Annotated in this window: 106 protein-coding genes, 1 pseudogene and 2 riboswitches (1 of these 109 cut by a window edge); of the genes and pseudogenes, 45 read left to right on the top strand and 62 right to left on the bottom strand. The window is 70.6% G+C overall.

Annotation, left to right across the window (positions count from 1 at the left end):
- The 4 genes from ilvD to QC180_RS10710 form a co-directional block, all read right to left on the bottom strand.
- Positions 1–14: the beginning of a dihydroxy-acid dehydratase gene (ilvD, locus tag QC180_RS10725; protein ID WP_278262501.1), read on the bottom strand. It extends 1,678 nt beyond the left edge of the window; 14 of the gene's 1,692 nt are visible here — the first part of the coding sequence; its start codon is at positions 12–14; its stop codon lies beyond the left edge, outside the window.
- A 24-nt stretch (positions 15–38) separates the two neighbouring features.
- Positions 39–980: an antibiotic biosynthesis monooxygenase gene (locus QC180_RS10720; protein ID WP_278262500.1), complete on the bottom strand. Its 942-nt coding sequence runs from the start codon at positions 978–980 to the stop codon at positions 39–41.
- A gap of 1 nt (position 981) precedes the next feature.
- Positions 982–1,548 (bottom strand): nucleoside deaminase, encoded by a 567-nt coding sequence (locus QC180_RS10715; protein ID WP_278262499.1) that lies wholly within the window; start codon positions 1,546–1,548, stop codon positions 982–984.
- Between the two features lie 90 nt (positions 1,549–1,638).
- Positions 1,639–2,241: a TetR/AcrR family transcriptional regulator gene (locus QC180_RS10710; protein WP_278262498.1), complete on the bottom strand. Its 603-nt coding sequence runs from the start codon at positions 2,239–2,241 to the stop codon at positions 1,639–1,641.
- A gap of 71 nt (positions 2,242–2,312) precedes the next feature.
- Between QC180_RS10710 and QC180_RS10705 the strand changes: the two genes are divergently transcribed.
- Positions 2,313–3,074 (top strand): 3-hydroxyacyl-CoA dehydrogenase, encoded by a 762-nt coding sequence (locus QC180_RS10705; protein ID WP_278262497.1) that lies wholly within the window; start codon positions 2,313–2,315, stop codon positions 3,072–3,074.
- 63 nt (positions 3,075–3,137) lie between these two features.
- Here QC180_RS10705 and QC180_RS10700 read toward each other — a convergent pair whose 3' ends face one another.
- A complete protein-coding gene (locus tag QC180_RS10700; protein WP_278262496.1) occupies positions 3,138–4,127 on the bottom strand; it encodes an NAD(P)H-dependent flavin oxidoreductase in 990 nt (329 codons plus the stop codon).
- A gap of 193 nt (positions 4,128–4,320) precedes the next feature.
- Here QC180_RS10700 and QC180_RS10695 point away from each other — a divergent pair, with 193 nt between their 5' ends.
- On the top strand, positions 4,321–5,340 hold the full coding sequence (locus tag QC180_RS10695) for an Acg family FMN-binding oxidoreductase (RefSeq protein WP_278262495.1): 1,020 nt from the start codon (positions 4,321–4,323) through the stop codon (positions 5,338–5,340).
- Positions 5,341–5,343: 3 nt separating this feature from the next.
- On the opposite strand, the gene QC180_RS10690 is transcribed toward QC180_RS10695, so the two are convergent.
- From QC180_RS10690 to QC180_RS10675, 4 genes are all read right to left on the bottom strand, one after another.
- Positions 5,344–7,080 carry a GAF domain-containing sensor histidine kinase gene (locus QC180_RS10690; RefSeq protein ID WP_278262494.1) on the bottom strand — a complete coding sequence of 579 codons (1,737 nt, stop codon included), beginning with the start codon at positions 7,078–7,080 and terminating at the stop codon, positions 5,344–5,346.
- A gap of 40 nt (positions 7,081–7,120) precedes the next feature.
- A complete protein-coding gene (locus tag QC180_RS10685; protein ID WP_278262493.1) occupies positions 7,121–7,765 on the bottom strand; it encodes a response regulator in 645 nt (214 codons plus the stop codon).
- 130 nt (positions 7,766–7,895) lie between these two features.
- Positions 7,896–8,876, bottom strand: coding sequence for an Acg family FMN-binding oxidoreductase (locus QC180_RS10680; protein ID WP_278262492.1), 981 nt, complete (start codon positions 8,874–8,876; stop codon positions 7,896–7,898).
- 84 nt (positions 8,877–8,960) lie between these two features.
- Positions 8,961–9,860 (bottom strand): universal stress protein, encoded by a 900-nt coding sequence (locus QC180_RS10675; RefSeq protein WP_278262491.1) that lies wholly within the window; start codon positions 9,858–9,860, stop codon positions 8,961–8,963.
- A gap of 113 nt (positions 9,861–9,973) precedes the next feature.
- Between QC180_RS10675 and QC180_RS10670 the strand changes: the two genes are divergently transcribed.
- Positions 9,974–12,409: a molybdopterin oxidoreductase family protein gene (locus QC180_RS10670; protein ID WP_278262490.1), complete on the top strand. Its 2,436-nt coding sequence runs from the start codon at positions 9,974–9,976 to the stop codon at positions 12,407–12,409.
- Positions 12,410–12,428: 19 nt separating this feature from the next.
- On the opposite strand, the gene QC180_RS10665 is transcribed toward QC180_RS10670, so the two are convergent.
- The 4 genes from QC180_RS10665 to QC180_RS10650 form a co-directional block, all read right to left on the bottom strand.
- Complete coding sequence (locus QC180_RS10665; protein ID WP_278262489.1) at positions 12,429–13,253, bottom strand: ABC transporter ATP-binding protein; 825 nt, start codon at positions 13,251–13,253, stop codon at positions 12,429–12,431.
- Positions 13,246–14,067: an ABC transporter permease gene (locus QC180_RS10660; protein WP_278262488.1), complete on the bottom strand. Its 822-nt coding sequence runs from the start codon at positions 14,065–14,067 to the stop codon at positions 13,246–13,248. Before QC180_RS10660 ends, QC180_RS10665 begins: the two co-directional genes overlap by 8 nt.
- The gene (locus QC180_RS10655; RefSeq protein WP_278262487.1) at positions 14,045–15,067 is read right to left on the bottom strand and encodes an ABC transporter substrate-binding protein; all 1,023 of its coding nucleotides are present in this window, start codon (positions 15,065–15,067) and stop codon (positions 14,045–14,047) included. Before QC180_RS10655 ends, QC180_RS10660 begins: the two co-directional genes overlap by 23 nt.
- Positions 15,064–15,780 (bottom strand): TenA family protein, encoded by a 717-nt coding sequence (locus QC180_RS10650; protein WP_278262486.1) that lies wholly within the window; start codon positions 15,778–15,780, stop codon positions 15,064–15,066. The genes QC180_RS10655 and QC180_RS10650 overlap by 4 nt, the downstream gene beginning before the upstream one ends.
- A riboswitch (TPP riboswitch) is annotated at positions 15,763–15,858 on the bottom strand. It overlaps the preceding gene by 18 nt.
- Before the next feature lie 153 nt (positions 15,859–16,011).
- On the opposite strand from QC180_RS10650, the gene QC180_RS10645 reads away from it, so the two are divergent.
- Complete coding sequence (locus QC180_RS10645; RefSeq protein WP_278262485.1) at positions 16,012–18,123, top strand: acyltransferase family protein; 2,112 nt, start codon at positions 16,012–16,014, stop codon at positions 18,121–18,123.
- A gap of 86 nt (positions 18,124–18,209) precedes the next feature.
- Complete coding sequence (locus tag QC180_RS10640; RefSeq protein WP_278262484.1) at positions 18,210–19,118, top strand: alpha/beta hydrolase family protein; 909 nt, start codon at positions 18,210–18,212, stop codon at positions 19,116–19,118.
- Here the strand turns inward: QC180_RS10640 and QC180_RS10635 are convergent.
- Positions 19,100–19,678, bottom strand: a complete 579-nt coding sequence (locus tag QC180_RS10635) for a TetR/AcrR family transcriptional regulator (RefSeq protein ID WP_278262483.1) — start codon at positions 19,676–19,678, stop codon at positions 19,100–19,102. The genes QC180_RS10640 and QC180_RS10635 overlap by 19 nt on opposite strands.
- 76 nt (positions 19,679–19,754) lie before the next feature.
- On the opposite strand from QC180_RS10635, the gene QC180_RS10630 reads away from it, so the two are divergent.
- Genes QC180_RS10630 through QC180_RS10620 form a run of 3 tightly spaced genes read left to right on the top strand, consistent with a single transcriptional unit; the run spans position 19,755 to position 21,645 of the window.
- Positions 19,755–20,279 (top strand): MFS transporter, encoded by a 525-nt coding sequence (locus QC180_RS10630; RefSeq protein ID WP_278262482.1) that lies wholly within the window; start codon positions 19,755–19,757, stop codon positions 20,277–20,279.
- Complete coding sequence (locus tag QC180_RS10625; protein WP_278262481.1) at positions 20,276–20,974, top strand: MFS transporter; 699 nt, start codon at positions 20,276–20,278, stop codon at positions 20,972–20,974. The genes QC180_RS10630 and QC180_RS10625 overlap by 4 nt, the downstream gene beginning before the upstream one ends.
- The gene (locus QC180_RS10620) at positions 20,971–21,645 is read left to right on the top strand and encodes a PAS and ANTAR domain-containing protein (protein ID WP_278262480.1); all 675 of its coding nucleotides are present in this window, start codon (positions 20,971–20,973) and stop codon (positions 21,643–21,645) included. Before QC180_RS10625 ends, QC180_RS10620 begins: the two co-directional genes overlap by 4 nt.
- Here QC180_RS10620 and QC180_RS10615 read toward each other — a convergent pair whose 3' ends face one another.
- The gene (locus QC180_RS10615; protein ID WP_278262479.1) at positions 21,646–22,257 is read right to left on the bottom strand and encodes a flavodoxin family protein; all 612 of its coding nucleotides are present in this window, start codon (positions 22,255–22,257) and stop codon (positions 21,646–21,648) included.
- A 19-nt stretch (positions 22,258–22,276) separates the two neighbouring features.
- Positions 22,277–23,737 carry an aminotransferase class I/II-fold pyridoxal phosphate-dependent enzyme gene (locus QC180_RS10610; protein WP_278262478.1) on the bottom strand — a complete coding sequence of 487 codons (1,461 nt, stop codon included), beginning with the start codon at positions 23,735–23,737 and terminating at the stop codon, positions 22,277–22,279.
- A 451-nt stretch (positions 23,738–24,188) separates the two neighbouring features.
- On the opposite strand from QC180_RS10610, the gene QC180_RS10605 reads away from it, so the two are divergent.
- Positions 24,189–24,323 (top strand): hypothetical protein, encoded by a 135-nt coding sequence (locus QC180_RS10605; RefSeq protein WP_278262477.1) that lies wholly within the window; start codon positions 24,189–24,191, stop codon positions 24,321–24,323.
- Between the two features lie 140 nt (positions 24,324–24,463).
- Entirely contained in the window at positions 24,464–24,871 is a 408-nt protein-coding gene (locus QC180_RS10600; RefSeq protein ID WP_278262476.1) for an STAS domain-containing protein, read from the top strand.
- Here the strand turns inward: QC180_RS10600 and QC180_RS10595 are convergent.
- Genes QC180_RS10595 through QC180_RS10585 form a run of 3 tightly spaced genes read right to left on the bottom strand, consistent with a single transcriptional unit; the run spans position 24,832 to position 26,730 of the window.
- On the bottom strand, positions 24,832–25,857 hold the full coding sequence (locus tag QC180_RS10595) for an iron-containing redox enzyme family protein (RefSeq protein WP_278262475.1): 1,026 nt from the start codon (positions 25,855–25,857) through the stop codon (positions 24,832–24,834). The genes QC180_RS10600 and QC180_RS10595 overlap by 40 nt on opposite strands.
- Positions 25,854–26,096: a CDGSH iron-sulfur domain-containing protein gene (locus QC180_RS10590; protein WP_278262474.1), complete on the bottom strand. Its 243-nt coding sequence runs from the start codon at positions 26,094–26,096 to the stop codon at positions 25,854–25,856. The genes QC180_RS10595 and QC180_RS10590 overlap by 4 nt, the downstream gene beginning before the upstream one ends.
- On the bottom strand, positions 26,056–26,730 hold the full coding sequence (locus QC180_RS10585) for a HemK2/MTQ2 family protein methyltransferase (RefSeq protein WP_278262473.1): 675 nt from the start codon (positions 26,728–26,730) through the stop codon (positions 26,056–26,058). Before QC180_RS10585 ends, QC180_RS10590 begins: the two co-directional genes overlap by 41 nt.
- 151 nt (positions 26,731–26,881) lie before the next feature.
- Here QC180_RS10585 and QC180_RS10580 point away from each other — a divergent pair, with 151 nt between their 5' ends.
- Complete coding sequence (locus QC180_RS10580; RefSeq protein WP_278262472.1) at positions 26,882–27,979, top strand: glutamate--cysteine ligase 2; 1,098 nt, start codon at positions 26,882–26,884, stop codon at positions 27,977–27,979.
- A gap of 6 nt (positions 27,980–27,985) precedes the next feature.
- Here the strand turns inward: QC180_RS10580 and QC180_RS10575 are convergent, their stop codons facing one another.
- The 3 genes from QC180_RS10575 to QC180_RS10565 form a co-directional block, all read right to left on the bottom strand.
- Positions 27,986–28,288: a hypothetical protein gene (locus tag QC180_RS10575; RefSeq protein WP_278262471.1), complete on the bottom strand. Its 303-nt coding sequence runs from the start codon at positions 28,286–28,288 to the stop codon at positions 27,986–27,988.
- A 31-nt stretch (positions 28,289–28,319) separates the two neighbouring features.
- The gene (locus QC180_RS10570) at positions 28,320–28,808 is read right to left on the bottom strand and encodes a DUF6328 family protein (protein WP_278262470.1); all 489 of its coding nucleotides are present in this window, start codon (positions 28,806–28,808) and stop codon (positions 28,320–28,322) included.
- A 133-nt stretch (positions 28,809–28,941) separates the two neighbouring features.
- Positions 28,942–29,115, bottom strand: a complete 174-nt coding sequence (locus QC180_RS10565) for a CsbD family protein (protein WP_278262469.1) — start codon at positions 29,113–29,115, stop codon at positions 28,942–28,944.
- Between the two features lie 181 nt (positions 29,116–29,296).
- On the opposite strand from QC180_RS10565, the gene QC180_RS10560 reads away from it, so the two are divergent.
- Entirely contained in the window at positions 29,297–29,992 is a 696-nt protein-coding gene (locus QC180_RS10560; protein ID WP_278262468.1) for an LmeA family phospholipid-binding protein, read from the top strand.
- Between the two features lie 90 nt (positions 29,993–30,082).
- On the top strand, positions 30,083–31,027 hold the full coding sequence (locus QC180_RS10555) for an HAD family hydrolase (protein ID WP_278262467.1): 945 nt from the start codon (positions 30,083–30,085) through the stop codon (positions 31,025–31,027).
- A gap of 7 nt (positions 31,028–31,034) precedes the next feature.
- Here the strand turns inward: QC180_RS10555 and QC180_RS10550 are convergent, their stop codons facing one another.
- The 4 genes from QC180_RS10550 to QC180_RS10535 all read right to left on the bottom strand — a co-directional run bounded on the left by QC180_RS10550 (position 31,035) and on the right by QC180_RS10535 (position 37,113).
- Positions 31,035–33,392 (bottom strand): arylsulfatase, encoded by a 2,358-nt coding sequence (locus QC180_RS10550; RefSeq protein WP_278262466.1) that lies wholly within the window; start codon positions 33,390–33,392, stop codon positions 31,035–31,037.
- Between the two features lie 160 nt (positions 33,393–33,552).
- Entirely contained in the window at positions 33,553–34,464 is a 912-nt protein-coding gene (locus QC180_RS10545) for a formylglycine-generating enzyme family protein (protein WP_278262582.1), read from the bottom strand.
- 90 nt (positions 34,465–34,554) lie between these two features.
- Positions 34,555–35,988 carry a hypothetical protein gene (locus QC180_RS10540; protein WP_278262465.1) on the bottom strand — a complete coding sequence of 478 codons (1,434 nt, stop codon included), beginning with the start codon at positions 35,986–35,988 and terminating at the stop codon, positions 34,555–34,557.
- 108 nt (positions 35,989–36,096) lie between these two features.
- Entirely contained in the window at positions 36,097–37,113 is a 1,017-nt protein-coding gene (locus QC180_RS10535; RefSeq protein WP_278262464.1) for a glutathione S-transferase family protein, read from the bottom strand.
- Between the two features lie 98 nt (positions 37,114–37,211).
- Between QC180_RS10535 and QC180_RS10530 the strand changes: the two genes are divergently transcribed.
- The 6 genes from QC180_RS10530 (at position 37,212) to QC180_RS10505 (ending at position 44,427) form a co-directional block, all read left to right on the top strand.
- Positions 37,212–38,129 carry a D-alanyl-D-alanine carboxypeptidase family protein gene (locus QC180_RS10530; protein WP_278262463.1) on the top strand — a complete coding sequence of 306 codons (918 nt, stop codon included), beginning with the start codon at positions 37,212–37,214 and terminating at the stop codon, positions 38,127–38,129.
- 76 nt (positions 38,130–38,205) lie between these two features.
- Positions 38,206–39,750: an MFS transporter gene (locus QC180_RS10525; RefSeq protein WP_278262581.1), complete on the top strand. Its 1,545-nt coding sequence runs from the start codon at positions 38,206–38,208 to the stop codon at positions 39,748–39,750.
- A gap of 180 nt (positions 39,751–39,930) precedes the next feature.
- Positions 39,931–40,992, top strand: a complete 1,062-nt coding sequence (locus tag QC180_RS10520; protein ID WP_278262462.1) for an LLM class flavin-dependent oxidoreductase — start codon at positions 39,931–39,933, stop codon at positions 40,990–40,992.
- 61 nt (positions 40,993–41,053) lie between these two features.
- Entirely contained in the window at positions 41,054–42,694 is a 1,641-nt protein-coding gene (locus tag QC180_RS10515; RefSeq protein WP_278262461.1) for a bifunctional 3'-5' exonuclease/DNA polymerase, read from the top strand.
- 79 nt (positions 42,695–42,773) lie between these two features.
- The gene (locus QC180_RS10510; protein ID WP_278262460.1) at positions 42,774–43,691 is read left to right on the top strand and encodes a LysR family transcriptional regulator; all 918 of its coding nucleotides are present in this window, start codon (positions 42,774–42,776) and stop codon (positions 43,689–43,691) included.
- 40 nt (positions 43,692–43,731) lie between these two features.
- A complete protein-coding gene (locus QC180_RS10505) occupies positions 43,732–44,427 on the top strand; it encodes a hypothetical protein (protein WP_278262459.1) in 696 nt (231 codons plus the stop codon).
- Here the strand turns inward: QC180_RS10505 and QC180_RS10500 are convergent.
- Positions 44,424–44,978 carry a winged helix-turn-helix transcriptional regulator gene (locus QC180_RS10500; RefSeq protein WP_278262458.1) on the bottom strand — a complete coding sequence of 185 codons (555 nt, stop codon included), beginning with the start codon at positions 44,976–44,978 and terminating at the stop codon, positions 44,424–44,426. The genes QC180_RS10505 and QC180_RS10500 overlap by 4 nt on opposite strands.
- A gap of 87 nt (positions 44,979–45,065) precedes the next feature.
- On the opposite strand from QC180_RS10500, the gene QC180_RS10495 reads away from it, so the two are divergent.
- Positions 45,066–46,283, top strand: a complete 1,218-nt coding sequence (locus tag QC180_RS10495) for a pyridoxal phosphate-dependent aminotransferase (RefSeq protein ID WP_278262457.1) — start codon at positions 45,066–45,068, stop codon at positions 46,281–46,283.
- Positions 46,284–46,299: 16 nt separating this feature from the next.
- On the opposite strand, the gene QC180_RS10490 is transcribed toward QC180_RS10495, so the two are convergent.
- From QC180_RS10490 to QC180_RS10470, 5 genes are read right to left on the bottom strand one after another with little or no spacing between them, the layout of a single operon-like run.
- Complete coding sequence (locus QC180_RS10490) at positions 46,300–47,112, bottom strand: carbohydrate ABC transporter permease (RefSeq protein WP_278262456.1); 813 nt, start codon at positions 47,110–47,112, stop codon at positions 46,300–46,302.
- Positions 47,102–48,040, bottom strand: a complete 939-nt coding sequence (locus QC180_RS10485; protein ID WP_278262455.1) for a carbohydrate ABC transporter permease — start codon at positions 48,038–48,040, stop codon at positions 47,102–47,104. The genes QC180_RS10490 and QC180_RS10485 overlap by 11 nt, the downstream gene beginning before the upstream one ends.
- 1 nt (position 48,041) lies before the next feature.
- Entirely contained in the window at positions 48,042–48,893 is an 852-nt protein-coding gene (locus tag QC180_RS10480) for a metallophosphoesterase (RefSeq protein WP_278262454.1), read from the bottom strand.
- Positions 48,890–50,260: an ABC transporter substrate-binding protein gene (locus QC180_RS10475; protein WP_278262453.1), complete on the bottom strand. Its 1,371-nt coding sequence runs from the start codon at positions 50,258–50,260 to the stop codon at positions 48,890–48,892. The genes QC180_RS10480 and QC180_RS10475 overlap by 4 nt, the downstream gene beginning before the upstream one ends.
- Before the next feature lie 33 nt (positions 50,261–50,293).
- Entirely contained in the window at positions 50,294–51,406 is a 1,113-nt protein-coding gene (locus QC180_RS10470) for an ABC transporter ATP-binding protein (protein WP_278262452.1), read from the bottom strand.
- A gap of 206 nt (positions 51,407–51,612) precedes the next feature.
- Here QC180_RS10470 and QC180_RS10465 point away from each other — a divergent pair, with 206 nt between their 5' ends.
- From QC180_RS10465 to QC180_RS10445, 5 genes are all read left to right on the top strand, one after another.
- On the top strand, positions 51,613–52,545 hold the full coding sequence (locus tag QC180_RS10465; protein WP_278262451.1) for a TauD/TfdA dioxygenase family protein: 933 nt from the start codon (positions 51,613–51,615) through the stop codon (positions 52,543–52,545).
- 140 nt (positions 52,546–52,685) lie between these two features.
- Positions 52,686–53,330 (top strand): ABC transporter permease, encoded by a 645-nt coding sequence (locus QC180_RS10460; protein WP_278262450.1) that lies wholly within the window; start codon positions 52,686–52,688, stop codon positions 53,328–53,330.
- Positions 53,327–54,607: an ATP-binding cassette domain-containing protein gene (locus QC180_RS10455; protein ID WP_278262449.1), complete on the top strand. Its 1,281-nt coding sequence runs from the start codon at positions 53,327–53,329 to the stop codon at positions 54,605–54,607. The genes QC180_RS10460 and QC180_RS10455 overlap by 4 nt, the downstream gene beginning before the upstream one ends.
- Positions 54,604–55,341: an ABC transporter permease gene (locus QC180_RS10450; protein WP_278262448.1), complete on the top strand. Its 738-nt coding sequence runs from the start codon at positions 54,604–54,606 to the stop codon at positions 55,339–55,341. The genes QC180_RS10455 and QC180_RS10450 overlap by 4 nt, the downstream gene beginning before the upstream one ends.
- Positions 55,338–56,312 (top strand): glycine betaine ABC transporter substrate-binding protein, encoded by a 975-nt coding sequence (locus QC180_RS10445; protein WP_278262447.1) that lies wholly within the window; start codon positions 55,338–55,340, stop codon positions 56,310–56,312. Before QC180_RS10450 ends, QC180_RS10445 begins: the two co-directional genes overlap by 4 nt.
- 7 nt (positions 56,313–56,319) lie before the next feature.
- On the opposite strand, the gene QC180_RS10440 is transcribed toward QC180_RS10445, so the two are convergent.
- On the bottom strand, positions 56,320–57,960 hold the full coding sequence (locus tag QC180_RS10440; RefSeq protein ID WP_278262446.1) for an FAD-dependent monooxygenase: 1,641 nt from the start codon (positions 57,958–57,960) through the stop codon (positions 56,320–56,322).
- Positions 57,961–58,139: 179 nt separating this feature from the next.
- On the opposite strand from QC180_RS10440, the gene QC180_RS10435 reads away from it, so the two are divergent.
- Entirely contained in the window at positions 58,140–59,420 is a 1,281-nt protein-coding gene (locus QC180_RS10435; RefSeq protein WP_278262445.1) for an oxygenase MpaB family protein, read from the top strand.
- Here QC180_RS10435 and QC180_RS10430 read toward each other — a convergent pair.
- On the bottom strand, positions 59,409–60,023 hold the full coding sequence (locus tag QC180_RS10430; RefSeq protein ID WP_278262444.1) for a TetR/AcrR family transcriptional regulator: 615 nt from the start codon (positions 60,021–60,023) through the stop codon (positions 59,409–59,411). The two genes, QC180_RS10435 and QC180_RS10430, sit on opposite strands and share 12 nt — an antisense overlap.
- A 47-nt stretch (positions 60,024–60,070) precedes the next feature.
- A complete protein-coding gene (locus tag QC180_RS10425) occupies positions 60,071–61,219 on the bottom strand; it encodes an AI-2E family transporter (protein ID WP_278262443.1) in 1,149 nt (382 codons plus the stop codon).
- A 79-nt stretch (positions 61,220–61,298) separates the two neighbouring features.
- Between QC180_RS10425 and QC180_RS10420 the strand changes: the two genes are divergently transcribed.
- Together QC180_RS10420 and QC180_RS10415 are read left to right on the top strand one after the other, a co-directional pair.
- Positions 61,299–62,144: a class I SAM-dependent methyltransferase gene (locus QC180_RS10420; RefSeq protein WP_278262442.1), complete on the top strand. Its 846-nt coding sequence runs from the start codon at positions 61,299–61,301 to the stop codon at positions 62,142–62,144.
- 168 nt (positions 62,145–62,312) lie between these two features.
- A complete protein-coding gene (locus QC180_RS10415; RefSeq protein WP_278262441.1) occupies positions 62,313–62,489 on the top strand; it encodes a hypothetical protein in 177 nt (58 codons plus the stop codon).
- On the opposite strand, the gene QC180_RS10410 is transcribed toward QC180_RS10415, so the two are convergent.
- A complete protein-coding gene (locus tag QC180_RS10410) occupies positions 62,486–63,103 on the bottom strand; it encodes a class I SAM-dependent methyltransferase (protein WP_278262440.1) in 618 nt (205 codons plus the stop codon). The two genes, QC180_RS10415 and QC180_RS10410, sit on opposite strands and share 4 nt — an antisense overlap.
- Before the next feature lie 216 nt (positions 63,104–63,319).
- Between QC180_RS10410 and QC180_RS10405 the strand changes: the two genes are divergently transcribed.
- Positions 63,320–64,168, top strand: coding sequence for an LLM class flavin-dependent oxidoreductase (locus tag QC180_RS10405; RefSeq protein WP_278262439.1), 849 nt, complete (start codon positions 63,320–63,322; stop codon positions 64,166–64,168).
- A gap of 6 nt (positions 64,169–64,174) precedes the next feature.
- Here the strand turns inward: QC180_RS10405 and QC180_RS10400 are convergent, their stop codons facing one another.
- From QC180_RS10400 to QC180_RS10390, 3 genes are all read right to left on the bottom strand, one after another.
- Positions 64,175–64,837, bottom strand: a complete 663-nt coding sequence (locus tag QC180_RS10400) for a LuxR C-terminal-related transcriptional regulator (RefSeq protein ID WP_278262438.1) — start codon at positions 64,835–64,837, stop codon at positions 64,175–64,177.
- Entirely contained in the window at positions 64,834–66,228 is a 1,395-nt protein-coding gene (locus QC180_RS10395) for a sensor histidine kinase (RefSeq protein WP_278262437.1), read from the bottom strand. Before QC180_RS10395 ends, QC180_RS10400 begins: the two co-directional genes overlap by 4 nt.
- Positions 66,229–66,313: 85 nt before the next feature.
- Positions 66,314–67,102 carry a GTP pyrophosphokinase gene (locus tag QC180_RS10390; RefSeq protein ID WP_278262436.1) on the bottom strand — a complete coding sequence of 263 codons (789 nt, stop codon included), beginning with the start codon at positions 67,100–67,102 and terminating at the stop codon, positions 66,314–66,316.
- 60 nt (positions 67,103–67,162) lie between these two features.
- On the opposite strand from QC180_RS10390, the gene QC180_RS10385 reads away from it, so the two are divergent.
- Positions 67,163–67,657 (top strand): LysE family translocator, encoded by a 495-nt coding sequence (locus QC180_RS10385; RefSeq protein ID WP_278262435.1) that lies wholly within the window; start codon positions 67,163–67,165, stop codon positions 67,655–67,657.
- Here the strand turns inward: QC180_RS10385 and fadD11 are convergent, their stop codons facing one another.
- The 5 genes from fadD11 to QC180_RS10360 form a co-directional block, all read right to left on the bottom strand.
- Positions 67,658–69,466 carry a fatty acid--CoA ligase FadD11 gene (gene fadD11 / locus QC180_RS10380; RefSeq protein WP_278262434.1) on the bottom strand — a complete coding sequence of 603 codons (1,809 nt, stop codon included), beginning with the start codon at positions 69,464–69,466 and terminating at the stop codon, positions 67,658–67,660.
- A gap of 82 nt (positions 69,467–69,548) precedes the next feature.
- Positions 69,549–70,415 (bottom strand): short-chain dehydrogenase/reductase, encoded by an 867-nt coding sequence (locus tag QC180_RS10375; protein ID WP_278262433.1) that lies wholly within the window; start codon positions 70,413–70,415, stop codon positions 69,549–69,551.
- The gene (locus QC180_RS10370) at positions 70,415–71,872 is read right to left on the bottom strand and encodes a flavin-containing monooxygenase (RefSeq protein WP_278262432.1); all 1,458 of its coding nucleotides are present in this window, start codon (positions 71,870–71,872) and stop codon (positions 70,415–70,417) included. The genes QC180_RS10375 and QC180_RS10370 overlap by 1 nt, the downstream gene beginning before the upstream one ends.
- Before the next feature lie 21 nt (positions 71,873–71,893).
- Positions 71,894–72,910, bottom strand: coding sequence for a PDR/VanB family oxidoreductase (locus QC180_RS10365; RefSeq protein ID WP_474646414.1), 1,017 nt, complete (start codon positions 72,908–72,910; stop codon positions 71,894–71,896).
- Positions 72,911–72,921: 11 nt separating this feature from the next.
- A complete protein-coding gene (locus QC180_RS10360) occupies positions 72,922–73,803 on the bottom strand; it encodes a metal-dependent hydrolase (RefSeq protein WP_278262431.1) in 882 nt (293 codons plus the stop codon).
- A 68-nt stretch (positions 73,804–73,871) separates the two neighbouring features.
- Here QC180_RS10360 and QC180_RS10355 point away from each other — a divergent pair, with 68 nt between their 5' ends.
- The 4 genes from QC180_RS10355 (at position 73,872) to QC180_RS10340 (ending at position 76,551) form a co-directional block, all read left to right on the top strand.
- Entirely contained in the window at positions 73,872–74,483 is a 612-nt protein-coding gene (locus QC180_RS10355; protein WP_278262430.1) for a TetR/AcrR family transcriptional regulator, read from the top strand.
- Between the two features lie 146 nt (positions 74,484–74,629).
- Complete coding sequence (locus QC180_RS10350; protein WP_278262429.1) at positions 74,630–75,274, top strand: hypothetical protein; 645 nt, start codon at positions 74,630–74,632, stop codon at positions 75,272–75,274.
- Positions 75,275–75,331: 57 nt separating this feature from the next.
- Entirely contained in the window at positions 75,332–75,967 is a 636-nt protein-coding gene (locus QC180_RS10345) for a TetR/AcrR family transcriptional regulator (RefSeq protein ID WP_278262428.1), read from the top strand.
- A 131-nt stretch (positions 75,968–76,098) separates the two neighbouring features.
- Entirely contained in the window at positions 76,099–76,551 is a 453-nt protein-coding gene (locus QC180_RS10340; RefSeq protein WP_278262427.1) for a hypothetical protein, read from the top strand.
- Positions 76,552–76,605: 54 nt separating this feature from the next.
- Here the strand turns inward: QC180_RS10340 and QC180_RS10335 are convergent, their stop codons facing one another.
- Complete coding sequence (locus QC180_RS10335; protein ID WP_278262426.1) at positions 76,606–77,766, bottom strand: acyl-CoA dehydrogenase family protein; 1,161 nt, start codon at positions 77,764–77,766, stop codon at positions 76,606–76,608.
- 188 nt (positions 77,767–77,954) lie between these two features.
- On the opposite strand from QC180_RS10335, the gene QC180_RS10330 reads away from it, so the two are divergent.
- From QC180_RS10330 to mmsB, 4 genes are read left to right on the top strand one after another with little or no spacing between them, the layout of a single operon-like run.
- Positions 77,955–79,454 carry a CoA-acylating methylmalonate-semialdehyde dehydrogenase gene (locus QC180_RS10330; RefSeq protein ID WP_278262425.1) on the top strand — a complete coding sequence of 500 codons (1,500 nt, stop codon included), beginning with the start codon at positions 77,955–77,957 and terminating at the stop codon, positions 79,452–79,454.
- Positions 79,455–79,461: 7 nt separating this feature from the next.
- A complete protein-coding gene (locus QC180_RS10325) occupies positions 79,462–80,601 on the top strand; it encodes an acyl-CoA dehydrogenase family protein (protein ID WP_278262424.1) in 1,140 nt (379 codons plus the stop codon).
- Positions 80,598–81,668, top strand: a complete 1,071-nt coding sequence (locus QC180_RS10320) for an enoyl-CoA hydratase/isomerase family protein (RefSeq protein WP_278262423.1) — start codon at positions 80,598–80,600, stop codon at positions 81,666–81,668. Before QC180_RS10325 ends, QC180_RS10320 begins: the two co-directional genes overlap by 4 nt.
- Entirely contained in the window at positions 81,665–82,555 is an 891-nt protein-coding gene (gene mmsB / locus QC180_RS10315; RefSeq protein ID WP_278262422.1) for a 3-hydroxyisobutyrate dehydrogenase, read from the top strand. The genes QC180_RS10320 and mmsB overlap by 4 nt, the downstream gene beginning before the upstream one ends.
- Positions 82,556–82,562: 7 nt before the next feature.
- Here the strand turns inward: mmsB and QC180_RS10310 are convergent, their stop codons facing one another.
- From QC180_RS10310 to QC180_RS10280, 7 genes are all read right to left on the bottom strand, one after another.
- Positions 82,563–82,820, bottom strand: a complete 258-nt coding sequence (locus QC180_RS10310) for a hypothetical protein (protein ID WP_278262421.1) — start codon at positions 82,818–82,820, stop codon at positions 82,563–82,565.
- A 75-nt stretch (positions 82,821–82,895) separates the two neighbouring features.
- Complete coding sequence (pepN, locus tag QC180_RS10305) at positions 82,896–85,379, bottom strand: aminopeptidase N (protein WP_278262420.1); 2,484 nt, start codon at positions 85,377–85,379, stop codon at positions 82,896–82,898.
- Positions 85,361–86,881: an ABC transporter ATP-binding protein gene (locus QC180_RS10300; RefSeq protein WP_278262419.1), complete on the bottom strand. Its 1,521-nt coding sequence runs from the start codon at positions 86,879–86,881 to the stop codon at positions 85,361–85,363. Before QC180_RS10300 ends, pepN begins: the two co-directional genes overlap by 19 nt.
- Entirely contained in the window at positions 86,874–87,698 is an 825-nt protein-coding gene (locus QC180_RS10295; RefSeq protein ID WP_278262418.1) for an ABC transporter permease, read from the bottom strand. Before QC180_RS10295 ends, QC180_RS10300 begins: the two co-directional genes overlap by 8 nt.
- On the bottom strand, positions 87,695–88,660 hold the full coding sequence (locus tag QC180_RS10290; protein ID WP_278262417.1) for an ABC transporter permease: 966 nt from the start codon (positions 88,658–88,660) through the stop codon (positions 87,695–87,697). Before QC180_RS10290 ends, QC180_RS10295 begins: the two co-directional genes overlap by 4 nt.
- A gap of 5 nt (positions 88,661–88,665) precedes the next feature.
- The gene (locus QC180_RS10285) at positions 88,666–89,427 is read right to left on the bottom strand and encodes a class I SAM-dependent methyltransferase (protein ID WP_278262416.1); all 762 of its coding nucleotides are present in this window, start codon (positions 89,425–89,427) and stop codon (positions 88,666–88,668) included.
- Complete coding sequence (locus QC180_RS10280; RefSeq protein ID WP_278262415.1) at positions 89,424–90,950, bottom strand: ABC transporter substrate-binding protein; 1,527 nt, start codon at positions 90,948–90,950, stop codon at positions 89,424–89,426. The genes QC180_RS10285 and QC180_RS10280 overlap by 4 nt, the downstream gene beginning before the upstream one ends.
- Positions 90,951–91,053: 103 nt before the next feature.
- Positions 91,054–91,168: riboswitch (cobalamin riboswitch) on the bottom strand.
- A gap of 86 nt (positions 91,169–91,254) precedes the next feature.
- On the opposite strand from QC180_RS10280, the gene QC180_RS10275 reads away from it, so the two are divergent.
- Positions 91,255–93,045 carry an HSP90 family protein gene (locus QC180_RS10275; RefSeq protein WP_278262414.1) on the top strand — a complete coding sequence of 597 codons (1,791 nt, stop codon included), beginning with the start codon at positions 91,255–91,257 and terminating at the stop codon, positions 93,043–93,045.
- Positions 93,042–95,792, top strand: coding sequence for a tetratricopeptide repeat protein (locus QC180_RS10270; protein WP_278262413.1), 2,751 nt, complete (start codon positions 93,042–93,044; stop codon positions 95,790–95,792). The genes QC180_RS10275 and QC180_RS10270 overlap by 4 nt, the downstream gene beginning before the upstream one ends.
- A gap of 44 nt (positions 95,793–95,836) precedes the next feature.
- Here QC180_RS10270 and QC180_RS10265 read toward each other — a convergent pair whose 3' ends face one another.
- The 5 genes from QC180_RS10265 to QC180_RS10245 form a co-directional block, all read right to left on the bottom strand.
- Positions 95,837–96,487, bottom strand: a complete 651-nt coding sequence (locus tag QC180_RS10265) for a hypothetical protein (protein ID WP_278262412.1) — start codon at positions 96,485–96,487, stop codon at positions 95,837–95,839.
- Between the two features lie 227 nt (positions 96,488–96,714).
- The gene (gene cydB / locus QC180_RS10260; RefSeq protein WP_278262411.1) at positions 96,715–97,746 is read right to left on the bottom strand and encodes a cytochrome d ubiquinol oxidase subunit II; all 1,032 of its coding nucleotides are present in this window, start codon (positions 97,744–97,746) and stop codon (positions 96,715–96,717) included.
- 10 nt (positions 97,747–97,756) lie between these two features.
- Positions 97,757–99,241: a cytochrome ubiquinol oxidase subunit I gene (locus QC180_RS10255; RefSeq protein WP_278262579.1), complete on the bottom strand. Its 1,485-nt coding sequence runs from the start codon at positions 99,239–99,241 to the stop codon at positions 97,757–97,759.
- A 112-nt stretch (positions 99,242–99,353) separates the two neighbouring features.
- Positions 99,354–99,734 (bottom strand): DUF488 domain-containing protein, encoded by a 381-nt coding sequence (locus tag QC180_RS10250; protein ID WP_278262410.1) that lies wholly within the window; start codon positions 99,732–99,734, stop codon positions 99,354–99,356.
- Positions 99,731–100,537 (bottom strand): uracil-DNA glycosylase, encoded by an 807-nt coding sequence (locus tag QC180_RS10245; protein WP_278262409.1) that lies wholly within the window; start codon positions 100,535–100,537, stop codon positions 99,731–99,733. The genes QC180_RS10250 and QC180_RS10245 overlap by 4 nt, the downstream gene beginning before the upstream one ends.
- A gap of 104 nt (positions 100,538–100,641) precedes the next feature.
- Between QC180_RS10245 and QC180_RS30325 the strand changes: the two are divergent.
- From QC180_RS30325 to QC180_RS10225, 3 genes and pseudogenes are all read left to right on the top strand, one after another.
- Positions 100,642–102,161 (top strand): annotated as a pseudogene (locus QC180_RS30325) (carboxylesterase/lipase family protein).
- Positions 102,158–105,634, top strand: a complete 3,477-nt coding sequence (car, locus tag QC180_RS10230; protein WP_278262406.1) for a carboxylic acid reductase — start codon at positions 102,158–102,160, stop codon at positions 105,632–105,634. Before QC180_RS30325 ends, car begins: the two are co-directional and overlap by 4 nt.
- Before the next feature lie 28 nt (positions 105,635–105,662).
- A complete protein-coding gene (locus tag QC180_RS10225) occupies positions 105,663–106,127 on the top strand; it encodes a nitroreductase family deazaflavin-dependent oxidoreductase (RefSeq protein ID WP_278262405.1) in 465 nt (154 codons plus the stop codon).
- Between the two features lie 5 nt (positions 106,128–106,132).
- Here QC180_RS10225 and QC180_RS10220 read toward each other — a convergent pair whose 3' ends face one another.
- Together QC180_RS10220 and QC180_RS10215 are read right to left on the bottom strand one after the other, a co-directional pair.
- A complete protein-coding gene (locus QC180_RS10220) occupies positions 106,133–107,908 on the bottom strand; it encodes a hydroxysqualene dehydroxylase (RefSeq protein ID WP_278262404.1) in 1,776 nt (591 codons plus the stop codon).
- Positions 107,898–109,316 carry an NAD(P)/FAD-dependent oxidoreductase gene (locus tag QC180_RS10215; RefSeq protein WP_278262403.1) on the bottom strand — a complete coding sequence of 473 codons (1,419 nt, stop codon included), beginning with the start codon at positions 109,314–109,316 and terminating at the stop codon, positions 107,898–107,900. The genes QC180_RS10220 and QC180_RS10215 overlap by 11 nt, the downstream gene beginning before the upstream one ends.
- A 202-nt stretch (positions 109,317–109,518) precedes the next feature.
- On the opposite strand from QC180_RS10215, the gene QC180_RS10210 reads away from it, so the two are divergent.
- A complete protein-coding gene (locus QC180_RS10210) occupies positions 109,519–110,166 on the top strand; it encodes a TetR/AcrR family transcriptional regulator (protein ID WP_278262402.1) in 648 nt (215 codons plus the stop codon).
- 10 nt (positions 110,167–110,176) lie between these two features.
- Here QC180_RS10210 and QC180_RS10205 read toward each other — a convergent pair whose 3' ends face one another.
- Complete coding sequence (locus tag QC180_RS10205; protein ID WP_278262401.1) at positions 110,177–111,124, bottom strand: oxygenase MpaB family protein; 948 nt, start codon at positions 111,122–111,124, stop codon at positions 110,177–110,179.
- Between the two features lie 89 nt (positions 111,125–111,213).
- Between QC180_RS10205 and QC180_RS10200 the strand changes: the two genes are divergently transcribed.
- Positions 111,214–111,843 (top strand): TetR family transcriptional regulator, encoded by a 630-nt coding sequence (locus QC180_RS10200; protein WP_278262400.1) that lies wholly within the window; start codon positions 111,214–111,216, stop codon positions 111,841–111,843.
- 12 nt (positions 111,844–111,855) lie between these two features.
- Here QC180_RS10200 and QC180_RS10195 read toward each other — a convergent pair whose 3' ends face one another.
- Positions 111,856–112,458, bottom strand: a complete 603-nt coding sequence (locus QC180_RS10195) for a GDSL-type esterase/lipase family protein (protein WP_278262399.1) — start codon at positions 112,456–112,458, stop codon at positions 111,856–111,858.
- A gap of 50 nt (positions 112,459–112,508) precedes the next feature.
- Positions 112,509–113,087: a VanZ family protein gene (locus QC180_RS10190; RefSeq protein WP_278262398.1), complete on the bottom strand. Its 579-nt coding sequence runs from the start codon at positions 113,085–113,087 to the stop codon at positions 112,509–112,511.
- Between the last annotated feature and the right edge of the window lie 15 nt (positions 113,088–113,102).

The following is a 113,102-nucleotide window of genomic DNA, read 5'->3' as shown; positions in this document are numbered from 1 at the left end:
GTGTCGTGTGCCATCACGTCAGCCTACGGGCCCCGCGATCAGGGCAGCGTCCAGAACACACGCGTCACCGCGTAGAAGAACGCGGCCGCCAGGGTCAGGAAACCGAGCGAACAGAGCAGGCCGACCAGTTCGGTGCGTGGTGCGTGGCCGCTCGATGTCATCCAGAATCCCAGCGCGCGGTTGACGATCGGCATCACCACCCAGGTGAGCAGGGCGACCGAGAGGATATTGCCGACCAGCAGACTGATCCACAGGGGGGCGTCCGGCCAGAGTTCGTCGATGGCCAGGGTCAGGATCACCACCGTCGGATACAGGCCGACGAGTACCGACAACGCCGTTTTCCAGGCCGCGGGGCCGGTGTTCTCGGCGGTCGTGGCGGGGGGAAACCAGGAGCCGTAGGGATTGGTGATGCGGTGGACCTCGAACTCCCGGAAATCCGGCGCGGCGTCGAGGAGTTCCCGGCGCTGCGGTGAATCGAGCCAGCGTTGGAGATTCTCGGCGGAGGTGAACGAATAGATGACCGTCCATTCGTTCTGCACGCCCGGGATCGGTCGGTGCAGCGCGGACCCGCGAAATCCCTGGAAGGTGCGTTCGGCCTCGGTCACCCGGTCCTGCCAGGCGACGAACTCCGCTTCCCGGTCGGGCGCGACCGGATGCGCGACGACGACGGTCGCCACCGCCTCGTCCGGCTCGTCGACCAGGACGTGCTGGGTGGAAGGCTGCGCGAAGAAGCCGCTGCCGCGGGCGAGGAGTTCGTCGCGGGTGTCGGAGCCGAGCCAGTGTTTCAGGTGGTCCAGGTCGTCGAAGCGGTAGACCACCGACCACGCCGACGCCGCGTCGCCGGGCGGGGTCACCTCGGCGCCGAGAAAGCCCGGATAGTGTGCGGCGGCATCGTTGACCTGGGTCTGCCAGCGCTGGAACTCGGCCTCCCGACCGGGTCGCGGATGCTGGGTGATGACCACGGTCGCCGGGGCGGACATCTCAGTACGGGTGCTTGTCCGGTTTCTCGGCCCAGGTCTTGTACGCCTCGGCGCCCAGGTCGCGGCGGAACTGCTCGATGCGCACCCGCCGCTCGGCGAAGGGTTTGGTGAAGTCCTCGTACTGGTAGGCGTCGTCGAAACCGATGGCGCTGGTGTCGTCGAGATCGCTGGCGAAATGCACGGCGTTCAGGCGCGCCCAATAGATGGCGCTCATACACATGGGACATGGGGCGCCGCTGACGTAGATCTCCATTCCCATCAGCATGCGCGCGCGTTCGGGGACGGAATCGGCCGAACCCGCCGGGCGGGGGACCAATTCGAGCGTCGATTCGTTCTGGTTCTCCCTGGCGATGGAGGGTGCCCAGCCGTTGAGGACGCGCGCGGCCGAACGGATGGTCTCGATTTCGGCGTGGGCGGTGATGTCACCGGTGAGCAGGACGCGATTCTGGCCGCGGGCGACGATCTCGCCGTCTTTCGCGATCACCGCGCCGAACGGGCCACCCCAATCGTTCTCGACGGATTCCCTGGCCAGTCGGCAGGCTTCTTCCATCAGTTCATCCGGTGTCATCGGCTGCACCTCACCCTGGTCGTCACCGAAATGCAAGGGGGCTGAACATCGAGCGTATCCCGCGAATCCGGGCGTTCGCAACGAGTGGTGTCAGCGGTCCCCGGTGGGGGTGTGGACGTCGAGCCAGCGCAGCATGCGGTCGACCGCGTCGGCGGCGTCGCCGTGGGCACCGGACTCGGCCCATTCGGTGAGGGCGGCGAAGGTGGCCGCCTGGTAGGTGATGGCCAGGGCGCGGCAGATGGCGATCGGGGTGCCGGACAGGCGGCGCGCGAGATAGCCGGTGAGGGTGTCGATCCAGGGCTGGTAGATCGCGGGGGCGGTGGCGGCCAGCGTCGGTTCGGCCGAGATCAGGCGCAACCAGTCCGGTGCCAGTTCGTGGATCCGCCGATCGCGGGAGACCGATTCGACGATGGCGGCGCGGACCACCACGGCCGCGGGCGCGTCGTCGGCGGCGCGGGTGAGGACCTCGCGCAGCCGATCGGTGGCGGGGGCGACGCCGAGCCAGGCGATCTCGGCGCGTGAGGGGAAGTGGCGCAACAGGGTTCGGGTGCTGATCCCGGTGGCCTCGGCGAGATCGTTCCAGTTGGTGGCGGCGAAACCGCGCGCGGTCCACAGGCGCAGCGCGTCGGCGGCCACCGCGCGGGTGTCGAGCACGGAGGGGCGGCCGGGGCGGCGGCGATCGGGCCGGGTCACGCCGAAAGCCAAACAGTTTTGGCGAAGTGTGTCAATATTGCGGCGGATCAGACCCCCAGAGGAGATAGAGCATGGATTTCGTCAACTCGTCCGCCGTGGTCACCGGTGGTGCGTCGGGCCTCGGCCTGGCCACCGTGCGGGAACTGCACGCCCAGGGCGCGAAGGTCGTCATCGTCGACCTCGCCTCGTCCAACGGTGCCGCCATCGCGAAGGAACTCGGTGACGGCGTGGTGTTCGCGCCCGCGGACGTGACCGACGAGACGGCGGTGTCGGCGGCGCTGGACGCGGCGCAAGCGCTGGCGCCGCTGCGGATCACGGTGAACTGCGCGGGCATCGGCAACGCGATCAAGACCGTCGGCAAGAAGGGCGCGTTCCCGCTGGCCGACTTCACCAAGGTCGTCAACGTGAACCTGTTCGGCACGTTCAATGTCATCCGGCTGGCGGCCGAGCGGATGGCGGCGAACGAGCCGGTGGGCGAGGAGCGCGGCGTCATCGTCAACACCGCCTCCGTGGCCGCCTTCGACGGGCAGATCGGGCAGGCCGCGTACTCCGCGTCCAAGGGCGGCATCGTCGGCATGACGCTGCCGATCGCGCGTGATCTGGCGAGCTTCAAGATCCGCGTCGTCACCATCGCGCCGGGCCTGTTCCGCACGCCGCTGTTCGAGACGCTGCCCGAAGAGGCGCTGCAGTCGCTGGGCGCGCAGGTACCGCATCCGTCGCGACTGGGCCAGCCGACGGAGTTCGCCGCGTTGGCCCGCCACATCGTGGAGAACCCGATGCTCAACGGCGAGACCATCCGCCTCGACGGTGCGATTCGCATGGCACCGCGCTGACCTGGCGTGGACGCCGAACCGGCCGGGAGCGCATGGCTCCCGGCCGGTGTCGTGTCGGGTGGTTCAGCGCACGGGCAGCGCGGCCGGGCGCGCGAGGGTGTCGGCGAGATCGTGGCGCGCCCGGTCGTACTGCTCGGTCAGGGTGGCGACCAGTTCGGCGGTGCTACGGCCCGCGGTGATCGCGCCGATGCCCTGACCGGCGCCCCAGACGTCCTTCCACGCCTTGGCGTCGGTGCTGGAGCCGAAGTTCATCTGGGAGGGGTCGGATTCGGGCAGGTTGTCGGGGTCCAGGCCCGCGGCGACGATGCTGCCGCGCAGGTAGTTGCCGTGCACGCCGGTGAACAGGTTGCTGTAGACGATGTCGGCGGCGGCGGAGTCCACGATCATCTGCCGGTAGTCGGGCACCACATTGGCCTCGGTGGTCGACAGGAAGGCCGAGCCGACGTAGGCGAGATCGGCACCGGCGGCCTGCGCGGCCAGGATCGAGCGGCCGTGCGCGATCGCGCCCGAGAGCAGCAGCGGGCCGTCGAACCAGGCGCGGATCTCCTGCAGCAGCGCGAAGGGTGACTGGGTGCCCGCGTGACCACCCGCGCCCGCGGCGACGGCGATCAGGCCGTCGGCGCCCTTCTCGATCGCCTTGCGGGCGAAGCGGTCGTTGATGACGTCGTGCAGGACGATGCCGCCGTAGGAGTGGACGGCCTCGTTGATCTCCTCGCGCGCGCCCAGTGAGGTGATCACGATCGGCACCCGGTGCTCCACGATGACCGCCATGTCGGCCTCGAGCCGGTCGTTGGACCGGTGCACGATCTGGTTCACCGCGAACGGCGCCACGGTCGCCTCCGGATGGGCGGCCTGGTAGGCGGCGTTCTCCTCGGTGATGCGGCTGAGCCAGTCGGTGAGCAGCGCGGCCGGGCGGGCGTTGAGGGCGGGGAAGGATCCGACGATCCCGGCCTGGCACTGGGCGATGACGAGTTCGGGACCCGAGGCGATGAACATCGGCGACGCGACGACGGGCAGGGCCAGGCGGCTGGACAGCCAGGTCGGCAGGGCCATGGGGTACCTCCGGGAGGGTTGAGCGGCGCGCGGCCGCGGCAAGGCGATGTGACCGACGGTATTGCGCCCCGCCTCCCTATGCAACGAGTTGCATAAAAAGGTGTCGACGATCACGGCGCCGATGACCATCGGCCCGCGATCCGGGGCCCAAGTGCCGTTCGCGAACGGGCCGCCGGGGGAGAAGACTCGGGTCATGACCGACAGCAAAGCCACCAGGGCGAACCTGGCACCGGATCTGTCGACGATCAGGTCGGCGCTGCAGCGAGCCAGCCGCGCCCCCTCGATCCACAATTCCCAGCCGTGGCGCTGGGAGTTCGACGGAACCCACCTCTACCTCTACCGCGACGACCACCGGCAGCTGACCGCGGCGGACCCGACCGGCCGTCAGCTGGTGATCAGCTGCGGCGCCGTGCTGCACCACCTGCGCACCGTGCTGGCGGCCGAGGGTTGGCGCACCGAACTGGACCGCTTGCCCGATCCCGGCAGGCCGGATCTGCTGGCCCGGTTGGACTTCCGGCCGTGGGCCGACCCGCCGGACGGGGTCCTCGCGCGGGCGGCGGCGATCGACCGTCGCCGCACCGACCGGCACCCGTTGACGGCGCCGGTCGGCTTCGCCGAGGTGTTCCGCGCGGCGCGCATGCTGGCCAGCCCCCACCACGTCGAGGTGGACCTGCTGCCCGACGAGGCTCGGCCGGTGCTCGCCGAATCGTCGCGCGAAGCCGGTGCCAAACGCCGCTACGACATGGGCTATCAGGCCGAATTGCGCTGGTGGACCGGACATTCGGCCGACTACGAGGGCATCCCCGACACCGCCCTGCTCGCCGCCGACGAGACCGCCCAGGTCCCGATCGCCCGCGCCTTTCCCACCGCGCCGGAGTCCGGGCGCGGCGACGGGCCCGAGGACGGCGCCGAAGTGGTGGTGCTGAGCTCCGACGGCGATACTCCTGCCGACTGGCTGCACGTCGGGGAGGCGCTGTCGGCGGTGCTGCTCGAGTTCACCCGCGCGGGCGCGGCCACCTGCGCCCTCACCCACATCACCGAACTGCCCGGTGCGCGCAGGGCGGTGGAGGGCATGGTCGGTGGTCGCGGAGTGCCGCAGGTCCTGATCCGGGTGGGCGCGGCTCCCGCCGATACGGCCGCCGCGCCGTCGACCGCGCGTCGCTCGGTCGAGGAGATCCTGACCGTGCGCGCCGACGCCGAGGCCGCGCTCTGACCGTCAGGTCAGCGGTGCCGACCAGCGCAGCAGCGTGCCGCCGTGCTCCCTGGGGCCGATCTCGAACGTGCCGCCCATCTCGACGGCGCGGGCGGCCAGGTTGGCCAGCCCACGGCGGTGCGTGGTCTCGGCCGGGAGACCGATCCCGTCGTCGGTGACCTCGATCGTCACGTCGTCGCGCACGACGAGTTCCACCCCGACGGTGCTGGCCCGCGCGTGGTGCACCGCGTTGCTGAGCGCTTCGCGCAGCACGGCCTCCACGTGATCGGTCAGTGGCGGTTCGAGCACGGTGACCGGGCCCGCCAGCCGGACGGTGGTGCGCACGCCGCTGTCGGCGGTCATCCCGGTGATGATGTCGTGCAGGCGTTTCCGGTAGGTGGCCGAGTCGGTGGTGGTGTTGGACTGCAGGTCGAAGATCGAGTGGCGGATCTCGCCCACGATGGCCTGGATGTCGTCGATGGTGGCGTTGAGCCGGTCGCGCACCTCGGCGCCGCGGGCACGCTGCAAGGTGGCGTGCAGTGACAGGCCGACGGCGAAGAGGCGCTGGATCACGTGGTCGTGCAGTCCGCGCGCGATGCGGTCGCGATCGGCGAAGACATCGAGTTCGCGCATCCGGCGCTGGGTGTCGGCCAGTTGCAGGGCCACCGCGGCCTGGTCGGCATAGGTGGTGAGCAGGGCCTGATCGGCGGCGGCGGGCACCACGGCACCGGCGGGGAAGACCGAGGTCAGCACCCCGGTCACGGTGCCGTGCGCGCGCAGCGGCAGGGTGAGGACCGGGCCGAAACGCTCGGTCGAGACGAGGATCGGATTGTCGGACGCCGACTGCGCGGTCACCGCGTGTCCGGAGTGGAAAGCCTCGGCGGTGTGTCGGTCCGCCAGCGGGAGCGGGGTGCCGATCAGGCGCTCGGCGTCGAGACCCGCCGCGGCGACCACCACGAGTTCATCGATCTCCTCGGGCGCGACATCCGGGTCCTCGGGCAGGGCGAGATAGGTGCACGCCGAGCCGGTGAGCGCCTGCCCGCGTTCGGCGACCAGGCCGAGGACCTCGGCCGACGGGCTGCCCGCCAGCAGGGCGGTCGCCACGTCACGGATGGCCTCGAGCCACTGCTGACGCACCCGCGACTGTTCGTAGAGGCGCGCGTTCTCGATCGCGATGCCCGCCGCGGCGGCCAGCGCCTGCACCACCACCTCGTCGTCCTCGGTGAACTCCTGACCACCGGCCTTCTCGGTGAGATACAGGTTGCCGAAGATCTCCTCGCGCACCTGCACCGGCACCCCGAGGAAGGTCCGCATCGGCGGATGGTGGGCCGGAAAACCCACCGACGACGGGTGTTCGGACAGATCGGCCAGCCGGATCGGCCGCGGATCGGCGAAGAGCACACCGAGCACCCCGTGCCCGCGCGGCAGATCGCCGATCATCACCCGGGTCCGGTCATCGATGCCCTCGTAGACGAATTCGGCGAGCTCGTCGCCGGTCGGGTCGGCGCCGCGCACGCCGAGCGCGCCGTAGCGGGCGTCGACGAGTTCGATGGCGGTGTGCACGATGGTGCGCAGGGTGTTGTCCAGGTCCAGGCCCGCGGTGACCACGAGCATGGCCTCCATCAACCGGTCCATCCGGTCGCGGACGTCGACGATCTGGGCGATCCGGTCCTGCACCTCGCCGAGCAGTTCGCGCAATCGCAACTGGGACAGGGTCCGGGCGACCGGTGGCAGGCCGCCGAGGCCCGGCGCTTCGTCCATACCGGGATTCTCGCACGGTCGGGCGGGCGGCATCGTGAGGTCAGCGCCGCCGCGACGGGTCGAGATCGGCGGCCATCACCGCGGCCTGCGTGCGCCGCTGCACCCCGAGCTTGGTGAGCAGCCGGGACACGTAGTTCTTGACGGTCTTCTCGGCGAGGAACATGCGCGCGGCGATCTGGCGATTGGTGAGCCCCTCGCCGAGCAGGGCGAGCAGGGTGCGTTCCTGATCGGTGAGCGTGGCGAGCGGGCCGGTCTTCTCCTCGGCCTCGGAGCGCAGTTTGGCCATCAGCGCGGCGGCGGCCCGGTTGTCCAGTAGCGACTTGCCCGCGCCGACCTCGCGCACGGCGTCGATGAGTTCCAGACTGCGGATGTCCTTGACGACATAGCCGCTCGCGCCCGCCAGGATCGCGTCGAGCATGGCCTGCTCGTCGGTGAAGGAGGTCAGGATCAGGCAGCGCAGCGTGGGTTCGGCCGAGAGCAGTTCCCGGCACAGTTCGATGCCGCTGCCGTCGGGCAGCCGGACATCGAGCACCGCGACCTCGGGCCGCAGGGCCGGGATGCGGGCCAGCGCCTGCGCGCAGGTGCCCGCCTCGCCGATCACCTCGAGGTCGGGCTCGAGCGCGATGAGGTCGGCGACGCCGCGCCGGACGATCTCGTGGTCGTCGACCAGGAATACCGTGGTCATCGCGAGTCCTCCTCGGAGTTCGGCGGCGTCTGTATTGTCCGCCGCGGCCTCGGCACCAGTGTGATCGCCTCGGGGTATCGACGGCAGGGGCGAAGGTCACCCCAGGCGAGGACCAGTGGCCCCGCCCCGATCATGGCCGTTCCCGCAGGACATCGGTGAGTGGGCGGCGCGGGGTCGGGGTGGGCCTGCCCGGCTCGGGCGCGGTGCCGATCCGGACCACGACCTGCGGGACGCCGGGATGCCCGATCATGCCGCTGAGCAGGCGGCGCGCGGCGACCAGCTCGGTGACATGGGTCAGCGGGCAGGTGGCCAGGCCGTCGGCGGTGCAGGCGAGCAGCAGCGCGGACAGGGCCTCGCCGGTGCGCAGCCAGCTCATCGGGGACTCGTCGGTGGCGGTGAGCACCGTGAGGCGGGCGCGGTCGTGGAGGTCACCGCGGCGCGCGGAGGGCCCCGCAGCGGGGAAGTCCCTGGCCACGCCGACGCGGGCGCGCTCGGAGTCCGACACCACCGCCGTGGGCGGGATGCCTTCCCTGGCGCCGGGATGCCCTGTCCACCAGCCGATCTCGGCCTGGTACTGCGGGTCGAAGGCGCGCAACGAGCCGGTCTGCTCGGAGGCCAGAGTCAGGCGGGGTCGGGCGTCCTCGGGGAGCACGTCGAGGGTGAGGCCGTGCGGGGTGACGACCTCGTCGAGCGCGCGGCGGATCGAGGCCCACCCGTCCGGTTCGGTCATCGGGAGCCGGTCGGTGTAGCGGCGGGTGATCGCCTCGGCGCGGCGGAACAGTCCGACCGGCGGGTCCGGCCACGGCCGGAAGGTGAGGATGGCCAGCAGGTCCGGCCTGGCGGGGTCGGGCAGCCGGTCGACCTCGGCGCGCAGGCGGTGCGCCGCGAAGGCCGTGCGCACGTGGTCGAGGACTGCGCCGCAGCTGATCACCGCCTGTCGCCCGTGTGGGTCGGCGGCCCCGAGCTGCCGGTCGGGATCGCGCAGCAGGTGGAGCTGCTCGCCGTCGAGCACCCATCGCCACGGCTGGGTGTTGTGCACCGACGGTGCCCGGCAGCCGATCTCGACGGCCGCGCGGATCGTGGACAGGCTCGGAACCGGATCCTCGCTCATACCAGTCAGTGTGCTCCTCCGATCGGATGTGCCGAGACGGTCTTCGCGCCCTTTCTCCGGGGACCGAATGCCCTGGCGGTGCGGTCAGCCGGGACGCACGACCATGACCGGGCACTCGGCGTGTTGGACCAGCCAGTTGCTGGTCGACCCGAGCAGCAGCCCACGGAATCCGCCACGGCCGCGACTGCCGACCACGAGCAGCTGCGCTGTTCGCGACCAGTGCGCCAACCGTTCCCTCGGTCCGAACACCTCCACTTCGCGGCGCACCGGCACATCGGGGAACTGTTCGGTCCATCCGGCCAGCCGTTCGGCCAGCAGCGCTTCCTCGGCGACGGCCAGATCGGCGATCGGCAGCTCGAGATACCCAGCCCCGGCGAACTGCCCGCGCGACAGATCGCTCCACGCGTGCACCGCCACCAGTTCGGTCCGGCGTTGCGCGGCCTCCGCGAACGCGGCGCCGATGGCGGGCTCGCCGACATCGCTGCCGTCGACCCCCACCACCACCGGCCCGTCGCGCTCGGGATCGGGCCCGCGCACGATCACCACGGCGCCGTGCGCGTGCGCGGTCACGGCCAGCAGGGTCGAACCGAGGTGGGCGAGCGTGCCCGCCGCGTCCCGCACGCCGAGGACCACCAGATGCGCGTGCTCGGAGGCGGCGATGAGCGTGCGGGCCGGGTGCCCGGCCGCCAGTTCGGTGGTGACCGCGACGCCCGGCGCGGCGGCGAGCGCGTCCTCGCGCGCCGCGGCCAGGACACGCTCGTCGGCCAGATGGATGTCCTGCATGGTGGCGTAGATGAAGGCGTCGTAGGCGCTGCGCGGGGTCCGGTCGGCGATCGGATCGGTGCAGTGCACGAGGTGCAGCGCGCGGTCGCGGCCCGCGGCCACCCGCGCGGCCCATCGCACGGCCGTGGTCGAACCCTCGGAGCCGTCGATCCCGACGACGATCGCGTCCGCGCCGTGCGGACGGTCACTGTGCTGTGCCATGTCCGTCCTCCTCGCTGCCGGGGATGACTCCACCGTGCCACGCCACACCGCCGCGCGCGAGCACCCGGGCCGATCGCGGGATTGTTCCGGACCGGCGGGGGTAACGCGCGGGTATGGAGCCAACGGATCGGATCGCACAGCCCTGGGGGCGACGCACGCCCTACGGTCCGGGACAGGACTGGCCCGCGCGCGTCGACCGCTATCTCGCCGACGGGATGACGCCCGAGGACGTGCAGCGCTGGGTGCAATCCGCCTCGGTCCTGCATTCCAACGGCGACGCGCTCGACCTCGCCGTCGCCGACGGGCGGATCGTCGGGGTGCGCGGGCGCGCGGGCGATCGGGTCAACCGAGGCCGGGTGGACACCAAGGACCTGTTCGGCTGGGCGGCCAACAACTCCCCGGACCGGCTGACCCATCCACTGATCCGTCGCGACGGCGAACTCGTCGAATGTGACTGGGAGACCGCCCTGGACCGCGTCGTCGCGCACAGCACCGAGCTACTGCGGACGCGGGGACCGGCCTCGATCGGGTTCTACACCTCCGGTCAACTGTTCCTCGAGGCGTACTACACGCTCGGCGTCATCGCGCACGCGGGCATCGGGACCAACCATCTGGACGGCAACACCCGGCTGTGCACCGCCACCGCGGCCGAGGCACTGAAGGAATCCTTCGGATGCGACGGACAGCCGGGTTCCTACACCGATGTCGACCACGCCGACGTCATCGCGCTGTTCGGGCACAATGTGGCCGAAACCCAGTCGGTGCTGTGGGCCAGGATCCTGGATCGGCTCGCCGGGCCGAATCCGCCGCGGCTGCTCTGCGTGGATCCGCGCCGTACCGCCGTCGCCCGGCACGCCACGGTGCATCTGGCGCCGCTGCCCGGAACCAATGTGGCGCTGATGAACGCGCTGCTGCACGAGGTCATCGCGCGCGGCGCGGTGGACCGCGCCTACCTCGACCGACACACCGTCGGTTTCGACGCCCTGCGCGTGCAGGTCGCCGGGTACACGCCGGAATCGGTCGCTGCGATCTGCGGGCTCGACGCCGACGACATCCGCGCCGCCGGTGCGCTCCTGGCCGGTGCCCGGCGGCTGCTGTCCACGGTCCTGCAGGGCTTCTATCAGTCACCCCAGGCCACGGCCGCCGCGGTCCAGGTCAACAATCTGCAGCTCGTCCGAGGGATGCTCGGCAAGCCCGGCTGCGGTGTGCTGCAGATGAACGGGCAACCGACAGCGCAGAACACCCGCGAGTGCGGTGCCGACGGCGATGTGGCGGGCTTCCGGAACTGGGCGAACCCGGATCATCTCGCCGAGCTCGCGCGATTGTGGAACGTCGATGTCGACCGGATCCGGCATGACGCACCCCCGACCCACGTGATGGAGATGATGCGGCTCGCCGAAGCGGGCGATCTGCGAATGCTGTGGGTCAGTGCCACCAATCCGGCGGTCTCGCTGCCGGAACTCTCGCGCATCCGGTCGATCCTGCGCCGCGACAACCTGTTCCTGGTCGTGCAGGACATCTTTCCCACCGAGACGACCGCCCTGGCCGACGTCGTGCTGCCCGCCGCGGCCTGGGGCGAGAAGACGGGCTGCTTCACCAATGCCGATCGCACCGTGCACCTCTCCGACCGTGCCGTCGACCCACCGGGCGCGGCCCGCTCGGACCTCGACATCTTCCTCGACTACGCGCGCCGGATGGACTTCCGCGACAAGGACGGAGGGCCGTTGATCTCCTGGCACGACCCGGAATCGGCCTTCGACGCGTGGAAACGCTGTTCGGCGGGGCGCCCCTGCGATTACACCGGGCTCACCTATGCCGCGTTGCGCGGCCCCTCGGGCATCCAATGGCCCTGCGATACAGCACATCCCGAGGGCACCGCCCGGCTCTACGGCGACGGGCACTTCTGGAGCCATCCCGACTACTGCGAGTCCTACGGCAAAGATCTACACACCGGAGAGCCGGTGTCGGCGGCGCGATATCGAGCCGTCAACCCGCACGGCGCCGCCATGATCAAAGCCGCCCACTATCTTCTACCACCGGAACGGACCGACGAGCGGTTCCCCTTCGTGCTGATCACCGGCCGTACCCTGTACCACTTCCACACCAGGACCAAGACCGGTCGATCCCCCCAGCTCGACGCGGCGGCCCCGGATGTGTGGGTGGAGATCTCCGCCGGTGACGCGCGCCGCCAGACGATTCGCGAGGGTGACCTGCTCGAGGTCTCCACGCGACGCGGACAGGTACGAGCGCGCGCCCGCGTCAGCGAGATCAGGGACGGAGTGCTGTTCCTGCCCTTCCACTTCGGCTATTGGGACGCCGCCGACGACGGCCACGAGCGCGCGGCCAACGAACTCACCCCCACGCTGTGGGACCCGGTCTCCGAGCAGCCGCTGTTCAAAACCGGTGCGGCCCGCGTGCGACGCCTCGCGGTCGGCAATGGCCCGGCGCCCGCGCCGACGATCGGAGCCGCGGCACCGGTCGGGGGCGATGTCGTGCCGACGGCCGGTGGACCGGCGGCACTCGTCAGTGAGGTACCGCCGGGCCGGTGACCCGCGCCGGTCCGGTGACTCAGCGCCCCGGTTCGAGCGATTGCTGCTGGGCCAGGGCGCGGCGGGATTCCTCGTGCAGGATCTCGAGAAGTTCTTCCTCCATGGCCACGAACTCCGGTGTGGTGATGAGGGACAGTTCGCGGGGGCGGGGGAGGTCGACGTGCAGTTCGTGGCGCACGGTGGCGGGGCGGGCGGACAGGACGACGACGCGGTCGGACAGGTAGACGGCCTCGCGGATGTCGTGGGTGATCATCAGGACCGTCCAGCGATAGCGCTGCCAGACGTCCTGGAGCCAGGACTGCATCTCGGTGCGGGTCAGCGAGTCCAGGGCGCCGAAGGGCTCGTCGAGCAGCAGCAATTCGCGCTCCTGGACGACGGTGCGCAACAGGGCGGCCCGCTGACGCATCCCGCCGGAGAGCTGCTCGGGGCGGGCGTCCTCGAATCCGGCCAGGCCGAAGGCGGGAAAGAGCGCGCGGGCGCGGCGCCGGGCCTCGGCTTTCGGCACTCCCTGCACCTGCAGACCGAGCACCGTGTTGTCCAGGACCGAACGCCACGGGAACAGCAGATCCTTCTGCGGCATGTAGGCGCAGTGCGTCCCGGTGCCCGGCTCGTCGCTCGCGTCGAACCGGATCCCGCCGGAATCAGGCGATTCGAGACCGGCGAGCATGTTGAACACCGTGCTCTTGCCGCAACCACTGGGCCCGATGACGGTGACGAACTCGCCCGAACGGACGCTGAACGACACCCCGGCCAGCACCTCGAGCCGTTCGCCGCGCCGACCCTCTTGCGGGAACGACTTGGTGAGCCGGTCGACGACGATGCGGTCCTCGGCGGTGTCAGTCATGCCTGCTCCTGTTCCGCGCGCGCGACCACGGCGCCACGAGGCGTTCGATCGCGAAGGTCGCCAGGTAGAGCGCGATGCTGAGCAGCGCCGTCACCAGGACCGCGGCCAGCACCAGGTCGGTCCGGAAGGAATTCTTCTGCAAGCTCATGTAGATCCCGAGACCGACACTGGCACCCACGTACTCGGCGAACACGGCACCGACCACCGCGTAGGTGATGCCGATGCGTAGCGCGGTGAAGAACCGGGGGATCGCCGAGGGCAGCCGCACATACCGGAACACCTGGACCCGGGAGGCGCCCATGCTTCGCAGCAGCGCGCCCGCCTCGCGATCGGCGGCGGCGAACCCCTCGATCAGCCCGATGGCCATGGGGAAGAAGGTGACCAGCGCGACCACCAGGATCTTCGGGAGCAGGCCGAAGCCGAACCAGATGATCATCAACGGCGCGATCGCGATGATCGGCACCGTCTGCGAGGCCACGAACAGCGGCACCAGCGCCCGTCGCAACCACGGCGAGAAGTCGACGACGATCGCCAGCACCCAGGCCAGCGTCAGCGAGACCGCGAAGCCGAGGAGGGTCACCTGCAGGGTGGCGGCCGCGTGCGTGGCGATGTCGTCGCGATGCGCCCAGCCCTGCTCGGCCACGCGCAGCGGCGAGGGCAGCACCTGCGGGCGGATCCCGCTGCTGGTGACGTAGATCTGCCAGAGCACCAGCAGCACGGCGACGGTGAGCGCCGACGGCAGCGCCCACCGCAGACCCGCCCACGCGGAGCGGGTCTGCGCGGCGCGCGGGTCAGGGGGCGGCGAGGTACTCATCGGTGAAGTACGTCGACCAGTCCGGCTCGGTGGTCAGCGGCTTGCCGTCGGGACCGGTGAGCAACCCACCGCGATAGAGGAAACCGGAGTTGGCCGCCCACTGCCGCACGGTCTGGGTGCCCACCCGGCCGTCGGCGTCCTTCATGAACTGCTCGGCCAGCATGCGCTGGCTCTCGAAGACCAGTTTCTCGTCGGTGAACGCGCCGGGGTTGGCGTCGAGGAGGTCCTGGGCGGCCTGGTCCGGGTTGTCGGCGGCGAACTGGTACCCGCGTTGCAGGGCGTGCACGAATTTGGCGGCGCGCTCCGGATTCGCGGCCAGCCAGCCCTCGTTGGCGTCGATCACGATGGCGTAGGAGTCCGGGAAACCGAAATCGGTGTAGCGGAAGTAGCGCATCGGGGTGCCGTGGTGTTCGGCCTCGATGCCCTCCCACGCCAGGTAGGACACGGTGAAGTCGGCCTTGCCGGAGTAGACGGCCTCGTAGGCCGAGGATCCCAGCGTGACGGAGGTGAAATCGCCGGTGCCGCCGTCGTTGCGGATGACCTGCTGCAGCGCCTCGCGCTCACCCGGATCGCCGAAACCCGCGTAGGTCTTGCCGTCGAGATCCTTCGGGCTCGCCAGGTCGGCGCGGTCGGCGCGCACGCCGATCCCGGTCGCCCAGTGCTGCAGCGGCGCCAGCACCGACTTGACCTGCGCGCCCGAGGCGCGGGCGAAGGTCGACGAATTGTGGGTGCTGATGCCGAACTCCGCGTTGCCCGCGTCGATCACGGTGTCGACGGCGGTGTTGTTGTACGGCAGCACCTCCACGTCCAGGCCCGCGTCGGCGAAGTAGCCGCGCTGCAGGGCCACGTAGAGGCCGGTGTGGTTGGTGTTCGGCGTCCAGTCCAGCGCGAACCGGATGGTGTCGCCGGACCCGCCGCCCGATCCGCAGGCGGTGAGCACCGAGACCACGGCGACGGAGGCGAGCACGGCCGCGAGCGCGCGGCGCAGACGGGCGCTCATGCGGCGGGCCAGGGCTGCGGGTGCAGAGCGGTGTCCCAGAACAGCAACTCGTAGCGCACCGCGAGGGTGAACGCCGTAGCCATCGCCGCGCGCTCGCGCGGATCGGCCGCCTCGGCCGCCGCGTCCACCAGCGCGCGGGCGGTGGCGGCGGACTGCTGGAACTCCTCGGCGCCGTAGGTGGTGACCCACTGGGCGTACGGGTGCGCGGGATCGGCGGCGATCACCTGCGCGGCGCTCGCGGCCAGATCGCGGCCGACCTCGGCGTAGATCCAGAAGCAGGGCAGCGCGGCCGCGGCGGCGACCGCGTAGGACTCGGTCGCGGCCGCGGCGATCAGGAAGGAGACGTAGGCCAGACAGGTCGGCGTGTGTTCGGCCTCGCCCTCGCGCGGCGGCAGCACGCCACCGGTGAGCAGCTGGTCGTGCATGGCCGATTCGACGGTGGCCGCGGTCGCCGAGGAGTTCGCCCAGAAGGCCGCCGTCTGCGGATCGGGCGACTTGGCGGCCAGCAGGGCCAGTGCCTTGGCGTACCCGGTGAGGTACAGCGAATCCTGTTCGATGTACACGCGGAAGGCGTCCAGCGGCAGGGTGCCGTCCCCGAGACGGCGCAGGAATTCGAGATCGTCGATCGCGGTGCGCAGCGCTGTCGTCTGCTCCCAGAGCTCGTCGGTGAATCTCGATGTGGTGGTGGTGTGGGCGCGCGACACCGTTGACATCCCTTCGTCAGCATTACCTGAACAGGTTCCCGGGTCTGTTCTCAGCCTTGCGGTCGCAAAGCACCCCGTGTCAGAACTCGACCGACCCTAGCAGCGACCGCCGACAAGCGGGGAATGCCGTTCATCGGCCGCTCGGTTCGGGCGTGCGAGCGGGAATGGCAGTGCGTGCCAGATCACATTCGGTGCCAGGATGAATAGTTCTGCTCGGGCCGACGTGATAGGAGATTCGTCATGGCGAGACCCCCGGAGATCGAATCGACAGCCCGCCCGGCGCGGACACAGAGTCCGTCCCGGGAGGCTGTCGCGCGGTCGGCGTACCGATTCGATCTGGACGGTCTGCGGGGTCTGGCGATCGCGTTGGTCGTGGTCTTCCACGTGTGGTTCGGGCGCGTCTCCGGCGGGGTCGACGTCTTTCTCGTGCTGTCGGGGTTCTTCTTCACCGGCATGGTGTTGCGTCGCGCGCAGTCCCCGGAACCGGGGTGGGCGAGCGGGGTGCTGCGGCGCACGCTGCGACGACTGGTCCCGGCCATGGCGGTGGTGCTGGCCGCGGTCGTCGTCGTCACGGTGCTGGTGCTGCCGTATACGCAGTGGTCGACGGTGGCGGCGCAGGTGCTGGCCTCGCTGTTCTATTACCAGAACTGGCAGCTCGCGCTGACCTGGTCGGACTATCTGGCCGCCGACCCGTCGGTGAGCCCGCTGCAGCATCTGTGGTCGATGGCGGTGCAGGGGCAGTTCTATCTGACGGTGCTGGTCGTGATCGGGGGTGTCGGCTGGGTGTGTGCCCGGCTGTCGCGGCCGCAGCGGGTCAGGGCCGTCGTCGGCGTTGTCGTGGTCGTCGGCGCGCTGTGTTCGTTCGCGCTCGCCGCCCACGGCATGACGACGCGGCAGGGCTGGAACTACTACGACAGCACCGCCCGGGGCTGGGAGCTGCTGGCGGGTGCCGCGCTCGCGGTCTTCGCGCCCGTACTGCCGCGCTGGCGGTTCCTGCGTGCCCTGCTGGCCTTCCTCGGTGTGGCGGGGGTGGTGCTGTGCGGGTGGATCGTGCTCGACGGTGCCAATCGGTTCCCCGGTCCGGCGGCGCTGCTGCCGGTGTGCGCGGCGCTGGCGGTCATCCTGTCGGCCGCGGAGCTGCCGGTGCGGGAGTGGCCCGTGGTGAATCAGCTGCTGGCCCATCCGGCGATGCGGTGGCTCGGTGACATCGCCTACCCGCTGTACCTGTGGCACTGGCCCATCCTGATCTTCTTCCTCGCCGAGCGCGGGCACCCGCACGCCGGTCTGGTCGGCGGGGCCGCGGTGATCGCGGTATCGGTGCTGCTGGCCTGGCTGACGCACCGCTGGGTCGAGGAACCGTTGCGGCAGCGTGGCGCGGTGGCCCCGGTGACGGGTGCCCGAGCGCGCGGGCTCGTGACGGCCGGGGTGGTCGTGCTGCTGGTCGCGACGGTCACGGCGACGGCGGGCTGGCAGTACGCGGTGGTCCGGGTCAACCCGTCCACGGCGGTCGGCGTGCTCGATCCGGAGCGGTATCCGGGCGCCGAGGCGCTGGTCGCGGGCGCGCCCGTGCCGGACGCGCCGATGCGTCCCACGGTCTTCGAGGCGCCCGCCGAGCTGCCCCCGCCCACCGTCGACGGCTGCATCGCCGACTGGGACACCCGCGACCTGGTGACCTGCGCCTACGGCGACCCCGACGCCGAGCGCACCCTGGCCCTCGTCGGCAGTTCCCACGCCGAGCACTGGCTGCCCGCCCTGCAGATCCTGGCGACCGAGCACAGCTTCCGCATCCAGGTGTATCTGAAGATGGGCTGCCCGCTCACATTGGCCGAGGACGCGATGTACAAGGGCGAGGCCAACCCGGACTGCCGGGACTGGTCGGTCGAGGTCATCGACCGGCTCGAGGCCGACCGGCCCGACTGGGTCTTCACCACCGGCACCCGCCCCCGCGACACCGGCGGTGACGAGACCCCGGGCGAATACCTCGACGTGTGGACCGCGCTGTCGGATCGCGGCCTGAACGTGATCGCGGTGCGCGATACGCCCTGGCTGCGGCGCGGCACCGTGCGCTACAAGGCCGTCGACTGCCTGGCCGGTGGCGGTGACCGCAGCAGCTGCGGCATGGCCCGCGAGGACGCGCTCGACCCGGTCAACCCGGGGCTGGAACCCGCCTCGGCGTTCCCGAGTGTCTTCCCGATCGACCTGAGCGACGCGGTGTGCGAGCAGACACGCTGTCTGGTCGAGGAGGGCAACATCCTCATCTACCACGACGAGCACCACCTCACCGCCAGCTATTCGCGGTCGCTGGCCGGTCCGCTGGGGCGGGAACTGCAACCGTTGCTCGGCTGGTGGTGAGCCGCGCCACGGTGGGCTCCCGCCTCACGGTCTGAGCGTCACCGGCGCGGTACCGTGCTGCTCAGGGGCGTAAAAGGAGGTTCCCGGTGGCAGCTGGCCGACGACGGTTCCTCGTGGCCGTGAGCGTGGTCGCCGTGGTGGCGGCGCTGCTGGGACTGCGCGCCGCCGAGCTGGCGGTGCCCGCCGAGACGGTCGTCAGCGAGGTGGTGGCGCACCCACAGAGCGTCCAGCGGATCGCCTACGGCGACGCGCCCGACACCTTCGGCGACCTCTACCTCCCGCCGACCGCCAACACCCGGCTGCCGGTGGTCGTGCTCATCCACGGCGGTGGTTGGACCCAGGGCCGCACCCTGGCCCAGTTCGACGCGCACGCGCGGGCGCTGGCCCGCGACGGGGTGGCGGTGTGGAATGTCGAATACCGGCGGGTGGGCGGGGGCGGCGGCTGGCCGGTCACCCTGACCGATGTCGACGACGCCGTGACCGCGCTGGCCGACACCGTGGCGCCTCGGGTGGGCAATCTGCTCGATCTGCAGCGGGTGCACCTGGCCGGCCACTCCGCCGGGGGACAGCTCGCGGCGTGGGTGGCCGGGCGCTGGTCGGCGCATCCGCCGCGTCATCCGGAGATCCGGATCCGCAGCCTCACCCTGATGGCCGCCGTCCTCGACCTCGACGCCGCCGTCACCGACAACCGCGACTCCTTCGTCCCGAAGCTGCTCGGCGGCACCCCCGGCCAGGTTCCAGACCGCTACCGCGACGCCTCACCCATCCACCAGCTCCCCGCGCCCGCCATCCGCGTCACCGCCCTGCACGGCGCCAACGACCGCGTCGTCGTCCCCTCCCAGAGCACCCGCTTCGTCGAGGCCCTGGCCCGCGCGGGCACCATCGCCGACCTCCAGATCCTGCGCGGCACCGGCCACGGCGAATTCGCCGACCCCACCTCCCCGGCCTGGACCACCGCCCACCGCACCATCCTCACCTACACCACCACCGACTGACCCCGCCCTTCCGGCAACAACTGCAGAATCCCCACGACCGCCCGCCGGAACGGCTCCTCCGACTGAGCCCCCCGCGCCAGCACGTACGCCCCCTGCCGCAGCGCGAGCACGGTCGTGGCCAGGGCATCGACATCGAGCTCCCCGTCCAACTCCCCGCGTGCCACCCCCTCGTCGAGCACCTCGCGAATACGCGCCTGGATCCAGTCGAACATCGTCGAGATCGGCTCCAGCAGTGCGGGATCGGCGACCACCGCCGAATCCTGAACGAGTCGCCCGAGTCGGCACCCACGCAGCACGTTCTCGTCGATGGTGAGAAACGCGGCGACCTTCTCCCGCACCGTGGCACCGCTTCGCAACCGCCCGCTGATCTGCTCTCGGAGTTCCTCGGCCATCCGCTGCTCCGCGGCCACCGCCAGCCCCGCCTTGCTCCGGAAGTGGTGGTACATGCTGCCCTGTCCCGCCTCGGCGAGTTCCTGGACCGCGCGCGGGCTGGTGCCCGTGAACCCGTTCTCCCACAACAGAGTCTGCATGCTCGCCACCAGGCGGTCCGCTGTCGTCACCTAGCGATTGTACCTAGCAGTATGTACAGTCGGCTCGGTTGTACCTGTAGGTACAGAAGCGAGGGAGGGGACGGTGATGACGCGATCGCTGGTTCGCGCACGCGGAACGGGCGGAGCGGCGAAGACGAACACCGCGGCCGGGTCGGTGGCGATCTGCCTGGGGTTCTTCATGATTCTGCTCGACGGGAGCGCGCTGAATGTCGCGTTGCCCGCCATTCGGAGCGAGACAGGTGGCACGATCTCGACGCTGCAGTGGCTGATCAGTATCTACACGATCCCGTTGGCGGCGCTGTTGCTGAGCGTGGGGGTGCTCGCCGATCGTCTCGGTGCGCGCAGGGTTTTCCTCTGGGCGCTGGGCGGATTCACCCTCGCGTCGCTCGCGTGTGCCGTCAGCCCGACACTGCCGATGCTGATGGTCTTCCGTTGTCTGCAAGGCGTTTTCGGTGCGGCGATTCTGCCGACGACCTTGGCGCTGATCACGCGCCTGCATCCCGAACCGGCCGAGCGGGCGAAGGCGATCACGGTGTGGGGTGCGACCGGGGGTATCGCGCTGATGGTGGGCCGGTCGAGGGTGGAGAACGCGGGTGGTCCGATCCGGTGACCGTGGTCGCGTCGGTGGCGGCACCGGTATTGCTGATCGCGTTCGTGGTCACCGAATCGAGGGTTCGCGCACCGGTTCTGCCGCTGGGCGTGTTCCGTGCGTCCGCGTTCTCCGCCGCCGTGGTCAACGGGTTCGCGTTTCAGTACGCAGCCTATGGGCTGCAGTTCCTGCTGGTTGTCTCTGTGCAATCACGCTGGGACTACGACGCTTTCAGCGCGGGACTGCTGTTCGTACCCTTCGCCGTGCTGTGGACGTTCGCCACGCTCGTCCTGAATCGGCGGTGGGCCGGGCGGGGGATGCGCTGGCTGTTGATCACCGGGTCGGTGATCGCGGCGGTCGGGTCGGTGATCTGCGTGGGTGTCGACGGGCCGGACAGTCTGCCGGTGCTGCTCGTGGGGACCGCGATCGTCGGATTCGGTTGTGGGCTCTTCGGTCCCAGCTGCAACGGGGCGGCCATGGCGGCGGCGGATCGGGACTTCGCGGGACTGGCCTCGGGAGTGCTGAACACCGCGCGGCAGGTCGGGATGGCGGGGGGTGGCGGTGCTCGGTGGGTGCCTGCACACGAACCGACTCATCGGTCTTCGGGTGGGCATCGCGACGACCGCGGTCGGGTTCCTCGGGATCGCCGTGTTGTCGTGGCGGTACCTCGGACCACGGAATTTCGACGGTTCCGATCGGGGATAATCGGCGCATGATCGGACCGGACGGCGCGACGGCGCGGGTGCAGATGGAGCAGGTGCTCGGTGTGGGGGAATCGCTGACTGTCGGGCGGTTCCGGTATTGGTTCAGTGCTCATCGGTGGGAGTGGTCGGACGAGGTCGCCCAGATGCACGGGTACCCACCCGGGACGGTGCCCACACTCGAGATGTTGCTGGCGCACAAACATCCCGACGACCGGGACCGGGTCGCGGCGATGCTCACCTCGATCGATCGCGTCGGCACTTTCTCCAGTCACCACCGCATCATCGACACCAAGGGACAGCAGCGGGATGTGCTCGTGGTGTCGGAGCCGATGCTCGACGACTCCGGCACCATCGTCGGGACCGCGGGCTACTACATCGATGTCTCCGGCTCCGCCGCCGAATACCGGCGCGAGGCCATCGACAGCGCGCTGCCGGATCTGCTGGCGGCGCGCGCGGAAATCGAGCAGGCCAAGGGCGCGCTGATGCTGGCCTACGCCATCACCTCCGAGCAGGCCTTCCAGGTCTTGCGGTGGCGCTCCCAGGAGACCAACGTCAAACTCCGCACCATCGCCGAACGGGTGGCGGCCCGGCTGCCGGAGATCGCCGGGGCCGACGCCGTGCTGCGCACCCGGCTCGACCACCTCCTGCTCACCGCGCACGAGGTGCCCGACCCGGCCCGGTGATCACCCCGCCGGGTAGTTCTGCGCGCGCAGCAGCCGGGCGAGATGGGCGGCGTTGCGCGCCATGGTGGCGGTGGTCGTGCGTACCGCCTCGGGGGTCTCGGACAGGTCGTTGTAGTCGACGCTGCCCATGGCCTCGCCGTTCCAGTAGGTGCAGCCCTGCGCGGGGATGGTGAACCCGACGTCGTTGAGCGCCTGGAAGGTGTCGGCGACGATCTTGTGCGCGCCGTCCTCGTTGCCGACCACCGCGGCGAGCCCGATCTTGCCGAACGCCGCGGGCCTGCCCAGCTCGTCGGTATTGGACACCTCGGCGTCGAGCCGCTCGAGCGCGCGCTGCGCGACCGAGGACAGGTGACCCATCCAGGTGGGCGTCGACAACAGCAGGATGTCGGCGTCGAGGACTCGGCGCCGGATCTCGGGCCACTGGTCGCCGTCGCCCTCGTCGGCGCTCACGCCGGGGCGGACGTCGAAATCGGCCACCCGCACCGTCTCACCGTCGACACCGTGCCCGGCCAGCTCGGCCAGCACCTGTTCGGCGATGAGCACACTGCTCGACGGCGCGGGAGACGACTTGAGGGTGCAGACGAGGGCGACGGCACGCAGGGAGTCGGTCATCGGAGATCCTTTCGGGAGGTCAGCGGTCACGGACGACACGTACGGTGTCCAGGTGCGGATCGGCGGCATCGGGCAGATTGAGTCCGGCGGCGACACCCGTGCGCAGGTACTCCACGACCGCCTCGTCGAGTCGCTCGCCCGGCACGACCGCCGGGATACCGGGCGGGTAGGGGGTGAGCTGTTCGGCGGCGATCCGGCCCGCCGCCTTCTCGACGGGGACCGGCTCCGACGGCGCGAAGAAGGCGTCGCGCGGCAGCATCACCGTCTCGAGTTGCAGTTCGTCGGGGGTCGGCAGCCGGATCTCGGGCGGGCGCGGGCGGTCGAGCCCGGCGCGCCAGAGGGCCAGCCCGTCGACCAGGGCATCGATGGTTCCGGCGTCGTCGGCGGGCGAGAGTGTCGCCAGGATGCGGCGATGGTCGCTCAATCCCAGGTCCAGGTGACGGTGGGTGCGCAGCCAGTCGGCGACCTCGTAGCCGCTCGCGCCGGTCTCGGAGATGTCGACGAGCACCTGGAGCAGGTCCAGGTCGTGGGACGCTTCGACGCCGAGGAGTTCGTCGTGCATCACGGTGAGCCCGCCGATCTCGCCCAACTCGGCGCGGGCGCGGCGCGCGGTGCTCAGCGCGGTGTCGAGCAGGTCGTGGCCGAATTCGACCATCTGCCTGCGCCATCCGTCCAGCGCGGCGTAGATCAGCACATTGGGGCTGGTGGTCATGAGCAGGTCGGCGCAACTGCGCAGGCGGACCGGGTCGACCAGGTCGCCTTGGAGATGGAACACCGAACCCTGTTCGAAGCCCATGCCCATCTTGTGCACGCTGACCACGCACACGTCCGCGCCGACATCCATCGCCCAGGTCGGCAGGTCCTCGTGGAAGGGCAGGTGCGCGCCCCAGGCCTCGTCGACGATGAGCGGCTTGCCCCGCGCGTGACAGACCTCCGCGATGCCCCGGATATCGGCGCAGGTGCCGTAGGGGCTCGGGCTGACGATCAACGCGCCCGCCGCGTCGGGATGTTCGCGCCAGGCCCGCTCGACCTGCGCCGGTGACGGCGGATGCGAGAAGTGGCGCTCGGCGTCCCAGCGCGGCGTGATCCAGTACGGCTGCACCCCGGAGAAGATCAGCCCCGCCACGATCGACTTGTGGCTGTCCCTGGCCACCAGCAGACCCCCGTCGTGGCCAGCCACCGCCATCATGGCCGCCTTCACCGACAGCGAGCTGCCGCAGGTGGAGAAGAACGCCGCGTCGGCGCCGACCGCGTCGGCCATGAGGTCCTCGGCCTCGGCCAGCAGACCCTGGCGGGCCAGTCGGTCGTCGAGACCGGGCGACATCAGGATGTCGCTGTGGAAGGCGTCGGCGCCCAGGGCGCGCAGCACCCGGTCATCGATGCCGCGGCCCTGCCGGTGGCCGGGCGGGGTGAAGCCGTAGCGGTTCGCCGCGTGGTAGTCGGCCACCGAGGCGAGCAGCGGGGCGGTGCTGTGGTCCATCGATCGATCTCCTCTCCGCTGTCTACCTCCGTGCCGAGGGATCGGGCAGCCGCGGGTCGGGTTCCGGAATCGGGGGGAACGGTTCGGGTTCCGGTGCGGGCGGGGGCACGGGCGGCGGCGACGGTGTCGGCCGTGGCGGCGGGGTGGGCGTGGGGGTCGGCGACGGCGCCGGGTCCGGCGGGGATGGCGGTACCGGGTCACCCGGTGTGGGCGGCACCGGATCCGGGCCGGGGCCGGGTGGGAACGGCGGGGGCGGGGTGGGATCGGTGAATCGGATCGGAGTCATGCCGTCCTCCTGACGCAGTGGTCGGCGCGGGATCTCCGCGCGGACTCGCCGGTGGCCTTCGCGCACCCGGCCCTACCGTCGTCATGCCCGCTGCGGGTGCCACGAAACAGCTCAGCGCCGCCGGTCATCACGGTGGCGTGGTAGCCCGTGATTGGGGGAGTGGGAGTGGGGTACGCGCCGGTCATGGAAATTCTGGTGATCGTCGCTCTGGTGATCCTCGTCGCGGCGGTTCTGCTGGTTCGCAAGCGCACCCCGCGGCGGCCGGACGAACCGGAGAACACCGGCAACGACCCGAAATGACCCGCGTCCCGGCGCCCGCTGTCACCGATGCGGTGACAGCGGCAGAGTCGCGTGCCAGACTTGGATCAGGTTGAGAACCCAGCCGACCCCGGTCGCTGCGCTCCCTGGACCGACCGGAACTTCGTCTTGACGGAGGTTCGATGGCTGTCGTGACCCGTCGCCGCCACGGCGCCCTGCGCTGGTATCGCGGAACCACCCGAACCAGCATGGTGCAGCGATTACGTCGGCGCGGCGAACTCGGCTGCTGGGTGATGTTCGCCGGTCCCGAACTGGACGCCGCCCACGCGCCGGGGTTGCGCGCGCTGCTCGAACGGTCCCTACGTTCGGGGGCCAAGGCGATGGTGCTCGACCTGCGCGGCACCGAGTTCCTGAGCATCCGCGTCGCCGCCTCGCTCGTCGCGGCCAAGCGGGAAGCCGCGCGCCACGACATCGACCTGCGGCTGGTCACCGGCCGACCTGAAGTGGACCGGGCACTCGACCTGGTCGGGGTGCGCCCGCTGTTCCGGTACTACACCTCGATCGAGGCCGCCTCCGCGTCGACCCGCTGACCGAGCGGCGCGAGCAGCGAGGACTGTTCCCTGGTCCAGTGGTCGAGCACATACGCGCTGAACCGGTCCTCGAGCAGATTCGTCACCTGGATCCCGAAGACGATCTCGCGCGCCGCGTCCGGCTCGGCCGCCAGCAGCTCGTCGATCACCTCCCGGCGCATCACCTGCTCGTGCACGGCGTCGGCCTCTACGTGCTCGGTGTAGAAGCGCTCGACGGCGGGATGGGGGAGCAACTCGCGGGCGAGCTCGGCCAGCCGCCGCGACGCCGGGGACGAGGTGATCTCCACCGACGCGAAATGCCCGACCGAAGCGGCCCGCAACCCCCGATGCAGGCCCAGCAGCGACATCATGTCGACCAGGGCCAGCATCGGCGCGGGAACGCTGTCGAGGTAGTACAGGTAGCCGGGATCGAGATCGGCGCCCGCCAGTAACTCGGCGTAGAGCTGGGCGTGCACCCGGTCGCCACGGCCGCCACCGAATTCGTCGAACTCGACCGCCACCAGCGCCGCCTTGGGCTGTCCACGCAACCGGGGGATCACCCAGGCGTACGGATCGGCCTCGATGTGGTGGTAGATCGAGCGGTGCGCGAAGTATTCGCGCAACTGGTCGGCGGTGCCGCGCTCGGCCAGGAACGCGGCGATCCCCGTGGCCTCACCCGCCGGTTCCAGCAGCGGTGCCAGCTCGCCCTCGACATCGTCGCCGCCGTCGACATCGTCGCGCAACGCGGCGAGGAACTGCTGTTCGACCGCCGCGCGCACACCGAGCAGCCCCGAGTCCCACTCCCAGCCGTCGTCCACCTCGGCGAAGCCCTGATAGTGCAGCTCATAGCAGGTGTGCAGGGCGAGCAGCAGATCCTCGCCGTAGGGATCGAGTTCGCCGACCGAGGGCGGCGCGGAACCCGGTGCGCGGGTGAGCAGGTCGACGAGGCCCGCGGACAGCTCACCACGCGGGGTCGGCAGCGCGCGCCCCGGCGCCGGGGTGGTCATCGCGCCTCGTCGGGGCGTGCGCCGCGCTGCCTGCGGCGGTGACTGGTGTCGCACAGGGGATAGATCGAAGAGCGGCGGCACAGGCACAGGGCGACCCGGAAGCGGTCGCAGTGGATCACCTCGCCGTCGGCGGTCACCAGGTCGACGGGACCATCGATCAGGGCCGGTCCGCCGTCGACGAGCACGACACGGCGCGGTTCAGTGCCGTTCGCCGACGACGGGAGACGCTGTGCGGTCAACGCGGATCACCACCAATTCCTCCTCGTCCTGACCGGGCCGGATATGGCCGCGGTCGGCCAGCCATCGCGCCCGCGACCGCATGACCGGCCCGAACGGCACCGTCCCCCCGTCGACCACCTGCGCCTCGACGCCACGCTCCCGCAACTGGCACAGACTGCGGTCGGCGTCGTTGATCGCCGAGTGCACGATCAGGCCGCAGCCGTGGTCGGTGAGCAGATCGGGCAGCGTGTGGCACAGCCGGTCGAGCACGCTGCGCCCGTCCGGACCGGCGTCCCAGGCCAGCGCCGCGCCCTGCCCGCTGGCCGTGGCGGCGGGCACGTAGGGCGGGTTGGCCACCACCAGGTCGAAGCGCGGCAGCCGCAGCGCGGCACTGAAATCGCCGTGCAGCACCTCCACCGCGACCCCGCGCAGGCGGCAGTTCAGCCAGGTCGACACGAGCGCGGGCCAGGACAGGTCGATGGCGGTCAGGCTGCCCGCGCCCGCCGCCGCGGCGGCGAGGGTCGCCACCCCGGTGCCCGCGCAGGCGTCGAGCACCCGTGCGCCGGAGATCCGGGGCAGATCGTGCAGCGCGCGACACAGCAGCCAACTGTCGGCCTGGGGGCGGTACACACCGGGAGCTCTGAGCAGACGCATGGCAGTGTCCTGTCATCCGGGCGGGCGAGGAAGTGGTGCTGGAGACCGATTGCCCCCACTGCGCGGGTGTAATCAGCGCGCCCGGTTTCGGTCGGGACACCGGGGTATTTACCCGGGCACAGCGTCGGACCTCGGGTGAAGGAGCGGGTCGGTGGGCGAACACGCACTCACGGTCGGTGTCGAAGAGGAATTCCTGCTGACCGACCCCGTGACCGGGGCACCGGCCCCCAAGAACACCGAGGTGGCCGCCGCGGCCCGCGAGGCCGGGATCGACCTGCAACTCGAACTCACCAGCTGCCAGGTCGAAACCAGCAGTGACGTGCACTCCGACCTCGGTGAACTGCTCGCCCAACTGCGGTTGTCCCGGCGCCGGGTGGCCCAGTGCGCGATCGACCACGGCGTGCACCTGCTCGCGGTGGCCGTGCCACCTACGGTGCCCGAGGGCTACCCGGTGACCGACACCGACCGCTACCAGCGCATCGCGCACACCTTCGGGATGATCGCGCACGAACAGGGCCTGTGCGGGTGCCACGTGCACGTCGGCGTCCCGGACCGCGAGACCGCGGTGCTGGTGGGCAATCACGTCCGGCCCTGGCTGCCGGTGCTGCTGGCCGTCACCGCCAATTCCGCGATCTACCGGGGCAGCGAGACCGGGTACGCGAGCTGGCGCAGCATCCTGTGGCGGCGCTGGCCGAGCGCGGGCCCGCCGCCGTACTTCGCCTCGCTGGCGGACTACGAGTCGATCGTGGCCATGATGCGCGCGGGCGGCAGCATTCTCGACAACAAGATGGTCTATTGGGATGTGCGGCCCTCGGAGTCGTTCCCCACCGTGGAGATCCGGGTCAGCGACGTTCCCGCCACCGCCGCGGAATCCGCGCTGCTGGCGGCCCTGATCAGGGGAATCGTCGGCGTCGCGTTGCGTGCGATCGAACGCGGAGACACCGGCCCCGCCGTGTCCGGGGAGCTGCTGCGGGCAGCGTACTGGAATGCCGCGCGCTTCGGGCTCGACGGCAACGGGCTCGATCTGGCCGACGGCCGGGTGGTCCCGCAGGAGAACCTGCTGGCCCAGCTCGTCGCCCACATCGAGCCCGTGCTGCGCGAATGCGGCGATCACACCTTCGTCACCGAGGCGATCGCCGCGCTGCTCGCGCGGGGCAACGGTGCGCGCAGGCAGGTGCGGGCGCTGCGTGAACGCGACGAGGTCGCCGATGTGGTGGCCGAACTGGCCAGGGCGACCCTGGAGGGGTGAACGGGCTCAGTGCCCGCGCTGATCGGTCAGGTCCAGCCCCTCGGCCGCCTTGACCCGCCGATGCTCGGCGACCACGATGACGGTGCCGCCGACCAGGCAGAGCGCGCACAGCACGCCCGCGATGGCGGCCCAGCCCGCGAAGCCGTAGCCCGCCGCGGTGAGGGTGAGCCCGACCAGCACCAGTCCGAGGCCGATCAGGATCAGGCCGGGCCAGTTGCGGGTGTCCTCGATGGATTCGCCCGCGTGTGAGCGCGTGGTGCGCTCGTCGTCGGGGAAATCGTGCGGATGCGGATATTCCGGAGTGCTCATCGCAGGGTCCTTTCCGGATCGGATACGTCGGTCAGCGGTCGGGGGAACGCCCGCGTTCGTGCAGCGGCCAGATCAGCCAGGTGCCGAGGAACAGCGCGGTGAACACGATGCCCGCGACGATGGCGGCGATGGTGCCCGCCACGATGCCGAACAGCAGCACCGCGACGCCGACCAGCGCGACCCCCAGCAGGATCACCCCGCCGATCGCGACGCGGTGGGTGGAGGCCACCAGCCAGGCGATGCGGTGCCGCCGGAACAACAGTCGGTGTGCCGCCACCGGAGCCACCAGCAGCACGGTCGCCCCGATGGACGCGGCGACCACCACCAGATAGAGCACCTTGATCGGCACCGTGGTGGTGGCGAATTGCGGCTGGAAGGGCAGCACCATCAGGAAACCGGTGAGCAGCTGGACGCCGGTCTGGACGACGCGCAACTCCTGCAGCAGCGAGGCCCAGTTGCGGTCGAGCCGCTGGGTCTCGGTCTCGCCCCGAGCATCGAGGTTCCAGGACGAGTCGTCCATCAGGTGTCCTCCTGCCCACTGCCCGACGCCCCGGCAACCGGGCCGCCTCACCGGGCGATACCCGCTCGGCGCGGCGTCAATCGGGCGGCGGCCGCCGGGGGCCGCCCAGCGGGACGGCCCCCGGCGTCTGCGGTCAGTCGCGGAAGGCGTCCTTGACCTTCTCGCCCGCGTTCTTCAGATCCGATTTGGTCTGATCGACGCGGCCTTCCTGCTCCAGGTCCCGGTCGTCGGTGGCCTTACCCGTCGCTTCCTTGGCCTTGCCTGCCAGTTCCTCGGCCTTGTTCTTCGCCTTGTCAGCCAAGCTCATCGTGGCAATTCCTTTCAGACAGTTCGCTCGACCATCTCGTGGCCGTTGGGCCGTCCTGGGGACCCATTCAGGGCGATACCCGGGTCCGCATATCGCAAACAGCCGGACCCGCGCGGGCGGTCCTGGCGGTGCCGCGCGCGGTTTCCCCGCATGATGGTGGGATGGCCGAGCAGGTGAGCGCATGCGCGCGGTGCTGATACTGATCGTCGTGCTGGCGGTGGCGCTGGTCGTGGGGGACCGGGTGGCGGTGGTGGTGGCGCAGAACGAGATCGGCAGGCGGGTCGCCGCGGCCTACGATCTGCCCCGGGCCCCGGGGGTGTCGATCGGCGGTTTCCCGTTCCTGACCCAGGCTCTCGACGGGCACTACCCCGAGATCGACATCCGGGTCGGCGACTGGACCGGCGAGGACATCACCGTCCACGACCTCGATGTCCGGCTCACCGACGTGGCGGCACCGCTGTCGGACCTGCTCGACCGCCGCACCGAGAACCTGATCGCCGCCACCGCGACGGCCACGGCCGTGGTGCCCTACGACAGCGTGCGAGGCTTCGCGCCCGAGGGCGTGGAATCGGTGGCTCCGGGCCCCGACGGACTCCGGGTCACCGGGACCTTCCCCGTGCAGGGCCTGTCGATCCCCGCGATCGTGGTGGTCACCGTCGCCCCGGCCGAGGACGGCATCGAGGTCACCCCGGTCTCGGCCCAGTCCACAGTGGGCGGTCCGACGATCCCGCTGAGCTTGCTGCGCAGCGTGCTGACCTTCACCGTGCCGCTGCGGCAACTGCCGCTGGGCGCGCGCCTCACCGATATCCAGCCGGGTGCCGACGGCCTGCACGTCACCGCCACCGCCCACGACGTCCCCTTCGCCGACGCACCCTGACCCCGGCCGATCACCCGAACCGGGTGATCCGCGCGCTGCCGGGATCGGGTTTGCTGGAGGGAGACGCACCGAGCGGACGGAGGCACGGGGATGACGGCGCAGCTGAGTTCCTGGACCGAGAGCGACACGCGCGCCGCCGTCGAGGAGTTCGTCGATCGGGTGACCGACCGTGACGGCTCCGGCTACGTCCCGCCCGAGGCGCGGGTGGCGGTCTTCGACAACGACGGCACCCTGTGGTGCGAGAAACCGATGCAACCCCAGCTCGACTTCACCCTCGCGCGCTTGCGCGAAATGGCCCAGCACGACGCGTCGTTGCGGACCCGTCAGCCCTGGCAGGCGGCGTATGAGGGCGACCCGACCTGGCTCAACGAGGCGCTGATCAAGCACTATCGCGGCGACGGCACCGACCTGGCGGTGCTGATGGACGGGGTGAGTCGCGCCTTCGGTGACATCAGCGTGGAGGAATACCAGCAGCGCGTCAGCGGATTCTTCCGGACCACCGAGCATCCCAGCCTGGCCCGCCCCTACCGCGCGTGCGGTTTCGCGCCGATGGCCGAGCTCCTGCGGTTCCTCGCCGCGCACGGCTTCACCAACTACATCGCCTCCGGCGGCGATCGCGACTTCATGCGCCCGGTCGCCGACACCCTCTACGGCGTACCGCCCGAGCGGATCATCGGCAGTTCCCTCGGCCTCACCTACCGCTCGGACTCGGGCCGTTCGGAACTGCTCTACAAGTCGGCGATGGAGTTCTTCGACGACGGACCGGAGAAGCCGGTGCGCATCTGGAGCCGCATCGGCAGGCGCCCGATCCTGTCGGTCGGCAACTCCAACGGGGATGTCCCCATGATGGTGTTCTCCGAGATCACCGGCTCCCCGGCCCTGCGCCTGCTCGTCCACCACGACGACGCCGACCGCGAATTCGCCTACGAGGCCGGTGCCGAGGACGCGCTCGCGCACGCCGAGCGCGCGGGCTGGACCACGGTGAGCATGCGCCGCGACTGGACCGTGGTCTTCGACGACGGCCCGGTCGCGTGAGCGTGCCTCACTCCCTGGCGAGCATCGCCTCGGCTTCCCGCTCGAGATCGACATAGGGCTCCCCGCTGACATCCACCGCGACCCGGTGCAGGGTCCCGCCGGTGAACGCCCACGGTGCCTGCCCCGGATACAGGTCGGTGACCGGATCGCCGCCGTCGCGCCCGGCGTTGAGGCCCTCCCCGGCCAGGGTGAACTTGCCCGGCTGGGTCTTGATGCGTCCCTCGCCGACCTTGTGGTCACCGTGGAACAGGCTCAGGATGCCGGTGGCCACGCCCGGGGAGTCCTCCCCGTCCTTGTCGAACGACGCGGCCAGGATGACATTCTCGCCGGTCGGCAGCTCCTCGGTGGCCGTGACCAGCTGATGACTCGAGCCGAGGAAGTTGTAGACGTAGTGCAGCCGGTTGTCGCGCACGAACAGCGCGTGCCCACCGAAACGGCCACCGTGCGAGAACAACACACCCTGCGCGCCGGGCGCGGGCAGATCGACCAGAGCGCCGATCGAGTAGGACCGGTTGCGGATGTTCACCGCCACCGACTCGGGCACCTCCGAGCCGCCGGGGTGATAGACGTAGCGATGGCGTGGCGCGGTCGGCTGCGGGCGTGGCGTGGACAGGATCTCGAGCGCGGAGCGATCGTCGAGCGGGAACGCCTGATTGACGCCCGCCTCGTAGAACCACAGGCCCATCAGTTCGGCGAGGCGCTCGGGTTCGCGTTCGGCGAGGTCGACGAGCTCGGCCCGGTCCACGTCGGTGTGGTACAGCTCCCAGGTGTCGCGCCCGAAATCGCTCCAGCCGCTGATGGCCGGATGGGTGGTGACCGCCTTCCAGCCGTCGTGCCAGATGCCCCGGGTGCCCAGCATCGAATAGAACTGGGTGCGTTTGGCGGAGGCGACATCCGGGGCGTCGAAGCTGTAGCGCATGCTCACACCCTGCAGCGGGGTCTGGGTGTGTCCCTTGACCGTCTCGGGCAGCTCGAGGCCGAGGCAGTCCAGTACGGTGGCGACGATGTCGACCGCGTGGTGGTATTGCGGGCGCACCTCACCGCGCGAGGCGATCCCGGCGGGCCAGGAGATCACGCACGGATCGCAGGTACCGCCGTTGAACGAGTACCGCTTCCACATCTTGAACGGGGTGTTGAAGGCCATCGCCCACCCGTTCGGATAGTGGTTGTAGGTGCGCACGCCGCCGATCTCGTCGATCATGGCCAGGTTCTCGGCGATGTCGTCGGCGACATTGTTGAAGAATTTGTTCTCGTTGATCGAACCGTCCGGGCCGCCCTCGCCGGAGGCGCCGTTGTCGGAGACCACGACGAAGATCGTGTTGTCGAGCTGCCCGATGCCGTCGAGATAGTCGAGCAGCCTGCCGAGTTGGTCGTCGAAGTGCGCGACGAAACCGGCGTAGGCCTCGGCCATCCGGGCGAACAGGCGCTGTTCGTCGACGCTGAGTTCGGCCCACGGCCGGGTGCGGTCCAGGGCGGGGAACGGTTCGCCGTCGGGCCCGCTGCGGGTCTCGGGGGTGCCGATCGGATTGATCGGCGGCAGTTCGGTGTTCGGCGGCACCAGGCCGAGTTCGATCTGGCGCGCGAGGATCCGCTCGCGCATCACCTCGTAGCCGTCGTCGAACCGGCCGCGATAACGCTCGATCCACTCCGGCGGCGCCTGGTGGGGCGCGTGCGCGCAGCCCGGCGCGTAGTAGAGGAAGACCGGCCGCTCGGGGACGATCGCCTTGACGTCGTCGAAGTATTGGATCGCCTTGTCGGTGATGTCGACACTGAAGTGATAGCCCTGCTCGGGTGTCGAGGGCGGCTCGACCGGATGGTTGTCGTGGATGAGGTCCGGATACCACTGGCTGGTCTCGGCGCCGAGGAACCCGTAGAACCGCTCGAAGCCACGGCCCAGCGGCCAGTTCCGGCGCGTGGCCGCCAGATGCGACTCGTCCTCCGGGCACAGATGCCACTTGCCGACCATGGCGGTGCTGTAGCCGTGCTCGAGCAGGATCTCCGGCAGCGTGGCGCAGGCGGCGGGGATGTGGCCGTTGGCATTGGGGAAGCCGACCGCCGCCTCGCTGATGCACGCCATGCCGTTGGTGGTGTGGTTGCGGCCGGTCAGCAGGGCCGAGCGGGTGGGCGAACACAGTGCGGTGGTGTGCCATTGGCTGTAGCGCAGACCGGATTCGGCCAGCCGGTCGATGTTCGGGGTGTCGATGGGTCCGCCGTAGCAGCTCAGCGCACCGAACCCGACGTCGTCGAGCACAACGTAGACGACATTCGGCGCACCCTCCGGCGCGGTGGGCGCCGCGTAGGGCGCCCAGTCGGGCACCGAATCACGGATGTCGAGATTGATCACGCCACGGAACGTCCCAGCCACGGTTGCCCGCCTTTCGCTGTCTCGCTCTGTCGTTCGAGGAGAACGCAGGTCGTGCCCGTACATGCTAAGTCGCCTCGGCCCGGCCGAACAGCGGTGCCGCGACGTTCGTGCACCTGATCGAGACCTTGCACCAGGGATTTTCGGGCGCTCGCCCGGTCTCTCACCGGAGCACGCACCGGAATCCGAGGTGACACGTCGCGGTGTCGGCGGACTGGCCCTGTCGGGCTGCCGGTCGATAGCGGAAGCAATAGTTCGGCGCGCACAGATGCGAGCCGCCCTTGGTGACCCGTCGCCGGAACGGCTCCGGAACGTCGGCGTCCTGCGCGTCCGCGGTGTCGACGCGCGGATTGCGGGGAGCGCAGCAGGCGCGCGGGGCGGGGTCGGTGTGGCGGTCGCGGTAGTGGTCGCTGGTCCACTCCCAGACATTGCCGACCACGTCGTAGAGCCCGTACCCGTTGGGCGGATAGCTGCGCACCGGCGTAGTGCCGGGCGTCGCGTCGACCTTGCCCGAGGGCAGGTGCTGCCAGGGGAATTCGCCGTGCCAGGTATTGGCCATGCGACGCCGCTTCGGCAGGAACTCGTCACCCCACGGGAAGACCGCGGCCTCGAGTCCGCCGCGCGCCGCGAACTCCCACTCGGCCTCGGTCGGCAGATCCTTGCCCGCCCAGGCGGCGTAGGCGAGGGCATCGGCGTAGGCCACCTGGGTGACCGGATGCTGCTGACGCCCGTCCAGGGTGCTGTCCGGGCCGTTCGGATGACGCCAGTTCGCGCCGGGCAGATAGCTCCACCACTGCCGCCAGTCGTCCAGGTCGACCGGGCCTTTCGTCTGCCGGAACACCAGCGCGCCCGGCACGAGCGCGGCCGGGTCGGCCTCGGGGAAGTCCGCCGGATCGATCGGCCGCTCGGCCGAGGTGACATGACCGGTCGCCTTCACGAAGCGGCGGAACTCGGCCACGGTCACCGGGTGATCGTCGATCCAGAAACCGTCCACGGCCACCGGATGCGGCGGCGCCTCCTCGGGATAGAACTCCGACGAACCCATCAGGAAGGTCCCACCCGGGATCCACGCCATCCCGCGCGGCGCTGGACACACTGTCATGACTCGACTGTGCCGGGTGGGCGGCCGGGAGCGTGCGGGACACGCCAGCGCGCCTCGCGCGGGTCAGCGCGGGGCGATCCGGAACAGGCCGCTCATGGTGCCCTGGTAGAGCGTCCGGTCCGGGGTGATGGTGCCCACCATCTGCAGGGTGTTGTGGATCGCGGTCGCGCCGATCGGCCGCTCGGTGTCGAGGCGTCCGGTGGCGGCGTCGATGACGGTGTAGTGGAAGCTGTCGGTCACCCCGGCGCTGCCGGTCGGGATCACGGTGTGCCGGGTGACGGTGTAGATCTTGCCGTCGGCCACCGACAGTCGCGGAACCGCCGCCGAGAGCGCCGAATTGGTCCACACCACCCGGCACCCGGCGCCTTCGACGTCCACCCGGACCATCCCGCCGGTGAACGCCGCGCTCGCCGGTTCGCTCGGCCCGGCGCCCTCGGGCACGGCCGGATACGGGTAGCCGTAGGTGCTGGCCACGAACAGGCTGTTGCCCGACCCGATCGGGGAGTTCTCGGTGCCGTCGACCGCCGGGACCGAGCACACCCGATCCCCGGTGGCGGTGTCGAAGACGAGCAGGTTCTCCTTGGGCACCGCGTTGTCGGTGATCGCCAGATACTCGGTGCCACTGCCCGGCCCGAAGAACGTCGGCGTGGCACCGGTGCCCCAGGACAGCTGTCCTGGCTTGCGGGCGGGGCCGCGATCGTAGACCTGCCGCCAGCGGACACGCGGTGCCCCGGCCGCGTCCACGTCGACCAGGTACAGCGCGTGCGTGGTGGCGATCGCGACACCCTCGGGCGCGGCGGAGATGCTGTTGGCGACCTTCTCGCCCGGACCCAGCACGATCGAGCGGACGGCACCGGTGGCCGGATCGGCGAACCCGGCCGCGGCATTGTCGGTGGCGAACCAGACCCGACCGTCGAAATCGGGCATCACCGAACTCACCGCGTCGCAGTCCCCGCCGCCGCAGTGTCCGGTGACCGCGGCGGAGATCTCGGTGCTCGAGTCCACGAACACCGTCCAGCCGTCACCGTCGCGACGGTGCCCGACGCGCAGCAGCTTGCCGCTGCCGTCGACGGTGACCATCCGGTCGTCGCTGTCGAGGTAGGCGTACACGCCACCGAGCAGGCTGCCCTTGGCCAGATCCAGCGAGGCCAGCGGCTGCCCGCTGTGCGGATCAAGCAGGAAGACCGTGGGTGCCCGGTCGACGATCTTCGTGCACAGCGCCTGCGGCATCCCGTCCGCGCCCTGCAGAATCGTCGGGCACGCCGCGGCGAGCTCACGGAACCGGCTGTCGATGTCGCCGGTGCCGGGCCCGGCGAACGGGGTGGCGTCGGAGGACTCGGCATCGCCGTGCATGGTCGCGGTACCGAGGGGCCCGAGGTGCGGATTCGCCGGGGGCAGGGTGCCGAAACCCGCTGTCGCGGTGCCGGTGGACACCGTCAGCAGCGCGGCCGTCGCGATCGCGGCGATCGTGGCCGTGCGGCCCAGTCTGTCGAACACGGGCGACTCCCTGACTCTCGGCACCGAATATTCGAACCCAGCGGAACGAATATTCGCATGGCAGTCGAGAGTAGAAGCGCCCGCGTCCGATGGCAACCCGTGCGGGGACTACCGCACCGCGATCGCGGGCACCTGCTCGGCGGTACGTGGTGGGGGCGGCGGGGTGCCGTCGCCGAAGGGCCTGCCGCCGAGTTCGGCGCGGTGGTGCGGGGTCAGCCAGTTCGCCAGATCCGGCCCCGCCGGGATGATTCCGGTGGGATTGATGTCGCGGTGCACCACGTAGTAGTGCTCCTTGATCTGCCCGAAGTCGACGGTGTCGCCGAAGCCGGGCGTCTGGAACAGGTCCCTGGCGTAGGCCCACAGCACCGGCATCTCGGTGAGTTTGGCGCGGTTGCACTTGAAGTGGCCGTGGTAGACGGGATCGAAGCGGACCAGCGTGGTGAACAGCCGCACGTCGGCCTCGGTGATGGTGTCGCCGACCAGATAGCGCTGCGTGCGCAACCGCTCGGAGAGTCGGTCCAGCGCGGCGAACAGACGCGCGTAGGCGATGTCGTAGGCGTCCTGGGCCCCGGCGAATCCACAGCGGTAGACGCCGTTGTTGACGTCGCGGAAGACCTCGCGGTTGATCTCGTCGATCTGCTCGCGCAGCACCTCCGGATACAGCTGGGGTGCGCCCGCCCGGTGATGCGCGGTCCACTCGGTGGAGAAGTCGAGGGTGATCTGGGCGTAGTCGTTGGTGACCACCTGCCCGGTCGGGATGTCGACGATCGCGGGCACGGTGATCCCGCGCGGATAGTCCGGGTACCGGGCCAGATAGGCGTCGCGCAGGTAGTGGATGCCCAGTACCGGGTCCACCTCGCCGGGATCGAGATCGAAGGTCCAGCTGAGTTTGTCGTGGGTGGGCCCGCACAGCCCCAGCGACAGCACGGGTTCGAGGCCGAGTAGCCGCCGCACGATCAGCGTGCGATTGGCCCACGGGCAGGCCCGCGCCGCCACGAGCCGATAGCGCCCGGACTCGACCGGATAGCCGTCGCGGCCGTCGGCGGTGATGCGCGTGGTGATGTAGTTGGTGTCGCGGCGGAACTCACCGGCTTCGACGTAGGTCCCCGCATCCGTTTCGCTCACCGCTCCAGTCTCGCAGACATCACCGCCGCCAGACCCGGCGCCGGACACACGGTGTGCCGTTCCCGCGATCGGGCCCGCCGGTGGGACACAATGTCGCGATGCGGACATTTGCCCGGGTGTTGCACGCTGTTGTCGCTGGGGTCGTCGTCGGTGTCGCGGCCGGTCAGGGTGTCGCGACCGCCGGTCCCACCGGAAGCTCGGATCTGCTGCCCTGGTCGGCCACCGGACCCGACGGCGTCCAGGCCGCAGGCGCCGCCCTGGCCGACGGCATCACCGGCACGGTGCTGTGGTCGCGCGAGGCGCACACACCGGTGCCGATCGCCAGTATCGCGAAAGTGATGACGGCGGTCGTCGTGATCGCCGCCAACGACCTGGAACGCCCCGTCACCGTCCCGGCCGAGGCCTTCTCCTACTGCGGCAAGCACGGCGGCAGCACCGCCGGACTGAGCGCGGGCGAGGTCCTCACCGCCCGCCAGCTGCTCTACGGCCTGCTCCTGCCCTCGGGCTGTGACGCGGCCTACGCCCTCGCCGAATCCTTCGGCCCCGGCCAGGGCGGGTTCATCGGTCGGATGAACGACACCGCCCGCGTGATGGGCCTGGGCGGAACGCAATTCAGCGATCCCAGCGGGCTGCCCGAACCGCACGACTACTCGACCCTGTCCACGCCCGCGAACCTGGTCACCCTGGCGGTGCGCGCGATGACCATGCCGGTGTTCCGCGAGATCGTCGCCGCCAGGGACTTCTTCGTCCCCGCCGGGCCGGGCAACCGCGAACACGACTGGGAGACCACGAACCGTCTGCTGCGCGAATACCCGGGCACCATCGGCATCAAGACCGGCAACACCGACGCCGCGGGCCACTGCCTGCTGTTCGAGACGGTTCGCGCGGGCATCCCACTCGTCGGTGTGGTGCTGCACAGCTCCGACCACAGCAGCATCGTGGCCAAGCAGGACGCCGAGCGCATCCTGAACTGGGCCTACGACCCGATCCTGCGCGTGCTGCCCGCCGCGGGCTGACCCCGGCCCGGCACCCGGTGTCACGGAGGGGCGGCGCCGAGGGGTACTCGCCAGTACCGTGTGCCGGGTGAGTTCGATGATCAAATCGCCCGGCACGCAGGGACGGCCGGGCGTGGCGCTGGCCGCGGTGGTCGCGGTGGTGTTCGTGACCTTCCTCGATACGACCGTGGTGAGTGTGGCGCTGGGCGCCATCCGCACCGATCTGCTCGCCGATGTGACCGGGCTGCAATGGGTCGTCAACGCCTACACCGTGGTGTTCGCCGGATTGATGCTGGCGGGCGGTTCGCTCGGTGACCGGTGGGGCCGCAAACGCGTGATGATCGTCGGCCTGGTGATCTTCTGCGCCGGGTCGGTGGTGTCGGCGCTGGCCAGCAGCGTCGGCGTGCTGATCGCCGGGCGCGCGATCATGGGCCTGGGGGCGGCGGCGTCGGAACCGGGCACGTTGTCGGTGCTGCGCCACATCTTCCCCGAGAGCCGCAGTCGGGCCAAGGCCGTCGGCGTCTGGGCGGCGGTATCGGGGCTGGCGCTGGCGGCGGGTCCGGTGCTGGGCGGTGTGCTGGTGCACGCCTACGGCTGGCGCTCGATCTTCTGGTTCAACCTGGTGATCGGCGCGGTCGCGCTGGTCGCGGCGCTGTGGTCGGTGCCGGAGAGCGCCGATCCCCGACAGGAGCCGGTCGACTGGGCCGGTGCGGTACTCGGTGCCACCGCCTTCGCGACGGTGATCTACGCCGCGACCGTCGGCCCGGACTGGGGCTACACCTCGCCGAGGGTCCTGGCGCTGTTCGCGGTCGGTGGGTTGGCGTTGATCGGGTTCGTCCTGGTGGAGAAACGGGTCCGCGCACCGATGCTCGACCTGCGCTATCTGCGGCTACCGCTGGTGCGCAGCGCGCTGGTGGTCGCCTTCGCCGTCTACTTCGGCATCTTCTCCATCTTCTTCTTCACCGCGCTGTATCTGCAGGTGATGCAGTCGTATACGGGCGCGCGCACCGCCGGGATCTTCGCGCCCATGGCCGCCACCATCGTGCTCGGCGCGCTGGCCGCGGGCTTCTGGGTGGCTCGCCGCGGCGCGCGTATCCCGATGATCCTGGGCTGTGTGTTGGGCGCCACCGGCATCCTGCTGACCCGCTGGGCACTGGCCGGAACGGTGCACGATCCGTGGCTGGCCGCCGCGATGGGCGTGGCCGGGCTCGGTTTCGGTATCGCGGTCGTCCCGCTGACCTCGGCGGTGCTCTCGGGGGTGCCCGCCGAGCATTCCGGCATGGCCGCCGCCGCGACCAATACGATGCGCCAGATCGGGTCGGCCTTCGGCGTGGCGATCCTCGGCGCGCTGGTGAGCGGGTTCCTGTCGGCGGATCTGAAGGCGCGGATGACCGAACTGGGTCTGCCGACGACGCTGCAATACGACGCCATCGAGGCCGTCGAGCGCGGCGGAATTCCCGAGGGCACCAACATCACCCAGTTCCTGCCCTACTGGTCGAAGGTCTCCGAGGCGTTCGAGCTGGGCAAGGTGGCCTTCCATCACGGCTTGGAGGCGGCGCTGCTGGTGTCGGCGATCATGATCCTGCTGGCCGCGGCCTTCACCGCCGTGGACGCGGTGCGGCACCGCGCCGACATCACCTGATTCTCGCTCGGCGGGATTCTATTTCGGGAATCGTCCGATCCGCGCTGCTCAGCGCCGGTCTCCGGGTTCGGGCCCCGCGTCGCACGACGGTGCGGGGCCCGCGACCGGGTCGATACTCGGCGGGCCGGGTTCCGCGCCCGGCACGACGCTGTCGACCGTCGCGCACGAACGGAAACCCGCATGAGCCTCGAATTCCTCTGGTACATCCCCAATCAGGTCACGCCCGGCCATCGCGGGGAACCCGTCGTCGCCGACCACAACAGCCTGGACACCTTGACCGCGCACGCCCGCGCCCTGGAGGCCAACGGCTGGCAGGGCGCGTTGCTCGGCACCGGGTGGGGCCGTCCCGACACCCTCACCGTCGCCGCCGCGCTGGCCGCGCGCACCGAGACCTTCGAACCGCTCATCGCCATCCGCCCCGGCTACTGGCGACCCGCGAACTTCGCCTCCGCGGCCGCCACTCTCGATCACCTGACCGGCGGACGGGTGCGGGTGAACATCGTCTCGGGCAAGGACGATCTGGCCGCCTACGGGGACAGCGAGGGCGATCAGGCCGACCGTTACGCCCGCACCAGGGAATTCCTCCAGCTGGTCCGCAAGCTCTGGACCGAGGAGAACGTCACCTACCGGGGCGAACACTTCCAGGTCACCGACTCCACCGTGCGCCCACGCATCGAGCCCCGCGGCGACCGTCGGCATCCGACCCTCTACTTCGGTGGCGCCTCCGCGGCCGCCGAACGGGTCGCCGCCACCGAGGCCGACGTCCAATTGTTCTGGGGCGAGCCCCTCGACGGTGTCCGCGAACGGATCGACCGCCTGCGCGCGCTCAGCGCCGAACTCGGCCGCGAACACGCCCCGCTCGAATTCGGCCTGCGCATCACCACCTTCGTGCGCGACACCACCGAGCAGGCCTGGGCCGACGCCGAGGCCAAGGTCGCCGAGATGGCCAAAAGCGCCGGTGGAGAACAGAACCCGCGCCGTCGGGCCGCGGTCGGCCAGCAACGTCTGCTCGACCTGGCCGCGCGCGGTGACGTCCTCGACGACAACCTCTACACCGCGCCCGGCCGCTACGGCGGCGGGGGAGCGGGCACCACCTGGCTCGTCGGCTCCGCCGAGGACGTCGCCAAGTCCCTGCGCAAATACCGCGACCTGGGCATCACCCATTTCGTCCTCTCCGACACCCCCTACCTGCGCGAGATCGAACGCCAGGGCAACCAGCTGCTTCCACTGCTGCGCGAGTGACCGGGCCTCCGCCACGCGGAGACGATCCGGATCTGTCGGACCCCGCTGGCAGACTCGGCGCGTGCGATGGGCGATAGCGGAGTCGGGTGAGGGTGGCGCGCGCCTGTGTCCGCTCGACAGCGACGGGCGGCCCGCCGGACCGGTGCTCGTCGAACCCTCGCTGGTCGAAGCCGTCCGCTCGCGGCCCGAGGTGGAGCGGTGGGTGTGGCGATCGACCGCCGAGATCTACCGCGCCCTGCTCGCGGCCGGGGTGCGGGTGGAGCGCTGCTACGACGTGCAGGCGGCCGAGGCGCTGCTGACCGGGCACGAGGAAGGGCAGTCCGGGCAGGCCAGATCGCTGGCGGCGGCCTGGGCGCGGCTGCGTCGCCTGCCCGTGCCGCCGGACGCGCCGGTGCGGGCCGCCGACACCGAGCCCTCGCTGTTCGACTCGGCGCCGGTACCGCTGCCACCGGGAATCGACGAATTCGATGCCCTGCTGGAGGTATACGCCGGGCAGGTGGCGCGCACCGCGCGGACCCAGCATCCGGACCGGATGCGGTTGCTGCTGGCGGCCGAGTCGGCGGGCATGTTGGTCGCGGCCGAGATGTCGCGCGCGGGGATCCCGTGGCGCGCCGACATCCATCGCGAACTCCTGGACACCATGCTCGGTGAGCGTTTCGCGGGCGGTGGGGAACCGCGCAGGATGGTGGAACTGGCCGACGAGGTGTCGCGGGCCTTCGGGGTCAGGGTGCGGCCCGACCTGCCCGCCGAGATCGTCCGCGCCTTCGCCCGCGCGGGGATCGAGGTGTCCTCCACCCGCAAATGGGAACTGCAGCGCGTCGACCATCCCGCCGTCGCCCCGCTGCTGGCCTACAAGTCCCTCTATCGCGTGCACACCGCGCACGGCTGGTCCTGGCTCGACCAGTGGGTCCACGGCGGGCGGTTCCGTCCCGAATACCTGCCCGGCGGCACGGTGTCGGGACGGTGGACCACCAATGGCGGTGGCGCCCTACAGATTCCGAAGATCATCCGTCAGGCCATCCGCGCCGACCCCGGCTGGACCCTGGTGGTCGCCGACGCCGACCAGATGGAACCGCGCGTCCTGGCCGCCGTCTCCCGCGACCCCGCCCTGATGGCCGCCGCGGGCCGCCGCGAGGACCTCTACGCCGACCTCGCCGCCCGCGGCTTCGGCGGCGACCGCGCCCGCGCCAAGATGGCCATGCTGGGCGCCATCTACGGCCAGACCTCCGGCGACGCCCTGACCCACCTCGCCGCCCTGCGCCGCCGCTATCCCGCGGCCGTGGCCTACGTCGACGACGCCGCCCACGCCGGGGAAGAGGGCAGGCTGGTGCGCACCTGGCTGGGTCGCACCTGCCCGCCGGTCGCGGCCGAGGACAACCTGTCCGGCTTCACCGGCACCCCGGCCGCCAGGGCCCGGGGCCGCTTCACCCGCAACTTCGTGGTGCAGGGCAGCGCCGCCGACTGGGCCCTGCTGGTCCTGGCCGGTCTGCGCCACGCCCTCACCCACGCCGGGCTCCGCGCGGAACTGGTCTTCTTCCAGCACGACGAGGTGATCGTGCACTGCCCGGTCGAGGAGGCCCAGACCGTCGTGACGGCGATCGCCACGGCGGCCGACACGGCAGGCCGGATCGCCTTCGGCCCCACGCCGGTGCGTTTCCCGTTCACCACCGCCGTCGTGGACTGCTACGGCGACGCCAAGTGACGGCCGTGATTTCATCCGGCATTCATCGCCGGTTATCCGCCGCCGATAGCGTGGGGGGACGCGGAAGGAGTCCGGCGTCATGGAATTACGGCACCTCGTCTCGTTCATCACCATCGCCGAAGAGCTGCATTTCGGTCGCGCCGCGCAGCGCCTGCACCTGACCCAGCCGAGCCTGAGCGCGCAGTTGCAGAAGCTGGAGAAATCCCTCGGCGCCCAACTGGTCGCGCGCACTTCGCACCAGGTGCGGCTGACACCCGCCGGACGCGAGTTCGAGCGCCAGGCCCGGCTGATCGTGGCCCAGCTCGACCGCGCCGCGCAGGCCGCCAAGGCGACCGCGGAGGGCCGCGTGGGCCGCCTGAGCATCGGCTACAACCTGCCCGCCAGCAGACACGTGCTGCCCGCGGCGCTGACCAGGATGACCGAACGCCACCCCGATGTCGTGGTCTCGCTGTGGGAGAAGCGCACCGGCCCGCAGCTGGCCGCCCTGGCCGACGGCTCGCTGGACGTGGCCCTGGTCTACGGGCATCCCGGCACCGCGGACTATCGCTACCGTCGGCTGCTGCACCGGGTGCCGCTGGTCGCGGTGGTCGGCAGGCGACACCGCTGGGCCGACCGCCCCGGCATCCCGTTCGTCGAACTGCGCGATCAGGACTGTGTGCTGTTCGGCCGCGACCAGTGCCCGGCCATGTACGACACCATCCTGCGCGCGGCGGCCCAGAGCGGGATCTCCCTGCACGTCACCCACTCCGCCGACGACCCCGGCGCCACCGCGCACATGGTCTCGGTGCGCCCGCTGGTCGGCTTCGCCTCGCTGCCGAGAGCCGTCGCGATGGGAATGGGGGCGGCGCAGAGTGATTCGGTGGCGGTCAAACTCATCGATCCGGTGCCGACCTTGGATGTGTACGCGGTGTGGCGGGCCGAGGAGGCCAATCCCGCCGTGTCGCTATTCCTGGACTGTCTCGAGACCGGGGCGATGGACCGGGCGCTGTCGGCCTGACCCCGGTTACCACGCCACCGGCGGCGCGACCGGCCTCGTCGTGTTCCTCGACCCGGACTCCGCCGCCGGACGCGGTGCCGGAGCACGCGCGGCCACCGGCTGGACCGGCACGGACGTCCTGCCCGAGCCGTACACCCCCGACACCCCGCTGTCCGAGATCGTCGCCGCATTGCTCAGGGGACTCGCCGCGGGCACCGGCGAAGTCGACGCCCGGCACCCGGCCGTCACCGCCGCCGTGGCCGTCCTTCCGGACCTCGTCGCCACCGGCCCGGTCCGCACCGGCGAGGTCGCCGCGATCGTCGGACTCTCGGCCAGCCGCCTCACCCACCTGTTCAGCGCCCAGATCGGGCTGCCGATGCGCCGCTACATCCTGTGGCTGCGCCTGATGAACGCCGTGCACAGCGTCACCCGGTTCTACGGTCACAACGGCCTGATGAAACATCCCCTGCACCAGAGCGCCGAGATGGCCGCCGGGGTCGCCCCGCTCATCGTGCTCGGCATGCCCGTCGACGTCGCCGCCGCCCTGGCGCTGGCCGTGGCCGTGCAACTGCTGCTCCAGCACTCCAACGCCGACTACCGGGTCGGCCCACTGAAACACGTGCTCGCGCTCAATGAAGGACACCGCTTCTACGACCCGCACCGCCGCTTCAGCTCCGATCAGCTCGGTATGGCCGCGCACCCGGACTATCCGGTCGACTACCTCGGCCAGCTCACCGAGCCCTTCCGCCGCCGCTAGCCGACGGTCAACGCGCGGGCGCCGGTGGCGATCTCGGTCGCCTCGGCCAGGTCCAGCCGCCACTCCCGATCGGCGGCGGGCGCCGGGCCCTCGTGGTGGGTGACGCCCTCGGCGGTGATCACGTAGTGCAGCACGGTCTCCCCGATGTGCACCGTGACGGTGCCCGCGGGCACCAGCTCGGCGACGGCGCGACCCAGCGGCAGCGCCAGCCAGTGCGCGCGCACCGCGTCGGTCGGCTTGCGGTCGCCCAGCAGCGGCGTACCCCAGGCCGAGAGCGCGTCGAGCACCGGCCGCAGCGCCTGTCCCGACGCGGTCAGCTCGTAGCTCGAGCGCATGCCGTTGCGGTGATGGGTGAGCAGGCCCTCGCGTTCGAGATCCTTGAGCCGAGTGGCCAGCATGTCGGTGCTGATGCCGGGCAGGTCGGCGAACAGATCGCTGTAGCGGCGCGGCCCGGAACACAGTTCGCGGACCACCAGCAGGGTCCACCGGTCGCCGACGAGGTCGAGGGCACGGCTGACCGCGCAGTAGTGGTCGTAGCTTCGGCGTGGCACGTGTACTACCTTAACCAGTGGCTTGGAAAAACCAAGTGAAATCTTGGAAATACCAAGTAGTGTGTGCGGCAACCACGGTTCGGAGGGATGTTCATGCAGGTCAAGCAGTCCAGCAAGCTGTCGGGAGTGTCGTACGAGATTCGCGGTCCGGTCGCGGAGGAGGCCGCGCGGCTCGAGGCCGAGGGGCATCACGTCGTCAAACTCAACACCGGCAACCCGTTGATCTTCGGCTTCGACGCGCCCCCGGACCTGTTGCAGGACATGGTGCGTACGCTGCCGTCCTCCACCGGCTACACCTCCTCGAAGGGTCTGCTCTCGGCCCGGCGCGCGGTGGTGCAGTACTACCAGACCCTCGGGGTCGACGAGGTCGACGTCGAGGAGGTCTTCCTCGGCAACGGCGTCTCCGAGCTGATCATGATGGCGATGACCGCCCTGCTCGAGAACGGCGACGAGGTCCTCGTGCCCGCCCCGGACTTCCCGCTGTGGACCGCCGCCACCGCCCTCAACGGCGGCACCCCCGTGCACTACCTGTGCGACGAGGGCGCCGACTGGTACCCCGACCTGGCCGACATCACCGCCAAGATCACCGACCGCACCCGCGCCATCGTGCTCATCAACCCCAACAACCCGACCGGCGCGGTGTACCCGCCGGAGGTGCTGCGCGAGATCCTCGAGATCGCCCGCAAGCACAATCTGGTGGTCTTCGCCGACGAGATCTACGACAAGATCTACTACGACGACCTCGAGCACACCGCGGTCGCCTCCCTGGCGCCGGATCTGCTGTGCCTGACCTTCTCCGGCCTGTCCAAGAACTACCGCGCCGCCGGTCTGCGGTCGGGCTGGCTGGTGGTCTCCGGTCCCACCCGCCACGCCGCGAGCTACCTCGAGGGCCTGACCATGCTGGCCGGTCTGCGCCTGTGCGCCAATGTCCCCGCCCAGCAGGCGATCCAGGCCGCTCTCGGAGGACACCAGAGCATCTACGACCTCACCCTGCCCGGCGGCCGCCTGCGCGAACAGCGCGACCGCGCCTGGGAGGCCCTCAACGCCATCCCCGGTGTCTCCTGCGTCAAACCCAAGGGCGCCCTGTACGCATTCCCGCGCATCGACCTGGACATGTACCCCATCCACAACGACGAGAAGTTCGTCCTCGACCTGCTCCTGCAGGAAAAACTGCACATCGTGCAGGGCACCGGCTTCAACTGGCCCCGCCCCGACCACTTCCGCATCGTCACCCTGCCCCACGCCGACGAACTCGAAGCCATCATCGAACGCATCGGCCGCTTCCTGGCCACCTATCGGCAGTGATCGCCCCGGTCGGGTCTCAGCGCAGGCCCGACCGGACGAAGGCGTCGACGATGTGGCGTTGCAGGACGAGGTAGAGCAGCAGGACCGGCAGGCAGGCGAGGGCGGCCAGGGCCATCATCGGGCCCCACTGATCGCCTTCGGTGCCCATGAAGCTGCGCAGGCCCAGTTGCAGGACGGCGTTGGAACGGCGCAGCACCACGGCGGGCCAGAAGTATTCGTTCCAGGCGTTGATGAACAGCAGGATGCCCAGGGCGGCCAGGGCGGGCCGCAGATTGGGGACGACGACGGTCCACAGGATCGCCCAGGAGGACCGGCCGTCGACCCGGGCGGCGTCGACGAGCTCCTTCGGGAACGCGGTCATGTGCTGACGCAACAGCAGCACGGCCAGCGCCGAGCACAGGGTGGGCAGCACGCAACCGAGCAGGGTGTCGATCAGACCGAGCCGGGTGAGCAGCAGGTAGTTGGGCAGCATGGTCACCTGGAACGGCACCAGCCAGACACCCACGAACGCCAGGTACAGCAGCCGTCGCAGCGGGAAGGTGTACATCGCGAACGCGTAGGACGCGAGCAGGGCGATGAGTAACTGACCCACCGTCGAGAGGCCCGCGACCACGAAGGTGTTGACGATCATGCCCGCGACGTCCACCTTCCGCGCCGCGTCGAGATAGTTCTCGACCGACAGCGGCCACGGCACCGGCGCGAGCGACCCGACGTCGTCGGGCCTGCGCAGCGAGGTCGCGAACAGCCAGTAGATCGGGAACACGCACACCAGCGCCGTCGCGGCGAGCAGCAGATGGCTGCCCGCCCGGCGGAAACGGTCAATCATCATGCACGGCAACCTTGTCCGAGAGCCGGACGAGTACGGCGGCCAGTATCCCGAACCCCACGAACAGCAGCACTCCGGCCGCCGCGCCGAGTCCGGCGTCGAAGCTGTGGAAGGCGTAGTCCCAGAGCAGGTAGTAGATATTGGTGGTGGCCCGCGCCGGGCCGCCCTGGGTCATCGCGTCGATGAGCGGGAACGACAGCGTGGGCGTGAGCAGGACGGTGGTGAGCACCAGGAACAGCAGGGTGGGCGACAGCAGCGGCAGGGTGATCCAGCGACGGATCTGTCCCGGTGTGGCCCCGTCGACCCGCGCGGCCGCGCGGTAGTCGCCGTTGATCCCGGCCAGTCCGGCCCACACCACCAGTACCGCGAAACCGAGCAACTGCCAGCCGGTGATCACCACGATGACCCCCTGCGCGGTCGCCGAATCGTAGACCCAGTTCCGCCCGGAACCGGTCAGCTGGTCGACGAATCCGGTCCCCGGATGCAGCAGCCACCGCCACACCGCCGCGGCCGCGACCGGGGCGACCAGGAACGGCGCGAACACCAGCGCCTGGTAGATCGTGCGCGCCCGACCGCGCACCCGCCGCGCGGCCAGCGCGAGAAGCACCGGCAGCACGACAGTGCACGGCAGCAGGCCCAGAATCAGTGTCGCGGTGCGACCCAGCGCGGCCCAGAAGTCCGGAAGGGTCAGCAGCCGGGTGTAATTCGCGGTTCCCACCGGCCGCATGGGCGCGGTCGGGAGCAGGTTCCACGAATAGGTCGACAGCTGGACCGCCTGCACCAGCGGCTGATACGTCCACACCACCAGCAGGATCAGCGCCGGAGCCAGATACAGATAGGGGACCAGTCGGCGGCCGACCGCGCGCCGGGTGAGGCGGCGGGGTCGGGGCGCGGGGGAGACGGTGGCGGGTGCGTGATCGAGGACGAACACGTCAGCGACCCCGCGCGGCCAGGGTGGCGAGCTGGGCGAGCACCTCGGCCTCGGCCCGGTCGTAGACCGCGGTGGCCGGGGACGCCTCGATCGCGGTGGCCACCATCGTCTCGCCGACGAGATCGATTCTGCTGTAGCCGAATCCGGTGAACCCCCGGTGCCTGCCCACCGGCGGCAGCGGGTCGATCCGGTAGGACAGCGCGGGCCCGATCCACACCGGAATCCCCGCCAGCGCCGCGGCCCCGGTGAGGTGGTTGTGCCCGCACAGGATCATCCGCACATCCGACCCGGCCAGCACCTCGGCCAGCCGGTGGGCGTCCTCGAGCTTGAGGAAGTCGACGGTGGCGACCGCCGAGGGCAGCGGCGGATGGTGCAGCACCAGCACCGTCCCGCGCGGTGCCGGGGTGCGCAGTTCCGCCGCCAGCCGATCCAGCTGGGCTTGCTCGAGGCGGCCGTCGTGCCTGCCGGGTGTCGTGCTGTCGAGGGCCAGGACGCGCACCCCGGCCACCTCGGTGCGGTGATCGTGCGGGACCGTGGGGTCGATGGGGGCGCGGTCGAGCAGTTCCGCCGCGAAGGCGACGCGCTCGTCGTGATTGCCCATGACGTAGACGAGTTCGGCGCCGAGCTCGGCCGCGACGGGTGCGACCAGGGCGCGCAGCCGCCGGTAGGCCGCGGGCGCGCCGTCGTCGGCGAGATCGCCGGACAGCACCAGGGCGTCGACCCGCTGCCCGGCGGTGCGCAGGTGGGTGAGTACCCGGCGCAGATTCGCCTCGGTGTCCACCGCGCCGTGGACGAGCTCACCGGGCGCGCGCAGATGGGTGTCGGTGAGCTGGATCAGCGTGAACTCGCTCATGACGCGGGCAGGAGTTCGGTGCCCGCGGCCTGCGCGGCGGCCAGGGTGGACCACGGATCCCGCCCCTGGAACACGATCGCCTCGACCGCGTCCATCATCCCGTCGCGCACCTGCAGATAATTGTCGCCGGGCATCGACACCCACGGCTCCATCGTCGCGAGCTGGGCGACGTTGGGCGCCAGCAGCGGGTTCTTCGCGGCCCAGTCCGCGAGTCCGTCGGGCTGGTCGAGCAGACCCGTGCGCAGCGGCAGATAGCCGATACCGCGCGCGATCCGGATATAGGACTCCTCGCTGGTGAGGAACTCGATCAGCGTCCAGGCGGCCCGCTGCCGGACCGGATCATCGCTCAGGATGTGCAGTCCCGCACCGGAATTCGTCGGCACGGCGGGCTTGTCGCCGAAGGTGGGCATGGGTGCCGAGCGCAGGTCCCAGCGGCCCTCGGCGCCGGTGACGAAGGTGCCCTGGATGGCGCTGGTCTCGAGGATCATCCCGATCTCGCCGCGCGCGAAGGCCTCGTAGCCCTGCTTCTGGGTGAGCCTGGGCATGGCCCCGGTGTTCACCAGATCCTGTGCCATCCGGGTCACCTCGACGGCGGGGTCCTCGGCGTAGGTGAGGGTCCGGCGGTCCGCGGACAGGACCCGGCCGCCGTTGGACCGCACCAGCGACTGGAAGCACCAGTCCTTGGCGGTCTTGGTGAGACAGTCGATGTAGACGCCGCCCCGGCCGGTGCGCTCGGCGATCCGAGCCGCCGCGGTGGCGACCTCGGCCCAGGTGGCGGGCGGACGGGCCGGGTCGAGCCCGGCCTCGGTGAACAGCGAGGCGTTGACGTACAGCACGGGCGTGGAGAACACGAACGGCACACCGTAGGTGTGGCCGTCCCAGTCGTCGAGAGTGCGGGCGCGCGGCGCGTAGGCGTGCGGGGCACCGTCGAGATTGCGGTCGACCTCGGCCCGGCCGACGAGCACATCCAGGGGTTTGGCCCGCAACTGGTGCACGGTGAAGTCGAGATCGCTGAACCCGAGCTGGGCCACATCGGGCGGGGTGCCCGCGACGATCTGGTTCTGGATGCTGGAGATGGTGTCGGTGGCCGGATTCGGGCTGTTGCCCTGCGGCTTCTGCGCGGTGACAGTGATATTCGGATGTCGCTTGCCGAACTCGGTGATCAGCGCGTCGAAGGTGTCCGTCCAGGCACCCGCCATCCCGTAGTTGTAGGACTCGAAGGTGATCGAGACCCGGTGGTCGGCGGCCAGTTCCGGAATCGGCGCGGCGGCGGTGGTCTCGGAGGACACGGTCGTGCCCAGACCACAGCCGCTGAGCACGAGCGCGGCGGTGAACACCACGCCCAGCACGGGCAGGGTGCGCTTCATGGTGGTACTCCTCATCGGTGGGTCGTGCGGGGATCAGGCGACGGGAACGGCCGCCGCGTCCGGGTAGGGGACCGGCTGCCAGGTGAGCCGCAGGCCGCTGTCGGGATCGAACAGGTGGAGGTCGGCGGGATCGGCGCGGAGGGCGATGTCCGCGCCCACCCGCACCCCGGCCGGTCGCGGGGCCCGCACGCACAGGCTCGTGGTGCCCGCGTCCAGGTGAACCAGTTCCTCGCTGCCGAGGTTCTCGACCATCCGGACCGTGCCGCGCACGGCTCCGGCGGGGTCGAGCCGCAGGCGTTCGGGACGGATCCCGGCGATCACCGCGGTGTCGATGGGGAGATCGCCGGTGAGGCCCAGCGGGGTGTCGACACCGTCAGCGGTCAACCACAGCGCGTCGGCGCGCGACCGGACGACGGCGGGGAACAGATTCATCGGCGCCGACCCGAGGAAACCGGCGACGAAGGTGGACCGCGGCCGGTCGTACAGATCCGCGGGTGTGCCGCACTGCGCGATCCGCCCGCCGTCGAGCAGGGCGATGCGTGAGGCCATCGTCATCGCCTCGACCTGATCGTGGGTGACGTAGAGGAACGTCGCCCCCAGTCGCCGGTGCAGCGCGATCAGCTCGGCCCGCGTGGCGCTACGCAGCTTGGCGTCCAGATTCGACAGCGGTTCGTCCATCAGGAACGCCCCCGGATCGCGCACCATGGCCCGCGCCAGCGCCACCCGCTGCCGCTGCCCACCCGACAGCTCGCCGGGCTTGCGTTCCAGCAGCGCCGACAGCTCGAGCGTCGCCGCCACGGCCTCGACCCGCCGGGCGATGTCCCCGCGCGGCATCCGCCGGGCCCGCAGCGGGAACCCGATGTTGCCCGCCACCGACAGATGCGGGTACAGCGCGTAACTCTGGAACACCATCGCCAGGTCGCGGCGCTGCGGCGCCACCTCGGTCACATCGACCTCGTCCACCAGCACCCGCCCGGCGCTGGGCTCGACCAGCCCCGCGATCATCCGCAGCAGGGTGGACTTCCCGCACCCGCTCGGGCCGAGCAGGACCAGGAACTCGCCGTCGGCGATGTCGAGGCTCACCTCCCGCACCGCGTACTCGGTCCCGAACCGCTTCGAGACCGCCTCGATCCGTACTCGTGCCACGTCTCTCCTCCGACCGCCGTGGATGCTCCGCGGTCAGTGTCGACGGCGGCGCGTCCCGGAGGTCGTGGCGATAGACGATCTCGATCGCCCGAAAGGCATCCCGCCCGGTGCGGGGTTGCGCTCGGGGTGATTCCAATCCTGTGCGCGGCCCGCGCGGGGTGGTTTTCTGTGACCGGATCAACGAGGTTCGAGCGAAAGGCCACCCTATGTCCGTCGACGACACTGCCCCGGGGACCGCCGTACGGGTGGTCAAGCTCGGCGCCCACATCGGTGCCCGCATCGACGGCGTGCGCCTCGGTGGCGAGCTCGACCCGGCGACCGTGGCCACCGTGCGCGCCGCGCTGGCCGAGCACAAGGTGATCTTCTTCCGCGGCCAGCATCACCTCACCGAGGACGGCCAATACGAGTTCGCTCAGCTGCTGGGCACCCCGACCACCCCGCACCCCACCGTCACCTCGGCGGGCGCCAAGAGCCTGGCCATCGACTCGCACCAGACCCGCTCCAATGTCTGGCACACCGACGTCACCTTCGTCGACCGGGTACCCAGCGCCTCGATCCTGCGCGCGGTCGCCCTGCCCAGCTACGGCGGCTCCACCACCTGGGCCTCCACCGTGGCCGCCTACGACGCGCTGCCCGCGCCACTCAAGCTGCTGGCCGAGAACCTGCGCGCCCGCCACACCAACCGCTACGACTACGCCGCCGACATCGAGGACCACGCCGACGACAAGGACCGCGCCTACCGCGACGAGTTCGAGTCCACCTACTTCGAGACCGAGCACCCCGTGGTGGAGGTGCACCCCGAGACCGGCGAGCGCGCGCTGCTGCTCGGCTGCTTCGTCAAGGAGATCGTCGGCGTGTCCGGCAACGAGTCGCGCGCCCTGTTCCGCCTGTTCCAGGACCGGGTGACCCGCCTCGAGCACACCACCCGCTGGGACTGGTCCCTCGGTGACGTCGCCATCTGGGACAACCGCGCCACCCAGCACTACGCCGTGGACGACTACGACGGCAGCGAGCACCGCAGGCTCACCCGCATCACGCTGGCCGGACCGGTCCCCGTCGGCGTCGACGGGACACCGAGCACGGTGATCTCCGGTGACGCGCAGTCCTACGTCCGTGCCCCGCTGCCCCGTGCGGCCTAGGAATTGACCACCCCCGCAACACCTCCGATGCCGCGGTTCCCCGCCCGAACGCACCGTATGGATTACCCTTCGACGACACGACCGTCCGGTGATCACGCGCGAACAGGTCCCCACCGGCCCGGCCCGACGATGGGATTCCCGTGAATTTGTGGAACTATGTCCGGGGGCGCGGGGAGGTGCTGACGTTCCTCACCTATCAGCACGCCTCCCTCGCCTTCCAGACCGTCCTGGTGGGCACGGTGGTCGCGCTGCTCATCGCGGTCGCGGTCTACCGCCTGCCCCTGGCCTCGGCGCTCACGCTCACCTCGAGCCGCGTCGCGCTGACCATTCCCTCCCTGGCGCTGCTGGCCCTGCTGCTGGTGCCCTTCGGCCTGGGCGTGGTGCCCTCGTTCATCATGCTGGCGTTCTTCGCGGCCCTGCCGGTGATCGGTAACGCGATTGTCGGCCTGCGCTCGGTGCCCGCCTCGGTGATCGAGTCCGCGCGCGGAATCGGGTTGTCGCGCTGGCGGATCCTGCTCACCGTCGAGTTCCCGATCGCCTGGCCGGTGATCCTCACCGGCATCCGGGTCTCCACCCAGATGATCGTGGGCGTGGCGGCCATCGTCGCCTACGTGCTCGGTCCCGGCCTGGGCTCCCTGATCTTCAACGGCCTGTCCCGCCTGGGCGGCGCCAATGCCCTCGAGATGGCGCTGACCGGCACCATCCTCATCGTCGTGATCGCGTTGGTGTTCGACGCGCTCCTCGTCCTGCTCGGACGCCTCACGATCGCCAAAGGACTGTCATGACCGATGTGACCAGCCAGCCCGCCCCGGCGGCACCGGAGCGCAATGTCACCGGCGCGTCGATCACCCTCGACGGGGTCGTCAAGCGCTACAAAGGCCAGGACAAGCCCGCGGTCGAGCGCCTCGACCTCGAGATCGACGCCGGGCACATCGTCGCCTTCGTCGGCCCCTCGGGCTGTGGTAAGACCACCACGCTCAAGATGATCAACCGGCTGATCGAGCCCACCGAGGGCCGGATCCTCATCGACGGTCGCGATGTCACCCGGGAGGACCCGGACAAGCTGCGCCAGTCGATCGGCTATGTCATCCAGTCCGGCGGCCTGTTCCCGCACTGGACGGTCGCCAAGAACATCGGCGCCATCCCACGGGTGCTCGGCTGGGACAAGAAGCGCATCGCCGAACGCACCGAATACCTGCTCGATCTCGTCGGTCTCGACCCGGCCACCTTCGCCGACCGGCTGCCCAAGGACATGTCCGGCGGCCAGCAGCAGCGCGTCGGCGTGGCCCGCGCGCTGGCCGCCGACCCACCGGTGCTGCTCATGGACGAACCGTTCGGCGCGGTCGACCCGATCACCCGGGTCCGCCTGCAGGACAGCCTGATCGCCATCCAGCACGAACTCGGCAAGACCATCGTCATCGTCACCCACGATTTCGAGGAAGCCACCAAGCTCGGCGACAAGGTGCTCATCCTGTCCGAGGGCGGCCACGTCGAGCAGTACGCGCGGCCCGAGGAGATCCTCACCGATCCGGCGACGCCGTTCGTGGAGGAATTCGTCGGCTCCGGCGCGAAACTGGCCTACCTCACCGTCTCCCGGGTGCGCGATGTCGACTACGACCCGGTCACCACCGCCCGCATCGGCGAATCGGCGTCCGCGGTGATCGACCGCGCCAAGGCGGCCGGGCACACCTGGGTGGTGGTGGTCGACGCCGCCGGACGCCCCCGGTCCTGGCCCTCGCTGACCGAGGTCGCCACCAAGCCGGAGGTCTCGGACTACCTCGACCGCAGGCTGCCGGTGGTCGCGGAATCCTCCACGCTCAACGACGCGCTCGACGCCATGCTGGCGGCCAGCCAGGGCGCCACCCTGGTCACCGACGGTCGCGGCGCGGTGGTCGGTTCGCTGAGCATCGGCTCAGTGACCGACGTGATCCAGACGAAGCTGGCCGAGGGGCACGCCGCCGAGACCGAACCCTCCTACGAGACCTACGTGGACGGGTCCGACCCGACCCCGACCCCCGTCGTCGCCGCCGACGACACCCCCGGAACGGCCGAACCGTCGTGAACCGGCTGCGGCGCCTGCCGATCGACGTGTGGTTCGAGCCGATCATCATCGTGGTGATCGGCTTGGGCTACCTGTTCTGGTACCGGTCCACGACCTTCACCCCCACCGAACAGGCCTCGCTGGGCTGGGCCAACCTGCAGACCACCATCGTCGAGCACATCCGGCTGACCGTGGTCGCCACACTGATCGTGGTCGTGGTGGCGATTCCGCTCGGCATCGCCCTGACCCGCCCGGCGTTGAAGCGGCTGGAACCGATCGCGGTGAACATCGCCAATATCGGGCAGGCCGCGCCCGCGGTGGGTCTGCTGGTGCTGTTCACCTTCTGGCTCGGCACCGGATTCCGTACCGCGATCGTGGGTCTGGTGGTCTACGCCATCCTGCCGATCCTGCAGAACACCATCGTCGGGCTGCGGCAGGTCGACCAGCGCACCATCGAGGCCGCGCGCGGCATCGGCTTCTCGGCCGCGCGCACGCTGGTGCAGGTCGAGCTGCCGCTGGCGGTGCCGGTGATCCTCAACGGTGTGCGCACCGCGCTGGTCATCCTGGTCGGCACCGCCACGCTGAGCACCTTCATCGGTGCCACCAGCCTGGGCACCCTGATCACCACCGGGGTCACCCTGTTCCTGCCCAAACTGCTCATCTCCGGCGCCGTGCTCGTGGGGCTGCTGGCGTTGATCATCGATTGGCTCGGTCGGCTCGTGGAGCTGGCCGCGACCCCGCGAGGTATCGCATGAGGCGGGTACGGTTCGGCGCCGCGCTGGTCGCCACGATGACGCTGCTGCTCACCGGCTGCGGGCTGGTGAGTTCGTCCGGCACGTTCCACGACGCGACCCTGCCCGGCGGCGAACGGCCGCTCGAGGGCGCCTCGCTGGTCGTCACCTCGAAGAGCTTCACCGAGGGCGTGCTGCTGGGCAAGATCACCGCGACCTATCTGGCCGCGGCGGGCGCCTCCGTCACCGATCTCACCGGCGCGCCGGGCTCGGCCTCCTCGCGGCAGGCCCAGCTCAACGGTGACGCCGACGTCCTGTGGGAGTACACCGGCACCGGCTGGGTCAACTACCACAACCAGACCGAGACCATCGCCGACCCGGGCGAGCTGTGGCAGCGCGTGCACGACATCGAGAAGCGCGACTACGACCTGGAGTGGCTGCCCCCGGCCAACTTCAACGACACCTACGCCTTCGCCGCCTCGGCCCCGACCGCCCAACGGCTGGGCGTGCGGTCGCTCTCGGAGGTCGCCGCGCTGCCGGTGGCCGACCGCACGTTCTGCGTCGACGACGAGTTCTTCAGTCGATCCGACGGTTTCATCCCGATGCTGGAGAAGTACGGCATCCCCTACAACACCCCGAACGGCGTGCCCACCGGCAATGTCACCCGGATGGACGCCGGTGTCGTCTACACCGCCACCGCCAAGAGCGAACCCTGCAATTTCGGCATGGTCTACACCACCGACGGCCGGGTGAAGAATCTGAATCTCACCGTCCTGGACGACGATCAGAAGTTCTTCCTGCCCTACAGCGGCACGGCCGTGGTGCGCGGCGAGGTCATCGAGGCGCATCCGGAACTGCGCGCGCTGCTCGGCACCATCTCCGAACGCCTCACCGACGACCTGATGCAGGAACTCAACGGCCGCGTCGACATCGACGGCGAAGACCCCGCCGATGTCGCCTACGACTGGCTGCGCAGCGAGAACCTGATCGAATAGGCCGACCTCACGCGGTCCCCAGCACGGCTTCGGGGACCGGCGCGAAGATCGCGGCGAAGTAGGTGGTGAGCTCGGCTGTCGAGGCGGGACGGGCGGCGAGGCCGAGGTAGCCGTCGGGCCGGACCACGAAGACCGACCCCGACCGCGCCCGGTACTGCCGAGCGAACTGGCCGTCGCCGTCGCGGACGATCGGTAGTCGGGTCGGCCCGATCGTGGCGTCCGGCGCGGCGACGAGATAGGTGTCGATTCGGCCCTTGGTCAACGTTCGCAGCAGTTCGACGTGCCGCTCGATGGTGTCGAGTGCCGTTGCCTCGCAGGCGCCCTCGACATACCAGAGCGCGGTGTGGTCGGGGCCCGCGAGCAGGGGGAGCAGGCGCAGCGGGGAACTCACCGCGTCGCGGGTGAGTCCGGTCGCGTCCGGGGCGAGGGTGCCCGGCGCGGGTGAGCCGGGCGCGGCGGCGACGATCGGACTGTCGCCGTAGTCGATCAGCAGTTGGGCCTCGCGCAGCAATACCCGCGTCGCGTCGGTCTCCCCGGCGCCGATGCCCTCGCGCGCGGCACGGACCGTGCGCCCGACCACCTCCTCGCCGACCGGTCTGCGCTCGGCGTCGTAGCTGGCCAGCAGGGTGGGACTCGCCGCCTCGGCGACCGCCAGCGCGAGTTTCCAGGCGAGATTGTGCGCGTCCTGGATCCCGGTGTTCATGCCCTGCGCCCCGGTCGGCGGATGGATGTGGGCGGCGTCGCCCGCGACGAACACGCGCCCGCGCGAATAGGTGTCGACGATGCGATGGCTGATCCGGAACACCGACGACCAGCGCAGGTGCGAGGCCGTCGTCGGCTCGGGTGCCAGCCGGTCGAGCACCGCCTGGATAGCGGCCAGATCGGGCGCGGTTCCGGCACCGAAACCGTGCTCGACCCGGTCACCGCCCACCGACGTCGAGATCTCCAGCTCCGGAGGCACCCGCATGGACACCCGGTAGCGGTGCTTGCCCGGCAGCGGGATACACACCAGCACGTCGTCGGTGGCGCCGTCGGTGTGCCGCGTCGCCCGCACGGCGTATCCGCGCGGCTGGGACCACGCCAACTCGACATCGCCGAGCATGTACTGCTCCTCGAACGCCGCACCCTCGAAGTTCAGACCGAGCGTCTTGCGGACGGTGCTGTGCGCGCCGTCGCAGCCCACCAGGTACCGGGTCCGGATCGTGTGCTCCCCGTCGGGTCCGGTGAGGATCGCGTGGACGCCGTCGTCGTCCTGGGTGAACCCGGTCAGCGCGACCCCGCGTTCGACCCGGGTGCCCCGGGCGGCCAGGTGCTCCCAGAGGATCCGTTCGGTCTCGTACTGGGGGAGCCCGACGAAATCGAAGGGGATCTCGGGCGGCAACGTCAACTCGACCCGGCCCGCTTCGACCCCGTCGACGTACACGAGCTGCCCGCGCAACTGGATCGAGGCGTCGAGGACCTCCCGCAGGATGCCCATCGCCTCGAACAGTTCGAGGGTCCTGGGTTGGATGCCGACCGCCTTGGCATAGCGCGGGGGATCGGCCTGCGCGTCGATGATCCGACAGCGCACACCCCGCCGCACCAACTCGGCGGCGGCCGCCGAGCCCACCGGCCCGGCCCCGACGATCAGTACATCGGTATCGAACATGCGACATCACCTCGCGATGGAAGCCCCCGCCTCATGCTGTCCGCTGATCGTACGCCCACCCCTCTCACCGACGACTTTCCATACTATCGGGTATGGAGGGCGATTCTTCGTAGTATGTTCAGGCCACGCGCCACGCTCGCGCGTGTCTGTCGAGCGAATTTCCCGTCAGGAGGCCGACATTGGCCGATTCCGTCCGCGGACGAGTCCACAAGATCCCCGCGGTGCGCTGCCCGTCGGCCTTCCGCTACTGGGAGGCCCGCCGTAGCCCGGTGGTCCGGCGCCTCGAACGGATCTTCACCACGCTCACGCGCCGCTCGCCGTTCCCCACCGACGAGCAGGCCGCGGCGCTGTGCGCGGACCTGTTCACCGGCGACCCGGTCGCCGAACGCTTCGTCGCCGAGGTGCTGCACGGCGATATCGGCTCGACGGCCGGTCGTCGGATGCTCGACACCGCGCTGGCCGAGGGCATCGCCGCGGTACCCGACGCCCCGGACGCGCTGCGCGCGCTGTTCGCCGAGTTCGAGACCGTGCCGGATTGGGTGGTGCCGGATCTGGTGGAACAGGGCGCGGCGATCTGGCGCCGCTGGGGGACCATGCTGTTCAGCTTCGCCGGTGCCGAAACCCTCGAGATGTACACCGAGGCCGCGGTCGCGACCCCGCTGTCGCTGGCGGGCGGCTACGCCGGAGACAGCGCGCTGCGCCGCTTCCTGGAGACCACCCGCTTCTGGATGGACGTCTCCGCCCGCGACGCCCTGCTCACTCCCGGCTCCACCGGACGGGCCACCGCGCTGAAGGTGCGGGTCATGCACGTCTCGGTGCGGGCCGCCGTCGCCGGGCATCCCGAATGGGACCTCGAGCGGTGGGGTCTGCCGATCAGCCAGACCTACCAGCTGCTCACCCTGCTGGCGGGCAGCGTCACCCCCGGCCTCGGCCTGTGGGCGCTGGGCTACCAGACCACACCGTCGGAAATCCGTGCGCTGCTGCATTTCCAGCGCTACCTGGGCCACCTGCTCGGCGTGCGAGTGAGCTGGTATCCGGAGACGGTCACCGACGCCCTCCGGATCCTCGCCATGACCATGGTGTCCCGGTCCTACGACGCGGGCCAGCACGGCACCGAACTCATCGAGTCCTACCCGGCCGCCTTCGCCCCCCGCGACGGCCACCGCGGCCTCACCCGCCTGCGCGAGCACTACAACCACCGGATCAACTCGGTGTACGCGGCCATGTACATGGCCCCCGGCACCCGCCGCCACTACACCCTGCCCCGTGCCTTCCCCTGGATCCTCATCCCCATCCTGCGCTTCCCCCTGATCACCCTCACCGAACTCGCACGCCGAGCTTGCCCACCCTTCGCCCGCGCCCACGAACACGTCATGCTCGCCCACCGCGAGAACTGGTACCGCGCCCAGATGCACGGCCGCGAAGCCGCTTTCGCCGCGACCGGAGCCCTACGCCGATGAATCGGTGGTGATGAAGCGGAAGAACTCGCGGCGTTGGTCGGGGGTGGGGGTGGGGAGGTTCTGGTTGCCGTGGACGAAACCGATACCGGCGAAGCACATCAGGCCCGCGCGCATGCGCGCCTGGTCGGGGGAGAAGCCCAACTCGATCAGGGTGTCGGCGAGGGTGTGGAAGATCCGCTGGTCCAAGGCCCGGACCGCCTCGGCTACATCGGTATTGGCGCGGGCCCAGTCGCGGACGGCGAGTTCGATCTGCCAGACGCGGTCGCCGGCGAGCAGCTCGCCCATGCGCTCCAGGCGCGCTCGCGGCGGGAGCGCGTCGAGGCCGCCGAACCCGCGGGCCGCGTCGTTCTGGTCGGCGCACCAGTAGCGGGCGGTGGTCTCGAGCAGTTGGTCGATGCCGTCGAAGTGCCAGTAGAAGCTGCCCTTGGTCACGCCGAGTTCGTCGCACAGTTTCGCGATGGTGATCGCGGCGACGCCGTCGCGCGACAGCACCCGTAGGGCCGCGTCGGTCCAGTCGGTGACCCCGAGCCTGCGCGCCGCACCGCGAGCCGACGCCGCTTTGCGCTTGGACACCGGCGGGGCCGGTCGCGAGGTGTCGGTCATGCTCGTCTTTCCGTCGGGAGCACCGTCAGCCTATCGCCCGGCGCGGCTCACTCCGGGGCGGGCGCCTTCGGCGGCCGAGTGCGTCGAGCGCTGGTCTGATCGATGCGCGGGTCCTCGGTCACGGGATAATGCCGGACGTACTCCGACAGGAAGGCCTGCACGGTCGCGGTCGCCGGAATCGCCAGCAGCGCACCGACGGCGCCGAGCAGCGCGCCCCCGGCCAGCACCGCCAGCAGGGCGATCGCCGGGTTCACATCGACGGTGCGGGCGGTGATGCGCGGCTGCAGCAGATAGTCCTGGATCCACTGGTAGAGCACCGCGAACACGATGATCCACACCGCGTCCAGCGGGTCCACGGTCAACGCCACCAGCACCGGCAGGATCGCGGCGATATAGGTGCCGAAGGTCGGGATGAACGCGGAGACCACACCGAACCAGATACCCAACGCGAGGGGATTCGGGATGTGCAGGATCGCCAGGAACGCCCCGTGCGCGATCGCGGAGACGATGGCCAGCAGCGCGCGCGAATACAGGTAGCCGCCGGTCTTGTCGATGGCCAGGTCCCAGGCGTGCAGGAAGGTCTCCTGCCGGGTCGCGGGCAGCAGCGAGCACACCGTGCGCCGCACCCGCGGCCCGCCCGCGGTGAGGTAGATGCTGAACAGCGCGATGGTCAACAGCTGGACCAGCCCGCCCAACACCGTCGTCGACACGCCCCAGGCATTGTCGGCGGCGGTGCGCGCGTATCCCTCGATGAGATCGGACTCGCGCAGCAACCGCTGGCTCAGATCGTGCATGGTGAACTGCTGGTCGAAGGTGCGGTTCACCCAGCGGATGCCGTCGTCGAGCAGCCGGGGTGTCTCGTGCGCCAGATTCGTCGTGGTCTCCACCAGCAGCGTCACCAGCGCGGCGAGGAAACCGAGCACGCAGAGGAAGGTGGCGACGAAGACCAGTCCGGTGGCGAGTCCGCGCGGCATCCCGCGCCGCACCAGCACCGCGACGGCCGGTTCCATCGCCAGCGCGACGAAGAACGCGACCAGCAGGATGATCAGGAGGCCGAGCAACCGGTGGAAGGCCCAGTCGGCCAGCAGGAACAACCCGAAGAAGACCAGGCCGAGCACCATCGCCCTCGGCAGCCACGGCGGCATCCTGGGCGGGGTGCGCCTGGTCGGTGGGGTGTCCGGGGAGTCGGTGTCCACGGCTCCCAGTGTCACCCCGGACCGGCCCGTCGTCCGGCACCGACGCGGCCCGCGCGCGGGGCTGGGTAGATTCACGGACATGGAACTTGGTGAACCCAGCCGCACCGCCCTGGCCACCGCCTACGCCCGCGCCTACCACCAGGTCGCCGACGAACCGCGCGTCTTCACCGATCTGCTGGCCGGACGCATCCTCGGCGTCACCGACGCCGAACTGGCCGCCCTCGACACCGCGGGCCCCGACCATCCCGGCCACGCCGGGGCGAGTCATCGCCCGCGCCGCCTGTTCATCGCCGCGCGTGCGCGTTTCGCCGAGGACGCGGTGCGCGACGCGGTGGCCTCCGGAACCCGGCAGGCGGTCGTCCTCGGCGCGGGCCTGGACACCTTCGCCTGCCGCAACCCGTATCCACGGCTGCGGGTCTTCGAAGTCGATCACCCCGCCACCCAGGCATGGAAACGCGAACGCCTCGCCACCGCCGACATCACCCCGCCCGACACCCTGACCTTCGCCCCCGTCGACTTCGAAACCGACACCCTGGCCGCCGGATTGGCCGCCGCGGGTTTCGACCGCACGGCCCCGGCGATCTTCGTCTGGCTCGGCGTGGTCGTCTATCTGACCACCTCCGCCATCGACGCCACCCTCGACTACTTGGCGGGCCAGGCCACCCCCACCGACCTGGTCTTCGACTACGGCACACCCCCGGCCACCCCCGCCGACCACACCGCCCTGCGCGCCCGCGCGGCCCGCGTCGCCGCCGTCGGCGAACCCTGGCTCAGCTATTTCACCCCCGCCGACATCGCCGCCAGACTCCGCCGATTCGGCTTCACCCACATCGAGGACCACCCCGCCCAGAACCTCATCACCACCTACACATCCCTGCTCGACGTCACCTTCCCCGGCCCCCACCTCATCCGCGCTACCCGCTGACCGGCCGCGGCGCGGGAGAACCCTTCCATGACGGCACCGGGTGTGTGAACGACGAAAGCGACAGCGTCGGTGGAAGATTCGTTGCGGACCGTGTGCGGGATGCCGCCCGCGAGGGGGACGACGTCGTGCCGGGTGGCGGTGACGCGGCGGGTGTGTCCGGGTTCGCCGATGTCAATGGATCGGCCGCTGACCGACGGGCAGCCGCGCGCGGTGAACACCGCCGTGCTGTTGCGCGAGGCGTTCCAGACCCTCAACGACCGGGTGCTCATCCGGCTGGCCGACTCGGGACACGCGGCGGGGCTGGAGCGATTGCGCGCCGATCTGCGCGCGATCATCGCCGACTAGCGGTCCGGGCGGGAGAAGACCGCGACCAGGAAGTCGGCGTCGTCGGTGAACGGGCGCAGGTCCCAAGTGGAGAGCAGGACGTCGGCGCGCAGACCCGCGGCGGCGGCGTCGGCGAGGAATTCCGGGAAGGCGTAGCCGCGATCGGCGCCGAAGCCGGTCACGACTCGGCCGGTCGGGGTGAGGTGGCGGGCGAAACCGGCGAGCACGGCGGCGCGGGTCGACGGCGCGACGAAGGTCAACACATTGCCCGCACACACGATGGCGTCGAAACCCGCACCGGGCAGGTCCAATTCGGCCAGATCACCCACCAGCCAGGTGGGGCCGGGATGATCCGCGCGCGCCGCCTCGATCAGTACCGGATCGACATCCACCCCGACCACCTCGTGCCCGGCTTCGTGCAGATAGCCGCCGATCCGCCCCGGCCCGCACCCCGCGTCGAGCACCCGGCTGCCGCGCGCCAGCATGGCGTCGACCAGCCGCGCCTCACCCACGATGTCCTGCCCCTGGGCGGCCAACGCGCGGAATCGCTCGACATACCAGGCGGAATGGTTCGGGTCGGCGGCGGTGAGTTCCTCCCAGCCGCTCGGTGTGCGCTCGTGCGATGACGCGCCCATACTCGTCTCCTCCGTCGCTGGGTCGACCGGCACTGTCGGACCCCACCCTAGAGGTGGGTCGCACGGGTTGCCGAGTTCCGGCGGGATCGGTTACCGTGGCCGCAATCCGAAGGCGCTCTCCAGGAAACATCGTCGCAGAGTGGGAGCCCCGCCTCAGCAGAGCAGGCGTGGAGTGGGCGGCACGATAACGCACGCCCACATCCTCTGGAGGATTCCATGTCTGTTGGTCTCGGTCTGCCCATCGCCGACCCCCGCACCCTGCCCGACTGGGCCCGCCGCGCCGACGCCGCCGGGTTCTCGACCCTCGGCCTGCTCGATCGCGTCGTCTTCGACAATCCTGAACCGCTGGTCACCCTGGCCCTGCTCGCGGGGGCGACCACCCGCATCCGCGTGCAGACCGAAGTGCTCATCGCCCCGCTGCGCGATCCCGCCCTGCTCGCCAAACAGGCCGCCACCCTGGACCTGCTGTCCGGCGGGCGCTTCGCCCTCGGCCTCGGCGTCGGTGGCCGCGAGGACGACCACGAGGCCACCGGCACCGACCCGCGCACCCGCGGCCGTCGCCTCGACGAGCAGATCGGCGTGCTGCGCCGGATCTGGTCCGGCGAGCCGCTCAGCCCGACCTGCGGTCCCGTGGGCCCCGCACCCCTCACCCCGGGCGGCCCCGAACTGCTCTTCGGTGGCTTCCAGCCCGCGGCCATCGACCGTGTCGGACGCCACGGTGGCGGCTTTCTCGCCGCGGCCGCGCCGTCCTGGGCGGGTGGCCTGTTCGACCTGGCCCGCCGCTCCTGGACCGATCACGGCCGACCCGGCGCGCCGCGTATCGTCGCCCAGATGAACGCCGTGCTGGGCCCGCGACCCCTCGTCGACCAGGCCCGCACCGCGATCCTGGACTACTACGCGTTCAGTGGCCGCGCCGAGTACATGGCCGAGGGGCTGCTCACCACTCCGGCCGAGATCCGTTCCGGCGTGGCGCAGTTCACCGATCTCGGTGCCGACGAGATCATCCTGTACTGCTACGGCACCGACCCCGATCAGGTCGACCGCTTCGCCGACCTCCTGCTCTGACCCGGGTCACCCGCGCAGGCGCAGTACCGCGAGCACCCGGCGGTGATGAGTGTCCGAGGGTGGCAGGTCGAGCTTGGCGAAGATATTGCCGATGTGCTTCTCCACCGCCCGCTCGGTCACCGAGAGGGCGGTGGCGAGGGCGCTGTTGGTGAGTCCCTGGGCCATCAGTTCCAGGACTTCGCGCTCGCGCGGAGTGAGCCGCGCGAGCGAATCCTGCTGCCGGGAGGCGCCCATGAGCTGACTCACCACCTCGGGGTCCAGGGCGGTCCCGCCGGTGGCGACACGCTGCAGGGCGTCGACGAAATCACGCACATCGGCGACGCGGTCCTTGAGCAGGTAGCCGACGCCACCGGCGCCGGAGGCGAGCAGCTCTGTCGCGTACCGGGTTTCGATCCACTGCGAGAAGACCAGCACGCCGGTGAGCGGATACTTCCGGCGCAGTTCGATCGCGGCCAGCAGGCCCTCGTCGGTGAAGGTCGGGGGCATCCGCACATCCACCACGGCGACATCGGGCGCGTGCGTGCCGACCACCTCGCTCAGGCTCGTCGCGTCACCGACCATGGCCACCACCTCGTGCCCGCGTTCGGTGAGCAACCCGGCCAGGCCGTCGCGCAGGATGGCGCTGTCCTCGGCGATCACCACCCGCAGCGGGTGCTCCGCGGCGGTCATCGCGGGCCCGCCGTGGGCAGCAGCAGGGTGATCACGGTGGGTCCGCCCGCCGGGCTGCGCACGGTCAGCGACCCGTCGACGGACTCGGCGCGGGCGGCGAGCCCGGCCAGACCGCTGCCGTCGGAGGTGCCGGGCGTGGCGACGCCGCCGATGCCGTTGTCGCGCACGGTGACCGCGAGGGTGCGGACGCTGTCGGGCAGCACCGAGACCTCGGCGCGACTCGCGTGTGCGTGCTTGACCACATTGGTGAGCAGTTCGGCGACCGAGAAGTAGGCGATGGCCTCGATGGCCGGGCTGGGGCGTGTCGGCAGCTGCACCCGCAAGGCCACCGGGATCGCGCAGCGGGCGGTGAGGGTTTCCAACGCGGGTCCGAGACCCAGCTCGAGGGCGGGCGGATGGATGCCGCGCACCAGTTCGCGCAGCTCGGTCAATGCCTCCTTGGAGGAGGCGTGCGCGTCGGCGACGAGATCGCGCGCGTCACCACCGGCGGCCATCCGCTCCTCGGCGCGGCCCAGGGCCATCGCGATGGTGACCAGCCGTGCCTGCGTGCCGTCGTGCAGGTCGCGTTCCACCCGGCGCAGGGTCGCGGTCGCGTCGTCGACGGCGGCGCGTCGGCTGGCCCGCAACTCGGCGAGCTGGTGGTCGCGGGCGGTCGCGGCCAGCAGGTGCACGGTCAGCAGTCGGTGCAGCCAGCAGACGCTGCGGATCAGCCACGGCAGCGCGAAGCACGCCAGCACGCCCACGGCGGAGAAGGCCAGCGCGCGCGGCCAGGTGTCGACATAGAACGACCCGAACTGGAACAGACTGTGCCGTTCGACGCCGCTCGCGTCGATCTGCACCGGATTCGTCAGCGCCCACGGAATCACCGAGATCGCCGTGAAGCCCACCATGGCGATCACCGTGAGCACCACATAGCCGACCCCGACGCCCAGCACCGCCTGCGCGAGGAGGAACAGCGTGGCCCGCCAGCTCGCCCGATCGGTGAACGCACTCTGCAGGAAGCCGAAGAACCCCGGCTTGCGCGCGAAGTCCGGCGGTGCCTCGACCGGGGTGCCGAGCAGTTCCCGGCCGAGGATTCGATAGACGCGGCCCCACACCCGGCCACCGAGCAGGATCAGGGCCAGCAGCGGGATACCGATCAGGAAGATCGATGCGTAGAGCCCGCCGCCGAAGCCGAAGAACAGGTAGCACACGGCCGCACAGCCGAGCACGAACGCCAGGATCAGGTAGGCGAACTCCTTCCAGGTCCTGGCCCGGAACGGGGCGCGCAGCACGGCGACGACCGCGCCGGACACGCCACCCCGGTGCTCCGGTGGCGGGGCGGGGATCGCGACGGTCGGTTCCTCGGCGGGGTCCAGGACCAGGGTCGGCTCGGCGGGTTTCTCGCTCATGACATCCATGGTTGTCGGCGCGGGGCGCGGATTCGATCGAGCTGTCCACCGAATCCGTGGTGTGGCCAGCCCCACCCACACCCCCTCAGCCCGGCAGGTCGCGCGGTCGGCGTCGGCCGGACTGGTCGGCGAGCAGGTCCTGGTAGAGGATGCTGAGGTCGACCGAGTCGGCGGTGTCCTTGCGGGCGTGCGCGCCGCGGTCGACCTGCCGGTGCAGGGCCTCCATCGTCTCGTCGAGCTGGGTGGCGACCTCGGCGGCCTGCGCCAGATCGCTGCGCAGGTTGGGCGGCACCTCGCCGCGGTACTTGTAGTAGATCTTGTGCTCGAGGCTGGCCCAGAAGTCCATCGCGATGGTGCGGATCTGGATCTCGACCGGGATCTGCTCGGTGCGGTCGGAGCGGAACACCGGAATGGACACGATCAGGTGCAGGCTCTGATACCCGTTGGGCTTGCGATGGGTGATGTAGTCGCGTTCCTCGAGCACGGTGATGTCCTGCTGACCGGCCAGCATGTCCCGGATGACGCCGATATCGGAGATGAAACTGCACACCACCCGCACCCCGGCGATGTCGAGCACGTTCTCCCGGATGGCGGCCAGGTTCATCGCGTAGTTCTTGCGCCGGATCTTCTCCAGCACGCTCTCGGGCGATTTGAGGCGCGAGCCCACGTGCTCGATCGGGTTGTACTCGTGGGTGTTGTTGAAGTCCTCGCGCAGGATATTGATCTTGGTCGTCACCTCGTCGATGGCGAACTTGTAGCCGAGCATGAAGTCGACGAACTGCGCCCGGAGTTCCCGGAGATCGTCGACGGCGACCTGCTCACCGTGACCGAGCAGATCGTCGTCGGGCGTGTGGTCCAACTGCCAGGGCTTCATCGATTCCCATTGTGCCCGGTCCCCGGCAGTGCCCGCCCCCGGCACCCCTAAAATGATGGGATGTTTGCCGCGGTCCTCTCGTTCACCCTTGCTTCGGTCGTGCTGGTCCTGCTCCCCGGACCGGACACCCTCGTCGTGGTGCGCGGCCTCGTCCGAGGCGGGCGCGCGGCGGGGATCCGCACGGCCGCGGGGGTGCTGTGCGGGCTGGCGGTGTGGGTCGGCGCGGCGGTACTCGGGCTGTCGGCCCTGCTGCGCGCGAGCGAGATCGGCTACGACGTGTTGAAGCTGGTGGGCGCCTGCTATCTGGTGTGGATCGGTGTGCTGTTCGTCAGCTTCCTGCCCGGGTTCGTTCCGGACGGGTATTCCCCCGTGTGGACGACGCTGGGACTGGGCGCGCTCTACATCGCGCTGACCGCGCTGTACTGCGCCGCGCTGGTGGTGGCCGCCGGATCGATCTCCTCGTGGATGCGGACCACCCGCATCCGGCGCCGGATCGATGCGATCACCGGTACCGTGCTGATCGGCTTCGGGGTCCGGTTGGCTACCGAGTCCTGATCAGGTGGAGTGTCCGAGGTCGATGACCGCGGGGGACGGGGTGTCTGCGTAGAGGTCGTCGATCTGGGGGGCGTACTTCTCGGCGATCACGCGGCGCTTGAGTTTGAGGGTGAGGGTCACCTCGTCGCCGCCCGCTTCCCAGAAGTCCGACAGGATGCGGAAGCGTTTGACCTGCTCCACCCGCGACAGCGCGGCATTGCCGTCGCGGACGCCGGATCGGATGGCGGCGCGCACGCCGGGGTCGGCCGCCAGCGCCGCGGCGGAGGCGTCGGCGAGGCCGTGCGCGCGGGCGTAGGGTTCGGCGGATTCGGCGTCCAGGACGATCAGGGCGGTGTTGTAGGGCCTGCCGTCGCCGAGCACGGCCATCGTGCCGATGAGCGGGGTGGCGGCCTTGACGGCGTTCTCGATGGTGGTCGGCGACATGTTCTTGCCCGCCGCGTTGATGATCATCTCCTTCTTACGGTCGACCACCCGCAGGTATCCGGCGTCGTCGACGCTGACGATGTCGCCGGTGCGCAACCAGCCCTCGGCATCGATCGTCTCGGCCGTCTGCTCCGGCCTGCCGCGATACCCCTTCATCACCAGCGGCCCACGCACGAGCAACTCACCGTCGGCGGCCACCCGGGATTCCATGCCGGGCAGCAGTTTCCCGACGGTGCCGAGCACGGCGTCGCGCGGATGGCTGACGCTACAGATGCACGCCAGCTCCGACATCCCCCAGATCTCCGCGATCGGGATGCCGAGCCCGGCGAAGAACCCGAGCGTCCGCGGTGGGATCGGGGCCGCACCCGACAGCGCCCAGCGCACCCGGTCCAGCCCGAGCGCGGCCCGCAGCTTGCCGAGGACGAGTTCGTCGGCCCGGGCCCATTCGGCGGCGAGTTCGGCGGGCACGGGTTCGCCCGCCAGCTGGTGTTCGCTGCGTCGCGCCGCCACCGACAGCGCCCACCGCAGCGCCGCGCGGCGGTTCTCGTCGGGCTCGGCGGCCACCTGGAACTCCATGGCGGCCATGAGTTTCTCCCACACGCGCGGCACGGCGCCCCACACGGTCGGACGCAGGTCCACCAGCGCGGCGGCGATCTGCTTGGCGTCACCGACCGTGGTCACCTGGGTGCCGAGCACCTCCTGCACGTAGAGCGCGGTGAGCCGGTCGGCGATGTGGGCGGTGGGCATGAACGAGGTGATGGTGTCACCGAATTCGATACCGAGTACCTCGGCGATCCCGCGGACCTGGAACAGCAGGGCGGCGTGGGTGGTCTCGACGCCCTTGGGCGCGCCGGTGGTGCCGGAGGTGTAGATGAGGGTGGCCACGTCCTCGGGTCGGACGGCCCGCCAGGCGGCGTCGAAGTCGAAGTCGGTGGGCGCGGCGGCGAGCAGTTCGGCCACCGACAGGGTGCCCTCGGGAGCGTCGTCGACACAGACGATGTGCTCGATCTCCGCGCCGACGGCGGCGACGGCTTTCGCGTATTGCGGTTCGCAGATCACCACGCGCGCACCGGCGTCGGTGAGTACGTGGGCGAGCTGGTCTGGGGACAGGGTGTTGTACACCGAGAAGGAGGTGGCGCCGAGGTGCTGAGCGCCGACCTCCAAGGGATAGAAGTCCACCCGGTTGCTCATCATCAGCGCGACGGTGTCGCCGCGGCGCACACCGAGCCCGGCCAGTCCGGCGGCGACCGCGCGCACCCGCGCGGCGTAGTCGGCCCAGGTCAGCGTGTGGGTGTCGCCGGGCGTGCGCAGGGCGACCGCGGCGGGAGCGATCGACGCGGTGTGCTGGAAGGCGGCGGGCAGGGTGTCGGGGCGGGGAATGCTCACGAGGCAAGCGCTTTCTGATGGAGGTCTGCGAGACGCGGTGTTCGCGGGATCGGTTGGGCGCGCTCGGATCTGCGCCCGCTGGTCATCGGCGGCTCTCGATCGCGCGTACCAGTTCGTGCACCCGCGTGTCCGCGGCGAGTCTGCTGTCGAGGACCACATTGATCGCCCCACGCAGCAGCGCGTAGGGCTCCCAGCCGCGCGGAGCGATCGTGCGGGGCGCGCGGCGGGCGATGCCGTCGGCGAGGGTGCGCGCGGCGTGCGCGGCGCTGATCCGCACATCGAGGGGCCAGGGCAGCAGACTGTCGAGTTCGCGGCCGAGCTCGTCGGCGTCGAGCATGTCGTGGGTCATGGCGGTGTCGACGACGCCGAAGTAGGCCACGCCCGCGCTGGCACCGCTCGCGGCCAGTTCCACGCGCAACGCGCGGCCGAACTGTTCGACGGCGGCCTTGGTGAGCATGTACGGCGAACCGCCCATGCCCGGCGCGAAGGCCGCGCACGAGGACACCACCACGACGTGTCCACGGCGGCGCACGATGTGGTCGAGCGCGGGGTGCACGGTGTTGAACACCCCGGTCAGGTTGATGGCCACCACCCGGTCGAAGTCCGCCGGGTCCATGGTGCGCACGGTCGCCGGGACCGGTGTCACGCCCGCGTTGGCCACCACCACGTCGAGACGGCCGAAGCGGTCGAGCACCGCTGCGACGGCGGCACGCATCTGGGCCCGGTCGGCGACATCGGCGCCGATCCCGAAGGCCGTTGTCCCCAGTTCACGGGCGGTGCGCTCGGCCGCCTCCGCGTCGATGTCGACCAGGACGAGCACGGCACCCCGGTCGGACAGGACATGGGCGAGTTCGCGCCCGATGCCCTGGCCCGCGCCGGTGATCAGCACGACCTTGCCGCGCACGGGGTAGGAATCGCCGAACCAGCGGTCCGGCAGCGGCAGCCCCATCACGCGGACACCTCGTAGTTCGCGGCATCGAATCGCCGTGTGCGGCGGCGATATTCGAAACTCCAGTTCGGATACAGACCGGCGTTGCCGCCCTCGGCCGTGGTGTAGTAGCTCTCGCAGCCGCCGGTGAGCCACACCGTGTCGGCGCTGCGGGTGCGCATCTCGGCGACGAACGCCTCCTGTGCCCGCTCACGCACCTCCACCCGGTGCCGACCGGTGGCACGCAGGGTGCGCAGCGCGTCGACGATGTAGGCGATCTGCGACTCGATCATGTAGATCGCCGACTGGTTCCCGGCAGCACCGAAGGGGCCCAGCGTGCAGAAGAAGTTGGGGAAACCGGCGAGGGCGGCGCCCAGATAGGTCTGGGGGCGTTCGGCGTACAGGTCGGCGATGGATCGACCGTCGCGGCCGGTGATCCGCTCGAACGCGGTGGGCAGCGAGGTGAATCCGGTGCCGTAGATGATGGTGTCGACCGGGATCTCCGCGCCCGCGCGGGTCACGATCGAATGCGGCCGCACCTCGGCGATGCCGTCGGTCACCACCTCGACATTGTCCTGGTCGAGGGCGGGCAGATACGCGTCGGAGAAGATCGCGCGCTTACAGCCGATCATGTAGTCCGGCGTGACGGTGGCCCGCAGACGCGGGTCGGTGATCTGGCGGCGCAACTGGAGCCTGCCGAGCAACTCGTAGGGGTGCCGGAAGCGGGTGTCCACGAATCCGACCAGCCCGAACCCCTCGATGAGGGTGTACCACGTGCCACGAATCGCTTTCTGCGCCAGCGGAAGACGGCGCAGCAGCAGGCGTTCCAGACCCAGGGTGGGTCGGTCCATGCGCGGCACGATCCACGGTGCCGAGCGCTGGAACACCGTCAGCGACTCGACCTTCGGCTGGATCTCCGGCACGAACTGCACCGCCGAGGCGCCCGTACCGATCACCGCGACCCGTTCGCCGGTCAGCTCGTGGCTGTGATCCCAGTGCAGGGAATGGAAGGTCTTGCCCGCGAAGGACTCCAGCCCGGGCAGCGACGGGTACTTGGCCTCGGCGAAGATGCCCGCGGCGGCGAGGAAGTAGTCGGCGGTGAGGGCGCCGCGTGAGGTCTCGATCCGCCAGATCGCGTGCTCGTCGTCCCAGCGCGCGTCCAGCAGTTCGGTGCCCAGACGCAGGTGCCGCACGATGTCGTGGCGTTCGGCGACGGTGCGGAGGTAGTTCAGGATCTCGGGCTGCTTGCCGTAGGTCCGCGACCAGTTCGGGTTGGGGGCGAAGGAGTAGCTGTAGAGCTGCGAGGGCACGTCGCAGGCGCACCCGGGGTAGGTGTTGGCCTGCCAGGTGCCGCCGAGTTCGTCGGCGCGGTCCAGGACGACGATGTCGTCGAAGCCCGCCTCGCGGAGTTTGATGGTCAGCCCGAGGCCGCCGAAACCGGCGCCGAGCACGACGATGTGCCTGTGTTCTGTGGTCATGGGAGACCGGGCCTTTCGCGGTCAGAGGTCCAGCGTGAGCGCGGCGCCGTCGGCGCGGGACACGCAGGTGAGCAGATGATCGGCGCGGTCGCCGGGGGTGAGTAGCCGGTCGCGGTGGTCGACCACGCCGTCGAGGACGCGGGTCCGGCAGGTACCGCAGAAGCCCTGGCGGCAGGAGTAGACGACATCGGGCCGCACCCGCCGGATCGCGTCGAGCGCGGTCTCGGTATCACTCACCCGGACCGTGACGCCGGTGCGGGCCAGGGTGAGGTCGAAGGCGCGGCCGTCGGTCACCGGGCGGGCCGAGAACAGTTCGGTGTGCAGCGAGGCGGTGGGATTGGTGGTGAACAGCGTGCGCTGGGCGAGCGCGAGCACCGGGGGAGGACCGCAGACGTAGACCGCGGCGCCCGGTGCGGCGGTGGCCAGCAGCGCGGGGATGTCGGGTGTGCCGGTCTCGTCGTCGGGCCGGATGTCGGTGTCGGCCGGGACCTCGTCGAGGAACGGCATGCTCTGCCGGGAGCGGCCCAGATACACCAGGCGGCCCCGGGTTCCGGCCGCGCGGGTCATCGGCAGGATCGGGGTGATGCCGATTCCGGCGGCCACGAACAGGTACGACGGCGCGGACCCGACGAAGGGGAAGGCGTTGCGGGGACCTCGCAGTCGCACCGGGTCACCCGCGCGCAGCGTGTGCATCTCCCGCGAGCCGCCCTCGCCGTCGGCGATCCGCCGGACCGCGACGCGATACCGGTACCGGTCGCTCGGATCGCCACACAGCGAATACTGACGTTGCCGACCGGACGGCAGGAACACATCGAGATGGGACCCGGGTCGCCAGGCGGGCAGCGGCCCACCCCCGGCCCGGCGCAGCGTCACGCTCACCACGTCCTCGGCTTCGGCGCGCACCGCCTCGACCCGCGCGTCGATGTCGAAGCCGGTGCGGCGCACCGGATGTGGTGGCGAGAGCGCGGGCCGGGTGAACACCCGTTTGTAGGCGTCGACGGCGACGCCGAGCGCGCGCACGCCACGGGGCGCGGTCACGGTCGCCCCGCTCACCCGCGCGCCGCCGGTGAATGCGCCAGATACCGCAGCGCGTTGTCCATCGAACCCAGCTGGGAGGGATGGAAACCCGGTCGCAGATACCGCGGCATCTCGGTGACGAAGGTGGTGAAGCTCGGAATCACCCCGCGCACCGTCGCGCTCACGAACTGCCGGACCCAGGACCGGCCCTTGTTCGGGCTCGGGTCCTGGCGGTAGAGATAGGCCGTCGAGACGACGAACAGCGGCAGCAGCGTCGCACTGGCCAGCAGGCCGGTGCGCACCCGACGGGCGTAACCCCCGTCGACGTGCATGTACGCGTCGAACACCACACTGCGATGCTCGACTTCCTCCGCGCCGTGCCAGCGCACCAGATCTAGCATCGTCGGATCCATCCCGAGTTCGGCCAGCACCTCCGACTCCAGCAGCCACTCGCCGATGACGGCGGTGAAATGCTCCATCCCCGCGAACAGACCGAGCCGCTCCCTGAGCCACTGCTCCTTCGCGCGTCCGGTCAGGCCCTGATCGCCGAGCACCCGGTCCACCAGCCACGCCACCGCCGACACATAGGACTCCACATCGAGCCCGATCGACTGCAGGTGCCTGCGCGCGCCCTCGTGACTGTTGGCGTGCATGGACTCCTGACCGATGAAACCGGTGACCTCCTCCCGCAACCGCTCGTCGTCGATGTGGGGCAGAGCCTCGGCCAGGCAGGTTGCCATCGCCCGTTCCCCTTCGGGCAGGACCAGGTGCATCACGTTGGTGACGTGCGTGGCCAGCACCTCCCCGGGGATGTAGTGCAGGGGCACCGACGAGAAGTCGAAATGCACATCCCGCGCCTGGATCGCGTGCGCTTCTTCCTGATAGGAGCGCGCCGTTGCACTGTTATCAGCCATGCACCGACCGTACAGTGCAACAAAAAGTATCGCAATGTTGCATCTGGTGGGCCTGCTACGGTCGAGGGGTGCTGTCCACCGCCGCGACCTCGGGTGATTCGCCCACCGCCGACTCCGTCGAAGAACGCATCCTCGATGCCGCACTCGTGCAGTTCGAGCGGGTCGGCGTGCGCAAGACGACGATCGAGGACATCGCCAAGGCCGCCGAGGTGGACCGCGCCACCGTCTATCGGCGCATCGGTTCCCGCGACGACGTCGTGCGCGCCGCCTTCGGCCGCGAGGTGCGCCGACTGCTCGCCGATCTGGAGGAGATCCCGGCCCACCACGACTCCTTCGACGACATCGTCGTGGACGTGTTCACCACCGTCGTCACCCGCTGGCGCGCCCACCCACTGGTCGAGCGCCTGCTCACCCTGGAAGCCGACCGCATCCTGCCCCAGCTGACGGTCGACGGCGCCACCTTCTTCCTGCTGTCCGTCTCGGCCTCCACCGAAATCCTCGCGAAAGCCCTGGAAGACAACAGATTCCCCGCCGTCCCCGACCTCACCGCCCGCGTCGAGGTCGCCTGCCGCGTGGTCCACTCCCTGATCCTGCAACCGGTCGGCACCCTCGACACCGCCTCCCCCGAAGCCCTCGCCACCTTCGCCCGCACCCACATCGTCCCGATCCTCACCCACTGACCCGCTGTCACAGTCGGGCCACGACACAACCGCCCGCCCAGTTTGTCCTTGGTGGCCGATCGGCGCCTCGGTAGATTCGGCAATCGGCGGCGAACGGGTGGCATGCGCGACGGTCGCGCTGGCCGTCACGGCGGAAGGTGGACCGGATGGGCACCGAGCGTTACCGAGCCGGGGCCGCGACGGCGCTGGCACTGGCCGCACTGTCGGCGGGAACTCTGACCGGGGCCGGGACGGCGGCCGCGCAGACCGGCGGCATCCGGCTCGTCGGCGAAGCGCACAACGACTGCACCGTGACGATCACCCTCACCAATCACACCAATTCCACGTTCTACCAGCCCGATTGGTGGTTCGCTGAGGAGAACGACCCGGCCATGGTCGATGCCCTGACTCTGCCGGAAACCATGCCGTTCCCTTGGCGGGCGGTCTCGGGGATCCCGTGGCCGATGGCGCGGTGGGTGGGTGATCCGGTCCTGCACTCCGGGGTCGCCGAGGGCATTCCGACGTTCCCTGGTGCGCGATACAACACCAATGCGCAGCCCGAGGGCTTCGTGACGGCGGGATCGATCGATCTGCGGGCAGCCGAGAACGCGCCCGAGGCCGCGGCGGACGGCACCTTGACCATCTACTTCCGGGTGAAGAGCGGGCCGGTCACCGGGGACCAGTTGCGGACCCCGCAGGAACTGGTCGTGACCGGCTGCGCCGGGAAGGGTGGCGGATCGAGTGACTGGGGGTCCGGTGACTGGGGCTCGGTCGGGTTCGGCTCGGTGATCCCCGGCGCCCGAGATCGCTGACCTGGGGTTTGCCCACCGTTGTGCAAGCGTGGGAGGGTGGGAGGGGAAAGGAAACCTGTGACTGCGACGACACCTCCCCTCCCCGCGCCTCTCGGGCCGCGCGCACTGGCCAATCGGCGGCGCATCGTCGCCGTGGCCGGGGACGAGTTGCGGCGCAATCCCTCGGCGAGCATGGAGGACATCGCCGCGGCCGCCGGAATGGTGCGCCGGACGCTGTACGGGCACTTCCCGACCAGGGAGGCGCTGATCGACGGCATGCTCGATGAGGCATTCGAGCAGGTCGGTCGGGCGCTGGACGGCATCGACAGCGCGCAGCCGCCGGTCGCGGTGGTGGCCGATCTGGTCATCACGCTGTGGGCGGTCGGCGACGAGTTCCGCCTGCTGCTGCGCTTGGACGAGACCGAGTCGCGCGTGCGGTCGGCCGACCGGCTGGCCCCGGTGCGCGCGCTCGCGGTCACCGTCATCGAGGACGGCCAGGCCGATGGGATCTTCGCCGATCATCTGCCGCCCGCCGCGATCGCGCGCATGTTCACCGCGGTGGTGCTCGAGTTGCTCAAGCAGCGTGAGGACGGGCAGTGGGACAGCGCGGACCCGGCCCGGGTGGCGGCCACCGCCTGCCTGATCGCCGCGGGCGTCGACCGGGCCGCCGCGGCCGGGGTCGCGCTCGCTGCGGCGCAGCGCCTGTCCCGCTAACACCCTCGGGCACACCCGATGTGAGTCCATTCACGCCACCCCGACATTCTCTTGCACATCAGTGTGCAACGGGCGTACTTTCACAACAGGGTGCAATTGCACGCAGGTGTGAAAAAGCGAAGGAGTGCGAGATGACCAGCCAGGTGGCAGATGTCCGGATGACCTACGCGACCCGTCCCGCGGCCGATCGGGGACCCGTCGAGGTGCCCGCCACGGCGCTGCGCGGCATCGGCGCCGTGCGTGTCCTGTTCGGCCTCGTCGCGCTCGGCGCGCTGATCGCCGGATTCGACGCGGGCACCGGCATGGCCGCGCCCGTCCTCGCGATCGTCGGCGCGGTCTCGATCGCGCTGGGTCTGGCCACGGTCGCGACGACCCCGCGGCTGCTGCGCGACGACCGCGCCGTTCTGTCCTCGGTCGCCGCCGACGCGGTGCTGGTGGTGCTGGGTGTGGCCGCGCTGATGATCGGCTGGGACCAGTTCACGGTCGCGGGCGCGGCGGTCGTCCTCGGCGGCGCCGTCATCGCGGCGCTGTCGGCCGTGTCGGTGGCCGTGGTCACCGCGCTGCACGAGGGCCGCGCGGCCTGAGCCACGACGGAGACGGCGCCACCGGAATTCCGGTGGCGCCGTTCGTCTTTCCGGTCAGAGGAAGCGGGCGATGAGGTCCTTCATGACCTCGTTGGCGCCCGCGTAGATGCGCGAGATGCGCCCGTCGGCCCACATCCGGGCGATCGGATACTCCTCCATGTAGCCGTAACCGCCGTGCAGCTGGACGCACCGGTCGATCACCTGGGTCTGCTGCTCGGTGGTCCAGTACTTGACCATGGCGGCGGTCTTCACATCCAGCACGCCACGCAGGTGTTTGTCGACGGCGGCGTCGACGAAGGTGCGGACCACCTCGGCGATCGTCGCGCACTCGGCCAGCTCGAAACGGGTGTTCTGCAGGGCGAACAGCGGTTTACCGAAGGCGTTGCGCTGCTTGACGTAGCTCAGTGTCTCGGCGACCGCGGTCTCGATGGCGGCCGCCGCCGCGACACCGCAGATCAGCCGCTCCTGCGGGAGCTGCTGCATGAGCTGGACGAACCCCTGGCCCTCGGCGGTGCCGAGCAGATTGGCGCGCGGCACCCGCAGCCCGTCGAAGAACAGCTCGGTGGTGTCCTGGCCCTTCTGGCCGATCTTCTTGAGCAGCCTGCCGCGCTCGAAACCCGGGGTGTCGTCGGAGACCTCGGCGACCACCAGCGAGACGCCCTTGGCGCCCTGCGACGGGTCCGTTTTGACCGCGATGATGAGCAGATCGCAGTTGCGGCCGTTGGAGATGAACGTCTTGGCGCCGGTGATCAGGTAGTCGTCGCCGTCCTCGATCGCCTTGGTGGCGATGTTCTGCAAATCGGACCCGGTGCCCGGCTCGGTCATGGCGATGGCGCCGATCCACTCGCCCGAGGCGAGTTTCGGCAGCCAGCGCTTCTTGTTCTCCTTCGAGGCGTAGGCCAGCAGGTAGTGCGGCACGATGCCGGTGTGCACGCCGAGCTGCATCGAGGAGTCGCCGCCGCGCACCTGCTCGGTGAACAGCACCGCCTCGTGCGCGAAGGTGCCGCCCCCGCCGCCGTATTCCTCGGGCACCGACATGCACAGCAGGCCCAGCTCACCGGCCCGGCGATAGACCTCGCGGCTGGGGTAGCCGCGCGCGGCGAACTCCTCGCGGTGCGGCGCGACGGTCTCGGTGAAGAAGGTGCGGGCCAGCTGGGCCAGATCCTGCAGCTCCGAGTCGGCGGCGGTGCCGGGCTCGGTGTCGACGGTGCTCATCGAGTTCTCCTCAATTGTGGATGTGCGTGGCACCAGAATGGCGAGGCTGTTGGCGAGATGTCAATAGGTGCGTGCGGGCCATTGACAAGGGGGCGTCGGTAGGTCATCGTATCCATTGATTGGACATCCAACTATCGGATCACCTCCGACTCTGTGCGCCTCGCGCACACCCGACGAACAGGACTTTGATGGTTCGCGAACTGACGCATTTTCTCGGCGGAACCCACGTCCAGGGCACCTCCGGCGCCTTCGGTGACGTGTTCGACCCGAATCTCGGGCAGGTGCAGGCGCGGGTGCCGTTGGCGAACGCGGCCGAGGTCGAGGCCGCGATCGCCGACGCGGCCGCGGCCCAGCCGATCTGGGCGGCGTTCAACCCGCAGAAGCGCGCCAGGGTGCTGATGAAGTTCCTGACCCTGGTCAACGACGAGATCGACAGCCTGGCCGCGCTGCTGTCCTCCGAGCACGGCAAGACCCTGGCCGACGCGAAGGGTGACATCCAGCGCGGCCTCGAGGTCATCGAGTTCGCCGTGGGCATCCCGCATCTGCTCAAGGGCGAGTACACCGAGAGCGCGGGTACCGGCATCGACGTGTACTCGATGCGGCAGCCGCTCGGTGTCGTCGCGGGCATCACCCCGTTCAACTTCCCGGCCATGATCCCGCTGTGGAAGGCGGGCCCGGCGCTGGCCTGCGGTAACGCGTTCGTGCTCAAGCCGTCCGAGCGCGATCCCTCGGTGCCGCTGCGGCTGGCCGAGCTGTTCGTCGAGGCGGGGCTGCCGCCGGGGGTGTTCAACGTGGTCAACGGCGGCAAGGAGGCCGTGGACACGATCCTGCGCGACCCGAGGATCAAGGCGGTCGGCTTCGTCGGCTCGACCCCGATCGCGCAGTACATCTACGAGACCGCGACCGCCAACGGCAAGCGCGCCCAGTGTTTCGGTGGCGCCAAGAACCACGCGATCGTGATGCCCGACGCCGATCTCGACGATGTCGCCGAGCAGCTCGTCGGCGCGGCCTACGGCTCGGCCGGTGAGCGCTGCATGGCGCTGTCGGTGGCCGTGCCGGTGGGGGAGGAGACCGCCGATCGGCTGGTCGAGAAGCTGACCGAGAAGGTCCGCAAGCTCAATGTGGGCCGCTCCGACGACTCCGGCGCCGATTTCGGCCCGCTGGTCGGCGCCGACGGCGTGGACCGGGTGAACGGCTATGTGCAGATCGGGATCGACGAGGGCGCCGAACTGGTGGTCGACGGTCGCGGGCTGACCGTGGACGGCGCCGAGAACGGCTTCTTCGTCGGCGCGAGCCTGTTCGACAAGGTCACCGCCGACATGCGGATCTACCAGGAGGAGATCTTCGGACCCGTCCTGACGGTGGTGCGCGCGGGTGACTACGAGCAGGCGCTGCGCCTGGTCGACGAGCACCAGTACGGCAACGGCGTGGCGATCTTCACCCGGGACGGCGACACCGCCCGTGACTTCGCCTCGCGGGTGCAGGTGGGCATGGTCGGGGTGAACGTGCCGATCCCGGTGCCGATCGCCTACTTCACCTTCGGCGGCTGGAAGGGCTCGGGTTTCGGCGACCTCAATCAGCACGGCCCGGACTCGATCCGCTTCTACACCAAGACCAAGACCGTGACCCAGCGTTGGCCCGCCGGACTCAAGGAATCCAACGCCTTCGTCATCCCGACGATGGACTGAGGCGGCCATGTTCACTCTCGATGCCGACGAACGCGCGATCGGGGACACCGCTCGCCAGTTCGCCGACGAGTTCCTCGCGCCCAACGCGCTGGAATGGGATGAACGCAAGCACTTTCCGGTCGACGTCCTGCGCAAGGCGGGCCCGGTCGGCTTCGGCGGGATCTACGTCCGCGAGGAGGTGGGGGGCTCCGCGCTGCGCCGCCTGGACGCGGTCCGGATCTTCGAGCAGCTCTCGACCGGATGCCCGGCCGTGGCGGCCTACATCTCCATCCACAACATGGCGGCGTGGATGATCGACGCCTACGGCACCGAACAGCAGCGGCACCGCTGGCTGCCGGGGATGTCGTCGATGGAACTGTTGGGCAGCTACGCGCTCACCGAACCCGGTGTCGGCTCCGACGCGGCGGCGCTGAGCACCAAGGCCGTGCGCGACGGCGACGACTACGTGCTCACCGGCGCCAAACAGTTCATCTCCGGCGCGGGCGCCAACGATGTGTACGTGATGATGGTCCGCACCGGCCAGGACGGGCCGCGCGGCATCTCGGCGCTGATCGTGCCCGCCGACACCCCCGGCCTGACGGTCGGTCCCAACGAGCGCAAGATGGGCTGGAACGCCCAGCCCACCCGACAGGTCGTGCTCGACGGCGCCCGCGTGCCGGTCGCGAACCTGCTCGGCGCGGAGGGCGCTGGCTTCTCCATCGCCATGAACGGGCTCAACGGCGGCAGACTCAATATCGCGGCGTGCTCGATCGGCGGGGCCCAGGCCGCGCTGGACAAGACCGTCGGCTATCTCGCGCAACGGCACGCCTTCGGCAAGCCGCTGGCCCGCAACGAGGCCCTGCAGTTCGAGCTGGCCGACATGCGCACCGAACTGGAGGCGGCGCGTACGCTGCTGTGGCGCGCCGCCGCGGCCCTGGACGCGGACGCCGCCGACAAGGTGGAACTGTGCGCGATGGCCAAGCGCTTCGCCACCGATGTCGGCTTCGAGGTGGCGAACAAAGCCTTGCAACTGCACGGTGGCTACGGCTACCTGCACGAATACGGCCTGGAGAAGATCGTGCGTGACCTGCGGGTCCACCAGATCCTCGAGGGCACCAACGAAATCATGCGAGTGGTCGTGGCCCGCTCGCTGACAGGAGCGGCATGACCGACGAACCCGAAGTGCTGATCACCGTCTCCGACGGGCTCGGCCGCATCACCCTCAACCGGCCCAGGGCCATCAACGCCCTGAACCATCCGATGGCACTGGCGATCCTGGACGCGCTGCGTTCGTGGGCCGACGACGACGCGGTGCGGGCCGTGGTGGTCACCGGCGCCGGGGAGCGTGGGCTGTGCGCGGGCGGCGATATCGTCGCCATCCACGCCGACGCGAAGACCGGCACCGCGGGCGCGAGCTCGCCGACGGGGAAGTTCTGGCGCGACGAATACATCCTCAACGCGCTGATCGGCGGCTTCCCGAAGCCGTACGTGGTGATCATGGACGGCCTGGTGATGGGTGGCGGGGTCGGCCTGTCGGCGCACGGCAGTCACCGCATCGTCACCGAGCGCTCCCGCATCGGCATGCCCGAGGTCGGGATCGGGTTCGTCCCCGATGTCGGCGGCACCTACCTGCTGGCGCGCACACCCGGCGAGATCGGCACGCACGTCGCGCTGACCACGGCCCGGATGACCGCCGGTGACGCCATCGCCGCCGGTTTCGCCGACCACTTCGTGCCCGCCGAGGCGGTGCCCGAGCTGCTGGACACCCTGCGCACCGAGACCGTCGAGGCCGCGATCGCGAAGTTCGCGCAGGAGGCCCCGGCCTCGCCGCTGGAGGCACAGCGCGGCTGGATCGACACCTGCTACCGCGCGGACACGGTCGAGGAGATCGTTGCCGCGCTCCAAGCGGAGGGCTCGCCCGAAGCGGCCGCGGCGGCCACCGACATCCTCGCCAAATCGCCGGTGGCGCTGAAGGTCACGCTGCGGGCCCTGCGCGCCGCCCGCGCACTCGGCAGCCTCGAGGACACGCTGCGCCAGGAGTACCGCGTCTCGATCGCCTCGCTGGGCTCCCACGACCTGGTCGAAGGCATCCGCGCGCAGGTGATCGACAAGGACCGGACACCGAAGTGGCGGCCCGCTACCCTCGCCGAGGTCTCCGACCAGCGGGTGGCGGCCTACTTCGCCGCGCTCGGACCGGCCGAACTGGACGTGACCACCCCGGAGGTGCGGGCATGACGAAGAAGACGATCGGTTTCCTCGGCCTGGGCCACATGGGCGCGCCGATGGCGGCCAATCTGGTCGCGGCGGGCCACGATGTGCTCGCCTTCGACCCGGTGCCCGCCGCCCGGGACCAGGCGCGGGCCGACGGCGCCACCGTGGTCACCACCGCCGCCGAGGCCGCGCGCGACCGCGATGTGGTGATCACCATGCTGCCCAATGGCAAGCTGGTGCTCGACGTCTACACCGAACTGCTCCCGGCCGCCCGGCCCGGCACGCTGTTCATCGACTGCTCGACGATCGATGTCGCGGATGCGAAAGCCGCTGCGGAACAGGCGGTCTCGGCCGGTCACCGGCCACTGGACGCTCCCGTCTCCGGCGGTGTCGCCGGGGCGACCGCGGGTACCCTCACCTTCATGGTGGGTGGCGCGCCCGCCGATTTCGCCGACGGGCTCGAGGTGCTCGAGGTGATGGGCGGCAAGGTGGTGCACTGCGGTGACGCCGGGGTCGGCCAGGCCGCCAAGATCTGCAACAACATGCTGCTCGGCATCTCCATGATCGGGCTGTCCGAGGCGCTGGTGCTGGGGGAGAAGCTGGGCTTGAGTCACCAGTCGTTCTTCGACGTGGTCTCGACCGCGTCGGGCCAGAGCTGGGCGCTCACCAGCTACTGCCCGGTGCCCGGACCCGTGCCCGCCAGCCCGGCCAACAACGACTACCAGCCCGGTTTCGCCACCGCGCTGATGTCGAAGGATCTCACGTTGGCCGCGAACGCGCTGCGCGCCAACGGGATCGACGGGCAGCTCGGTGAGCTGGCCGCCGCCATCTACGACCGGTTCGCCCAGACCGCCGCCGGACGGGACTTCTCGGCCATCGTCACCGAGATCCGGGAGCGCTCCGGGCAGTAGGGTCCGCTCAGGCGCCCATGAGTCCGATATTGCTGTCGAGCAGCGCGGCCTGTTCGGCCAGGGCGCGGTCGTCGGGCGGATCGCCGACCTGACCGAGCAGATCGGCGCGGGTGACCACCACCAGGCCGCCGTCACCGACATCGGGACCGGTCCTGACCTCGACATGGCCTTCGGTCAGGACCAGGCGCGCGTCGGCGGAGGTCGTGTTGAGCAGGCGATGCAGGAGGGCGCTGGTGATGGTCTGCCCTGCGGGATTCTCGGTCATGATCGGGTCACTTTCGTCGTGGCGATCGTTCGAGCCGGGGGTCGCCCGGTGTCATCGCGTTCAGCATACGCGTGGCTACCGGGCCGCCTCTCGCTCGCGCACCCGCAGCGCACGAGCCAGCTGGTCGCGCTGTTCGATCACCAGGCGACGCAGCGCGCCCGGCGCGTCGGCGTTCGCGGCGAGCCAGGCGTCCACGTCGTCGAGCGTGTCGGCGGCGGGGAACAGACCCAGCACGACGCGCCGGGCGAGCTCGATACTGCGCTGGTCCCAGACCTCGCGCAGCGCCGCGAAATAGCCGGTGTCGTAGCGGGCGATCAGGTCGCGGCGGTCGGCGGCCCGGAATCCGGCGATCTCGGCGTCGAGATGGTCGTTGGTGAGAGTGGCGTCGTGCAGGGCGGCCTCCCACGCGGCCTTCTTCACCGCGGCCTCCGGGCGGGCGGCCAGCGCCCGGCGGTGCGCGGTGCGGCCCGAGGCGGTGTCGTCGTGGCTCAGCTCGGCGTCGAGGTCGGCCGCGTCCGCGTGGCCGGTCGCGGCCAGGGCCGTCCACAGCGCCCAGCGCAGGTCGGGGTCCAGTGCCAAGCCCTCGGGGGCGGGCCGATCGCCGCGCAGCAGGGCGCGGATCTCGGTGGCGCGGGCCGCGTCGGAGGTGGCGGCGGCCGCCGTCGCGCGGGCCATGGCCAGCTGGGTGCCGGAGCCGGGTGTCGCGGAAGACAGGGCGTTCCAGCAGGATTCGAGCCATTCGCGCTGCCACCGCTGTCGCGGCTCGGCGGGCAGATAGTGGGCGATGGCGAAGGACGCGTTGGCCAGCACGGCCGACAGCAGCGCGGTGTTCGGCTCGGCGGGGGCGAAGTCGCGGGCCATGCGCAGATACCGCTCGACCGACAGCTCGCCGTCGCGGGTGGCATTCCACAGCGCCGACCAGATCAGGCCCCTGGCCAGGGGATCGGTGACCCGATCGAGGGACTGCTCGACGGTGTCCAGCGAGGCCGAATCGAGGCGGACCTTGGCATAGGTGAGGTCGCCGTCGTTGAGCAGTCGCAGCGGGGCGGGCGCGAGATCGACCGGGGTGCGTTCGTCGACGAGGTCGAGTTCCACGCGCTCGCGGCGGACCAGATCGCCCGCGTCGTCGAAGTCGTAGAGGCCGACGGCGAGGCGGTGCGGGCGCGGATCGGTCTGCGTGATGGCGTCGCCGTCGAGGGTGAGGGTGGACATGCCGGTGGTCTGCAACCAGGCGGCGGCCCATTCGGTCAGGTCCCGTCCCGATTCCGCCGACAGTTCCGTGAGCAGGTCGGCCAGAGCGGTGTTGCCGAACGCGTGGGTGCGGAAGTAGCGGCGGGCACCGGCGAAGAACGCCTCACGTCCGACGTAGGCGACCAGCTGCTTGAGCACGCTGGCGCCCTTGGCGTAGGTGATGCCGTCGAAGTTGAGTTTGGCGGCCTCGAGATCGGTGATGTCGGCGACGATCGGATGGGTGGTGGGCAGCTGGTCCTGCGAATACGCCCACGCCTTGCGGCGATTGGCGAAGGCGACCCACGCGTCGGTCCACTCGGTGGCCTCGGCGCTGGCCAGGGCACCCATGTAGTCGGCGAAGGATTCCTTGAGCCACAGGTCGTCCCACCACACCATGGTGACCAGATCGCCGAACCACATGTGCGCCATCTCGTGCAGGATCGTGTTCGCCCTGGCCTCGTATTGCGCGGCGGTGGCCGCGCCACGGAACACATACGCCTCGGTGAAGGTGACCAGGCCGGGATTCTCCATGGCGCCCAGATTGTATTCGGGAACGAAGATCTGGTCGTACTTGCCCCACGGATACGGGTAGTCGAACTGCTCGGCGAAGAAGTCCAGACCCTGCTTCGTCACGGTGAGCACGGTGTCGGCGTCGAGATGGTGGGCCAGCGAGGCCCGGCACAGCACGCCGAGGTCGACGGTGAGATCGTCGCGCGCCCACGCGGATTCGACCCGGTGATACGGACCGGCCGCGATGGCGGTGAGATAGGTGGAGATCGGCAGGGTGGGGGAGAACTCGACGCGCTGCCCGGCGTCGACGGGCTCGACCGCGGCGGCGGGCCGGTTCGACAGCACCTCCCATCCGGCGGGCGCGGTGACGACGAAGGTGAACGGTGCCTTCATGTCCGGCTGTTCGAAGCAGGCGAAAACCCGGCGGGCGTCGGCGGGCTCGTACTGGGTGTAGAGGTAGGTGGCGCCGTCGACCGGATCGAGGAAGCGGTGCAGCCCCTCGCCGGAGCGGCTGTAGGCGGCGGTGGCCCGGACGACGACCTCGTTGCTGTCGGCCAGGCCGTCCAGGGTCAGCCGCGCACCGTCGTAGTCGACGGGGAGGTCGCGGCCGTTGAGCGTCACCGAGTCGACCGCGAGACCGAGGAAATCGAGCCACGTGCGTGGCGTGGTGGCGTCGAACCGCACGGTCGTGACGGTGGAGAAGCCGGGACGGTCCTGGTCGGTCGCGGCCGAGAGGTCCAGTTCCACCCGGTAGTCGCCGACGGTGACCGCGGCCGAACGCGCGGCGGTCTCGGAGCGGGTCAGGTTCGCGGTATCCACGCCTCGATCCTGCCAGCCGTGACGCTCTCGCGGTCGGGGACCGGGTGGAGTCCGGCCAGGATCGGCGCCACCGGCGGGGCCAGGACGTCAGCCGGGGTGCCGATCTCGGTGAGCTGGCCGTCGTCCAGGACCGCGATCCGGTCGGCGCGGGCGAACAGGGCGGACAGATCGTGGCTGATGAGCAGAATCGCGGCACCGGTGCGCTGTCGGTAGTCGTCGAGGTGGTCCAGAATCCGTTGCGCCAACGGCTGATCCAGGGCGGTGGTGATCTCGTCGCAGACGAGCACGCGGGGATGCGCGCCCAGCGCTCGGGCCAGCGCGGCCCGTTGGAGCTGGCCGCCGGAGAGCCCGGCCGGGTGGCGCCGGGCCTGCTCGGCGTCGAGGTCGAGGGCTCGCAGCAGTTCGAGGGCCTCGTCCCGCGCGTCGGCGCGGCGTAGTCCCCGCAGCCGGAGGGCGGTGGCGGCGACCTGGTCGAGGACCGGTCGGCGCGGGTCGAACGAGGCGGCCGATTCCTGCCAGACGTATTGCACGGCGGCGATCTGGGCCCGCGAGCGGCGACGCAGGGGCGGCAGCGGATCGTCACCGAGTCGGATCTCGCCGTGATCGGGCTGGGCGAGTCCGGCGACGCACCGGCCGATCGTCGACTTGCCCGCACCCGACATCCCGATCATGCCGAGCAGTTCGCCGTGGCGCAGGTCGAGGTCGAGCGCGCGGATCGTGGGCGAATCGCGGTGCGACACCGACAGTTCCCGCACTCGAAGCACGGGTGCGGTCGCGGGCCGTGACGGCCGGACGGTGGGTGCCGCCGTCCGGGGGAGGTCACCGGTGCTGGACACCCGCCCGTCCCGCACGAAAAGGACACGGTCGCTGATGGCTTCGGCGGCCTGCGCGTCGTGGGTGACGAGCACGATCGCGGTGCCCGTCTGCCGGAGCCCGGCCAGGCCCGACAGCAGGGTGGCGCGGGCGATCGGGTCGAGTCCGACGGTCGGTTCGTCCACCACGAGTACATCGGGGTCGAAGGTGAGGACCTGGGCCAGGGCGAGGCGGGCGCGCTCGCCGCCGGAGAACTCGAACGGGTAGCGACGGAGCAGTGCGTCGAGGTCGGCCGGGTCGACGGTGAAGGCGGCCGCCGTCAGGATCGTGGCGAGGTGGCGGCGGCGATCCCGACGCCCGGGGCGGGGGAGACCGCTGCGGCGCGCGCGTAACCGGTCGAGCTCGGCCAGGGCCGTGCCGATGCGGCGGGCGGGATTCAGGGTCGCGGCCGCGTCCTGGGGGAGGTAGCCGACCCGCACCCCGTCGCGGCGGTCGATCCGGCCCGAGACGGTGAGCCCGGCGGCGGTGCTGCCCGCCAGGGCGGTGGCGAGGGTGGTCTTGCCCGCGCCCGACGGGCCGAACAGCGTGACGATCTCCCCGGCGCGGATCTCCAGGTCGACCTCGTCGACGAGCACGGTCTTCCCGGCGCCGATGCGCAGAGCGCGCACGCGCAGCAGCGGTTCAGACATCGCGGCCGGTCCCGATCATCCGGCGCGCGGACAGGGTGCGCGGGTCCGACAGCAGGTCGTCACAGAGCAGATTGATGCCGACGATCAACAGCACGATCAGTCCCGCGGGCAGCGCGACCGACCACGGCGCGAGGGTCAGCGCGTCCTTGTTGGCCGCGACCGACACCGCCCAGTCGGTGGAGGTGGTGTCGAAACCGAGGCCCAGGAAATTGGCCGAAGCCAGGAAGTAGACGGCGGCGGTGAAGCGCAAGGCCATGTCCGCGGCGATGGGCCGGGCCAGCGTGCCGACCACGTAGTCGCCGTAGCGGAACGCGCGCGACTCACCCTGCATCCGCAGAGCGTCCATGACCGGGCCGCGCACGGTCGCGCGCGCCGCCATCCGGACGAACCGGGTGATCGGGGCGAGCAACGCGAACCCGATCGCGCACGCGATGGCCACCGCCGAACCGCGTGTGCGCAGCGCGGCGACCATGATGATGAGCAGCGACGGCAGACACAGCAGCACATCCATCGGCCGCATGAGCAACTCGTCGACCCACGCGCGCGGGCTCGCCGCCGCGGCGAGACCGATCACCGCACCCACCACGTAGGCGACCAGGACGGTCACGGCGGCGACGAGAAGGAAGGTGCGTCCACCGGTGAGGGCGGCGGCCAGTACGTCGCGGCCGAGCCGGTCGGTGCCGAACGGCGACCACTCCGACGGACCGAACGGCGCCTGCCGGTGCTGAGGCGCCCAGCGGGCGAACACCGGGCCCACGAACGCGACGAGCAGCGGCACCAGTACACAACTCGCGTAGATCCCGCGCCGGATCGTCATCGACTCGCTCCCTCGGCCGACCGGGGCACCATGCGCTGCCCGGCGATATCGATGACGGTGTTGATCGCGATGGCGACCACCCCGGTGATCGCCACGATGGCCAGGATCACCGGGTCGTCGCGATTGCCGATGGCGCCGATGAGCGCCGAGGCGATCCCGGGCACCACGAACACCGCCTCCACGATGAGGACACCCGAGAGCAGGCCGTCGCCGGTGCGGCCGAGTTCCTGCATGGCGGGCGCGAGCGCGTTGGGAGCCACATGCCGGGCCAGCAGCGACAACCGCCCGACCCCGAGCCGCCGCGCCTGCGCGACATAGGGCTGGTCGAGCACATCGATCACCCCGGCGCGGACCAGCCGGGCCAGCGGCGCCGCGACCCGCGCGACCATCACCACCAGCGGCAGCACCAGATACTCCGGCCGGTCCAGCAGCGCGTCGAGATCGGTGCCGAGGAAGGTGGCGGGCAGCAGATCCAGCTCGAGCGCGACATAGCTCACCAGCAGTACCGCCAGCACGAAGTCGGGGATGGAGTCCAGGCCGATCCCGACGGCGGTGACGATCCGGTCGCACCACGAGCCCGGCCGCAGCCCGGCGGCGAACCCCGCCGTGACGGCGACCGGGATCAGCAGCACCACCGCCAGCACGGCCAGCAGGGCGGTGGTGCGGAACGGATCGGCGATCACGCTGACGACACTGTCCCCGTTGGCGTACGACACCCCGAAATCGCCGGTCAGCGCGCCACCGAGCCAGTGCAGGAACCGTTCGACCGGGGCCACGTCCAAACCCATCAGTTCCCGGGCCGCCGCCCGCTGTTCCGCGCCGAGCACATCGTTGCTCTGCACATCGGCCGCGTCACCCGGCAGTAGCAGCGACAGCGCGAACACCAGCACCGCCAGCACCAACAGCTGCCCGATCCCGATGACGGTGCGGCGCAGCAGGAACCGGGCGAACGGCGCGGACACCGGCGCTACCGGATACCGACCACGACGCGGTCGTCGCCGTACTGCCACAGCACGCCCGCCTCGGCGAAACCCGCCGCCCTGGCGAACTCGACGTAGTCGTGCACTGTCGGCCGATCGTGCACGGTGTGCTCGAAACCGCCGTCGCGCAGGCGGACCAACTCGGCCAGCTCGGGCGCTCGGGCCACCGCGTCCCACCACTGGGCCCAGTCCTCGGACGCGGCGGTGCCCTGCCGCTGGGCGCGCCGGGCGGTCATGGCCTTGCCCAGCGCGTCCAGCCGGGTTCCCGTTGGGCCCTCGTAGAGGTGGTCGCCGTCGATGAACAGCCCGCCCGGCTTCAACGCCGCCGCGCAGGTGCCGATGAGCTGACGCAACGGTTCCCGGTTCATCCAGTGCAGCGCCGTGGTGCTGACGAAGGCGTCCGGTTCCCGATCCAGTTCGAGGGCCTCGAGCCAGCCGTCGGCGCGCAGATCGGCGAACACGGTCCGGAACCTGGCCGAGCCCAGCGCGAGCTCGGCCAGGCCGAGCAGCAGCGGATCGGCGTCGACCCCGACCACCCGCGTGGCCGGGAAACGGTCGAGCAGGCGCTGGGCCAGGGTGCCCGGACCCACGCCGAGGTCGACGATGAGCAGGTCGTCGCGGTCGCGCAGTTCGTCGAGCACGTCACCGATCACCTCGAAGCGCTGTTCGCGATCGGGCATGTAGTGCTCCTGCTGCCGGTCCCAGCGCTCGATCCAGTACCGCGCCCGGGCCGCGTCCAGCGCGGTCATCGGGGGCTCACCTTGTCGAAGCGGGCCCAGCCGTGCGAGTTCGGCACGGCGGCGGGCAGTTGCTGGAAGCGATCGCGGGCCGCGCTGTTCCACGGCGTGGTGCCGAAGAACACGAATCCGCCCCGGTCGTGCAGGATCTCGTGCATCGTGCGGTAGATCGCGGCGCGGGCGTCGGTGCCGGGGGTGGCCTGGGCTTTGGCGTAGAGGGCGTCGAACTCCCGGTCCGACCACTTGGTGCGGTTCTGCGGCGCGTCGGTCAGCAGGCGTGAGGCGAAGTGGTTCGGGATCGCCAGCGGACCGGACTGGCCCATGGTCAGCTGACCGGTGGACAGCGCGTCGGTGTAGTAGGTGTCCTTGGACCCGATGACCACGTTCACCCGGACACCGCAGCGTCCCGCGTGCTCGGCGAAAAGCCGTGCCGCTTCGATGAATCCGTGCGCGACCGGCGCGGTGAACAGATCGAAGGACAGGTCACGCACCCCCGCGCGCCGCAACAGTCTGCCGACCTCGTCGGGGTCGTAGGTGTGCTGGGGCAGGTCGGCGTAGTACTGGAAACCCTTGCCGAACACGTCGTTGGACACCTCGCCCTGACCCTCCAGGGCGACCTTCACCAGCTCGTCACGGTCAACCATCCGCATGACCGCCCGGCGCACGTCGGGATTGTCGAACGGTGCCCGGTCGGTCTTCATGGCGAAGAAGTAGATGCCGCTGTTCGGCGTCGCGGACAGGGACAGCCCGCGCCTGCCCTGCAGGGTGCGCGCCGCGGCGGGGGTCAGGTTGTCGGCGTAGTCGACCTCGCCGCTCTGCACGGCCGACAGGCGCGCGTCGGACTCCGCGCTCACGATCCGCAGCCGCCGCACGGCCGGGGCGCCGTCCCAGTACTGATCGTTGGCGGTGGCGACGAATTGCCGTCCGGCCTCGAAGGATTCGAAGACGAACGGACCCGTGCCGACCGGCCGGTCGAAGTCGGTGGCGCCGTTGCGGACGATCTTGGTGCCGTAGGCCGACAGGGCGATCAGGAACTCGAACGACGGCTCGGTCAGCGTGAGTTCGACGGTGTGGGCGTCGACGGCGCGGCTCTGGCTCAGGTCCAGGTTCGCCAGCGAGGACGCGGCGATGAACGGGCGACGTTGCGGCGGGCCGAGCACCCGCGAGAAGGTGTAGAGGACGTCGTCGGCGGTGAACGCCGAACCGTCGTGCCAGCGCGCGTCGCGCAGCGCGATCCGCCACCGGGTGCCGTCGGCGTTGGGTTCGGCGGAGACGGCCAGGCGGGGGATCGGCGTCATCGTCTCGTCGATCTCGAAGAGCCCGTCGTAGACGGACTTCATCCTGGCCTCGTCGATGAACAGGGTGTTCACCCCTGGATCGATGCCCTCACCGGCGCCGGAACCCTGGAAGGCCGCGGTGAAGGTGTCGAGCGCACCCTCCCCGTCGGAGGACCGGGAACACCCGGTCAGGGCGGCGCCCGCGGCGAGCGCGCCACCGAGCAGGAAAGTTCTGCGACGCAGTGTCGGGGACGACATGCGCGGCTCCTCTCGCGTACAGCTCTCACGCGACGAGGACATGCGGAAACAAGCCACGATGGCTCGATTCGGCGCGTCGATCAATACCCACGTGATCACGACCGTTGTCAGTACTGCGTCCACAGGTATCTGGCTTCGGCTCACGCGAGCCTCACAGTTGCGGGACAGCCCCGGAATCGCACCGGTCTTCCCTGCGGACAGGCGTCATCCTACGCACACTCCGCCCCCACGCGAGGTCCACCGATTCCGGCTCGGGCAGAATCCAGCACGGAGAACATGGGAACGACCGGCCGGGGGGCGTGCGATGGAACGCACATTTCGAGTGGATCTACGGGGCATCGTGGATCTGCTCAGTCATCACCTGTATTCGAGTCCGCAGGTGTACCTGCGCGAGGTGCTGCAGAACGGGGTGGACGCGATCGCGGCCCGGGCACAGCTCGACGCGGGCTGCCCGGGCCGGATCGAGATCGAACCGGCCGAGGGTGACGCGCCGCTGCGCATCCACGACAACGGCATCGGCCTCACCGAGGACGAGGTCCACACCTTCCTGGCCACCATCGGCAACAGTTCCAAGCGCGACGAGATCGGGTTCGCGCGCCGGGAGTTCCTGGGCCAGTTCGGCATCGGGCTGCTGTCGTGCTTCCTGGTCTCCGACGAGGTGCGCGTCCTGACCCGCTCGGCGCGCGGTGGGCCGACCCTCGAATGGGTGGGGCGATCCAGCGGGCAGTACCGCGTCAGCCGGGCCGCCGTCGAGCGTCCCGAGCCGGGGACGACGGTGATCCTCACCCCGCGCCGCGATCACGAACGCTGGTGCGACACCCCGATGGTGACCGAGCTGGCCCGGAAATTCGGTGGGCTGCTGCCGATTCCGGTGACGGTGGCCGGAGTGCCGGTCGGCGCGGCGACCGTGCCCTGGCAGGTGCCGCACGCGAACGCGGCCGCCCGGACCGCGGCCCTGCGCGAATACGCGGAACAGACCTTCGGCTTCACCCCGCTGGACTGCCTGGATCTCACCGTCGCCGAGGCGGGACTGTCCGGGGTGGCGTTCATCCTGCCGATGGCCGCCGATCCCACGGTGCGGCAGGGACATCGGGTGTACCTGCGGCGCATGCTGCTGGGCGAATCGGTGCCCGACCTGCTGCCGGAGTGGGCCTTCTTCGCGCGGTGCGTCGTCGACACCACCGAACTGCGGCCCACCGCGAGCCGCGAAGCGCTGTACGCCGACGACCTGCTCGCCGCCACCCGCACCGCGCTGGGCAGCCGGATCCGGGACTGGCTGGTGTCGCTGTCGGTCACCGATCCGCCGACGCTGCACACCTTCCTGGCCGTGCACCACCTCGGCGTGAAATCCCTGGCGCTGCACGACGACGCGATGCTGCGCCTGGTCTACGACTGGTGGCCGATGGAGACCTGCTGGGGCCCGATGACCCTGGCCGATTTCGCCCGCCGCAGCCCGGTGCTGCGCTACACCGCGACCGCCGACGAATTCCGCGAACTCGCCGCCGTCGCGGCCGCCCAGGGCATCGGCCTGGTCAACGGCGGCTACGCCTACGACGTGGAGATCCTGTCGCGGCTCGGCCGGATCAACCCCGCGCTGACCGTGCGCGGGCTCGACCCCGCCGACCTCGCCACCCGCTTCGAGCAGCCCACCGACCCGCACGCCGGAATCACGCGCCTGCTCGAACACGGACGCGTCGCCCTCGCCGCGCGACAGTGTGTTCCGGTGGCCAAGGCATTCGACCCGGCCCAGCTGCCCGCGCTCTACCTGGCCAACCGTGAACTGCGGCGCTCGACGGAGCGCCAGCGGGCACGAGAGCAGGCCGACGAGTTGTGGGCGGGCGTGCTCGCCGCGATCGACACCGGCCCCGACCCGGAACCCGGCACCCATCAGCTCGTGCTGAACCTGCGCAATCCGCTCGTCGCCACCATGCTCGAACTCACCGAGCCCGACCTGATCGCCCTCGCCGTGGAAGCCCTCTACGGCCAGGCGCTGCTGCAGGGCCGTCACCCCATCGGCGCCGACGAGAGCGCGCTGCTGAACCGGTCGTTCGGCGGCCTGCTGCGCTGGGCCATGCGGGCGGAGGACGCGCGATGAGCTACACCGAAGCCGAACTCACCGCCCGCTACCGGGCCCTCGGCTCGGGCTGGCACGCCGCGGTGCTGGCCGAGCTCGAGGAGATCGTCGCGCACGCCGACGCGGGCGGACATCACCGTCTCGCCTTCCGCGCCCGCCGCGACCTGGCCAACCGGCACTGCGTCTCGGGCCAGTGGGATCGCGGGTTCCCGCTGTTCGCGCGCTGCCTGAGCGACTACGACCGCCGCCCCGACGATTACGGCCCGCAGGAGGAATGGTCGCTGCGGTCCTGGTACGTGCGCACGGTCCGGACCATGATCGGCTTTCCCGAGGTGGAACTGAGCCGGATCACCGCGCTGCTCGCCGACATCCGCCGCCGCTTCGCCGCGGGCGGACACGGTCTGGCCGGAGTCCACGAGATCGAACGGCTGCTGGCGTTGCAGCGCGGTGACTGGGACGCCGAGGAACAGGCCCACCGGCAGTGGGTGCTGGCGGGCGGGCCGACACCACACGACCCCTGGGACCTCGAGAACGAGATCGAACGTCACCTGCATCGCGGAGATCCCGCCTCGATCGCGCACGCGCTGCGACTCGCCCAGCCGCTTCGCGACGGCGAGATCTCGCCCGAGTCCGCGCCCTACATCGCGGTGACCATGCTCCCGTTCTGGGCCGAGCACGCCGACGACGAGCGACTGGCGGCGTTGTACGAGCGCATGGCCGACGGTTTCGCCCAGGTCAGCGTCTATCCGTACGAGTACTCCGGTATGGCCATCGAGTTCCTGGCCCGCACCGGCAACGAGGAGAACGGACTCACCCGGTTCCGGCGGTTGATGTGCCATTTCACCACCCTCGACCGCCCACACGGCAGGCTCGAGTTCGCCACCAGCTGCACGGTCCTGCTGGCCCGGCTGGTCGCGCTCGGCCGTGGCCCCGAACGCATGCCGTGCCACGGCTGCGAGCGCGGACACCCCGAGACCACCATCGCCGAACTGCACACCCGGATGCGCACCGAGGCCCGCACCCTCGCCGCGCGTTTCGACGCCCGCAACGGCACCGCCTGGCAGACCACCCGCGTGGAACGCAGGCTGGCCGCCGCCCCGCTGCGGGAATTCCTGCCGCTGTTCCCCGGTGCCCGGCCCACCCTGCACGCGGTGCAGCCGATCGACGCCCCGGCCGAGGTCGCGGTGCACTGCGCCCGCTGGTATTTCGACCGCGGCCTCTGGAGCGACGCCAAGCGCTACCTCGACCTGATCCAGGAGCCCGCCCCGCCCGCGGTCGCCGCCGCGGTGCTGGAACTGCGGGCCCGCTACGACGAGGACGCCTCGACCGTGCCGCGCCTGCGCGAGGCCGTCGCCGCCTACGCCGCGGCGGGGGAGTACCAGCGCCACGACCTGTGCCTGGTCGCCGTCGCCGACCGGCTCAAGGACGAGAAACGCTATCCCGAGGCGTACGCGGAGATCACCGCGCCGATGGAGCGTCTGCGGGCACACGCCGATCCGGACGCGGTGGTGTGGGCCGAGACGGTCCTGGCCGACATCCTGTTCCTGCTCGACCGCGACGACGAAGCCCGCGACATCGCCGAACGGGCACTGACCCTGGCCGCTACCGTCCCCGACCCCATGGCCAGGGCCAGGGCGGGCTACCAACTCGGCCGGATGCGCGTGTGGTGGAAGGAATCCCCCGCGACGGTGGCCGCCGACCTGGTTCCGGCGCTCACGGCTTGCATCGAGGCCGGGGCCGAGTTCCTGGCCCGCCGCTGCCTCGAACGGCTGGTCGAGCGCTACACCGCCGTCGAGGACCAGGCCGGACTCGCTGCACTGCTGGCCCGATGCCTGCGCGAGACGCCACCGACCACCGGGCGCATGGTGATCGCCGAACTGCGCTACCGCTACGGCTGGGCCTTGCACCTGCTCGGCCGCGACGCCGAAGCCGTCGACGAATTGTCGTTCGCCGCCTACGAATACGACGCGCTCGACCTCTGGAACGTGTCACGGCGGCTGCACTGGATCCGGCTGGCCGAGGTGTGCGCCGCGCTGGGCCGCTGGGAACGGGCCCATCGACACGCGCAGCACGTGTGCACCTGGGCCGAGAACGCCCGCGCGAACGGCACGGTCCTCACCGACGCGGCCGACGTCGTCACCGCGCGCTACGTGCTGGCCGATGCCCTGCGCGAACTGGACCGTCCCGACGCCACCCTCACCGCCTATCGCACCCTCGCCGAGGACGCGCTCGCCGCCGACAAGCGCGACTTCGCCCGCTACGCCCACCTGCAGGCCGCCGAACTCCTGCTGCGGGCCGATCGTCCCGGCCCCGCAGCGCAGGACTACCGCCGCGCCGCCGACCTCGCCACCGAACTGGACAAGTCCCCGCGCCAACAACGCGACTACCGCGTGCGGGAAGTCATCGCCCACGTGCGCGCGGGCGACCTCGCCGCCGCCGAGTCCGCCCTCGAGCAGGCCCGCGCGGTCCCGGCCCGCGACACCGACGACCACGCCCGCCTCGACCTCGCCACCGCGCACACCCTGTTCGCCCAGGGGCGCGGGCCGGAAGCACACGCGCACGCCGTGCGCGCCGTCGACGCGTTGCACGCCACCGGCTATCACGGCGAGGCGGCGACGGCCGCCCTGTTCTGCGCGCGTATTCCGCTGGCCGATCAGCGACCGGATCTCGCTGCCGCCGTTCTGCGTTCCTCGCTGGCACGGTGTCCCGGCGACCTTCCCCAGGCCCGGGAATTGTCCGCGATGCTCGCGAGTGTGGGTAGCGGATGAATAGCTGAATCGTTATCGAATTAGTGTCGGCCGCGCCGCAGCGATTAAATCGGCGGCAAACCTTCGTCGACGAGTTGGTCGTGGATGATCGCCGCCATCTGCTCGGCCAGCGGGTCCAACGGCGACACCGGAATGGGCATCCCGTCCTCGGACTGCACCTGGATCAGCGCACAGGCCAGCTCGGTGAAATCACAGGAACGCACGATGCCCCAGGTGCGCATCACGATCATCTCGGTGGCCGGGGCGATGGTCACCGAACGGCTGCGCCAGCGCTGCGGCGCGGGCGCGGACCGGCGCCGCCTGCGGGTGGCCTCGGCGGCGGTGGCCGCGTGCCGTTCGGCGATGAGCGCGGGCGGGATGTGCGCGTAGAGGTTGTCGCACAGCACCGCCGAGCGGGCATCGGCCCTGGCCAGCGCGGTGAGCTTGCCCAGTGGCATGGCGTCGGCGGGGATTGCCCAGCTGTAGGCCGCCTTCCAGCGGTCGACGAGATCGTCGAGCACGACCGACTCGAACATGGTGATGCGGGCGGTCAGGTCGACGGACTCCTCGTCGATGCGCGCGTGCCGTTGCGCCGGGGTGAGCCGGTGGTCGACGAGCCATTCGGTGCGGACTCGGGTGACCTCCCGCCAGACGTGCAGGTCGATCGCGCGCGTGCGGGATCGTTCGTCGTGCTCGTCGCGATGTGATCGGGTCATTGCGCGCATCCCTTTCATCGTGCCGCCCGGCCGCGAGATCCCGTGGGCGGGGAATTCGGCCGTCAACCGGTGATTTGTTGTGCGGAGCCGGTTTCGCCTTTCCGTGAATTGCGCCAATTCTGATTTCGTCCGACTCTATCGGCACGATTGCGCGTTCGGCTATGACCACGCATGGATAGTCGCCAAATATTTGCCGCGAGAATTCGCGGCGGAATGCGCGGGCGGGTTCAGCGCGGCGGTGGGGCCAGCGGCAGGCCGGTCGGGGCCGGAATGTGGTCGACGGTGAGCCGCTTGCGGAAGACCCAGTAGGTCCAGCCCTGGTACACCAGCACCACCGGGGTGGCCAGCACGGCGGCCCAGCTCATCACCCGCAGCGTGTAGGGGCTCGACGACGCGTTGTCGATGGTCAGGTCGTAGAGCGGACTGAGGGTGGAGGGCATGACATTCGGATACAGCGACCCGACCAGCAGGACGGTGGCCGCCACCACGGTGAGGGCGGTGCCGACGAAGGCCCAGCCGTCGCGGGCCGCCGCGGTGGCGGCACCGGCCAGCACCAGGCCCAGCACCGCGACCCCGAGCGCGCCCCAGGTCCAGCCGGAACCGTAGGCCAGCTGGGTCCACAGACCGAACGCGCCGACGATCAGCACCGTCGGGACGAACAGCACCCGGACGGTCTTCCTGGCGTCCGCGCGCACCTCGCCGCCGGTCTTGAGGGCCAGGAAGATCGCGCCGTGCAGGGCGAACAGGATCGCCGTGGTCACCCCGCCGAGCAGCGCGTAGGGGCTGAACAGGTCCCACACCGAACCGGTGATCTGACGGTCGGCGTCGAGCGGAACCCCGCGCACCAGATTGGCGAACACCCACCCCCAGGCCAGCGCCGGAATCCACGAGCCGATCCCGATGCCCGCGTCGCACCACGCCCGCCAGGTGGGATCGTTGATCTTGGCGCGATATTCGATCGCGCACACCCGCAGGATCAGCGCCACCAGCAACAGCAGCAGCGCCAGATAGAACCCGGAGAACATGCTCGCGTACCACTCCGGGAACGCCGCGAACAGCGCGCCACCCGCGGTGATCAACCAGACCTCGTTGCCGTCCCAGACCGGGCCGATGGTGTTGAGCACCACCCGGCGCCGGACATCGGAGCCCTTGCCGAGGATCGGCATGAGCATGCCCACGCCGAAGTCGAAACCCTCGAGCACGAAGTAGCCGGTGAACAGGACCCCGACCAGTACGAACCAGAACTGCTGCAGGCTCATCGCAGGACTCCTAGTACGCGAACGACAGGGGCTCGACCGGCTCGGCGCGATGTCGACCGCCGCCCCCGTCGTCATCGGGTTCGTCGTGCTCGGTGGCCGCCGGGTCCGGCCCGGCGACGATGTAGCGGTGCATGAGGTAGTACCAGACGACCGCGAGCGCGCCGTAGAGCAGCGTGAACACGACCAGGGAGAACACCACGGTGCCGGGCGCGTGGTCGGACACGCCCTGGGCCACGGTCATCCGGATGGTGGTGTCACCGGTGAGGTTCGGGACCACCACCCAGGGCTGACGCCCCATCTCGGTGAACACCCAGCCCGCGCTGTTGGCCAGGAACGGGGTCGGGATGGCGAGCAGGCTCAGCCAGGCGAACCAGCGTTTGCCCGGAACCCGGCCGCGCCGGGTCATCCAGAGACCGGCGAGCAGCAGCAGGACCGGCCCGGCCAGCAGACCGACCATCGCGCGGAAGGACCAGTAGGTGACGAACAGATTGGGCCGGTAGTCGCCGGGACCGTATTGCTCGACATAGGAGCGTTGCAGATCCTCCACACCCTGCAGGGTGACCCCGGTGAACTGACCCTCGGCCAGGTAGGACAGCACATAGGGCACCTTCAGCACGTGCGTGACGCTGTCGCAGTTGTTGTGCGTGCCCACGGTCAGGATGGAGAAGTCGGGGTCGGTCTCGGTGTGGCACAGCGATTCGGCCGAGGCCATCTTCATCGGCTGCTGGTCGAACATGATCTTGCCCTGGATGTCGCCGGTCAGCGCGACCACCACGACCGAGGCGGCGATGACGACGAGCGAACTGCGGGCCGCGGGCCGCCACAGGGTGCGTGCCTCCTCGCGTTTCGTCGCGTCGCCGCCGCGGGAATTGCGGACCATGTACCAGCCCGCGATGCCCGCCACGAAGGTGCCCGCGGTGAGGAAGGCGCCCGCGACCACGTGCGGGAAGGCCGCCACGGTGGTGTTGTTGGTGAGCAGGGAGAAGATGCTGTCGAGTTCGGCGCGCCCGGTCTCGGGGTTGTAGCGCGCGCCGACCGGATGCTGCATGAACGAATTCGCGGCGATGATGAAATAGGCCGAGGCGTTCACGCCGATGGCGACGATCCAGATCGTCGCCAGGTGAACGAGTTTCGGCAATCTGGTCCAGCCGAAGATCCACAGTCCGATGAAGGTCGACTCCATGAAGAACGCGATGAGCGCTTCCAAAGCCAAGGGGGCGCCGAAGATGTCGCCGATGAAGCGCGAATACTCACTCCAGTTCATGCCGAACTGGAATTCCTGCACGATGCCGGTGGCCACGCCGAGGGCGAAGTTGATGAGGAAGAGTTTGCCGAAGAATTTCGTGAGTCGGTACCAGCGTTCGTTGCCGGTGACCACCCAGGCGGTCTGCATTCCGGCGACGATCGGCGCCAGACCGATGGTGAGCGGGACGAAGATGAAGTGGTAGACGGTGGTGATACCGAATTGCCATCGCGAGATGTCGACCGTGCTCATCGCCAGCGTGCTCATCGGTTCTCCTGCCATCGCAGTGATCGTCTCGCCGAGCAACTACTCCAGGTGATTGTGGTGCGCGTGATCGCCGACGGTGGCCGTCGATATCACATGTTTATCCATCCGATGAGACATGGTTGTCCAGAATCGCGGCCAGGACCGTCGCCTCGCTGATATCGGCGCGTCGTGCGGCGGTGAGCAGGGTGAGCGGGCCGTGCGCGGCCATCGTCCGCAATTCCGCGAGGGCGTCGGCGTGGTCGGGCCGGTCGAGTTCGGCGTGGTATCGGCGGGCGAATTCGGTGAATTTCTCGGGGTCGTGGTGATACCACTGTCGCAATTCCGTCGACGGGGCGACGTCTTTGCACCAGGTCGTCAGATCGGCGCGCTCTTTGCTGACACCGCGCGGCCAGAGTCGGTCCACCAGGACGCGTTGGCCGTCGTCGGGTTCGGGATCCTCGTAGATGCGGCGGACCCGGACTTCGGGGTGCTGGGTCATCGCGGCCTCGTTTCGTCGTCGGGGTGGCCGGAACCCGCGAGCGACATCGCGGTCCGCAGGATGTCTTCGAGCATGGCCGGGGTGAGCCTGCCGGTGAAGGTGTTGTGCTGGCTGACGTGGTAGCAGCCCAGCACGGTGACCGTGCGGCCGTCGGGGTGGGACAGGGTGACCTCGGCGCCGTGGGTGAACCGGGGACGCGGGCGCGGCACCTGCCAGCCACCCTCGGTCAGCACGGTGAACAGCGCCTGCCAGCCGAACGCGCCGAGCACCACGATCACCGCCAGGGTGTCGGCCAGCAGTTCGAGTTCGCGGCTCAGGTACGGCGCGCAGGTGTGGCGTTCGGCGGGGGTCGGCTTGTTCTCCGGTGGCGCGCAGTGCACCGGCGAGGTCAGGCGGGTGCCACGCAGGGTGATGCCGTCGTCGGCGGAGACCGGATGCGCGCCGGTCGACAGGCCCACCGCGTGCAGCGCGGCGAAGAGCACGTCGCCGCTCTTGTCACCGGTGAACATCCGGCCGGTGCGGTTGCCGCCGTGGGCCGCGGGCGCGAGACCGACGACGAGGATCGAGGCGTCGGCGGGCCCGAAGCCGGGGACCGGCCTGCCCCAGTATTGCTGATCGCGGAACGCGGCCCGCTTGACCCGCGCGACCTCCTCGCGCCAGGCCACCAGCCGGGGGCAGGCGAAACAGGAGGAGACCAGGCAGTCGAGGTCGGCGATGGTGGCGGCGGCACCGGCGGCCAGCGGCGCCCGCTCGGGGCCGTCGGGATTGATCTCGGTGGGTTCGCAACTCACGTCGCCGACCATGGGCGACAGTCTAGTGGGCTCGCGGGTGCCCGCCCGGGAGCGCGCGGACGGTGAGCCAGGCGAACCGCCTGCGCGGTACCGGCGGTACCACGTACGGTGTACGAATGGTGTCCACCGAGATCGTGACCGCCGACGGAGTCGTGCGCGGTCGAGCGGGCCGACGTGTTGTCAGCTGGCGTTCTGTTCCCTATGCGGCCGCGCCGGTCGGCGACCTGCGCCTGCGTGCCCCCCAACCGGTTCAACCGTGGACGGGGGTGCGCGAGGCCACCGAATTCGGCTGCGCGGCCGTCCAGCATCCCAATGGCGCGCGGACCGGGCCGCGTGCCTGGCAGGCTGTCGGCGAGGACTGTCTGACGCTGAACGTGACCGCGCCCGTCACCGCGTCCGCGCGGCCGCGCCCGGTCATGGTGTTCCTGCACGGCGGCGGCTACATCTTCGGCACCTCGAGCATGTACACCGGCGCTCGGCTGGCCGTGCGCGGCGATGTCGTGGTGGTGTCGGTGAACTATCGGCTCGGCGCGCTCGGCTATGTCGACTTCACCGAGTTCTCCACCTCGGACCAGCCGATCGAGTCGAATCTCGGTCTGCGCGACCAGGTCGCGGCCCTCGAGTGGGTGCGACGCAATATCGCCGCCTTCGGTGGTGATCCGGACCGTGTCACCCTCTTCGGGGAGTCGGCGGGCGCGCACGCCGTGGTCGCGCTGCTGGCCACCCCGTCGGCGGGCGGGCTGTTCCACCGGGCCATCGCGCAGAGCGCGCCCGCGGACTGGGCCGCTGAGCCCGCGCAGGCCCGCCGCTTCGCGCGCCGTGTCCTGGAACGGGCCGGGATCGACCCGGCCGACGCGCCGCGCGCGCTGCGTAGCGTGCGCGCCGGTGACCTGAGTCGTGCCGCCGACCGCGCGCTGGGCCGGGCCCTGCGCGAGGAGCCGGGCAGTTTCCCTTACGCCCCGGTGTGGCCGACGGTGACTTCCTGCCGGAACCGCCGCTGACGGCGATCGCCGCCGGACGCGCGCATCCGGTGCCGCTGATCATCGGCACCAATCTCGACGAGGCGACGCTGTTCCAGCGCTTCGGCAAGGCGGTGCCGCACACGCGGGCCCAGCTGTCGACCGTGTTCGCGCGCTGTGCGCCCGGCACCGAACAGCGGGTCCTGCGCGCCTATCCCGGCTATCCCGCCCCGCGCACGGCGGTCCGGATGGGCGGTGACTTCATGTTCCTGCGCCCGACCCTGGCGGTCCTCGAGGCCCACAGCCGCTACGCCCCGACCTTCGCCTATCGCTTCGACTACGCGCCACGGGCCCTGCGCGCGGCGGGCTTCGGCGCCACCCACGCCCTGGATCTGGTGCCGGTGTTCGGCTGGGTCGACGGTCCGGTCGGCCGGATGATGACCGCGGCGGGCGGGCGCCGCGGCTTCCGCGCGGTGCAGGACTTCATGCAGGACAACTGGGCGCACTTCGCGCGCACCGGCAGCCCGCTGCCCGCGTGGTCGGCCTATACCGCCGAGCGGCGGGCCACCTGCGTCATCGATCATCCGCCGCGCGTGCTGATCGACCCGGAACCGGCGAAACGGCAGGCGTGGCACGAGGTGTCGATCGCGGTGGCCGAGGATCGGAACGAGGCATGACGGTCGAGCTGGACCCCGGACGGCTGGCGGACCGGATCAAGACGCTCTACGCCGAGGACCCGCAGATCCGGGCCGCCCGCCCCGATCCCGCGGTGCACGCCGAGGTCGTCGCGCCCGGGACGCCGCTGGCCCGCATCGTCGAGATCGCCATGACGGGCTACGCCGAGCGGCCCGCCGTCGGCGCCCGCCGCACCGAACCCGTCGTCGATCCGTCGACCGGTCGGAAGACCCGGCGATTGCTGCCGGAGTTCGAACTGCTCAGCTACTGCGCGCTCTGGGAACGCGCCCGCGCCCTGGCCGCCGCCTGGCACGCCGATGGTGTCGCGGCGGGCGATTTCGTGGCGATGCTGGGTTTCACGAGCGTCGACTACACCGTTCTCGACCTGGCCGGTATCCACCTCGGTGTGGTCGCGGTGCCGCTGCAGGGCGGGGCCGGACTCGATCAGCTGCGCTCGATTCTCGACGAGACCGGACCCCGCGTGTTCGCCGTCGACACCGCGCATCTGCCCGTGGCCGTCGACGCGGTGCTCGCCGGGGCGAGGCCGCACACCGTGCTCGTCTTCGACCACCACCCGGACGACGACGACCACCGCGATGCCCTCACCACCGCGCGCGCCCGGCTGACCGCGGCGGGTTCCCCGGTCACCCTGCGCACCCTCGCCGAGACCGTCGACCGGGGTCGGCTGCTGCCCGCCGCGCCGCTGTCGACACCGGCCCCCGGCGAGGACCCCCTCGCCCTGCTGATCTACACCTCGGGCAGTACCGGCACCCCCAAGGGCGCCATGTACACCCAGCGGCTGGTGTCGGTCGGCTGGCAGCCGCCGCGCCCGTTGACGGCGATCACGCTGAACTTCCTGCCGCTGAGCCACATCGCCGCGCGCCTGACCCTGACCAATGTGCTGGCGCGGGGCGGCACCGCGTATTTCACCGCCGCACCGGACATGTCGACCCTGTTCGAGGACATCGCGTTGGTCCGACCCACCGAGATCTTCCTGGTGCCGCGCGTGTGCGACCTGCTCTGGCAGCGCTACCGGCGTGAACTCGACCACCGCGGCGAAGACCACGCCGACGCGGTGAAAACCCTGCTGCGCGAACAGTTCCTGGGCGGTCGGCTGATGTCGGTACTGTGCGGCAGCGCGCCGATCGCGCCCGATCTGCGCGCCTTCGTCGAATCGGTCCTGGAGATGCGGCTGCACGACGGCTACGGCTCGACCGAGACCGGCGGCGGCGTCGTGTTCGACACGCGGGTCATGCGGCCGCCGGTGCTGGACTACAAGCTCGTCGACGTGCCCGAACTGGGCTACTTCACCACCGACAAGCCCTATCCGCGCGGGGAACTGCTGCTCAAGACCACCACCATGATCGCCGGGTACTACCGGCGCCCGGAGGTCACCGCCGAGGTATTCGACGCCGACGGCTTCTGCCGCACCGGCGATGTGGTGGCCGAGCTGGCGCCCGACCGGCTGGCCTATGTCGACCGGCGCAACAATGTGCTCAAGCTGTCGCAGGGCGAGTTCGTCACCGTGTCGAAGCTGGAGGCGGTGTTCGCCGGGGCCGATCTGGTGCGCCAGATCTATGTCTACGGCAGCAGCGAACGCGCCTATCTGCTGGCGGTGGTCGTGCCGACGGAGGCCGCCCTGGCCGCACCGGCGGGGGAGTCGCGCGCGGCCGTCGCCGCCTCGCTGCACCGCGCGGCGGTCGACGCGGGGCTGGAACCCTACGAGATCCCGCGTGACTTCCTGATCGAGACCGAGCCGTTCTCCGTCGCCAACGGCCTGCTCTCCGGCGTCGCGAAACTGTTGCGGCCCAAGCTGAAAGAGCGCTACGGCGCACGGCTCGAGCGGCTCTACGACGAGGTGGCGCGCGAGCAGGAGGACCGGCTGGCCCAGCTGCACCGCGACGCGCCCGGCCTCCCGGTCTCGGAGACCGTCGCGCGGGCGGCGGTCGCGGTGCTCGGCTGCCCGGTCACCGACCTGCGACCCGAGGCCCGATTCGCCGATCTGGGCGGGGATTCGCTGGCGGCCCTGTCGTATTCGACGCTGCTGCGCGAACTGCTCGGTGTCGAGGTGCCGGTGAACGTCGTGCTCGCGCCGGACAGCGACCTCGCCGCCCTCACCCGCTACGTCGAACGCGGCACCCGTGGACTCGACGCCGACGCGGTCCACGGTCCGGGCGCCACCGAGATCCGCGCCACCGACCTGACCCTCGAGACGTTCCTCGACGGCCCCGCCCTCGAGCGGGCCGCCGCGTTGCCCGCTGCCGACGGGATCGACACCGTGCTGATCACCGGCGCCAACGGCTACCTGGGTCGGTTCCTCCTACTGTCGTGGCTCGAGCGCCTCGCCCCACGCGGCGGCCGGGTGGTGTGCGTGGTGCGCGGTGGTGACGCCGAATCCGCGCGTGCCCGCCTCGATGCCGCCTTCGACACCGGTGACGACGCGCTGCGCGACCACTTCCGCACCCTCGCCCTGGACGCCCTCGAAGTGATACCCGGTGATATCGGTGAACCGGATCTCGGTGTGCCGCAGGACCTGTGGCGGCGGCTGGCCGAGCAGGTCGACCTCATCGTGCACTCGGCGGCCCTGGTGAACCACGTGCTGCCCTACGGTCAACTCTTCGGCCCGAATGTCGTCGGGACCGCCGAGGTCATCCGGCTCGCCCTCACGAGCAAGCGCAAACCGGTGAGTTACCTGTCGACCGTGGCGGTCGCGGCCCAAGGCGAGTTCTTCGCCGAGGACGGGGACGTGCGCGCCATGAGCCCGGTCCGTCGACTCGACACCGGATATGCCAACGGCTACGGCAACAGCAAATGGGCGGGCGAGGTGCTGCTGCGGGCAGCGTCGGAGCGGTTCGGGCTGCCGGTGGCGGTCTTCCGCTCCGACATGATCCTCGCCCACCGCTCCTACGCCGGTCAGCTCAATGTGCCCGACGTGTTCACCCGGCTGCTGCTCAGTGTGCTCGTCACCGGGATCGCGCCGGAGTCGTTCTACCGCACCGATTCCGGCGGTGCCCGGCGCCGCGCCCACTACGACGGGTTGCCCGCCGATTTCGTCGCCGCCGCCCTCGCCGAGCTGGGCGCGGCCGCCGCCAGCGGCTACCGCACCTACGACGTGCTCAATCCGCACGACGACGACATCTCCCTGGACACCTTCGTCGACTGGCTGATCGCCGCGGGCCACCCCATCGCCCGCATCGGCGACTACGCGGATTGGTTCACCCGTTTCGAGACCGCGCTGCGCGCCCTGCCCGACTCCCAGCGCAAGCACACCCTGCTGCCGCTGCTGCACGCCTACCGCCGTCCCGGTGTGCCGCTGGCCGGGTCGGCGCTCCCGGCCGACGGCTTCCGCGCCGCCGTGCGCGCGGCCGGAGTCGAGACCATGCCCGACATCCCGCACCTGGATGCCGCGCTGATCGGGAAATACGTCACCGACCTGATCGGCCTCGGCCTGTTGTCACCGGGAGGCGCGTCCTAGGCTGGGTCACGCGAGAAAGGAATGTCGTATGGGCCGTTCCTCGTTGGGTGCCGGTCTGGGTGCCAAGGCACTGCGCACCCGCTGGCTGGTCCGGGCACCGATCCTGCTGTACCGGGCGGGATTCGGGTTCCTCTTCGGTCGTCGACTGCTGATGCTCGAGCATCGCGGGCGCAGCAGCGGGCAGCGGCGGTATGTCGTGCTCGAGGTGGTCGACCATCCGGCGGACGACGAGTACGTGATCGTGTCCGGATTCGGGGTCACGGCCCAGTGGTACCGGAATATCGTCGCGCACTCGGCCGTGCGGATCTCGACCGGCTTCCGGCGCGGCCTGGCGGCCGCCGCGACACCGATGACCGAGACGGAATCGGCGCGGGCGCTCGAGCAGTACGCCCAGAAACATCCCCGCGCGTGGAAACAGCTGCGCGCCACCATCGAACAGGCCACCGGTGCCCCGGTCGAGAGCCTGCCGATGGTGCGGCTGCGGGTGCGCTGACGCGCTCAGAGGTCGAGCAGGTGCGGTAGCCCGGCGCGGAAGCGGTCGGCGTCGAGCGCCTTGGCCGCGGCGAAGGCGGGTAGGTCCACCAGCGGGAAACAGGTGGCGCGGGGTGTGGGATCGTCGGCGGCGTCGAGGATGGCGTTGGCGGCCGCGCGCCCGGATTCGTTGGCGCCCTCCATGGTGGCCAGATCGATGTGGCTGCGGACGTGGTCGCCGCCGAAGAACAGATTCGGGATCGCGCAGTGCGCGTCGGGACGGTGGTCGTAGGAGCCGACGGTGTTGACCAGCAGCGGTGTCGCGTTGTGGATGCCGCCGCTCGACCAGGTGATGCCGGGATCGAGGTGCCAGGAGTGGATGTCCTCGTCGCGCAGCCAGCCGGTGCCGGTATTGAGCCAGGTCTTCAGCTGCGCCCACACCTCGGTGGCGATCTCGGCCGCGCCGCATTCCTTGGCGGTGCGGCCGTAGAGGATTCCGGGGGTGTCCCAGTCGGAGATGTCGACCGAGAGACATTCGACGACCGACCCGTCGCCGTAGGTGGCGGCGAAATCGCCCACCCACATCGGTGCCTGGCGCAGCGCGGTGATCGCCCACGGTGAACCGAGTGCGGCGATGTGACCCTCGGGAATGTCGGTGGGGCGGCGCAGGAAGTATTGGATGCCGACCATCCAGTCGGTGACCAGCTCCCGCATACCCGCCAGCCGGGGATCGGCGTCCAGGAGCGCGGGACTCAGCAGGTCGACCACCCGGTCCACCGGCATGGCGCACACGTAGTGGTCGGCGGTGACCGTCGTCGTCCCGGCGGAACCGCCCACCGTCGCCGACGCGATCCGGCCACCGGCCAGACGCAGGGCCCGCGCGCCCTGACCGAGGACGAAGCGCACACCGAGACCACGCAGATGGGCCACCCACGGGTCGATCCAGGCGGTGTTGGTCGGTCGGTTCAGGATCCGGTCGACCCCACCAGAGAACTCCGGGATCGCCCCGGTCCCGGCCAGCACCAGGGCCTCGCCGATGGTGCCGATGGTGCGCGCCGAACTGGTCTGCGGTTTGGCCGCGACGGTGATGCGGGTCAGCGCGTTCACGAGGTACCGGCGATAGGCGGCGGACTTGCCCTCGGCGCGCATGATCTGTTCCCACGTCACGTATTCCCACTGCCCGAAACGGCGTTCGGTGCTCGAGGTGAACCACATGGTCATCTGCTTGGCGAAGAAGGCCAGCTCGTGCGGGGGCAGCTCGGGGACGAACCGGAACGCGCCGACGAGGGTGCTCTGGAGTACCTGCGGGGTCAGCTGCGACAGGCCGCCGACTTCGACCGGCAGGAACAGGGGCGCGGAGTTCTCGAAACCGGCGACCGTCCCCTCGACCCGCACCAGATTGTCGAGCACGCCGTTCGGGTTGCCGGGGAACGGGATTCGGCTCATGGTGTCGGGGACATTGCGGTAGCAGCCGGGGAAGAAGCGGAAGCCGTGCTCGCCGGGCAATTCCTGGCGGCCGGGTCCGCCGGTGCCGGGCACTCCGAGGCTGCGCGCCTTGCCGCCGAGATAGGCCGGTTCGTAGACGGTCACCAGGTAGCCGCGTTCGGCGAGTTCGTGGGCGGCACTGAGCCCGGCCATCCCGCCGCCGAAGATCGCCACCGTCCGACCGCCGGAACGGAGCAGGGGTGAGCGGGGTCCGGGAGTGGCGGCGGCCGCCGGTGCGGTGACGGCCAGGGCGGCCCCGGCGGCCAGACCGGCGCGCAGGGCGGTGCGGCGGGTGACGGTGAGCGGCTTATCGGACATGCTGTGCTCCAGGTGCCACGGTGGTGTGCAGGGTGTGCGTGGGCGGCACCGCCCGGATAGGGGTGCCGCGCAAGGTGGTTCGGGTGAGGTTCCGTTCGTGTAGGGCGCCGCGCACTTCGCGGCCCAGGTCGGCGAGGACGGCGGGAAGGTGGTCACGCTGGTGCCGCAGCGCGCCCCAGGCCAGCCGGGCGGCCCGTGCCGGGCTGGCCAGTTCGGCGGGCCTGCGGGTGCGCGAGAAGATGCCGGTGGTGATCTCGGCGAGCTCGGGATCGACGGCGGCCCGCCGGTACAGCTCGATCTCCAAGGGGCGCATGGCCTCTCCGCGCGCGAGTCGGTTGGTCCAGTGGAAGATCTCGCGGCATTCGCGGACCCGGCGCCGGTCCCATGCCCTGAGTGCCGCGTCGAGGGCGGCGGGGTCGTCGAGGACTCCGGCGACGGATTCGGCCAGCAGGCGGCCGTAGTGCAGGGCGTCGCGGATGCCCTGGGCGGTGACCGGGTCCTTGAAGTGGCCCGCGTCGCCGGGCAGGGCCCAGCCGGGGCCCGACGACGGCCGGAAGTAGGAGGCGATACCGGTCGCCGCGCGGACCCGGCCGACCCGTTCACAGCCGTGTAGTCGCTCGGTGAGGGCCGGAATGCGCGCTACCGCTTCGGTATAGCGTCGCTCCGCCTCGCCGGGGCCCAGCCGTCCCTCGCCGCGTGGCGGCTGCACCAGACTCAACACCAGGCCGTCGTCGCAGGGGAAGGCGGTGCCCAGATCGGCGCCCACCCGCCACTGCGCGGCGATGTGCCGGGCCGCGTCGGGGGCATCGCGCCAGTAGGCGAAGTAGCAGTCCCGGCCGCTGGGCACCGTCAGGAACGGCTCCTCGGCGCCGACCGCCCTGGCGACGGTGCTGCGTCGCCCGTCCGCGCCGACCACCAGCGCCGCGCGGAGCTCGGTGACCGTCCCGTCGCGATCGGTGTACCGCACACCGGCGCAGCGGGTTCCGTCGAAGATCACCGACTCCACCCGGCACCGCGTCCGCACCTCGGCGCCCGCGGCGACGGCGGCCCGGACGAGCACGTCGTCGAGTCCGGTTCGTCGGACGCACAGGGCGTAGTCGATCCCGTCCACCGCCGGAAACGGTGTGCCGATACCGAATCCGGCGCCCTCGGCGTACGCGCGGGTCAGCGGTGGCGCGCCCAGGGCGCTCACCTCGGCGAGCACCCCGAGGCGCTGGAGTTCGGCCACCCCGGCGGGCCACAGCAGATGCGTCGACAGTGTCTCCGACGGCAGCGCCGCGGCCTCCAGCACGATGACCCGGCGTCCCGCCCTGGCCAGCGTCAAGGCGGTCGCCGATCCGGCGCAGCGCGCGCCGACCACGACCACCTCGGCCGACTCGATGGTGCTGGGGACGGGGGAATCAGTCATGCGAACCGCCTCGGTCATCGAGTCTCGGACACTGTGTCCGATTCGATGATGAGCCGCGCGCGGCCGGGAGTCAATACCACACCGGGACAACGGGTTTGCCGCCCGGGGCGCACGGCCGAGGCGGGCCGCGCCGGACCGGCGGGCACAATGGGGACATGCCCTCAGCACCCGAGCGCGCCACCGAGCAGGCGCCGGTTCGCCGATGCCTTCGCTGACGCGCGTCCCGCGATCGGCGCGCAAACCCTCCGACGATCGACGCGTCGAGTTCGAGCGCCGCGTGCTGCGCGCGGTCGAAGACCTGCTCGCCGACGGCACGCCGTTCACCGAACTGGCCGTGCAGAAGATCGCCGCCGCCTCCGGCGCCGCCCGCTCCACCTTCTACCGCTATTTCCCGGACAAGAGCAGCCTGCTGATCCGGATGGCCGAACTGGCCACCGCCGACCTGTTCGCCGCCGCCGAAGTGTGGTGGCGCGCCGAGCACACCGACCGGCAGGCCGGGGTCACGGCCGCGATGCGCGCCATGATCAGCGGGTTCCGCACGCACCGCTACCTCCTGCTCGCCCTGAGCGAGGTGGCGGGCTACGACCGGGCCGTCGGCGCGTACTGGCGGACCAGGGTGGCGAGCTTCGCCGAACTGGGGCGCGCCCGGCTCGATGCCGAGCGCGCGGCGGGTCGGGTGGCCACCGGTCCGGATTCGGCGGCCACCGCCCTGGTCCTCACGTCCATGGTCGAACGCACCATCGCGGCGGCCTTCTCGGCCGACACCGGCATCGACGACGAGGACCTGGCCGTGGCCCTGGGCCGCGCGATCTGGCTCGTCGTCTACGGCGACGCCGACACCGCGCGGTGAGCGGGCCGAATCAGCGCGCGGCCGCGCGGAAACCCGGTTCCGGCGCGAACGAGGTCAGACCGACCTCGCGATAGCCGCCCACGAGCCGCTCGTACTCGCGCCGGTTACGGGCCATCGGGGAATCGGTGACGGCGGCGGGCAGCCGCCGATAGGCCACCCGGAGCGCGGCGGTGAGCGCTCGGAATTCGCGGTCCTGACGGCGGCCCCAGTGGATCGGCATCTTCGCGCGGACCCCCGGATGCATGATGCCGCACCCGAGAATCATGGCGACATGCCCGAAGGTGGGCGCGCCGAGTCGCCACAGCGGATCGGTGATCGCGGGCAGGAAATACGGGCGCGGGGCCCGCAGTACCGTGCTGGTGGCCGCGTCCAGCGCCGGGGTCGCCCGGAGTTCGGCGATCATGGCGTCGTAATGGGCGACCAGTTCCGGATAGTCGGAGATCGGCCGGGAACCGCCGGGCAGGTGCAGGCCGCGGGTCTTGAACAGGTAGTGCTCCCAGATGGCCTGGTTGTCCGCGGCCGAGGGGCGATCCCCGGTCAGCGCGAGATAGGCGCCGCGCTGAACGAAGAAGGTGGAGTAGAGGATCCAGTTCCAGGACCGCGGGTTGAGCGCGGAGTACCGCTCGCCGTCCGGGCCGACGCCCTTGACGTCCCGGTGCAGCAGCATGAGTCGTTCGGACTCGGCGGCGCGGTCGGCGTCCTCGCCGTGGTAGATCAGCTGGTCGGCGGCCGCCGTGCGGACCGCGCGGGCCCACGGCTCGTAGCGGGCCCGGCCGGTCGCCTCGAGGGCGGCCGAGACCGGCGGCAGCATCGGCTGATCGAACAGAGCCACGCCGAACAATCCGAACAGGACCGAACCGCCGACCTGCTCGAAACGCGCGACGGCGGGGGAGGATCGGTGCGGTGTGGCGGGCGCGTCGACGGCGCGCAGTTCCTGGTGCGGCACGGGACAGGTCATCGTTGAACTCCTTTGTTCCACTCACCCCGTTTCTGGTGCCGTGCGACACCAGAAACGCGTGTGATGCCAGGGTGCACCAGAATGGGGAGATGGTCAAGACGACTCCGCGCGCCTACGGGGGTGTCGCGGCGGACGAGCGCCGCGCCCGGCGCCGCACCGCCCTGCTCGAGGCCGCCCTGGACCTGCTGGCCGAGGAGGGCGCGCAGGCGGTCACCAAACGCGCGGTCTGTCACCGCGCCCAGCTCAACGACCGGTACTTCTACGAACAGTTCACCGACCGCGACGCCCTGCTCACGGCCCTGTCCGAGGAGCTGACCAGTCAGGGCATCGCCGCCGTCGTCGCCGCCACCCACGCCGCGCCGCCCGATCTGCCGAGCCAGGTCCACGCCGCCGCCGACGCGGCCCTGGGCTTCCTGCTCACCGACACCCGCCGCCAAGCGCTGCTGCTCAACGCCCACAGCACCGAGTCGCTGTACACCGCGCGCGTGGCGACCCAGCACGCCATCGCCGCCGCGGCGACCGCCGTGAACCGGGAACTGCGCCCCGACCAGGCCGGTGACCCCGACGACGCGGAACTGGCGGCCTACACACTGGTCAGCGGCACCCTGGAGCTGGTGGCCGCCTGGCTGCGCGGCGAATTCGCCACCACGCGGGAACGGTTGACCGACCACATCGCCCGGCAACTGCTACTGGTCCCGGTCGCCGATCCGGCCGAATGACGGTGCGGCGGTTCAGGTTCGGCTGATCCAGTCGTGCCAGCCGCCGTCGCGGACCAGCGCGGCGAGCCGGTCGTAGCCACCGCTGCCGGGATGGGCGCCGTCACGGTCGCGCGCTTCGGCGACCCAGACCGGATCCGCCGCGAGCGCCGCGGTGACATCGACGAACGGCACCTCCCGCGCGTGGCACAGCGCCGACATCTCCGCGGCCAACCGCGTCGTCCGCCGCAGGTGGGATTCGCCCGCATCGATCACTGGCGGCGGGCCCACGACCAGCACGAACAGGCCCCGGCGCACGCTCTCGGCGAGGAGGGTGGCGAGGTTGGCCAGGGTGCGGGTGGGGTCGACGCGCACGCGACCGTCCTCCTCGACCATGTCGTTGCTGCCGAAGGACAGCACGATCCGGTTGTCCGCCTCGGGGACGGTGCGCGCGTCGACCTCGGCCCAGCAGCGCGCGGCGACATCGTCGGAGGTGTTGCGGCGGATGCCGAGATTGAACGCGGTGACCTCGGTGTCCGTGGTGGCCAGGACGCGCCCGACCCAGCCGCGGTAGTCGGGATCGCCGATGCCCTGCACGAAGGAATCGCCGAGGAAACAGAGACGCAGGGGACCGCTCACCTGGACAGTGTACGAACAGGCGTGTGCCTGTCGTGCGGCGCCTTTCGGCGTCAGGCGGCCCAGCCGAGGCCGGTCAGCAGGCGATCGCTGCGGGAGCGTCCGGCTCGGCGGCGGGCGCGATGCGCGGCGGCCAGCAGCGCGCCCAGGCCCGCGCCCGCGGCGTTCATCAGGACGTCGTCGATCGAGGACACCCGTCCCAGGTCCAGCACGTACTGCGCGACCTCGAGCGCGGCCGACGCGCCCGCGCCGATCAGCGTCATCCGTACCACCGAGGACCAGCGCGGAAACCGTAGCGGCAGTAGGAAACCCAACGGCACGAACACGGCCACATTCGCGCCGACCTGGACCAGGATCGTCGTCGGCGCGGCACCGAGGGTGTCCACCAGATCGCGCAGCGGCACCAGGCTGACCGCCCGTTCGCCCCCCGTCGGCGTGAGGATCATCCACACCCAGGGCAGCGTCCCGACCAGCACCCCGACCTCGGCGATCGAACGCCGCAGCGCCTCCCGCCGCGACATCGAGGTCCTGATCCGCCAGTGCGTCAGACCGGCGGTGAGGGCCACCGCCACCGGCACCAGCAGCGCCCACACGACCACGACCGGTCCCCAGGATTCCCACGCGCGCCCCACGGCGCCACGATAGCC

It is taken from the genome of Nocardia anocheti (assembly GCF_029675105.1).
Classification (GTDB): Bacteria; Actinomycetota; Actinomycetes; order Mycobacteriales; family Mycobacteriaceae; genus Nocardia.
The sequence above is the reverse complement of the archived record's forward strand: the minus strand, read 5'-3'. Positions and strand labels throughout refer to the sequence as shown.

Excerpts from the sequence above, each read along its gene's own strand:
- QC180_RS10720 (WP_278262500.1), bottom strand. The coding sequence starts at position 980 with ATGTCCGCCCCGGCGACCGTGGTCATCACCCAGCATCCGCGACCCGGT.
- QC180_RS10715 (WP_278262499.1), bottom strand. The coding sequence starts at position 1,548 with ATGACACCGGATGAACTGATGGAAGAAGCCTGCCGACTGGCCAGGGAA.
- QC180_RS10705 (WP_278262497.1), top strand. The coding sequence starts at position 2,313 with ATGGATTTCGTCAACTCGTCCGCCGTGGTCACCGGTGGTGCGTCGGGC.
- QC180_RS10700 (WP_278262496.1), bottom strand. The coding sequence starts at position 4,127 with ATGGCCCTGCCGACCTGGCTGTCCAGCCGCCTGGCCCTGCCCGTCGTC.
- QC180_RS10695 (WP_278262495.1), top strand. The coding sequence starts at position 4,321 with ATGACCGACAGCAAAGCCACCAGGGCGAACCTGGCACCGGATCTGTCG.
- QC180_RS10690 (WP_278262494.1), bottom strand. The coding sequence starts at position 7,080 with ATGGACGAAGCGCCGGGCCTCGGCGGCCTGCCACCGGTCGCCCGGACC.
- QC180_RS10685 (WP_278262493.1), bottom strand. The coding sequence starts at position 7,765 with ATGACCACGGTATTCCTGGTCGACGACCACGAGATCGTCCGGCGCGGC.
- QC180_RS10680 (WP_278262492.1), bottom strand. The coding sequence starts at position 8,876 with ATGAGCGAGGATCCGGTTCCGAGCCTGTCCACGATCCGCGCGGCCGTC.
- QC180_RS10675 (WP_278262491.1), bottom strand. The coding sequence starts at position 9,860 with ATGGCACAGCACAGTGACCGTCCGCACGGCGCGGACGCGATCGTCGTC.
- QC180_RS10670 (WP_278262490.1), top strand. The coding sequence starts at position 9,974 with ATGGAGCCAACGGATCGGATCGCACAGCCCTGGGGGCGACGCACGCCC.
- QC180_RS10665 (WP_278262489.1), bottom strand. The coding sequence starts at position 13,253 with ATGACTGACACCGCCGAGGACCGCATCGTCGTCGACCGGCTCACCAAG.
- QC180_RS10660 (WP_278262488.1), bottom strand. The coding sequence starts at position 14,067 with ATGAGTACCTCGCCGCCCCCTGACCCGCGCGCCGCGCAGACCCGCTCC.
- QC180_RS10655 (WP_278262487.1), bottom strand. The coding sequence starts at position 15,067 with ATGAGCGCCCGTCTGCGCCGCGCGCTCGCGGCCGTGCTCGCCTCCGTC.
- QC180_RS10650 (WP_278262486.1), bottom strand. The coding sequence starts at position 15,780 with ATGTCAACGGTGTCGCGCGCCCACACCACCACCACATCGAGATTCACC.
- QC180_RS10645 (WP_278262485.1), top strand. The coding sequence starts at position 16,012 with ATGGCGAGACCCCCGGAGATCGAATCGACAGCCCGCCCGGCGCGGACA.
- QC180_RS10630 (WP_278262482.1), top strand. The coding sequence starts at position 19,755 with ATGACGCGATCGCTGGTTCGCGCACGCGGAACGGGCGGAGCGGCGAAG.
- QC180_RS10620 (WP_278262480.1), top strand. The coding sequence starts at position 20,971 with ATGATCGGACCGGACGGCGCGACGGCGCGGGTGCAGATGGAGCAGGTG.
- QC180_RS10615 (WP_278262479.1), bottom strand. The coding sequence starts at position 22,257 with ATGACCGACTCCCTGCGTGCCGTCGCCCTCGTCTGCACCCTCAAGTCG.
- QC180_RS10610 (WP_278262478.1), bottom strand. The coding sequence starts at position 23,737 with ATGGACCACAGCACCGCCCCGCTGCTCGCCTCGGTGGCCGACTACCAC.
- QC180_RS10600 (WP_278262476.1), top strand. The coding sequence starts at position 24,464 with ATGGCTGTCGTGACCCGTCGCCGCCACGGCGCCCTGCGCTGGTATCGC.
- QC180_RS10595 (WP_278262475.1), bottom strand. The coding sequence starts at position 25,857 with ATGACCACCCCGGCGCCGGGGCGCGCGCTGCCGACCCCGCGTGGTGAG.
- QC180_RS10585 (WP_278262473.1), bottom strand. The coding sequence starts at position 26,730 with ATGCGTCTGCTCAGAGCTCCCGGTGTGTACCGCCCCCAGGCCGACAGT.
- QC180_RS10575 (WP_278262471.1), bottom strand. The coding sequence starts at position 28,288 with ATGAGCACTCCGGAATATCCGCATCCGCACGATTTCCCCGACGACGAG.
- QC180_RS10570 (WP_278262470.1), bottom strand. The coding sequence starts at position 28,808 with ATGGACGACTCGTCCTGGAACCTCGATGCTCGGGGCGAGACCGAGACC.
- QC180_RS10565 (WP_278262469.1), bottom strand. The coding sequence starts at position 29,115 with ATGAGCTTGGCTGACAAGGCGAAGAACAAGGCCGAGGAACTGGCAGGC.
- QC180_RS10560 (WP_278262468.1), top strand. The coding sequence starts at position 29,297 with ATGCGCGCGGTGCTGATACTGATCGTCGTGCTGGCGGTGGCGCTGGTC.
- QC180_RS10555 (WP_278262467.1), top strand. The coding sequence starts at position 30,083 with ATGACGGCGCAGCTGAGTTCCTGGACCGAGAGCGACACGCGCGCCGCC.
- QC180_RS10545 (WP_278262582.1), bottom strand. The coding sequence starts at position 34,464 with ATGGCGTGGATCCCGGGTGGGACCTTCCTGATGGGTTCGTCGGAGTTC.
- QC180_RS10530 (WP_278262463.1), top strand. The coding sequence starts at position 37,212 with ATGCGGACATTTGCCCGGGTGTTGCACGCTGTTGTCGCTGGGGTCGTC.
- QC180_RS10525 (WP_278262581.1), top strand. The coding sequence starts at position 38,206 with ATGATCAAATCGCCCGGCACGCAGGGACGGCCGGGCGTGGCGCTGGCC.
- QC180_RS10520 (WP_278262462.1), top strand. The coding sequence starts at position 39,931 with ATGAGCCTCGAATTCCTCTGGTACATCCCCAATCAGGTCACGCCCGGC.
- QC180_RS10510 (WP_278262460.1), top strand. The coding sequence starts at position 42,774 with ATGGAATTACGGCACCTCGTCTCGTTCATCACCATCGCCGAAGAGCTG.
- QC180_RS10495 (WP_278262457.1), top strand. The coding sequence starts at position 45,066 with ATGTTCATGCAGGTCAAGCAGTCCAGCAAGCTGTCGGGAGTGTCGTAC.
- QC180_RS10490 (WP_278262456.1), bottom strand. The coding sequence starts at position 47,112 with ATGATGATTGACCGTTTCCGCCGGGCGGGCAGCCATCTGCTGCTCGCC.
- QC180_RS10480 (WP_278262454.1), bottom strand. The coding sequence starts at position 48,893 with ATGAGCGAGTTCACGCTGATCCAGCTCACCGACACCCATCTGCGCGCG.
- QC180_RS10475 (WP_278262453.1), bottom strand. The coding sequence starts at position 50,260 with ATGAAGCGCACCCTGCCCGTGCTGGGCGTGGTGTTCACCGCCGCGCTC.
- QC180_RS10465 (WP_278262451.1), top strand. The coding sequence starts at position 51,613 with ATGTCCGTCGACGACACTGCCCCGGGGACCGCCGTACGGGTGGTCAAG.
- QC180_RS10455 (WP_278262449.1), top strand. The coding sequence starts at position 53,327 with ATGACCGATGTGACCAGCCAGCCCGCCCCGGCGGCACCGGAGCGCAAT.
- QC180_RS10445 (WP_278262447.1), top strand. The coding sequence starts at position 55,338 with ATGAGGCGGGTACGGTTCGGCGCCGCGCTGGTCGCCACGATGACGCTG.
- QC180_RS10440 (WP_278262446.1), bottom strand. The coding sequence starts at position 57,960 with ATGTTCGATACCGATGTACTGATCGTCGGGGCCGGGCCGGTGGGCTCG.
- QC180_RS10430 (WP_278262444.1), bottom strand. The coding sequence starts at position 60,023 with ATGACCGACACCTCGCGACCGGCCCCGCCGGTGTCCAAGCGCAAAGCG.
- QC180_RS10420 (WP_278262442.1), top strand. The coding sequence starts at position 61,299 with ATGGAACTTGGTGAACCCAGCCGCACCGCCCTGGCCACCGCCTACGCC.
- QC180_RS10415 (WP_278262441.1), top strand. The coding sequence starts at position 62,313 with ATGTCAATGGATCGGCCGCTGACCGACGGGCAGCCGCGCGCGGTGAAC.
- QC180_RS10410 (WP_278262440.1), bottom strand. The coding sequence starts at position 63,103 with ATGGGCGCGTCATCGCACGAGCGCACACCGAGCGGCTGGGAGGAACTC.
- QC180_RS10405 (WP_278262439.1), top strand. The coding sequence starts at position 63,320 with ATGTCTGTTGGTCTCGGTCTGCCCATCGCCGACCCCCGCACCCTGCCC.
- QC180_RS10400 (WP_278262438.1), bottom strand. The coding sequence starts at position 64,837 with ATGACCGCCGCGGAGCACCCGCTGCGGGTGGTGATCGCCGAGGACAGC.
- QC180_RS10395 (WP_278262437.1), bottom strand. The coding sequence starts at position 66,228 with ATGAGCGAGAAACCCGCCGAGCCGACCCTGGTCCTGGACCCCGCCGAG.
- QC180_RS10390 (WP_278262436.1), bottom strand. The coding sequence starts at position 67,102 with ATGAAGCCCTGGCAGTTGGACCACACGCCCGACGACGATCTGCTCGGT.
- QC180_RS10385 (WP_278262435.1), top strand. The coding sequence starts at position 67,163 with ATGTTTGCCGCGGTCCTCTCGTTCACCCTTGCTTCGGTCGTGCTGGTC.
- QC180_RS10375 (WP_278262433.1), bottom strand. The coding sequence starts at position 70,415 with ATGGGGCTGCCGCTGCCGGACCGCTGGTTCGGCGATTCCTACCCCGTG.
- QC180_RS10370 (WP_278262432.1), bottom strand. The coding sequence starts at position 71,872 with ATGACCACAGAACACAGGCACATCGTCGTGCTCGGCGCCGGTTTCGGC.
- QC180_RS10360 (WP_278262431.1), bottom strand. The coding sequence starts at position 73,803 with ATGGCTGATAACAGTGCAACGGCGCGCTCCTATCAGGAAGAAGCGCAC.
- QC180_RS10350 (WP_278262429.1), top strand. The coding sequence starts at position 74,630 with ATGGGCACCGAGCGTTACCGAGCCGGGGCCGCGACGGCGCTGGCACTG.
- QC180_RS10340 (WP_278262427.1), top strand. The coding sequence starts at position 76,099 with ATGACCAGCCAGGTGGCAGATGTCCGGATGACCTACGCGACCCGTCCC.
- QC180_RS10335 (WP_278262426.1), bottom strand. The coding sequence starts at position 77,766 with ATGAGCACCGTCGACACCGAGCCCGGCACCGCCGCCGACTCGGAGCTG.
- QC180_RS10330 (WP_278262425.1), top strand. The coding sequence starts at position 77,955 with ATGGTTCGCGAACTGACGCATTTTCTCGGCGGAACCCACGTCCAGGGC.
- QC180_RS10325 (WP_278262424.1), top strand. The coding sequence starts at position 79,462 with ATGTTCACTCTCGATGCCGACGAACGCGCGATCGGGGACACCGCTCGC.
- QC180_RS10320 (WP_278262423.1), top strand. The coding sequence starts at position 80,598 with ATGACCGACGAACCCGAAGTGCTGATCACCGTCTCCGACGGGCTCGGC.
- mmsB (WP_278262422.1), top strand. The coding sequence starts at position 81,665 with ATGACGAAGAAGACGATCGGTTTCCTCGGCCTGGGCCACATGGGCGCG.
- QC180_RS10310 (WP_278262421.1), bottom strand. The coding sequence starts at position 82,820 with ATGACCGAGAATCCCGCAGGGCAGACCATCACCAGCGCCCTCCTGCAT.
- QC180_RS10300 (WP_278262419.1), bottom strand. The coding sequence starts at position 86,881 with ATGTCTGAACCGCTGCTGCGCGTGCGCGCTCTGCGCATCGGCGCCGGG.
- QC180_RS10295 (WP_278262418.1), bottom strand. The coding sequence starts at position 87,698 with ATGACGATCCGGCGCGGGATCTACGCGAGTTGTGTACTGGTGCCGCTG.
- QC180_RS10285 (WP_278262416.1), bottom strand. The coding sequence starts at position 89,427 with ATGACCGCGCTGGACGCGGCCCGGGCGCGGTACTGGATCGAGCGCTGG.
- QC180_RS10280 (WP_278262415.1), bottom strand. The coding sequence starts at position 90,950 with ATGTCGTCCCCGACACTGCGTCGCAGAACTTTCCTGCTCGGTGGCGCG.
- QC180_RS10275 (WP_278262414.1), top strand. The coding sequence starts at position 91,255 with ATGGAACGCACATTTCGAGTGGATCTACGGGGCATCGTGGATCTGCTC.
- QC180_RS10270 (WP_278262413.1), top strand. The coding sequence starts at position 93,042 with ATGAGCTACACCGAAGCCGAACTCACCGCCCGCTACCGGGCCCTCGGC.
- QC180_RS10265 (WP_278262412.1), bottom strand. The coding sequence starts at position 96,487 with ATGACCCGATCACATCGCGACGAGCACGACGAACGATCCCGCACGCGC.
- cydB (WP_278262411.1), bottom strand. The coding sequence starts at position 97,746 with ATGAGCCTGCAGCAGTTCTGGTTCGTACTGGTCGGGGTCCTGTTCACC.
- QC180_RS10255 (WP_278262579.1), bottom strand. The coding sequence starts at position 99,241 with ATGAGCACGGTCGACATCTCGCGATGGCAATTCGGTATCACCACCGTC.
- QC180_RS10250 (WP_278262410.1), bottom strand. The coding sequence starts at position 99,734 with ATGACCCAGCACCCCGAAGTCCGGGTCCGCCGCATCTACGAGGATCCC.
- QC180_RS10245 (WP_278262409.1), bottom strand. The coding sequence starts at position 100,537 with ATGGTCGGCGACGTGAGTTGCGAACCCACCGAGATCAATCCCGACGGC.
- car (WP_278262406.1), top strand. The coding sequence starts at position 102,158 with ATGACGGTCGAGCTGGACCCCGGACGGCTGGCGGACCGGATCAAGACG.
- QC180_RS10225 (WP_278262405.1), top strand. The coding sequence starts at position 105,663 with ATGGGCCGTTCCTCGTTGGGTGCCGGTCTGGGTGCCAAGGCACTGCGC.
- QC180_RS10220 (WP_278262404.1), bottom strand. The coding sequence starts at position 107,908 with ATGTCCGATAAGCCGCTCACCGTCACCCGCCGCACCGCCCTGCGCGCC.
- QC180_RS10215 (WP_278262403.1), bottom strand. The coding sequence starts at position 109,316 with ATGACTGATTCCCCCGTCCCCAGCACCATCGAGTCGGCCGAGGTGGTC.
- QC180_RS10210 (WP_278262402.1), top strand. The coding sequence starts at position 109,519 with ATGCCTTCGCTGACGCGCGTCCCGCGATCGGCGCGCAAACCCTCCGAC.
- QC180_RS10205 (WP_278262401.1), bottom strand. The coding sequence starts at position 111,124 with ATGACCTGTCCCGTGCCGCACCAGGAACTGCGCGCCGTCGACGCGCCC.
- QC180_RS10200 (WP_278262400.1), top strand. The coding sequence starts at position 111,214 with ATGGTCAAGACGACTCCGCGCGCCTACGGGGGTGTCGCGGCGGACGAG.